Origin of the sequence: Bifidobacterium pullorum subsp. gallinarum (assembly GCF_000741215.1) — a bacterium.
GTDB lineage: Bacteria > Actinomycetota > Actinomycetes > Actinomycetales > Bifidobacteriaceae > Bifidobacterium > Bifidobacterium pullorum_B.
The window spans coordinates 401,641-516,983 of record NZ_JGYX01000001.1; the positions used below are offsets into that span (position 1 = coordinate 401,641).

The following is a 115,343-nucleotide window of genomic DNA, read 5'->3' on the forward strand; positions in this document are numbered from 1 at the left end:
CCATTTGCCGAAGGGGGCGATGCGTATCACCACGGTCATGCCGACGATCCATATGGTGGCCAGCATGACTTCCTGTAGATATGCCAACGCCGCGGGGGAGTCGGTGAACGGCCTGCCTATGAGCAGTGCCAATACTTGTGGCAGATAGGCGACCGGACTGGTGCCCTCGGTTTGATTCTCGTAGACAAAGGCCTCACCCGGGTGAGCGGCGTTTATGGCCAGAGGGGATGTAGCGTACTCTGCTCCCATGGCGTATGCGACGATGGATTGGGGAAGGTAGTAGCCATCCGAGGTCGGTTGGAATCCGACCTCGAGATTGAACGTGGACTCGTCGGCGAGTGAGTTGCCGAAGGTACCGGGCCCCTGTTCGGACGGGGCGATCTTGCCGACACTGATTGCGTAGGCGCGTGTGAAGTGTTGCGGCGCGTCAGGCGTGGTCATGGGAGGAATGGCCGTGATGAAGACACTGGTGAATATCACGGCCAGTATCAGATACACGACATGTGGCGAACGAACGATACCCAACCAGACGGCCCTCATAAAGACTTAGTCTAGCAGGAGCCTGAATGGCTTGGACATTTCGTATTGATGGTTACGATGACGCTGAGTACGTCGCACGAAACCGATATGTGGAGCCGATTCATGCTGTACGGAAACGTATTGACTCCCACAATGAATCGCGGGGACGCCGCCGCGCTGTCCAGCTCAGTGCTCGACCACGGTGTGCAGCTCAGTGCTCGATGACTTCGTGCATGCGGCGCAGGGCGCGCTGCACCAGATCATGGGTGGAACCCGCGCCGTTGCTCTTGACGCCGAAGAACACCATCAGCACCATGCCGAAGCAGATCACGGCGCTCACACGCAGCGCCCACTGCACGCCGAACACGCTGGCGGCGATCGCCACGTCGGCTCCGCCGCCCAGAGCGGCCTGGCGCATCGCGGCGAAGGTCTCCATCAGGATCACCAGCACAGGCGCGCCGATCGCACCGGCGATCTGGCGCACCGTGTTCGTCACGGCGGAGCCGGCGGACACCTCCTTCGGCTCCAAACAGTTCAGCGACCATGTGGTGATCGGCATCAGCACGAATCCCATGCCGATCTGCCGGACGAACTGCCAGATCGAGACCCACCAGATCCACGAATCCAGCGAGATCAGGCTCATCATCACCGTACCGAAGCACAGCGTGATCGTGCCGATCAGCGCCACCGGGCGCGCGCCGAACCGGTCGAGCGCCTTGCCGCCGAAGAACTGCGCAATCGCCTGGCCGAGCGCGCCCGGCAGCATGATCAGGCCGCTCATCGTGGCCGAATAGCCGCGGTCATCCTGGATGTACAGCGGCAGGATCACCGTGATCGAGCTGAACGCGAAGAAGCTCAGCGCGGCCGTGATCGTACCCACGGTGAAGCTGCGGTTCTTCAGCACCTCCAGGTCGAGCAGCGGTTCACGACCCGTGGTGCGGTGCCAACGGTGGAAACGGCCGTGTAACAGGCCTTCATACGTGTCCGCTGCGTCGGCGGTGGCGGCCGCGGTCTGGGACTGTGATGCATCGGACCGTGATGCATCGGCCCCGTTCCTGTTCTGCGCTTCCACCCACGCGCGCTTGTTGCCCAACTGGCGCAGGATGAACCACACAATGCCGACCATGCCGACCACCATCGGCAGCCAGACCAGCGGATGCGCGAACGGATAGCTCTCGATGTTCGTGAAGCCGAACATCAGCCCGCCGAAACCGAACACGGACAGGAACACGGAGAAGAAGTCGGCCTTCACGGTTTTGTCCGTGGCGCCGAAATTGTGCAGCCAGAACGTAGCCAGTACCAGCGCGAACGCGCCGATTGCCGTCAGCGTCAGGAAGATCGAGCGCCAGCCGTTCGCGTCGGTCTGCCATCCGCCGAAGGTCGGGCCGATGGCCGGGGCCACGCTCATGGCCATGCCCACCATGCCCATCGCCATGCCGCGGCGGGAGAGCGGGTAGATCGAGAACACGGTGATCTGCAGCACCGGCCACATCACACCGGTGCCGATGGCCTCCAGCATACGGCCGAGCAGCACGAGGATGAACGTGGGGGAGACCCATGCCATCAGCGAGCCGATCGTGAAGATCGACATGGAGGTGATCACGATTTGACGGGTGGAGAAACGCCGGGTCAGGTAGGCGGTCAGCGGCACCATCACGCCCATGACCAGCTGGAAGATGGAGGTCAGCCACTGGCCGGTGGTCACCGAAATGCCGAACTCGGCAACGATAGTCGGCAGCGCGGCGCTCAGCTGCAACTGCGTGAAGTTGCCGCAGAACGTGATGAACGTCAGGATGGCGATGGATACCATGGCCGCATGGGTCAGATGCCCGTTGGCGAACGATTCCTCCGGGGTCAGTGGCTTGCTCAGATCGCGCTTGATGATGCCGCTCATGCCGTAATGCTTCTCTCTGCTTGGTTCTTCGGGCGGAGGCGGGTGGGGGCTCCCATCCGTCGAAGTGACCCCAATAGCCTACGCCTATGTATGGGCATATATATGGATGACTGCGGCGGTTGTGTTGGGGTGGCAAAAAAGAAGCCCGGGGATTCCCCGGGCTTCTTCGTTCGTAACGATCAGTACCAGTGGTTGGCCACCCAGAAGTTGTAGGCGCCCTGCACCGAGCCGTAGCGGCTGTTGCAGTAGCCCCAGAACCACTTGAGCTGGGTCTGGTAGTTGGTGGCCCAGTCCGCGCCGGCGGAGGCCATCTTGCTGCCGGGCAGCGCCTGCGGCAGGCCGTATGCGCCGGAGCTGGCGTTGGTGGCGTTCACGCGCCATCCGGACTCGTGGTTGATGATGTACACGGTGGCGGAGAAATCGGCCTCGGTGTAGCCGTTGGCCAGCAGATAGTCATGCGCCCACTGCTGCATCTCGCCTGCCGGCACGGTGGTGCCGATGCTGGCGGAGGAGCCGGACGAGCTGCCGGAGGAGGCGGAGCCGGTGCCCACCAGGATCACCTTGTCCACCGGCGCCTTCTTGACGTAGGAGGCGAACACGTTGGAGGAGATCACCGTGTCCCCGGCGCGTGTGACCAGGCTCGTCGTCTCCATCACGCCTTCCTCGCCCTCGCTCTCCACCTGTTCCGTGCCTTCGGGCAGCGAGGAGGTCTCCTTGCGAACCGTGTTGAACGCGATCGGCTCCTCGGAGGTTTCCAGCACGGAATCGGCGGTTTCGATGGTGATCACTGTGGATTCGTCGACTTCGGCGTCCAGCGCGGGATCCACCGTGTCATTCGGGCCGAGCGTGATGTTGCCCGCCTCCAGCACCGATTTGACGGTGGTGAAGTCGGTGCCGAGCACGGTACGCGACTGGCCGTCCAGCTTGACGGTCACATAGGAGGTATCGCCATCCATGCCGCGCACGCCGTCACGGGCGGAACCACGGGAGACGGTCAGCGGGTCGGTGGCGGAGTACGCGGTGACCTGCTGCGCCACGGAACGTCCGTCTGACGCGTAGAAGCTGCGGGTTATGATACCGCCGGTGGCGACCAGCGCCAACGCTGCAGCCACGGCGCCGATGCGAATCCATTGACGCTTGTTCAACGAAGGAAGGCTGATGCTGGTCTTCTTGCGGTGATTGGCCATTGCACTCCTCAATACTCCGGCATACCACGGTGCCGATCGCACTCACAAACAGCCATTAGTTTACGCCGACTCGAGGATAAGCCTCAAGTCGGCGACTAGCCGGAAAGGGGAAGATCACTGCTGGGCGTCGGCCTCGGCCTGCGCGGCCTTGAGATCCAGCGCCTTGGCCTGGGCGATCAGGTCATCCAGATCGGAGGCGCGCAGTGCGCCGGCCTGCTGGAACACCACCGTGCCCTGCTTGACAATCATCAGCGTCGGCACCGCCTGCACGCCGGCCGCGGACGCCAGATCCTGGTTCTGGTCGATATCCACCTTGGCGAAGTAGACATCCGGGTGCTTCTCGCTGGCCTGCTCGTACACCGGGCCGAACGCGCGGCACGGGCCGCACCAGGTGGCCCAGAAGTCCACGAACACCAGCTCGTTGCCGGTGATTACCTGCTCGAATTCCGCCGAACCTACCGCATGGGTTGCCATGACTGCTCCTTACCTTGCAGAAACTACGTGTTCCCAGCTTCCCAGCAACACCCAACATTCCACAAGCCCTTGCGCCGTGGGATGAACGAGCATCCGACTCCGCTCTTCGGTGAATCGTCATCGAACGGTCATGTGCCGGTCATCATCCGGGCGGATAATGGGAATATGCCAGTGCTGAACGATGAGGTGCCCGACGAGGGCGATTTCGATGCGGGCCGCCGCCGCGGCGAATTCGACGACATCACGCCGGAGGATTTCATCCGGGGGTCGGCGGGTGGGAATCCGCCCGGATGGCTGGATGCCGCCCGCGTGGGCCAGGTGCGCCGGCAGGTGCCGATGGTGTATGTGGAGGTCGTGCCCGTGCACACCGACGAGTTCGGGCGCATCGCCGAAATCGGCACGCTGCTGCGCGTTTCGGACGACGGCTCCGTGGAACGCACGCTGGTGGCGGGGCGCGTGCTGTACCACGAGAGCCTGCGCGAGGCCATAGCCCGCAACGTGGCCAAGGATCTGGGACCTTTGGCGTTGCCGACCCTGCCGCCCAACTTGCAGCCGTTCACGGTGGCGGAGTTCTTCCCCACCCCCGGGCTGAGCGAGTTCTACGACGCCCGCCAGCATGCGGTGGCGCTGTGTTATGTGGTGCCGATCGCCGGCGACTGCCAGCCGCAGGATGAGGCGCTGGACGTGGAATGGGTGGATGTGAACGGCCCGAGGCTGGCCACCATGCTCGATCAGATGACGGGCGGCCACGGCCGCATCGTGCAACGAGCGTTGGCGTGGACCGAGTGAGAGACAAGTAAGAGAGGAATCCCATGGAACTGAACACTACGATCTACCGCGACGGCGAAGGCATCCCGGTTGTGCTCGTGCACGCCTTCCCGATCGACCACCACCTGTGGGACGATTGCGCGGCCGAGCTCATCGTCCGCGCGAACGCCGCCGGCCTGCCGCGATTTCCGATCTGGGCGCCGGATATGCCCGGCGCCGGCGAGGGGCCGATCCCCACGGCCGAACAGACCGGGGCCGTCTCGCAGGACGGCGCCTACACCGAGGCGCTCGACCGCATGGCCGTCGCCTATGTGGATCTCATCCGCAAGGCCGGCTTCACCAAGGCCATCTGGGTGGGTCTGTCGATGGGCGGCTATCTGGTGCTGGACATCCAGCGCCTGCACCCGGAGGCGGTGGCGGGGCTGGCCCTGTGCGACACGAAGGCCGACGCCGACTCCGCGGCCTCCCGCGCCAATCGCCTGCGCATCGCCGACATCTGCGAAACCGAACACACGGTCGACCCGGTGATGCACTTCGCCGAACCGCAGCCCGGCGACTCCACCATCAAGCGTGCGCCTCGCTTCATCCGCCAGTTCACCGGCTGGATTCAGGCCCAGCGCCCGGAAGGCGTGGCCTGGCGCGAGCGCATGGCCGCCGGCCGCCCCGATCTGAATGACCAGCTGCCGCTTATCACCGCGCCCGCCGCCGTGATCTGCGGTGAGAACGACCCCTCCAGCGCGCCGTCGGTTATGCGTCCGATCGCCGAGGCGATGACCGGCACCAGCGCCGTGTTCACCGAGATTCCCGACTGCGGCCACTTCAGCGCCTACGAACACCCCGACCAGGTGGCCGATGCGCTGCTGGACCTGGTCCGCCGCGTGCAGGCGGAGGCGTGATATGGCGTTGCTTTCGCCACTGGCCCTGACGCAGACCCTGCCGTTCCTGCCGCTCGCCCAGGGTGATATCGACTATCAGACCGAACGCCGCGATGAGCCGGGGCTTATCCCCGGCCTGCTCAACGACCCGTCCACCACGGTGATACTGGTGCGCGACGGGCTGGTGGCCGTGCCGCGCGGCCAAGGCGTGCTGGCAGCCCGTGAATCGGTGTCGATGCGCCTGGCCTCCCTGCCCGGTTCGTACGCTGCGGAGGCGCTGGCCGGCGCCCCGGAGGCCGTGGCCATGTTCCTGGGCGGCTATCCGGGCCGGCGCAACGCGCACGTCGTCGCCATCGACCTGACCCGCGTGCCGATGGGCGCACCGTCCGTCGTGCCGGACGCGCACGGCATCGGGGCCGATGACGCGTTCGGCAACGCCGCGCAACCGAATACCGCGAACGGGCGGGTCCCGCTGTTCGCCCGCACCGCCGAACGCTTCGACTGGGTGGATCTGCGTGGCTTCGTGCCCCACGCCTCGGCTAGGGAGGCGGGCCAGGCCACCACGGCCGTGGCGTTGAGTCTGTGGCACGCCACGCAACGGCACTGCCCGACCTGTGGCGCCCCCGTACAGACGGCCATGGCCGGCTGGGCGCAGCGGTGCACGAATCCTCAGGACAGGCAGCGCCTGCTGTTCCCCCGCGTGGAGCCTGCCGTCATCGTGGCGGTGGTGGATTCGCAGGACCGCCTGCTGCTGCAGCACAACCGGGCGTGGAACGACCCGACCCTGTATTCGGTGTCCGCCGGATTCGTGGAGGCGGGGGAGAACCTGGAGCACGCATGCCGGCGTGAAACCAAAGAGGAGGTCGGCATCGACCTTGGGGAGGTGCGGTACCTGGGGTCGCAGCCCTGGCCGTTCCCCGCGTCGCTGATGGTGGCGTTCAAGGCCTACGCGCTGAACACCGACATCCGCACGGACGGACAGGAAACCGTGGACGCGCGCTGGGTGAGCCGAGACGAATACACCGAGGCACTGGTGCGGGGGGTCATGAGCGCGCCAAACCGGGCCGCCATCGCACGGTACATGATCGAGGAATGGTATGGACGCGCGCTGTAGTCGGTTCCGCTGCGTATAGTGAGGCGTTGGAAAGAGTGGAATTCGTAAGGGAATGACAATGTCCGACGACTATCAGATGGATGGTTTCTCGCCGATGGACGACGACCGCACCGTGTCCATGCCGCCGGTGGACGGCGCAACCCCGATGCACGCCGGTGAGGACGCCATGCTGTTGCCCGGCGACGAGGAGAAGCAGCCGAACGCCAAACTGCCGTGGATCATCACCCTCAGCGTCATCGGCGCCCTGCTGGTGCTGGCCGTGGCCGGTCTGTTCGCCGCGCGCTGGTATTTCTCCGACAAGGCCGCGCCCGGCGTGACGCTCGGCCAGATCAGCGTGGTGGGGCAGGACCGCGATCGCCTGACCGATACGGTAACGCGCGCGATCGCCGATTCGACGCTGACCGTTGCCGACCCGGACGGGCAGGAGATCAAGGCCTCGTTGGAGGAACTCGGCGTGAGCGTGGACGTGGACGCGACCGTGGACGCGCTGCTCAACGCCAAAACCGACGGGGACGCGACTGGCGTGCGTGCGCTGCTGTCCGACTTCGCCCGGCTCAACCCGTTCTCCAAGGCCGATATCGGCCTGAGCGCCGAGTATGACGAATACACGGCGAACACGTTCCTGACCGACCGGTTCGTGGCCGACGACCAGCAGGCCGTGCCCTCCTCGATCGCCTACGATGCCGGATCACAGGCGTTCACGGTCACCGAAGGCAAGGTGGGGCGGGCGCCGCAGCTGGACGCCGTGAACAAGGCCGTCGCCAACGCCATCAAGACCCCGGGCACGGGCGCGGACGTGAGGATCGACTACTCGGACGTGGACATGCCCATCGGCGTGGACGCCGCCAACCAGGCCGCCGCGGACGCCAACCAGCGGCTCAACAACAAGATCGTGCTCACCAACGATCGCGACCGCAACTTCGAACTGTCGAACGACACGGTGGCGTCGTGGATCAAGCCGACCGGCGACGTGCAGAACGGCACCATCACCCTGTCCTATGACGAGCAGGCCATCAAGGACTACCTGGCCGCCGAACTGCCCAAACAGCTCAACCAGGAGAAGACCGACCAGACGGACATCATCGACGACAATGGCAACGTGCTGCTGACCCGCGTGGACGGCGTGGCCGTGAAGAACACCGACACGACGGCGGCGAAGGTGCTTGAGGCGCTCGAAGCGGGCAACGGCGGGCTGATCACCGCGGAATTCGATGTGACTCCGTTCGAGACCAAGCAGGAGAAGGCCACGATGCGTATCGTGGTGGACAAGTCCTCGCAGACGGCCACCGTGTACAACAACAACCAGCTGGTGCGCACGTTCCCGGTCTGCACCGGCACCCCGGGCGCGTTCGGCGAAACCGACAACGGCACGTTCTACATCTACCTGAAGTACGCGGTGCAGGACATGCGCGGCTACAACGAGGACGGCTCGAAGTACCTCTCTCCGGGCGTCAAGTGGGTCGGCTACTTCAACGGCGGTGAGGGCTTCCACACGGCGGACTGGAACTATTACGGCATCCAGGTCGGCGATCCGGCGCACTACGGCTCGCACGGCTGCGTGAACATGTACGAGGCCGACGCCAAGTGGATCTACGACAACTGCCCCGAAGGCACCATCGTGCAGGTCGTCGGCTCGACCCCCTCCGGTCCGGTCCGCTGACGCGATGGGGCCGCGGCGTGTGGCGGATGCCGGGGCGTTGTACGCTGGTGCCATGAGTGAAACGAACGAAACCCCGTTGAATCTTGATGTTCCCGAGCATCTGGAATACTCCGAAGAGCATGTCTGGGTGGATGCCTCGGTGGAGCCCGCCGTGGTGGGGTTGACCGAGTACGCGGTCAACCAGTTGGGCGAATTGGTGTTTGTCGATCTGCCCGAACCCGGCACCCGTGTGGAGGCCGGCGACGAGATCGTGGAACTCGAATCGCAGAAGGCCGTCCAACCGCTGGTGTGCCCGGTGGCCGGCACGGTGCGGTACGTGAACCGCGAGGCCTCGGACGATCCGGGGATCATCACCAACGACCCGTACGGCGAGGGCTGGATTCTGAAGATCGAACTCGACGACGACGAGCCCGCGCTGCTCACCGCCGAGGAGTACGCCAAACTCGTCAAGTGACCGTCCGCCGGCCCCTCCGCTGGGCGGATTTCCTCTCAACGGAGGGCGGCCGGGACGGAGTCCGCATGTGAGGGTGCCTGTCTTGTTCGTCTACGCCCGACACTCCTTACGGGAAAGGCGGGAACGGTGCTGTCGTGGCAGGGCATTGCCGTATCCGCACTGCGGCGGTGAGGTTGCATCGAAACATTGTGTGGGTATAGTGAATCTATGAGTGATTCACGTCGGACATCGCCGCAGGTCCATCAACCCACGGATGATATGCCCACCGTGCCGATTCCGGCGCGGCGCGTCGTCACGACGTTCGACTCCGCCTCCAAACATGAGCGCATCGAGGCCAAGCCGCCGCTGGTCCGCCTGTTCCGCCGTGCCGTGAGCACCGTCTTCAACCTGTGGATGAGGGTCTCCACACCGGTCGTCGAACAACTCGGCTGGTACGACCAGATCGAACCCTACGTCGGATACGGCACCGAAGCTTACTCCCGCCTGATCTGCCGGACCGTGTACGCCCCGGAGCACCACCGGCCCGGCGCCCGCATCCGCGGCATCTGGGGCATGCTGGCCATCCCCGCGCCCCACCGCCGCGTGCGCGTGGCCATCGACGGCACACCGCTGGAAACTGTGCAGGTCGGCACCTCCGAATCCTACGACAAACCGGACGCCAAGCGCCGGCAGACCGCCGAGTACGCGGTATCCGACTCCGCCGGTTACCTCGACCTCGTCGCCGAGCATCGCCTCACCCCGGGCATCCACCGCGTCTCCTACCGGGTCGACCGCCGCAAACCGGTCACCGCCAACCTGTTCACCATCCCCAGCGGCTCCAAGGTCGGCATCATCTCCGACGTGGACGACACCATCATGATCACGCAGGTGCCCACGTTGTGGAAGGCTGCCTACAACGTGCTGTTCGCCAATCCGAAGAAGCGCGCGTCGGTGCCCGGCATGAGCGTGCTGTTCACCAAGCTCGCCGCGCTGTTCCCGGAGGCGCCGTTCTTCTACCTGTCCACCTCGCCGTGGAACGTGGAAAGTTCGATCCGGCATTTCATCAACGACCACGGATTCCCCGCCGGACCATTGCTGCTGCGGGACCTGGACCCGCGCCCCAAGACCTTCATCCCAACCGGCGTGCAGCATAAACTCGAATTCGCGGAACAGCTCATGGGCGACTTCCCGGATATGAAATTCATCCTCATCGGCGACGACGGGCAGAAGGATCCGACCACCTACGCCACCATCGCCCGCCGGTATCCGGGCCGCGTCATCGCCATCGGCATCCGCCAGCTCTCCCCACGCGAGGCCTCGCCGCTCGGCTCGGTGGCCGGGGTCTCCGCCACCCAGCCGATGCCCGTCACCGATGTTCCCGTCTTCACCGGCACCACCGGCGCGAATCTGATGAAAACCATGCTCCCGTACCTCGAGCGGTTCGCATAACGGCCGCGGCATGGCACGGCTGCGCATATAATCGCCTGCATGATTCAAGAGCAGCAGGGTGCCGCCTCCGCGGCCGTGAACGAAACCGCGCAGACCATGCCATACCCGGACGGCCCCGCAGTGCATGCGACCATGGAACGCGGCGTATCGTCGGAGAACGTCGCCTCCATGCCGCCGATCGCCCGCCGCGAGCCCGTCGCACGCACGCACCACGGCGACACCTTCCTCGACCCGTATGCCTGGATGAAGAACAAGGACAGCGCCGAAGTCCGCGACTACGTGGCCGCCCAGAACGCGTACGGCGAACAGTGCACCGCCGCGCTCGGCCCCCTGCGTGACACGCTGTTCAACGAACTGACCTCCCGCATCCAACAGACCGACATGTCCGTGCCCACGCGCATGGACGGCTACTGGTATTTCACGCGTACGCGCGAAGGGTCGCAGTATGCGGTGCAGTGCCGCCTGCCGATCCGCGGTGAGGACGACTGGACCCCGCCCCGGATCGATCCGCTGAGCGAACCCGGCTCGATGCCCGGCGAACAGGTGGTGTTCGACACGAACCGGGAGGCCGAAGGGCACGACTTCTTCCAGGTCGGCGGTATGGACCTGAGCCGCGACGGCCGATGGATGCTCTACGGCGTCGACACCCGCGGCGATGAGCGCTATGACTTCCGCATCCGGGACCTGCAGAGCGGCACGGAGCTGCCCGAGGTGCTTGAAGGCATCGCCGGCGCGTGCATCACGCCGGACGCGCAGTGGGTGTTCTACACCGTGCTCGACGACGCATGGCGGCCCTGTGCGGTGCGCCGGCACAAGGTCGGCACGCTGGTATCCGACGACGTGGAGGTGTTCCGGGAACACGACGAACGGTTCTGGCTCGGCGTGGGACTGAGCTTCGACGAGCGCAACATCGTCATCGGCACCGGTTCCAAAACCACCACCGAGGTGCTCATGCTGCCAGCCGAAACCCCGGAGGGCGAATTCCGGGCGTTCATCCCGCGCGAACCGGATATCGAATACGACGTCAGCTTCGCCCGGTTTGAAGGCGCGGGGGAGGACGGCGCCGATATCCCGTTGGCGGTGGTGTACCACAACGCGTTCAATCCGAATTTCGAGATCGACGTGATCGATATGCGGTTGCATGAACCGCCGTACCGGCTCGGCGAGGGCGTATGCATCGCGCAGGGCTCGCCGTACGGGTGCGAGCAGGGGGACCGCGTCGAGCCCGGGGCTTCGGCCAAGCCGATCGGCACCGCCTACCGCAACCCCTCGAACCCGGCGATTCTGCAGGGGGCGCGCGGCCTGGGCATCGAGGGCATTGCCCTGCACCGGCACTATGTGGCGCTCAGCTACCGGGCGGACGGCATGACGCATCTGGGCGTCATGACCAAGCGGGACGCCGCCGAGGACTTCCTGGCCGGCCGCCCGTGGCGGTTCCGCGAGCTGCTGCCGCCCGCGCTCGAAGGCGATTGGGATGTCCCCGATTCCGGTGTTGCGGCCCCTGCGGGAAACTCCGATTCCTTGGACTCCGACACATGTTTCACGGGATGTTTCACGCAGCACAGTCCGTCCGATCCATCCGGGGCATCCAGTCCGTCCGATTCGGCCGACGCATCCGATTCGTCCGGTTCGTCCGAAGACGGGCTGCCCGATGTCACGCGACGCCTGTACACCATCGCCGCGGGCGGCAACCCGACATACGAGGCGCCGCGCATGCGCTACACGTTCTCCGGCTACACGCGCCCGGGCGAGCTGCACGAGTTCGACCCGGTCACCGGCGAGGACCTGCTGCTCAAACGGGCGCGCGTTCTCGGCGACTTCGACCCATGCAACTATATGGAACGCCGCATGTGGATCACGGCGCGGGACGGCGAACGCATCCCCGTCTCCCTGGTCTGGCGGCGTGGCGTGACGCTCGACCATCTGCCGATGTTCGTCACCGGCTACGGCGCGTATGAGATCAGCTCCGATCCCGGGTTCTCCGTGGCCCGGCTTAGCATGCTCGACCGCGGCGTGCTCTATGCGGTGCCGCATATCCGCGGCGGCGGCGAGATGGGGCGCGCCTGGTATGAGCAGGGGCGTCGACTGTCCAAACGCCACAGCTTCGAGGATTTCGTGGACGCGGTGGCCGCCCTGCAGGACGCGGGACTCGCCGACCCCGAGCGCACCGTGGCCGTCGGCGGGTCGGCGGGCGGCCTGCTGATGGGCGCCGTGGCGAATCTGGCCCCCGAGCGCTTCTCCGGCATCGAGGCGGATGTGCCGTTCGTGGATGCGCTGACCTCCATCCTGGACCCCTCGCTGCCGCTGACCGTCACCGAATGGGACGAATGGGGCGACCCGCTGCACGATCCAGAGGTCTACCGGTACATGAAGTCGTACACGCCGTATGAGAACGCGCCGGAATCGCCCGACGACCCGCGTGTGGCCCACTTCCCGAAGATCCTGATCACCACGTCGATGAACGATACGCGCGTGCTGGTCGTCGAGCCGCTCAAATGGATGGCGCGGCTGCAGGCGGCCGGCGTGGACGTCATCGCCAAGATCGAGGTCGAGGCGGGGCACGGCGGCACCACCGGACGGTACAAGCAGTGGAAGGAGGTCTCGTTCGAGAACGCCTGGTGCCTGCGGACCATGGGTGTGGCGTAAGGGCAGGGTGCCCTGTCCACTTGCTGAACCGTTCGGGACGGCCTGCCCGCAACCGGGGTAGTGTCGCTCACTATGAGCGAAACAACAACGAAGTATCGCATCGCCGTCATCCCCGGCGATGGCATCGGCAAGGAAGTCACCCCCTGGGCGCAGAAGGCGCTTGAACAGGCGGTGCAGGGCGCGGCGGATTTCGAATACGAGAACTTCGATCTGGGCGCCGAGCGTTACCTGCGTGACGGTGCGATCCTGCCGGACGAGGAACTCGAACGCATCAAGACCACCGACGCGATCCTGCTCGGCGCGGTCGGCGACCCGCGCATTAAGGCCGGCATCCTGGAGCGTGGCCTGCTGCTGCGCCTGCGCTTCGAACTCGACCAGTACGTGAACCTGCGCCCCTCCAAGCTGTATAAGGGCGTCACCTCGCCGCTCGCCACTCCGGGCGAGATCGACTTCGTGGTCGTGCGCGAGGGCACCGAAGGCCTGTACTGCGGCGCGGGCGGCGCGGTTCGCCGCGACACCCCGGCCGAAGTAGCCACCGAGGTCTCGATCAACACCGCCTACGGCGTGGAGCGCGTGGTGCGCTACGCCTTCGACCTGGCCATGAAGCGCCGCAAGCATGTGACCCTCGTGCACAAGAAGAACGTGCTCGTCAACGCGGGCGACATGTGGCAGCGCATCGTGGACCGCGTGGGCCGGGAGTACCCCGAGGTCTCGCACGACTACTGCCATATCGACGCGGCCACCATCTACATGGTCTCCGACCCCTCGCGCTTCGACGTGATCCTGACCGACAACCTTTTCGGCGACATCCTGACCGACGAGGCGGGCGCCGTGGTCGGCGGCGTCGGCTATTCGGCGTCCGGCTGCATCAACGCGTGCAACGAGTTCCCGTCCATGTTCGAGCCGATCCATGGCTCGGCCCCGGACATCGCCGGCAAGGGCATCGCCAACCCGACGGCCGCCATCCTCTCCGCCGCCATGCTGCTGCGCCATCTCGGATTCGACGAGGACGCGGCGCGCATCGACGCCGCGGTCGAGGCGGACATCGCCGAGCTCGGCTCCACGCCGCGCAGCACCGACGAGATCGGCCGCGACATCCTGGCGCGCCTGTAACGCCACGGGACCGCCATATAAGTTTGCAATCATGCGCCGCGTGCCAATATGGACGCGGCGCATTGTCGTATGGGTCGTATGGCTGGGCCGGTCTGACCCGTCGATGGTGCGGAACGCCGAATCGATGTTGCTTCGGGTCGCATACCCACCCCTATGGGGTACCCAATCTGGAGAAACGTTTTATACTGGCTCCGTACCGTACCACGCCCGTGTGGTACGGAACAGAACGTTGAAAACAAGCCATTTGCGGGCTGAGGGCCGCCACGTGGTACGGTACGGAGTCTTCGGAGAGACCTCCTGTCGATTCCGTACCACGCCGAGGCCACGGATTACTAGGGGGTGCCATGGGTATGCGGCGTGGAGCGGTCAAGACGCCCGGCGGGAAACTCGTTGCCGTGACCGTGCAGACCGACCAATCGGGGCTGCCGGTCGCATGCCGGCTGGACGGCGACTTCTTCATCGACGGCGATGGCGCCCCACTGCTGCTGGATGACCTTGAACGCACGCTGTTGGCATGCGCCCGGGAGGCGTCTGTCGGTAGGACAGGCGCACAGGATGGCGATGGGAGCGCGCTGCCGGCGCCCGCCGCGCGGGAACATGCGGATGCGCAGGAGCGGGCTGCGCGCCCCAAGGCACACGATGATGGAGTGCGCGCCGATGCCGTGGCGGATGCTATCGATATCGCCGACTGGTGTGATCGGCTGCTGCAGGCTTGTGCGCAGCATGACGGGGTGCGGATGGTCGGCACCGATGCTGAGGCGATGGCGCGGGCTTTGTCCCGGGCGATGGGCATCGGTGACGAATCGGCTGCCTTTGCGGTGGGATTGAACGGCACGGTGAACGATGCCGTCACCAAGACGGGGATGCTGGCGGGCTCTCAACTGGCGGACGTGCCGCCGAACGATATGGTGGCCGACGCCGTTGCCGAGACTGGTCCTCTGGCGGGTGCGGCGTCATACGGCTTGTGCGGTCATCGTCCCGCACCACATGCCGGCTGGTCATCGGACTGGCTTGACCGTTGGCGCAGGCTTGCGCCGGTTGTCATTCACGACGTGCCCCGCAGCCCCGTCGAGCAGATGGCGATTGACGAGCAATGGGCGCGCGAGGTGGCGGCGGGGGAACGGCCGGCCAGCCTGCGGTTCTGGGAATGGTCGTCGCCCGCGGTGGTGGTCGGACGGTTCCAGTCGATACCCGACGAGGTTCATGTGGACGAGGCGGAACGACTGGGGTTCACGGTGGTCCGCCGGTGCACGGGTGGCGGCACGATGGTGGTCCAGCCGGGAGGGGCGATCACCTATTCGCTGTACGCGCCGCAATGGTTCGTGGACGGCCTGGATGCGGCGGAGGCCTACCGGTTGTGCGACAGCTGGCTGATCGACGCCCTACGGGGGTTGGGGGTCGACGCCCGGTTCCAGGGGCTGAACGATATAGCGGTGGCCGATGACACCTGCCGCGACACGGTGGGTGGACAGGATCCCGCGCAGTGGGGGAAGGCGGGAGGGGCGGCGCAACGGCGGTTTCCCGCTCCACCGGACAGTGACGGTCCGGGTGCGGTGCTGCACCACACCACGCTGGCGTATGAACTGGACGGTGCGCTGATGGCCGGGCTGCTGAACACCTCCCCGGAGAAACTGTCCGACAAGGCCGTGCGTTCGGCGTCCAAGCGGGTGGCACCGCTGGGCATGCAGCCCCCACTGCAAGGCATGGGGCGGGACAGCCTGATCCGTGCCTTGTCCAGGTCCTTAGGACAGTTCCTTCCCGCTAACAGCTAACCCGTCCGTCAACTTCTCAACTGTTAACCTATACGCGCAGATTGGCCATTTTCCGCAGCTCTTTCAACAGTTGGGGATGGAGGTTGGGCATACTTTTGTCCGTCGTCTTTTCAACTGTTGACTTATGCGCGTAAACGGCCCTGCTTCCGCAGTGTTTTCCACAGTTGGGGATGGCGGTCGTGCACGTCCTTCTGTCCGCGGCTTTTTCAACTGTTGACCAATTTACGCGGGTGGGGTGGGCGGATGGGGCTACAATATTGGGCAAGGCGAATGAGGACAATCGTCGCCGGCATACCATTGGGCTGATCGTGAGCCGGCACAATAACGGGCAGGAGGAGCGACTGGCAATGGCGACACCGAACGCGATCCCCAATGACGAGAACACGTTGCTGCATACGGCGTTGTTCAAGCAGGTCTCTCCGGAACAGGCGGAGGAGCTGCTGCCCACGCTCCACGAATCGGTGTATGACAAGGGCGAGCACATCTTCACGCAGGGGGACACCGATCATCGCATGGGGTTGTTGGAGAAGGGGCGTGTGAAGCTGACGCGCGAGTCCAACGACGGTCGGGTGCAGCTGCTGAGCATCCACGCGCGCGGCGAGGTGCTGGGCGAGATCCCGGTGTTCGACCCGGCCGGCGGCCCTCGAACCGCCTCCGCGGTGGCGATGGTGAACGGCACCCGCGTGGTGTGGCTGGAACATGACGCGTTGTTCGCGTGGCTGGACAGGTACCCGCGTGTGGCCGTGGACATGCTGCAGGTATTGGCGAACCGGATGCGCAGCAACAACGAGCGCATCACCGACCTGGTGTTCATGGACGTACCCGCCCGTTTGGCCAAGACGTTGCTGGATCTGGCGTCGCGGTTCGGTGAGCCGGTGGAGGCCGGTCTGAAGGTGCCGCACGATCTGACGCAGGAGGAGCTGGCCCAGCTGGTCGGCTCGTCACGGGAGACCGTGAACAAGGCGTTGATGGATTTCTCGAACCGTGGGTGGATCGCGCGTGAGGGGCGGTCGATCGTCATCTATCAGCCGGGTATGCTGATTCGTCGTTCGCGCCGGTAACCGGTTCGGCTGGTGGTCGCCCTGTGGCGGACCCGGTCCGATGCCCGGCGCATCGGCGACGAGCCGACGGCCGGGGCGCCGGTATGGCGCGTTCGGGGCAGTGGGGGATCCGCCCCTGTCCGGATGCCGCCGCGCATGTCGGATTCGTTGGGCTGTTTTTCAGTCATTTTCCAGACATTTCGGCCAGTTGTGATGAAATGGCAACGGACGTGGACGGGGCGGGGCGAGGTAGAGGGACCTCTTTAGAATGGGCACCATGCCGAAGAAGAAATCAATGACCATCCGTCGTGCCCTCTCGCTGGTGCTCGCCTATATCGTGCTGTGCGTCACCGGCGGCGTTGTGGCGAGCCTGCTGTTCGTGCCGGCCGTGTTCGGCGCCAACACCGTGGCGAAGGCCGTGATTCCTTCCCTGCAGGTGGAGGGGATTGATTTCGATGTGACGAGCCTGCCGCAGCAGTCGCGCATGTATGCGTCGGACGGTTCGCTGATCGCCACGTTCTATTCGCAGAACCGTGTTGTGGTGCCGATCAAGGACGTGTCCGAATACATGCAGAAGGCGATTGTGGCCCGTGAGGACCGCCGCTTCTTCGAGCATTCCGGCGTTGACGTGCAGGGCGTCATGCGCGCGTTCATACAGACGTATGTGCTCAAGCGCGATATGCAGGGCGGTTCGTCGCTGACCCAGCAGTACGTCAAGAACGTGCTGATGGTGCAGGCGCGCGAGGACAACGATCCGATCGCGGAATACCATGCTCAGGAGAGCACGATCGCCCGTAAGCTACGCGAGATGCTGATCGCCGTGCAGATGGAGAAGATGTACTCCAAGCCGGAGATCCTGCAGGGGTATCTGAACATCGCCCAGTTCGGATCCAACAATCTGTATGGCGTGGAGACCGCGGCGCAGCGGTACTTCAACGTGCACGCCAAGGATCTGAACCTGGTGCAGTCGGCCACCATCGCCGCCATCACCAAGAACCCCGCGGGCCTGGACCCCTCGATCCCCGAGAACCAGGAGGATTCGGAGAATGAGCGCAACATCGTGCTCAAGCTCATGCTGGACCAGGGCCTGATCGAGCAGGCCGAGTATGACGAGGCGGTGAACATCCCGCTGGTGGATACGCTCAATATCCAATCGGTGAACCAGGGCTGCCAGTCGGCCGGCAACGCGGCGTTCTTCTGCTCGTACGTGACCACCAAGATCCTCAACTCCGAGGAGTTCGGCGAAACCGAGGCGGACCGTCAGAAGCTGCTGAACGAGGGTGGTCTGGACATCTACACCACCATGGACGTGAACGCCAACAACGCGGCCATGCAGGCGGCGAACGACACAATCCCGGCTTCCGACCCCTCCGGCATGGAGGTCATGATCGCGGCCATCAAGCCCGGCACCGGCGAGGTGCTCGGCTTCGGCATCAACCGCACGTATGACGCCACCGATGCGGCGGCCAGTGACCAGACCAAGACCTCGATGAACTACATGGTCGACCAGGTCGACGGCGGCGGCTGGGGCGTGCAGGTCGGCTCCACCTGGAAGCCGATCAACATGGTGGCCTGGATGCAGCAGGGCCGTTCGATCAACGAAAGCCTGCGCACGTCCACGTCGTACCCGCTGAGCAACTTCAACTGCGGCAACTACACGTTCGCCAACACCAACTGGAAGGTCGAGAACTCTGGCGGCGGCACCGTGAACCCGGAGACCCCGCTGCAAGGCCTGATCCGTTCGCACAACACCACGCAGGCGTCCATGGCCTCGCAGATCGGGTTGTGCGCGATCGCCGACGCGGCCACCGCCCTCGGATACCACAATGCACCGTCGTCCGCCATGGACGTGTATTCGAGCAACTCGTTTAACGCCCCGATGACCATTGGCGCCGTGCAGGCGTCCCCGCTGACCATGGCCAACGTCTACGCCACCCTGGGCGCGAACGGCGTGGCCTGCACGCCGATCGCCATGACCCGCGTGACCGACAAGAACGGTGACGAGATCGACGTCCCGCAGGCCGACTGCCATCAGGCCATCGATCCGGAGATCGCACAGACCACCGCGTACGCGCTCAACCAGGGCGTCGTGACCGCCGGAGGCGAGGCGGCGACGACCCAGCTGGACAACGGGCGCAAGACCTTCGCCAAAACCGGTACGAACGAGAACACGTACATGCTGACCGCCGGCTTCGTGCCGAACGTGGTGTCCGCGTTCGTGGCCGTCGGCGACGCCCAGGATCCGACCCACAATACGTTCGACAACAAGACCATCAACGGCGTGTACCGCTCCGAATGGTTCGGCATGTACATCGCCACCCCGGCGTGGAAGCAGTTCATGAACACGTATCTGAACGCCATCAACGCCCCGATCGACAACAACTATGGCAATCCGGCGCAAAAGTACCTGACCGCTTCGGGGGTGCGGGCCACCACGAACAACCAAAACAACCAGAGCAACCAGACCACGCAGAACGGACAACAGGCGCAGAACCAGAACCAGGAGGGCCAGTAGCCCCGCTCTGCGGCCGTGGTAGCGCACGGTTCGGGTTACGTAGTTTGGAACGCCCGCCGACATTCGGCGGGCGTTCCGCATATCCCCGCATACAATAGGTGACATCATCGCACAAGGGAGGCAGGATGATGCAGGACGATCTGACCCATGACAACTTCGACTTCCGTGGATTCTCCAAGGAGAACCGCCACGAGACCGAGCTGATTCGCGACGAGGAGGAACGCTCGTCGAAGAAGCCCGCCAAGGCGGGCAAAGCCGGCAAGAACAAGGCCGGCAAGAACGCCAAGGATGCCGGCCGGGAGCGCAAGGCCGAGAAGGCTGGGAAGGCGGAGAAGAAGGCCGCCGCGTCGGCCAAGCCGCGGGGCAAGCGCCCGCTGCTGTTCACACCGATGCAGCTGCGTGGCCTGACCGTGCGCAACCGCGTGTGGCTGCCCCCGATGGATATGTATTCGGCGTACGCCCGGGACGGCAAACCGACGCCGTTCCACTACCAGCATTACGTGTCCCGCGCCCTCGGCGGCTTCGGTCTGATCATTGCCGAGGCCACCGCCGTATGCCCCGAAGGACGCATCAGCCCCAAGGACGTGGGGCTATGGGAGGATTCGCAGATCGAGGCCTGGCGTTGGATCGTGCAGGGCGTCAAGGATGCGGGCGCGGCCATGGCCGTGCAGCTCAACCACGCCGGGCGCAAGGGATCTACGGGCTGCTTCGGCGTCGGCCATGACGGTGCGAGCGTGCCGGTTGAGGAGGGCGGGTGGCAGACCGTGGCGCCCAGCCCCAACGCCTATGGCTCCTATGCCGCGCCGCGCGAACTGAGCGTGGATGAGATCCATGCGATTGTGGGCCAGTTCGCCGCAGCCGCCGGGCGCGCGGTGGCCGCCGGGTTCCAGGCCGTCGAGATCCACGCCGCGCATGGGTATCTGATCTCGCAGTTCCTCGATCCGCTGGTCAACGAGCGTACCGATGAGTATGGCGGTGACCTGAACGGACGCATGCGGTTCCTGGTGGAGATCGTGGACGCGGTCCGTGCCACGATCCCGCAGGACATGCCGTTGCTGGTGCGCATCTCCGCCACGGACTGGGCGGCCGGAGGCTGGGATCTGGGTCAGACGGTTGCGGCGTCGCGCGTGCTGAAGGATCACGGTGTGGATCTGGTCGATGTCTCGACCGGCGGCATTGTGCCGGATGTCACGATTCCGGTCAAACCGAACTATCAGGTGCCGTTCGCGGCCCAGGTGCGTGCCCAGGCCGGTGTGCCGACCACGGCGGTGGGGTTGATCACCAAGCCGAAGCAGGCCGAGAAGATCCTGCGGGCGGAGCAGGCCGACGCCATTGAGATCGGGCGCGCCGCGCTGCGCGATCCCGCATGGCCGATGCGCGCCGCCCACAAGCTGGGGCTTGCCCCGGCCGATCTGCCGTATCCGGATCAGTACATCCGCGGCGCCTACTGACGTGCTGCGCCGCGCTCGTTGAAGCGCGTGTCGTCATCATCGCGTGACGACACGCACTCCTGGGAAGACGGTTGAGGGTGTGTCGTCAATGGTCTGTGACGACACACCCTCGCATGATGTGGTAAACGGGCGTGTTTGCCGCGTTTGTCGTGGTCCTCAGGCGTCGATGCCTACGGCCTCGGAGACGTGCGCGAAGCCGTCGCGCTTGAGCAGGCTGGCCAGACCGCGCTTGAGCACGGTGATCTGCTGCGGGCCGCGGTACATCAGCGAGCTGATGAACATGACCAGGCTGGCGCCGCTGCGAATCTTGGCGTAGGCCTGCTCCGGGGTGAACACGCCGCCGATGCCGGCGATGGCGAACCTGTCCCCGAACTCGCGGTAGGTGCGGCGGACCAGCTCGTTGCTGGCACGGTAGGTCGGCCCGCCGGACAGGCCGCCCTCCCAATCGCGGGGGATCTCCAGCCCGGTGCGGTCCTTCTGCAGGTTGGCGATGCTGACGCCCTGCACGTTGTGCTCGGCCAGCACGGCCAGCAGGTCGCGGAACTCCTCCCAGCTCTTGTTCAGAGGCATCTTGACCAGCGTGGGCTGCGGGCGGTCCACCGTGTCCAGCACGGAGAACAGGCGGTCGAGGTTCTCGGGGCTTTCGGTGAACGGCTCTCCGGCGCGGGTGTTGGGGCAGGAGACGTTGATCTCCACCATGGCGCTGCGTCCGGCCGCCCGTTCCAGCGAGATGCGGTAGTCCTCGATGCCTTCGTCGATGTCCCCGGCCAGGTCGTCATTGGTGCGGGCGATGGAGACGGAGACCTGCAGGGACCGGGCCTTGGTCCAGGCCTGCTCGGCGCGGGCGATCACCTTGTCGCTGCCGTCGTTGGCCAGACCCACGTGCACCATCATCGAATCGTATTCGGGCAGGCGGTGGAACCACGGCTTCGGGTTGCCGGCGCAGGGGCGGGAGGTGGTCGAGCCGACGGTTTCGAACCCGAAGCCGGCGTTGTCCATCAGCACCGGCATATCGCAGTTCTTGTCCAGGCCGGCGGACAGGCCGAACGGGTTGGCGAAGTCCACGCCCATCACCGAGGTTTCGAGCACCGGGTCGGTGTAGTTCAGCATCTCGCGCAGCAGCCACATCAGCGGCGGGATGTTGCCGGTGACGCGGCAGAACTCGATCATCTGGTCGTGCGCCACGTCCGGGGTGTGGTTGAACACGAAGTTCGGTTTGACGATGTGCTTGTATCCGAACGTGAACAGGTCGGTGGTGGCTTTGTTGACGGCGTCGTGCCAGAAGCTCTCGGAAACGTAGGTCATGCATCCATTGTGTCACTGGCGGTGGGCATGCGGCGCGGGGTGCCGGAATCGCGCGTCGGGCGGTGGTTCGTCCGACAGTCCGAGGAATGTTCGATTTTGGTTGATTTTTCGATATTTGTGATAATTTCGGCGTGTCGTGATGTGATTTTTGCGGTCAAAAGTTGTTGTTTTGGGTGAAGATGTGCGATAATGTTCACATGATTTCATCGCAACGACAGCATCTGATCCTGAGCCGGTTGCGCACCAGAGGCGCCGTGCGCATCACCGCGCTATCCAAGGAGCTGGGTGTCTCCGCGATGACCATTCGCCGTGATATCGCCGAACTCGCCGACAAGGGTCTGCTCAAGCGTGTGCATGGAGGCGCCGTGACGACCAGCACCCTGCTCAGCGAGCCGCTGTTCTCCGTCAAGTCGCAGATGGATGTCGGCCTCAAGGACGCCATCGCACGGGAGGCGGTCGCCTATGTGGCCCCGGGCGACGTCATCGCCATCGGCGGCGGCACCACGGCGTATGTCTTCGCGCAGCACCTGCTCGAATCGCAACAGGCCAGCGGCATCACCATCCTGACCAACTCCATCCCGGTCGCCGAGCTCGTGCAGGCGCTGGAGTCCAAGGACGTCGAGGTCATCGTCACTGGCGGCGTCATCACCCGCTCGAACTCGCTGGTCGGGCCCATCGCGGACAAGGTCATCGCCTCCCTGCGCGTGAACACCGTGTTCCTGGGCACCCATTCGGTATCCGTGCCGCGCGGCTTCCTGATGCCGAACTCGCTGGAGGCCGCCACCGACATGGCCATGATGGACATCGCCGACCGCACCATCATCCTGACCGACCACACCAAGTGGAGCAGCACCTCCCTGTCGCTGTTCGCGCGCTTCGACCAGGTGGACACGGTCATCACCGACGACGGGCTGGACCCCGACTCCGTCGCCAAAACCAGGGATTTGGTAAAAGAACTCGTTCTGGCCCACCAGAGCGAACCTACCGAGGAAAGTGAGTGATCACCATGAGTGAATACGCGAATTACACTCCCGGTCCCTACGCCGCGGAGAACATTCGCATCACGCCGACCACGCTGGCGGACGGTCGTGATTTCTTCTATCTGGATGATGATCCGGAATATGTGAGCAGTGCGAAGACGCGTGAGCTCAACGATCCGCGTCAGCTGGCGTACCGCTTCGCCAACCAGCTGAACGCGGCCGGCGAGGAGGTGCCGTACGCGGCCCCGGAGATGCGCCGCGACCCGCTGACCGGCGACTGGATCCCGATGGCCACTGCCCGCATGAACCGCCCGATCACCGCCGGCCCCGGCGCCACCGCCAAGGGCAACCCGCTCGCCGCGCGCAAGCCGGGCGATCCGTACCAGGACGGCGAGGTGCCGGACACCGACTACAACGTGGTGGTATTCGAGAACCGCTTCCCCTCGATGGTCCGTGTGCCCGGCCGTTCCGACGCCGTGGAATACGTGGACGGCAACCCGCTGTGGGAGAAGAAGATGGCAGCCGGCCGTTGCGAGGTCATCTGTTTTGACCCCGATGAGGACGGCCTGCCCGCCAACCTGCCGGTCAAGCGCCTGCGCACCGTGGTGGAGGCCTGGGCCTTCCGCACCGCCGAAATCTCCACGATGGAGGGCATCGAGCAGATCTTCCCGTTCGAGAACCACGGCCAGGAGATCGGCGTCTCGCTGGCCCACCCGCACGGCCAGGTGTACTGCTACCCGTTCATCGCCCCGAAGATGGAGGCCGAGCTGCAGCACACCGAAGCCTACTTCGAGAAGACGGGCGGCAACCTCCTGAAGGACATTATGAACGCCGAGATCGAGGCCGAGGAGCGCATCGTGCTGCGCAACCACAGCTGGGTGGCCTACGTGCCGGCCGCCGCCCGCTGGCCTCTGGAGGTGCATGTGGCCCCGGTGCGCGACGTGCTCACCCTGGATCAGCTGGACGACCAGGAGCGCTGGGATCTGGCCGAGATGTACTCCGCCCTCCTCAAGCGCGGCAATGCGTTCTTCGACAAGGGCGACGGCCTGGGCATGGATCTGCCGTACATCGCCGCCTGGCACCAGGCCCCGATCCACGACGCCCGCCGCGAGCACTACCGCCTGAACCTGCAGTTCTTCTCGTTCCGTCGCGCCGCCAACAAGATCAAGTACCTGGCCGGCTCCGAATCCGGCATGGCCGCCTGGATCTCCGACACCACCCCCGAACTCATCGCCCAGCGCTTCCATGAGCTCGGTCCGATCGACATCGCCGACTGATCCGCGAGTGAAAGGGAACAACCCACATGACTTCCGTTGAATTCATCGAACCGATCAGCCATGACGACGGCGTCGCCCGGGCCACCGAACTGTTCCGCGCCACCTTCGGCGAGGAACCGGCCGGTGTGTGGGCCGCGCCGGGCCGCGTGAACCTGATCGGCGAGCACACCGATTACAACGCGGGCCTGTGCCTGCCGATCGCGCTGCCGCACCGCACCTTCCTGGCCCTGAAGCCGCGCGAGGACACCGCGGTCCGCCTCGTCTCCGACGTGAACCCGACCGCTGTGGCCGAAGCCGAGCTCGACGGCCTTCAGGCCCGCGGCGTGGACGGCTGGGCCGCCTATCCGACCGGTGTGGCCTGGGCCATGCGCGAGGCCGGATTCGACCAGGTGCGCGGTTTCGACGCTGCGTTCGTCTCCTGCGTGCCGCTCGGCTCCGGCCTGAGCTCCTCCGCCGCCATGACCTGCTCCACCGCGCTCGCGCTGGACGACGTGTACGGCCTGGGCTACGGGGCCACCGACGAGGGGCGCGTCACGCTGATTAATATGGCCATCAAATCGGAGAACGATATGGCCGGCGCCTCCACCGGCGGCCTGGACCAGAACGCTTCGATGCGCTGCACCGCCGGCCACGCGATCCGCCTGGACTGCATGCCGGGCCTGAGCGCCGTGGACAGCGTCTCCCAGCAGGAGTTCGACCTGGACAAGTACGGCCTGGAGCTGCTGGTGGTCGACACCCAGGCGCACCACCAGCTCAATGACGGCCAGTACGAGCAGCGCCGCCGCACCTGCGAGCAGGCCGCGGAACTGCTCGGCTACGAGCATCTGCGCGCCGTGGCCGAGGCGGTCGCCTACTCCACGGATCCGGAGGGTTCGCTCGCCGCGGTGCTCAACTGCCTGAACGACGAGACGATGAAGAAGCGCGTGCGGCACGTCATCACCGAGATCGGCCGCGTCGACGAGTTCGTCAAGGCGTTCGCCGCCGGCGACATCGCCGAATCCGGCCGCCTGTTCAATGCCTCGCACGACTCGCTGCGCGACGACTATGAGGTCACCGTGCCCGAACTCGACGTGGCCGTGGACGTGGCCCGCGCCAACGGCGCGTATGGCGCCCGTATGACGGGCGGCGGCTTCGGCGGCTCGATCATCGCCCTGGTCGACAAGGGCCGCGGCCGCGAAGTGGCCCAGCTGATCGCCGACGAGTTCGAGGCCCGCGGCTTCCACGCGCCGCGCGCGCTCGCCGCCGTCGCCTCCGCATCCGCCAGCCGAGAGGACTGAGTTCCACCCGGTATCCCGAGGAGTCCACGGGATTCCACGGGGATCACGGGCCGCCGTCTCAAGGTTTGCGGATTGACGGAATCCCGTGATGTTCCTCGGGTTTCCGCGGCTTTTGCGCTGAAGTATGCGACTGGGGAAGGGTCTGATAAGGTCCTTCCCCAGTCGTTTTCGTATGTGTTGTGCCCTGGGCTCGTGGATGTGTGCCGTCTGAGTCCGCGCTTGCGTCCGAGTCTGCGGCTGCGGCGATGCGGCCTGTGCCGCCGACGCGTTGTGAATCGTCAGGTGATATTCTGGTGTATTACACGTATTACAATACTGTGTGGGGTGATTGCTGTGACGATGGCGATGGTGACGGCCCGCGTGGATGCGGAGCGCAAACGTGAAGCGGAGGCAGTGCTCAAGCGGCACGGTCTGACATATTCCGACGTGATTCGCGATCTGACGAATTACCTGGCGGATACCGGCGAGCTGCCGGAATTCGAACGGATTACGTTGGACCTGGTGCGTCGGCGGGAGATGGAGTGCAAATTGGCGATCATCGAAATGTTCGCCAACGCCGAGCTGCCCGCAGTGGAGGGTGGCCTGTCTGATGAGGAAATCGTCGAACAGGAACGTCTGCGCAAGGCGGGTGAACCATGGTGAAGCTGTTGTTCGATACCAATATCCTGTTGGACCTGTGTAATGCGAACAGGGCGCCGTTCCATCAGGATTCTTTGGATTTGCTGGGCCGTTGTGTGCGCAGAGGGGACGTGGAGATGATGGTGTGCGTCGCCTCGCTCAACGACGTGTATTACGTGCTGCGTCGCCATTATGGTAGTGAGAGGCAGGCTCGGCAGTATGTGGGCAAACTGATGGAGCTGTTCGACGTACGGCCGCTGTTGCCGCGTCATGCGCGTCGTTCGCTGGCATCGGACGAGCCGGATTTCGAGGACGGTCTGATTCGTGCCGTGGCCGAAGATGCCGGGGTTGATGTGATCGTCTCCCGTGACGGCGCGGCGTTTGCGGGTTCGTCCATTCCCCGCAAAACCGCGAGGGAGTGTCTGGAGGCGATGCTGTAGCGTTGCTGTTGACGTTCCCTGCGGATACACTGGCTGAAGGAAGTTCCGCCGGAAGCCGTATGTTGTTGGGGCGTTCGGCGCGATCTATGTGAGGGATTAATGGGCGGACAAACCGAAACACAGCCGCAGCGGCATATCGTTGAACGCATCATGCGCCCAGTGCACGCGAAGTCCGGGGGAGGGGCGATCCCGCTGGAGGTGTGCGCCGTCGTCTCCGGACTGCTGCCGCTGATTCCAGCGTTCAGTGACGCGCTGTGGTACGACGAGAGCTATTCGGTGGCGCTGGTCGGACACAATCCGCGCGATATCTGGACGCTTGGCGCGCAGGATGTGCATCCGATTGGCTACTACATGCTGTTGGCCGTGGTGCGGGCGGTGTTCGGCGGGAACTTCGTCGCATACCGCATACTGTCGGTGGTCGGCATCTGGTTGGCTGCGGCGGTCGGAGCTATGGCATTGCGACGGATGTTTGGGGCTCGTGCCGGATATGTGTTCGCGCTGCTGGTCTGTTGTTGTCCGTTTCTCGGACAGATGGCGGTGCAGATCCGCATGTACTCGTGGGCCGTGTTCGCAATGACCGCGTGTTTCATGGCGGCGATGTCGATCTGTCTGACCGCCAGACGCGGCCGCTCTCCGCAGCTGTTCAGCTGGGCGGCGTTCGCGCTTGCCGGCGTATGCGGCGCCTACCTGCATTACTACGCCGCAGTCACCGATTTCCTGATCAATGTCATCGTTCTGGTCGTCTGCTGCCGGAATCGGCGGCGTTCGCTGGTGATGGCATTCGTCGTGCAGGCTGTGGCACAGGTGGCGTTGTATGCGCCGTGGCTGATCGTGATGTTCAGCCAGGTGTCCCGTGTGTCGGGTGGGTACTGGATTACGTTCAGTTTTCCGCAGTCGTTGATTGAGGTGTGGGGGTACCCGATGGCGATCGCCGGAGCGCCGATGTGGTTGGGAGGCATGCTTTGCGCGGTGCTGACGGTCGGCGGTATTGCTGTGGCGGTGCTGTGGCGTAGGCAACGCGCGGATCAAGGCCAGTCGGAGCGCCGTCCTCTGCTGGGGGCGGATCGTCGTTTTGTCGTAATCTGCGGCGTGGCCGTGTATGTCGGATTGCTGGCGTTCGCCGGTGTGGCGTCCGTGGTTCTGCAGCAGGATGTGTTGTTGTACAGGTATCTCGTGGTCGCGTTGACCGCGCCGCTGGTCGCTCTGGCGATCGTTATCACAGCAGTGTGGGAAGGTTCCGTAGCGAGGTCCGCGGTGCGACGGCTGGTCGCGGCACTGGCGATTCTGTTGGCGGTGTGCGCCGTAGTGAACACCGGTGCGTTGGCGGGGCGGTCGTTGAGTCCACGGAATGCCGAGCCGATACATGATATCGAACGCACTGTGGCGGCGGTGCGGGGGCATGTTGCCGTACTGTCGGACACGCCTCGGGCGATGGGCGTGCTGTCCGTCACCCACCCGGAACTGGACAACGTGTACTGTTCATGGACCGAACGGGCGTGGTGGGACCAAGGCGCCCTGGCCGCGTTCGATACCAGTTTGCGTGTCGCCGATGACTGGAAGCGGGCCGTCGGCGATGCGGATGAGGTGATATTCGTGCGCACCGCAAAGCCCAATGATCATGCGCTTGCTGATATCGATGCCATGCCGGGGCTGCGCAAGATCGACGAACACACATATCTGCATCCGTGGGATTGGGAATATTGGGTGATTGGGTGGTACGAGGTGGACGGGCCGGTCGGATTCGGCACGGCAGCCGGTCACGGCGCGCCGGCAGCGCATGGGATGGGGGATTCCGATGAGTGAACCAGGATGCGAATCGCAGTTGTTGTCGGTGGTGGTGCCTTGCCATAACGAAGAGGAATGCCTGCCGTTGTTCTCCAAGGCGATTGTTGGCGTGGCGAGTGAGTTGTTCGAAACGTATGACGGCATGCGGGTGGAACTGGTGTTGGTCGATGACGGCTCATCCGACGGCACGCTTGCCGAGATGAAGCGGATCGGCGAGTCGATGGGCGGCGAATGTGGCGGCAAGCTGATTGTTCGGTGGGTGTCGTTTTCCCGTAATTTCGGTAAGGAAGCGGCGCTTCTGGCCGGTTTGCGCCGTTCGACCGGCGATCTGGTCGTGACGATGGATGCCGACATGCAGGACCCACCCGCGCTGATCCCCGACATGGTACGCACGCTGATGACGAATCGTGATGTGGATTGTGTGGCGGCCCGTCGTGTGTCTCGCCGGGGCGAACCGCCGATTCGCTCACTGTTCTCCCGACTGTTCTATCGGATGCTCAACGGTGTGTCCGCGGTTCCGGTACCGTCCGGTGCCCGTGATTTTCGGATGATGCGTCGTATCGTCGTCGACGCGATTCTGTCGATGCCGGAACGCAACCGTTTCACCAAGGGGTTGTATGGCTGGGTCGGATTCCGTACCGTCTGGATCGACTATCCCAATGTGTCCCGGGCGGCCGGACGGACGAACTGGAATTTCTGGCGGTTGGCCATGTACGCCGTGGAGGGGATCACCTCCTGTTCGACGGTGCCGCTATCGATCGCCTCGTGGGTCGGCTTGTTGTTGTGCGTCGTGGCGTTCGCGACGACCTGTTTCATTGCGGTGCGGGCGTTGGCGTATGGCGATCCGGTGGCCGGCTGGCCTTCGCTGGCGTGCATCGTGACGTTCATCGGCGGTTTGCAGCTGATGTGTCTGGGGATTATCGGCCAGTATCTGGCGAAGACCTACATTGAGACCAAGCATCGCCCGGAATATGTGGTGCGTGAGGAGGGCGGTTCATCCGCCGAGGCTTGACGCCGGCAGACCCTATACTGGGGGCATCCAATCAAACGGCATCTCGCAAGAACTAGGGAGACCATCGCATGAACAAGGCCATCATCACCGTCGTCGGCCAGGACACCGTCGGCATCATCGCCCGCGTCTGCACGTATCTGGCCGAGCACCATGTCAACGTGCTCGACATCTCGCAGACCATCATCGACGGCTTCTTCAACATGATGATGATCGTCGACTATGCGAACGTCGACACGGAGTTCGGCACGATGGTCACCGACCTGGACGCCCTCGGCGAGCAGATCGGCGTCAAGATCCGCTGCCAGCGCGAGGAGATCTTCACCAAGATGCACCGCGTCTGACGACTGTCCTGCCCAGCAGTTCGCCACGCACCCATCCAATCCGAAGATCGCACCGAAGGGAACATGCACATGCTGAACATCATGGAGGTCCACGAGACCAATCAGATGATCGAGCAGGAGAAGCTCGACGTCCGCACCATCACGATGGGCATCTCGCTGCTCGACTGCGCCGACGCCGACGTGGACGTGGTCGCCGATAACATCTATCGCAAGATCACCACCTACGCCAAGGATCTGGTCGCCACCGGCGAGGCCATCGAACGCGACTACGGCATCCCGATCGTCAACAAGCGCATCACCGTCACCCCGATCTCGCTCGTCGGCGCCAGCGCCTGCAAGTCCTCCGAGGACTTCGTCAAACTCGCGCACGCGCTCGACCGCGCGGCCAAGCAGGTCGGCGTGGACCTGATCGGCGGCTACTCGGCGCTCGTCTCCAAATCCATGACTCCGGCCGAGGAGATGCTCATCCGCTCGCTGCCGCAGGCGTTGAGCGAAACCGACATCGTCTGTTCGTCGGTCAACGTCGGTTCCACCAAAACCGGCATCGACATGAACGCCGTCGAACTGCTCGGCCACATCATCAAGGACATCGCCTACAACACGCGCGACAATGACAGCTACGGCTGCGTCAAGTTCGTGGCGTTCTGCAACGCCCCGGATGACAACCCGTTCATGGCCGGCGGCTTCCACGGCGTCACCGAGGGTGACGCGGTAATCAACGTCGGCGTCTCCGGCCCCGGCGTGGTCTCCCGCGCGCTCGATGAGACCAAGGGCCGCGACTTCGAATTCCTGTGCGAGACGATCAAGCGCACCGCGTTCAAGATCACGCGCGTCGGCCAGCTTGTGGCGCAGGAGGCGTCGCGCCGGCTCGGCATCCCGTTCGGCATCATCGACCTGTCGCTGGCACCCACCCCGGCCGTCGGCGATTCGGTCGGCGAGGTGCTGGAGAAGATCGGCCTGGAGCAGGTCGGCGCCCCCGGCACCACCGCGGCGCTCGCGATGCTCAACGACCAGGTCAAGAAGGGCGGCATCATGGCGTCCTCGTACGTGGGCGGCCTGTCGGGCGCGTTCATCCCGGTCTCCGAGGACAAGAACATGATCGATGCGGCCGGCGCCGGGTGCCTCACCATCGAGAAGCTTGAAGCCATGACCTGCGTGTGCTCGGTCGGCCTGGACATGATCGCCATCCCCGGCGACACCACCGCGGCCACGATCTCCGGCATCATCGCCGATGAGGCGGCCATCGGCATGGTCAACCAGAAGACCACGGCCGTGCGCATCATCCCGGTGTACGGCAAGGGCGTGGGCGATTCGGCGGAATTCGGCGGCCTGATGGGCTACGCGCCGATTATGCCGGTCAACCAGACCAGCTGCGAGGCCTTCGTGACCCGCGGCGGCCGCATCCCCGCGCCGATCCACAGCTTCAAGAACTAGTCGGCAGTGACGGCGGCTCCCTCCGATTCGGGTCGGCCGTTCACAATCGCTGTCCAGCCCCCTCCAATGAGGGGGCTGCGTTGTTATCGATGTCTTTCCCTCGCCGGACGGAGCGGCCGGCGATACGGCCTGCTTCTACTTACTTGCCGCCCTCGAAGTTCAGCTGACGCCAGGCCTCATAGATCGCAATCGAGGCGCAGTTCGTCAGGTTCAGGCTACGCAGGCTCGGGCGCATCGGCAGACGGACCTGCTCGGCCACATGCGGGCCGAACATGATGTCCACCGGATCCGGGATGTCGCCCGGCTCCGGGCCGAACAGCAGGATGTCGGTCGGCTTGTATTCGATCTCGGTATACAGCTTGGTGGCATGCGCCGTGAACGCGATGATGCGCGAGTTCGGCATCGACTCCACCAGATTCTCGAAGTTCGGGTGCATGACCACATGCGCCATGTCGTGATAATCCAACCCGGCGCGGCGCAGCTTCGTGTCATGCAGGTTGAAGCCCAACGGCTCCACCAGATGCAGGATCGTGCCGGTCACCGCGCACAGGCGGATCGCCGAACCGGTGTTGCCCGGGATGCGCGGTGAGTAGTAGCACAGGTGCGGGGTCACGGTCTCCGCCTGGGCGGCTGCCTCGGCCGAGAGCATGGCGTCCACCACGCTAATCGGATTGCCGTGCGCGTCGGTCACCAGCTCGTCCGGTCCGTAGTTCGATTTCCGGTAGCCGTACTCGTACATCTGCTCGACCTGCGCCTCCGGGGCCTGCGGGTTCGCTGCTTCGTTCGTCATGATTGCCAACATTAGGGACGCGAGCCGACAGGCCGTGGGCGGCTCTCATACAGTCGCATATAGTCATGCAGTTTCCTGCCAGGGAAGCGAACACATGGCGTGGTAGGCGGAGTGTCATGCACAATGGTGGAGTGCCTGAAGAAATCGAACGTGAAGAGCGGCTGCACGTCAGCGCCACGGCGGCATGCCGTCATCTGGCCGCGTGGTGGGAACTGAACGCGCGCGACTTGCCGTGGCGATTCGGCCGTACCACGCCATGGGGCGTGATGGTCTCCGAGGTGATGAGCCAGCAGACGCAGATGAGCCGTGTGGTGCCGTATTGGGAGTCCTGGATGGCCGTCTGGCCGGACGCGGCGACGCTCGCCGAGGCCTCCACCGCCGAAGTGATCACCGCCTGGGGACGGCTTGGCTATCCGCGGCGGGCGTTGCGGTTGCAGGAGTGCGCCCGTGTGGTGGCCGAGGAATACGCCAACGAGCTGCCCCATACATATGAGGAGTTGGTGGTGTTGCCCGGCGTGGGCGACTACACGGCCTCCGCCGTGCTGAGCTTCGCCTTCGGCGAGCGCGTTGCAGTTATCGATACGAATATCCGCCGCGTGCTGAGCAGGGTCTTCCTCGGTGTGGAGTCGCGCGGGGGCGCGGCCTCCCGGACCGAGCGCGAATTAGCCTGGTGCGTGCTGCCTGAGGAGATGCCGGAGCGGGATGCTTCGGGTTCGTCGGTGATATGGAACCAGGCGGTTATGGAGTTGGGGGCCACGGTCTGTACGGCCAAGGCGCCGCAGTGCGGCGACTGCCCGTTGCGGGGCGAGTGCGCGTTCCTGTCGGCGGGGCTTCCCGGGCTGGGGGAGCGGCGCACCCGGCCGCGCCAACGGTTCCAGGGCACGGACCGTCAGGTGCGGGGCATTATCCTGAACGCCTTGCGGCAGGCCGCCGCACAGGCGTCGCGTGGTGTGGCGGACGGCCGGCTCGAAACGGGCGCGCCGGGTGCCGTGCCGAGATCGCAAATCGAACAGTTGTGGCCGGATCATGTGCAGCTGGATGCCTGCATCGCCTCGTTGGACGAGGACGGTCTGCTGGACATGCTGCCCGACGGCTCGCTGCGCCTGCCGCAGTGAGGGAGGAAACGGCATCGGACGTATCAGTGACGTATCAGTATGGTGTGAAAATGGCGATGACGGGCGGGAACGTCGCTGTGGTGCGCATGCCCCCTTTAGACTAATGTGTTATGGCCACACGTACACCAGCGCGCACCGGTAAGCGGCGCAAACGCAAACTGAGCGAGAAGCAGCGCCGTATCTATCGGAGGCGTCGTATAGTAGTCGGCGTCGTGCTGGTGCTGGTACTGGCGTTGGCCGGGTTCTGCGTGTACAGCATCGGCCGCGGCGCGTTCGCTGTGGGGGCATTGGTGGCGGGCCATGACGTGGGCATCACGCGCAAGGCCGTGCCCGATCCCACGCCCAGCACCGGTGTGCGCGATTGCGTGGAGGACAGCATCTCCCTGGAGTTGTCCACCACGGCCCAGACCGTTCCCGTGGGCGGGTCGATCGATTTCGCCGCCGGCATCGTGTACAGCGGCACGGTCAGCTGTCTGATCGATGGGTCGGATGCGAATCGCGTGCTGACGATCACCTCCGGGGATGACCAGGTCTGGCGGTCCGATTCCTGCCCGGTCGAATCCCGCATGCTGATGATGGCGCAGGGGGATAAGGACATCCAGACCATGAGATGGAACACGAACCGTTCCGGGTCGGAGTGCGTGGACGACGCCGATCTGCCGAAGGTCGGGGCGGGCACGTATGTGGCGCAGTTGAGTCTGAAGGATCATCCGGAGGTCGTCAGCCAGCAGGTGCCGTTCGTCGTGCAGTAGGGGAGAAGCCGCGGGCGACGGGCCAGTGCGCCATGACGCCGTCGGGAAGGGTATGGCGGCGGATCGGTGCCGCGGTGCGTCGCGTCGGTGCGGCGGTGTAGCAGTGTGGGACCGCGCCCGCCTCAGACGGGACACGCCTGGATTGTCAGGCGTGTCGAGGTGTGGTAGCATAATGCATTTGCGTATATGCATGTCATATGGCGGGCATGCTGACAAGGAAGAAGCGCCCGCGAACAGGCATATGGCGGCCGTCCAAGCGCTTCTGGGGAATGATACCGAAGAACCAAGCGAGCGATAAGGAACGTCCATTGGCTGCCGAACAAGCTACGACGAGTACCACCACCATCATCGCACGCGCCGACCAGCATGACATCGATCTGCACAAGGCGTCGGACCGTGTGAACTTCGGCTCCATCCGCGAGCCCATCGATGTGCCCTACCTGCTGGGCGTGCAGACCGACAGCTTCGACTGGCTGATCGGCAACGAGCGCTGGAAGCAGCGCGTGCAGGAGGATCTGGAGAACGGCACGAACACCGTGCCGCATGTCTCGGGCCTGGATGAGGTCTTCCAGGAGATCTCCCCGATCGAGAACTTCGCCCAGACCATGTCCCTGACCTTCTCGGATCCGTACTTCGAGGAGCCGCGCCACACCGTGCAGGAGTGCAAGGAGAAGGACTACACCTACTCCGCGCCGCTGTACGTGAACGCCGAATTCGAGAACGGCGACACCGGTGAGATCAAGTCCCAGACCGTGTTCATGGGCGACTTCCCGCTGCAGACCCCGCATGGCACCTTCATCATCGGCGGCACCGAGCGCGTCATCGTCTCCCAGCTCGTGCGCTCCCCGGGCGTCTACTTCGACCGCACCCCGGACCGCACCTCGGACAAGGAGATCTTCGGCGCGAAGATCATCCCGAGCCGCGGCGCCTGGCTGGAGTTCGAGATTGACAAGCGTGACGTGCTCGGCGTGCGCGTGGACCGCAAGCGCAAGCAGTCCGCCATCGTGTTCCTGATGGCCATCGGCATGACCAAGCCGGAGATCCGCGAGGCGTTCAAGGGCTACCCGCTGGTGCTCGACGCGCTCGACAAGGAGACCATCGAGACCCAGGACGAGGCGCTGACCGATCTGTACCGCAAGATCCGCCCGGCCGACACCGCCACCCCGGAGGCCGGCAAGAACCTGCTGGAATCCTTCTACTTCAACACCAAGCGTTACGATCTGGCGCGCGTCGGCCGCTACAAGATCAACCGCAAGCTCGGCCTGGAGGCGGACTACAACGACCGCAGCCTGAGCCGTGAGGACATCATCGCCACCATCAAGTACCTGGTGACCCTGCACGCCGGCGACAAGACCTTCCCGGGCCGCCGTGACGGCGAGGACATCGAGCTACGCGTGGACGTGGACGACATCGACCACTTCGGCAACCGCCGCATCCGCCAGGTCGGCGAGTTGATCCAGAACCAGCTGCGCACCGGCCTGAGCCGTATGGAGCGCGTGGTGCGCGAGCGCATGACCACGCAGGACGCCGAGGCCATCACCCCGCAGTCGCTGATCAACATCCGTCCGGTGAACGCCACCATCAAGGAGTTCTTCGGCACCTCGCAGCTCAGCCAGTTCATGGACCAGAACAACCCGCTGGCCGGCGTGACCAACAAGCGCCGTCTGTCGGCCCTGGGCCCCGGCGGTCTGTCGCGCGACCGCGCCTCCATGGAGGTGCGAGACGTGCACCCGTCCCACTTCGGCCGTATGTGCCCGATCGAGTCCCCGGAAGGCCCGAACATCGGTCTGATCGGCTCGCTGGCCACCTTCGGCCGCATCAACCCGTTCGGCTTCATCGAGACCCCGTACCGCAAGGTCGAGCACGGCCATGTGACCGATGACGTGGTCTACATGACCGCCGACCGTGAGGTCGAGCACGTCATCGCCCAAGCCAACCAGGAGCTGGACGAGAACGGCAACTTCATCTCCAAGGACGCCCTGGTGCGAGACGCCGCCGGCGAGGCGGAGGACGTGCCGGTCGACATGGTCGACTACATGGACGTCTCCCCGCGTCAGATGGTGTCGGTCGGCGCCTCGCTGATCCCGTTCCTGGAGCACGACGAGGGCCACCGAGCGCTGATGGGTACCAACATGCAGCGTCAGGCCGTGCCGCTGATCGAATCGGAGCGTCCGCTGGTGGGCACCGGTTCCGAGTGGCGTTCCGCCATCGACTCCGGCGACGTGATCCTGGCCGAGAAGCCGGGCGTGGTGACCTACGTGTCCGCGGACATCATCCGCGTGATGAACGACGACGGCACCACCTCCAGCTACAAGCTGACCAAGTTCCAGCGTTCCAACCAGAGCACGTGCTACAACCAGGTGCCGCGCATCAAGAACGGCGAGCGCGTGGAGACCGGCACCGTGCTGGCCGACGGTCCGGCGACTGACAAGGGCGAGATGGCCCTGGGCAAGAACCTGCTGGTGGCGTTCATGCCGTGGAACGGTTACAACTACGAGGACGCGATCATCGTCTCCCAGCGCCTGGTGCAGGACGACACGCTCTCCTCGATCCACATCGAGGAGTATGAGATCGACGCCCGCGAGACCAAGCTGGGCGCCGAGGAGATCACCCGCGACCTGCCGAACGTCGGCGAGGACGCGGTGGCGAACCTGGACGAGCGCGGCATCATCCGCATCGGCGCCGAGGTCGAGGCCGGCGACATCCTCGTCGGCAAGGTCACCCCGAAGGGCGAGACCGAGCTGACCCCGGAGGAGCGCCTGCTGCGTGCGATCTTCGGTGAGAAGAGCCGCGAGGTCCGCGATACGTCGCTGCGCGTGCCGCACGGCGAGTCCGGCACCGTGATCGCCGTCAAGGAGATCACCCGCGCCGACGCCGAGGAGGACGGCGACGAGCTGCCCAACGGCGTGAACCAGACCGTGCGCGTGTACATCGCCCAGCACCGTAAGATCACCCAGGGCGACAAGCTCGCGGGTCGTCACGGCAACAAGGGCGTCATCTCCCGCATCCTGCCGGAGGAGGACATGCCGTTCCTGGCGGACGGCACCCCGGTCGACATCATGCTCAACCCGCTGGGCGTGCCGAGCCGAATGAACCTGGGCCAGGTGCTCGAGATGCATCTGGGCTGGGTGGCCCACGCCGGCTGGGACATCACGGTCGATCCGGAGCTTGAGGCCGAATGGAAGAAGTACGTGCCCAAGGGCGCCGAGAAGGGCGAGCCGGGCACCCCGGTGGCCACCCCGGTGTTCGACGGCGTCAAGCAGGAGGTCCTGCACGGCCTGCTCAAGAACACGCTGCCCGACCGCGACGGCAACAAGCTCGTCGGCGAGAACGGCAAGGCCACGCTGTTCGACGGCCGTACCGGCGAACCGTTCCCCAAGCCGATCTCGGTGGGCTACATGTACATGCTGAAGCTGCACCACCTGGTCGACGACAAGATTCACGCCCGTTCCACCGGTCCGTACTCGATGATCACCCAGCAGCCGCTGGGCGGCAAGGCCCAGTTCGGCGGCCAGCGCTTCGGCGAGATGGAGGTGTGGGCCCTTGAGGCCTACGGCGCCGCCTACACGCTGCACGAGATGATGACCACCAAGTCGGATGACGTGGACGGCCGCGTGCGTGCCTACGGTGCCATCGTCAAGGGCGAGAACCTGCCGCCGGCGGGCATCCCCGAGTCGTTCAAGGTGCTGTTGAAGGAGATGCAGTCCCTGTCGCTGAATGTCGAGGTGCTCAACGCCGAAGGCCAGGCCATCGACATGAAGGACGAGGACGACGATCCGATGTCTGCCTCCGACGATCTGGGCTTCAACATCGGCGCGCGCCCCGACGCCGCCGCCAAGGAGGACCAGGCCGTCGAGGAGCCCGAATACCAGTGATTCCCCGGGTCGCCGGCCACAAGCCGGCCGGCGACCCCATGAACGTCAAGAAACACAACTTCAATAGACAGGAATACAAGTGCTGGACGTCAACGCATTTGACAAACTGAGGATCGGCCTGGCCACCGCCGACGACATCCGCAGCTGGAGCTACGGCGAGGTCAAGAAGCCCGAAACCATCAACTACCGCACCCTGAAGCCGGAGAAGGACGGTCTGTTCGGCGAGCAGATCTTCGGTCCGACCCGCGACTGGGAGTGCGCCTGCGGCAAGTACAAGCGCGTGCGCTTCAAGGGCATCGTGTGCGAGCGATGCGGCGTGGAGGTCACCAAGTCCCGCGTCCGCCGCGAGCGCATGGGCCATATCGAGCTGGCCGCCCCGGTGACCCACATCTGGTTCTTCAAGGGCGTGCCGAGCCGTCTGGGCTACCTGCTGGACATCGCGCCGAAGGACCTGGAGAAGGTCATCTACTTCGCCGCGTACATGGTCACCAAGGTGGACGACGAGCAGCGTCACCAGGACCTGCCCGACCTGCAGGAGGAGCTCGATACCGAGATCGGCAACCTGGAGAAGCGCCGCAACAACGAGATCGAGGAGCGCGCCAAGAAGGTCGAGGCCGATCTGGCCGAGCTTGAGGCCGCCGGCGAGGCCAAGGGCGCCGCCAAGGCCAAGCTGCGCAACAGCGCCGAGCGCGAGATGGCGGCCATCCGCCAGCGCTACGACGATCAGATCCAGCGCATCTCCGCCGTGTTCGACCGCTTCAAGGGCTTGAAGCCCGGCGACATGGAGGGCGACGTGGACCTGTGGCGCGAGATGCAGGACCGCTACGGCGACTACTTCGAGGGCTGCATGGGCGCCGAGGCGATCAAGAAGCGCCTGCAGGACTTCGATCTGGAGGGCGCGGCCAAGCAGCTGCGCGAGGAGATCGACACGGGCACCGGCCAGCGCAAGGCCCGCGCCCTGAAGCGCCTGAAGGTCGTCAACGCCTTCCTGACCACCGGCAACAAGCCGGAGGCCATGGTGCTGGACGTGATCCCGGTCATCCCGCCGGATCTGCGCCCGATGGTGCAGCTGGACGGCGGCCGTTTCGCGACCTCCGACCTGAACGACCTGTACCGCCGCGTGATCAACCGCAACAACCGTCTGAAGCGACTGATCGAGCTGGGCGCCCCCGAGATCATGCTCAACAACGAGAAGCGCATGCTCCAGGAGGCCGTGGACTCGCTGTTCGACAACGGTCGCCGCGGCCGTCCGGTCACCGGCGCCTCGAACCGCCCGCTCAAGTCGCTTTCCGACATGCTCAAGGGCAAGCAGGGCCGTTTCCGTCAGAACCTGCTGGGTAAGCGCGTGGACTACTCCGGCCGTTCCGTGATCGTGGTCGGCCCGGAGCTGCGCATGCACCAGTGCGGTCTGCCCAAGCCGATGGCCCTGGAGCTGTTCAAGCCGTTCGTCATCAAGCGTCTGGTGGACCTGAACTACGCGCAGAACATGAAGAGCGCCAAGCGTCTGGTGGACCGCGGCGACTCCGAGGTGTGGGGCGTGCTCGAAGAGGTCATCGCCGAGCACCCGGTGCTGCTCAACCGTGCGCCTACGCTGCACCGTCTGGGCATCCAGGCCTTCGAGCCGATCCTGGTGGAGGGCAAGGCCATCCACCTGCCGCCGCTGGCCTGCGCCGCGTTCAACGCCGACTTCGACGGCGACCAGATGGCCGTGCATCTGCCGTTGAGCGCCGAGGCCCAGGCCGAGGCCCGCACGCTGATGCTCGCCTCCGACAACATCCTGAAGCCGGCCGACGGCCACACCGTCACCATGCCGTCCCAGGACATGATCCTCGGCCTGTACTACCTGTCGACCGTGGTCGAGGGTGCCAAGGGCCAGGGCCGCGTGTTCTCGTCGCTGGCCGAGGCCCAGATGGCGCTTGACCTGCACGAGATCGACATGCAGTCCATGGTGCTGATTCGCCTGCCCGAGGACTTCGTGCTGCCCAAGGATTGGGAGCCGCGCGAGCTCAAGGTGGTGGACGCCGAGCCGGGCAGCCCGGACACGGTCTGCGAGGAGCGCTTCAAGGACGGTTCCGTCCTGTTCGCCACCAGCTACGGCCGCATCCTGTTCAACGAGACGCTGCCGACCGACTACCCGTTCGTCAACGAGCAGGTGCCCAAGGGCAAGCTCTCCAAGATCGTCGACGACATCGCGACCCGCTACTCCACCGCCCAGGTGGCCGCCACGCTGGATGCCCTGAAGGATCTGGGCTTCACGCGCGCGCCGTGGTCCGGCGTCACGATGGCGTACTCCGACATCGTGGCCCCGCCGGAGCGCGAGGACATCGTCCACTCGTACGAGGAGGAGGCCTCCAAGGTCAACTCCCAGTACGACATGGGTCTGTTGACCGACGAGGAGCGCCGTCAGGAGCTCATCAACCTGTGGACCGAGTGCACCGACAAGGTGGCCGACGCCATGCGCGAGAACTTCCATGATGACAACAACGTGAACATCATGGTCCAGTCCGGCGCTCGAGGCAACTGGATGCAGATCCGCCAGATCGCGGGTATGCGAGGCCTGGTGGCCAACCCGAAGGGCGAGATCATCCCCCGTCCGGTCAAGTCGAACTACCGCGATGGCCTGTCCGTGCTGGAGTACTTCATCTCCCAGCACGGCGCGCGCAAGGGTCTGGCCGATACCGCACTGCGTACCGCCGAGTCGGGCTACCTGACCCGTCGACTCGTGGACGTCTCGCAGGAGGTCATCGTCCGTGAGGAGGACTGCGGCACCAAGCGCGGTCTGGCGATGAAGGTCGCCGAGCGTGACGACAACGGCAACCTGGTGCTCGTCAAGGCCGCCGACGGTGGCCCGTATTCGCGCCTGCTCGCCGCCGACGTCATCGACCCCGCCGACAACGAGACCGTGCTGTACCACGCCGGCGACGCGCTGTCGATGGATGCGCTCAACGACCTGGTGGCCCACGGCGTGGAGGAGGTCAAGGCCCGCTCCGTGCTGACCTGCGAATCCAAGCGCGGCGTGTGCGCCAAGTGCTACGGCTGGTCGCTGGCCACCAACAAGCTGGTGGACGTCGGCGAGGCCGTCGGCATCGTGGCCGCCCAGTCCATCGGCGAGCCTGGTACCCAGCTGACGCTGCGTTCGTTCCACTCCGGCGGCGTCGCCTCGGCATCCGATATCACCCAGGGTCTGCCCCGTGTCACCGAGTTGTTCGAGGCCCGTACCCCGAAGGGTGAGGCGCCGATCGCCGAGTTCGCCGGCATCGTGAAGGTGGAGGACACCGACCGCGGCCGTCAGGTCACGCTGACCCCGGACGATTCCACGGTCGAGCCGATCACCTACCCGGTGACCCGTCGCGCGCCGATGCTGGTCAAGGACGGCGACCACGTGGTGGCCGGCACTCAGCTGATCGAGGGTTCCGTGGATCCCAAGAAGATCCTGCGCATCCTCGGCCCGCGTGCCGCCCAGGTCAATATCGTGGAGGAGGTGCACAACGTGTACCGTTCGCAGGGCGTCGACATCCACGACAAGCACATCGAGGTCATCGTGCACCAGATGCTGCGCCGCATCACCGTGATCGACTCCGGCGACACCAAGCTGCTGCCGGGCGAACTGGTGGACCAGGCGAAGTTCCGCGAGGCGAACATGGAGGCCGTGAAGAACGGCGGCAAGCCCGCCGCCGGCCGTCCGGAGCTGATGGGCATCACCAAGGCGTCGCTGGCCACCGACTCGTGGCTGTCCGCGGCCTCCTTCCAGGAGACCACGCGCGTGCTCACCGAGGCGGCCCTGAGCCAGAAGGAAGACGACCTGAAGGGCCTCAAGGAGAACGTGATCATCGGTAAACTGATCCCGGCCGGCACCGGCCTGGCCCGTTACCGCAACGCGGTGGTGGAGCCGGACAAGGCGATCCGCGAGACGATCTACCCGAACTTCGGTCTGGGCGGCGACGAGGCGACCGACTTCTCCGACGCCGACCTGAGCGATGTGGACTTCTCCAGCATCGACTTCGGCGACCTGAAGCTCGGCGACGACTTCAACCCGGACGATTTCCTGAACGATCAGGGCGGCCAGGAGGACTTCGGCGGCGCCGACTTCTCCGACGCCGACCTGGGCGATCTGGGCGATCTGAGCCTGTGACCGCATACGGCCGGCTGACGGTCGTGCGGTGAACCGAGGGCGCATCCCGATGGGGTGCGCCCTCGTCGTATATGCGGCGTGTCGCTCCTGGAGCGTTGCGGGACGCGGGGTTTGCGGCCCAGGTGGCCGGTGTGTCCGCGGACTGGTTGACACGGCGGCGGCCATGCCCGTACATTGGCAGTGGGGGAAAGACATGGAGCCGGCTGCACCGTTCATCCGGCCACATGCGGAGCTACGGGGTACAGGCAACGCATGTGGAAAGGCAATCGTCATGGTAGCTGAGGGGACATTGGTCGGGGGACGGTACCGCATCCTGACACAGGTCGGCATCGGAGGCATGTCGACGGTGTATCTGGCTATGGACGCATCACTGAACCGGCGGTGGGCGGTCAAACAGATGCGCGACGCCGGCTCGGCGGAGCGGCGTGACGTGATGCTGCGCAGTCTGACGGTGGAATCGGAGATGATCGCGCGTCTGGACCATCCCGCGATCCCGCGCATCGTTGACCTGATCGACGACGATACGGGTGTGTTCGTGGTCATGGATTTCGTGGAGGGGCAGACGTTGCGCACCCTGCTGGAGCGCGAGGGGCCGCAGGACGAGGCGCTGGTGGTGGATTGGGGCATCCAGCTGTGCGATGTGCTGGATTACCTGCATCGCCGTACGCCGATGGTGGTGTTCCGCGACATGAAGCCGTCCAACGTCATGTTGACACCGGACGGCATGGTCAAACTCATCGACTTCGGCATCGCCATCGAACAGGGGGAGACCGGCGAGAACCGTGACGGCATCGGCGACGGCCGGCGATTGGGCACGCCGGGGTATGGTGCGCCGGAGCAGTTCGAACCCGGCGGTGTACTGGATGCCCGTGTCGACATCCATGCGCTGGGGGCCACGCTGTTCCAGCTGCTGACGGGCGTGCATCCGCGCGAGGGCATCGTGCCGGTCCGCCGGATTCGCCCAGAACTGTCCACGGGGCTGGAATATGTGATCGCCAAGGCAACCTCCCCGGATCCGCAGCAGCGGTACGCATCCTGCGCCGAATTCGCCTATGCGCTCGGGCACTGCCGGGACGGGGAGCGTTCCAGACGGCGGACGCTGCTGCGCCGGTGGCGTATCTTCGCTGGAACCGCCGCCGCTTCGGTCGCGTGCCTGGCGTTGTCCGCGGGCTCGCTGCTGGCAGCGGACCATGAACGAAACAGCGACTACACGCATTGGATGCGTCAGGCCGAGCAGGCCTCCGCTGATCCCGTCGCGGAACAGGCGTGCCGTCGCGCTGCCGAGATCCTGCCCGGAAGCATCGAACCGTATCGGCATCTGATTGACCGGTATACGGCGGATGGCGTGTTCTCCCAGTCCGAGGAGGCGACGTATACGGCATTGCTCAACCGTCACGCCGACGCACTGCGGTCGGACCGGACCGCATGGGCGCAGCTGTGCTTCGACACGGGGCGGCTGTACTGGTACTACTACGCCGTGGAACCGAACGACGCCGATGCTGAGGGATCACGCATGGCACGGATTCGCGCGGCCGCGCCATGGATGCGCGATGCCGCGGAGACCGAAACGTTCGAAGAGACGGCGCTCGCCGGCATCTATGCGGGCATCGCGGAATTCAACGTGCGTATCGTGCCGTTGATCAACGAAGGTCATGACGGCGGTCGGTACCAGCCGTATTTCGGGCTGCTGCAGCGGCTGGTGGAGTCGGCCTCGGCGCAGCGGAGCGAGGTGATCCGTCTGGAGGCGGCGAATCTGGCATTGGATGCCCTGCTCACCTATCCGCGGAAATTCCGGGCGGACGGTGTTCCCCGGAAGGATATGGAGCGGCTGTGCGCTCGGGCCGGCGACGTGGCCGAAACGACCGACACCACGGCTGATGCGCATGATGACGCCAGAGACCGGGCGTTGGGGAGCGTGCCTGTGGTGCTGCAGGCCATTGAGAACGCGTATATGGATCATAAGGCGGATCTGCAATGAGCGGTTATGAATGGTTGGGGATGGCTGCCGTGGTATGGCTGGTGATGGCCGTGGCGCTGGCGGTGGCAGCAGTGGTGATGCACCGCAGATTCGACGTGCCCGCCGTGCGGCGTGCGTTGAATGGTACGTCCGCACGTCAGGAGATCGCGTGGCTGCGCGGCATCAGACCGGGCGCCTGGCGGTACGCTGACATACTGGCCACGCGGGACGCAAGGCGTGCATCTGTCGAAACCTCACGTCCGGCCGGGTCCGCGCAGGCGTCGACATCGAAGTGTGGGGCGCATACGGTCGGTGCGGTGGCGAGCACGCCTGTCGTGGCGGCCGACCGTACCATGCTGACCGACGGTACGGTGGTGTCTGATGGCACGGTGCTGTCTGATGGCACGGTAGCTGCCGATGACACCGTAGTGGCTGACGGTACCGTGGTGTCCGACGGCTTGGTGGTGTCCAACGGCACTGTGATGGCTGGTGGCAGGGCGGTGTCCGATGATACGGTGTCCGCCGATAACACCGTGGTGGCTGGCGGCATCCGACGCAGGGCAATGGTGCTGGCATCCGCGGCGGTGGCCATGGCCGCCATGGGCGTCGCATCGTCCGCAGCTTCCGCGGCCGATTATCATACGTTGACGCCGCAGACCGTGACGGCCGTACGCACGTTCGCCGTCCCCGATGATCGGCGGACCATCCCGATCCGGGATGCGGCTTCGCTGGGCCAAGTCTCCTACCAGGGCGATGATTCTCACGATCTCCGAAACGGCAACGAGGTCATCGCATGGGGCGAGGACACGTCGCGTCGGGTGCGCATCATCATGGCCGACGGATACGGCCAGCCCCAAGCCATCAGTCTCACCGGCTCCTATCTCGATCTGGACGGCGAAGCGCAGCCGCTTCAATCGCAGGACTACCGTGTTACGACGGTGGATTCCGCGGAAGGCCGGGCCGGGTCCGCCGCCGTTGAAGTGACCCTGATCACTCCCGGAAGCTACGACTTCAGCGATATCGCCATCCATATGGGCAGCGATGCGACATCGTATACAATCGGCGATCTGGACGGCTCGGACTGTCTGCCCCAACCATTGACCATCGGGGAGCCCGCAGGTGGCGTTGCCGCTGCGCTGACGGCCGTCACGTCATCAGGCGACGCGAAAGGCCCATGGTATGTCGAGGCGCCGAAGGTCGGCTTCACCGTTACCGGCAATCGGCTGCTACCCAGAATCCTCGAAGTCCTTCAGCAACAGGACGCCACCAGCACGGCACCGGTGGTAACCGCCGTGCGGGGCAAGGATCCATATGGCAGCATCACAATCGGCGATCTGCGCATCGAGGACGACGGTCGCATCGGTTGGGCGGACACACAGCCGCACGCCGACGGCTGGTACCGCTATACGGTGCACGAGCGGGCGTCGGGAGGCATCATGGGGTATCTGCTCGGCACTGTGCGGGCAGCCGAACTCGATTTCGGCGTCGACACCATCGCCCCGACCATGCAGGGGGTGTCGGCGCTGCCGCCGAACACCACGTATGACGGCCAATCCATACACGCCGCAGTAGGTGAACGGACCATCGGCATCATCGTGGATGATGCCTCCCCGGCGGCCGATGCCGAATCCCCGGTATCCGGGGCGGACACGCTCCGAGCCGTCATCCCCGCACCCACCGATTTGTACGGGAATGTCATCGACGGCGGCACACCCGTGGAGCAGCATATTGCCGTCGATCCCGCCAGCGGTCAGGCCGTCATCACCTTCAGCCAGGAGGGATTGTACGAGTTGGACGCGGTGCGGGTCATAGGCATGGATCGGGCCGGCAACACCACCGAAACGACCTTGCGCGCGCTCCTGTCTGAAACGGATGCCTCGATATTGGTCGTCATCGCTCAGGGGGCGCCGCAGGTCGACGCCATGACGCTGATGGACCGTGCACCGGAACATCGCCGATCGACACGGCAAGGGTACTACCGGGGCGACGTGTCCGTCACCTGCACCGTACACGATCCATGGTTCCCGTTGGCCCGTAACGCCACCGACGCCACAACCGTCGACGTCGACCTGTTCGCCGAGAGCACGGTCGAACACAGCGGCCACGGCCGGACGTTGGAGGCGCTGACCATCCGGAACGAGGGATGGGACAGCCCGGACGGCACACAATGGTCCATCACCGTGCCTATACGGGTCGCGGGAGCCCGGAGCGTGTCGGAGGGCCGATACGCCATCGGATTGTCCTATCAGGGACTGCATGACGCCGTCGCCTCTGCCGCCATATCCGAGGACATGTTGATGGACGGTACTCATTTCATCATCGACTGGACCGCTCCGAGCATCGGAACACTGACGCTGGCGGGTACACCCACGTCATGGCACGGCATCATGTTCGCCGCCTCGCACACCGTTACGCTGGACGGCATATCCGACGCCCTTTCTGGCGTGGACGCCGACAGTCCGGCATTCGCGAAGGTGAACGAATACGGCGAACTGGCCGATGGGGATGGGCCGAACATCGATGCCCACACCACCGGGGCCACCCTCGGGAATGACGATCTGGACTATGACCCAATCCGTGGCACGCTCTCATTCCGCCTTGAAGCCGACGGATTCCGGCTCATCGCGGAGGGTACCGCGCTCGCCGTCGCCGATGCCGCAGGCAACTATGCCTCCACTGGTGATTTCTCCGACCAACCGGTGTTCGCGGAGCACGCCATCGACATGCTGGCGGTGGATGCCTCGCCGCCCGAGATCGCCGTGTCCTATGACAATAACGAGGTGCAGAACGAACGGTACTACCGGGCGTGGCGCAACGGCACCCTGACGTTATCCGACGCCAATCTCGATCTGGTCATCGACCGTGATCCGGATCGTGTGCTCGTCTCCCTGACCCGTGACGGCTCGGAACACCGCGCCATACCGCTATCCGCACTCACACCGGGCGATGATGGACGAACCTACGGCATGACATTCGCAGCGCAGGAGGACGGTGTCTGGTCCGTCGACGCCGAATTCCACGAACCGGCACCGGAGACGGAAACGGCGGCGCATCATGATCGGTTCATCATCGATACCACGCCGCCGCAGCTCGGCATCGCCTTCGACAATACCGATGTGGCCAATGGCATGTACTACGATGCCCCTCGCACCGCCACCATCACCCAGATCGAACGCAACCTGTCCGAATCCGAATCCGTGATCAGCATCTCCGCCACGGACGGCAACGGCAATGAACAACCGGTGCCGGCCGGCGGCGGATGGATGCGTGCCGACGGTGAACGTCACGACGCATCGTGGACCAACACCGTGACATTCTCCGGCGAGGGGCATTACACGATGGAGATCTCTGCCATCGACCTGGCCGGGAACAAAGCGCAGACGGTGACGGTGCCGGAATTCGTCATTGACCTGACGCCGCCGCATATCGCCATCGACCGTGTGTCCGATGGCACCGCCTATGCGGGAACCGTCGCGCCGAGCATCGAGTGCGCGGACGCGAACCTCGGCGAACAGGGGCTCGACTACACCATCGAAGGGGCGCACAGAGGACCGCTGACCGGCGCCGCCATGCCCGGGAGCCTCGTACGGGAATCCGAAGGCCGGCTCACCGTGACATTCCGGGATTTCGAATGGACCCCTGACGCCGACGACGTCTACACGCTCACGGCAACGGCCACCGACAAGGCGGGCAATGTGGCCGAAACCGCCATAACCTTCTCGGTGAACCGATTCGGATCCACCTACGTGTTCAACGTCGGTATGCGGCAGCTGCGCGGGGCCTACCTGCAGCAGGCCCAGGACGTGGAAATCCAGGAGATCAACGTCTCCGGTCTTGCACCCTCCGAGAGCCGGATCACGGTGGTGGCAAACGACAAGGCCGACACCCTCGCCCCGGGGGAGTTCGGCATGCGCACGGATGACGATGCCGGATGGTCCAGAACCGTATACACGATTCCGGCGCAACGGTTCGACGGCGACGGCTTCTACCGCATCCTTGTGCAATCCGTGGATCTGGCTGGCAACGTTTCGCAGAACACCATGGAAGGGGTCGGCGCGGACCATAGGGGAAGCGCTGAAGTGAACTTCGCCATCGACGCAACGGCGCCGACCGTATATGTTCCCGAACTGGAAGCCGAAGACGAGCACACCGGGCACCACCGCCGACGCATCACCATCGATGCCAAGGACAATCTGGCGGTGAATCGGACGGAACTGTACATCGACGGGCGCAAGATCCGCGAATGGAACACGGACACGTCGCTCGACGACATCCCGCAATACACGTTGCAGGCCGACGGCCGACCCCATGCCGTGATGGTGCGGGTCACCGACAGGGCCGGCAATCAGACGACGGCCGTCTATGACGCAGACAATGGGGAACCGGTGCATCCATGGTTGCTGCTCGTGCTCCCGGCCATCGCGGGGATCGCGGTGGCCGGATGGGGGATTCGGGCATGGGGCTCTGAGACGGAGGCGGACATGAGGCAACGATAGGATGAGACGCATGATCGAACGCAATCCGGAAACAGTAACGGACCAACGGCGGTGGCGGAGCCTGCCCGAACGGATCAAGCGGGTATGGCTGCTGCGGTCGGTATTCACCGATACGGCGGTGATCCTGATCTGCGCGGTGCTGGCGATCATCTTCATCGCCGCCGATTGGTGGGGCTTCTGGCAGGCGCTCGTCCTGGGGCTGATTGCGGCATGGGCCGTGGTCGAGCTGGCCACGCAGCCGTTGCAGACCCGGTACTCCTATGAGTTCACCCGGTTCTCCATCGGGCAGCGGGATCTGAAACTGCACACGGGCTGGCTGTTCCGCAAATCGGTCACGGTGCCGTTCAACCGCGTCCAACATGTCGACACCAAGCAGGGGCCGCTGTTGCGCGCGTTCGGTATGACATCGATCAGCGTGCACACCGCCGTGGGAGCGCATGAGATCGAAGCCATCGAGGACGCCGAGGCCGCACAGCTGGTGGACCTGATCACCGCACGTGTGCTCGCTGTGAAGGAAGACCTGTGAACATGGCTTGGCGCCGGCTGCATCCGATTGCCGTGGTCACGGCGTTGATCGAGTCGGTGAGGTCCGCCATCGCCCTGATTCTTCCCGTGCTGGCCATTGCCGTACCGAACCGTGATTCGGCGGTCGTCATGGCGGTCATCGTGGCGGTGATCGGGCTGATTGCGGCATGGATGCTCGTCTCCCCGGTCGTGCGATGGCTGACGACGGGCTATCGGATGGACGACCATGGCATCACCCAACGCTCCGGGGTATTCAACCGCACGCGTACAACGATCGCCTACGACCACATCCACACGCTGTCCAGCAGCGCCCCGATTTACATGCGGCCGTTCCATGTGGTGATCCTGGACATCACCGCCGCGGGTGGGGAATCGGGCATGACGCTCAGGGGCGTTCCTGCCGGCGTGCAGCTGGAGCTGGAAGCCGCCAGACAGTTGGATAGCGGGGACACCGTATCCGCGGCCGCGGCATCGGTGGGTATCCATGGCGCAGTCGCCGATACCGCTGTCGCCGACTCGGATGCGGCCGAGGAGTGCCGGCAGCCGGAAGAGGCTCCGGCCGCCGGCGCGCGCACGGGCGTCAACCAGTCGGCGACCGGCCGTCCGGCGATTGACGGCGAGCTGGTGTTCCGTGCCTCCGTTGCGGATATCGTGCTGTTCGCCGTCACCGACCTGGGATTGTTCGCCGCGCTGATCGTTGTCTACGGATTCCTCGACCAATTGCGCGATCTGGTTCCCGAGGACGTGTTCGACACCGCGCAGGATTCGGTGATCCGATTCGCCACCAGCAGTGCGGCCATGATCGCCGGCGCGGTGGTCGTGGTTTTCGCGGTGCTTGTGGGCGCCAGCATCATCGGATCGCTGTTGCGGTTCTACGGATTCGAGGTGTGGCGCCGCGGCGGCGACCTGGTGGTGGTGCGCGGCGCGCTCACGCGGCGGATCACCACCATCGCCATCGACCGCATCCAGACCGTCGCCATCCGGCGCTCGCTGCTCCGCCGGGCCCTGCACCTGTGCTCGGTCCGACTGGGATTGGGCGCTATGGCCGCCGCGGAAGGGGAGGACGGCGATGCCACCGGCGCCGATGTGCTGCCGGTGATCGGCGACGACCGCGTCTATGCCGTGCTGCAACGCATGCTCCCCGAATGGGGGCTGGAACCTCCGGAGATCCATCGGACGGGCCGCGGACTGGTCCGCTACTATCTGGTGATGCCGCTGGCGGTGTCCGCGGCGGGCATGGCGGTTGCGGTGATCTGGGCGCTGGTGTCCCGCGATGCCGTGAACTGGCTGTGGACGTTGGCCCCTGCGGCGCTGGCGGTCTGGTGGGGGTTGTGCCGTTGGCTGAAGGCGGCGTCGGAGGGATATGCGGTATTGGACGACAAGCGAATCGCCGCCACGGGGGCGTCCGTACTCACCTTGTTCACGGTGTTCACGCGCCGCTCCCGCATCCAATCGGTCGAGCGGTCCAGCACGCCATGGCGCCTGAATCGTGGCGTGGAATGCCTGAGACTGCCGTTGTTCGTCTCCAATGGCATCAGTGCGCTGCAGTTCACCGCGTTGCGCTCCGCCGATGCGGCAACGGTATCGGCCTGGGCGGAGGACGGGTCGATCCGCCCATCCGGGACATCCGACCGGTCGGCGGATTCCGATCCGCGGAACATGACCGATAATGGACATAGAGACGACGACGGATGGAGGGCACGATGATTTGCGGACGGTGCGGCAACGGTAACGACGAAGGCTCGCGATTCTGCACGGTATGCGGCAGTCCGCTGACCGCACCGCCGGCAGCGGATCCCCTCGCCGACGCGCCGACGATATCCATGCAGCCGGTGCAGCCGGCGTATCCGGCGCAATCGGTGCCGTCGCAATCGTCTCCCGTTCAGCCGGCGACGCGCAGGCGCACCGGAACCATCGTGGCCATCGTTATCGCAGCCATCGCCGCCGTGGCATTGATCATCACCGGCGTGACGCTGGTGGTGTGGCATGTCTCGGCGGACGATCCGGGCACCTCGCAGACGCCGGCGCCGACCGGCGGCGAGGCGTCGTCCCCGGGCGATGCGTCGGACGAGAACGACCCCGCGTCATCCGAGCAATCGGAAGAGGACGGGGACGGGGCCGAGATGCCGGCGCGCACGTTGGATCAGGAATCCACCGATCGCATCGTCGACGCCTACTCGTCCACCGACGTGGCCGTATCGGTGATGACCGAGGACGGACTGCGCAGCTATTCGTCGCGGAACGCTTCGAAACGCATGGTATCCGCCGGATTGTATCTGCCGGTGTACTTGGCGTACTACGGCACCCATGAGGATCAGCCGAGCGATTCCGCGGGCGAGATGATGCGTTCGATGAGCAACGATGCGGCCAATCTGCTGATCGACGCGGTCGGCGGTGTGGACGCAATCGATTCATGGCTGTCGGCGAACCGCTTCTCCGGATCGTCGTTCGAACGCCGATTCGGGGATGTGGCCGCCTCCGAGGACGGGTACGAGAACTATGCGTCATCCGACGACGCCGCGCGCATGCTGTCCATGGTGGCCGCCGACGGAGCGGATGAGCTGATGTCGTATGACATTGCCTCCGAAGGCGTGAGGATTCCGGAGGGGGCCACCATCCATGCGCATCGCGGTATGGGCATTCAGGATGCATACAACTATTTCGTCGTCATATCGGATGGCCGCACCAAGGTCGCTCTGGCGGTGATGACCGAGAACCTGGGGCAGGAACGTGCCGCCGACCTCACTTCGCAGATGCTGGCGACGGTCTGGGACACGATGTTCGCAGGTGCGGCGCGTTGACGGGGGATGTTCGGCCGACGGGTGGTCGGCGCCCCCGCCCGTCGCGGTCCCATCGTGGCGCGGCGCATCGGGTACCGGGGCGCGGGCGCGGCTGGACGGCCGTCATCGCGGCGGGTGTGGCGGTTGCATTCGCGGCGGTGGCGGTCGGTATCGGCGTCACGATGTCGATGCCGCATCGAAGCAATCCGGAGGGAGCGGCGGCATCCGCACGGGTCGGCATTGCCGACGGCGCAGGTGAGGACGGCATCGCCGTGCCGGACCATGATGCCATGCGGCGCACGGCGGTTCCGGAGCCGGACGCCAGCCAGCCGGTACGGCGTGCGATGAGTGCGCTGCAGGACGAACTGGAGACGCTGATCGCCGGATACCAGGGCGGCTGGCAGGTGTATTGCGAAGACCTTGCCACCGGAGCCTCGTTGAGCATCAACAACCACCAGGGGTATTCGGCGTCGCTGATCAAGCTGTACGTCATGCTGGCCGTCTATCAGCGGATCGATGATGGGGCGCTCGCCGAGGACGCCCGCATCGACGAGCTGTTGCGGGAGATGATCACGGTGAGCTCCAACGAGGCCACGAACGCGTTGGTGGACATCCTCGGTTCGGGCAGCGGCGAAGCCGGATTCGAGGTCGTCAACGCCATCGCGCAGGAGTATGGGTTCAAGGATTCGTCCATCAACCAGTACCTTGGCGACGTCACCGGGGACCCCTCGCTGAAACGGACCACAGCGGAGGATTGCGGGCGGTTCATGGCTGCCGTGTACCGCGGGGCACTGGTGTCCGCGCAGGCCAGCCGGAGTATGCTCGACCTGCTGATGGCACAGACCAGGACCTCCAAGATTCCTAGTGGTCTGCCGGCGGGTACGGTGACCGCCAACAAAACCGGGGAGATCGACGGCGTGGAGAATGACGTGGCGATTGTGTTCGCCTCATCCGATACATCCGCCGCGATTGACGGTACGGCGGCAACAGGCGATTACGTGCTGGCGGTGATGAGCGAGGACGTGCCCGACAGTGCGGCCGCGCAGGCCGAGATCCGCGAGCTGTCCGGCACGGTGTGGGACGCGATGGCACGGTAATCCGGCGGCATGCCGTGGCGCCGGAGACTTGCGGCAACACGCTGAGGGCGGATGCGAACGGTAGATATCTACCGTTCCGTGACGGCCATGGTTAGGCTTGAGCCATGACTGGTATGCAGGAACTTTGGCAGGCGTTCGACGCGGTGCTCGGGGGCGGCGAGACTTCCGCGCTGCTGGTGGTTGGCCCCCCGCGGTGCGGCAAGACGGAGTTCGCGTTCGAGGCGCTGATGCGTGCGTTGGAACGCAACCATGGTGGGGGAGCCATGATGACGGTATCCGGGCGCGTGACGGCGGACAGGTTGGGCAATCGCGCAATCCGCCGTATGGGGGCGTCGATGAAGGCGCGTCCGGTCACCACGTTGTCGGCGTTGGCGTTCGCCGTGATCGCCGACGCCCGACGGTATGAGGACCTGCCTGCGCCGCGTCTGCTGAACGGCGCCGAACAGGATGCCCTGCTACGCAGGGTGGTGGCGGCGCATCTGGGCCATGCCGAAACCGGCGACCTGTGCGATACGTGCGTGCTGTTGCGGGAATACTTCGCCGACGACCGCTGGACGGATACGGTGGCACCCGCCCGGGAGCAGTCGGGCGGCGCGACGACGATGGCGATGTTCGAGCGCGGCGTCTCCTCGTCGTTCGTGGATCAGCTGAGGGATATGCTGGCCCGTATCAACGAGCTGGGGGCATCGTTCGCGCATGAGCGTGAGTACGTGGGGGAGGCGGCCGGCACCGGGCGTAACGCCGACCGCACCGCGGTGCAGTGGCGCTTGGCGTTCGCGCTGCGGCGGGAATACGTGCGGGCCATCGAACATACGTATCCGGGCGAATACCGTCTGGACGCATCGCGGCTGCTGGTCGAGGCGGCTGCGGTGCTGCGTCGCGTACAGGTGGAGGAGGTGCGGCTGCAGCCGGAGACGGTTCCTTCGGTGTTGGTGGTGGATGATTTCCATGACGCCACATTGGCCGGGCTGCGCTTCCTTGAGGCGTTGTCCGCCGCAGGGGTGCGGCTGGTGCTGGTAGGGAATCCCGACGAGGCCGTGCAGACGTTCCGTGGCTCCTATCCGGAATACCTGATGGGCTGCGCGGTAAGAGGGCCGCTGCATGCCGCCCTACATCGCATCCCGGTATCCGATACCCCGGCGGATGCCGTCGCACCGACCTATCGCGACCTCCTGGCCTCGCGCATCTCACTGTCGATTCCCTCGCCGGAGCCGGATGACACGCCGATGCCGCAGCGCCCCGGCAAGCTCCCCCGATACGCGGGCAGTCTGCCGATCCGGCGATTGGATGAACCGGGGGCGAACGCGGATGCCGGTCTCGGCACCTCCCGGTTGGAGGATGGCACGGTGGCCACGGCGTTGTACAAGTCGCCTCGCGAGGAGATGGACGATGTCGTCTGGCGTATGAAGCGTCTGCATATGGACCGGGGGATTGCATGGAACGACATGGCGATCATCGCCCATGACAACGCCACCGTGCGGTCGTTCGGCGAGCGTCTGCGCCGCGATGGCGTGCCGGTGCGCTACTCGTCGGTCACGCGTCCGCTGAAGGACGAGCCGTTCGTGCAGGGGCTGTTCGCCCTGATCGAGCTGGCGCTGCTCCGCAGGCGCGGCATCGACGCCGTGGATCTGCCGTTGGCGGCGCTGTCGTCCTACGTACGGGCACGGGTGGCCACGCTGATGGCCTGCCCGCTGGTCACCGCCGGCACGCAGTCCGCCGAGGGTGCCCCGGCGCGGTTGGCGCCGGTGGAATCCGCGATGGCCGCACTGGAGTCATTGGCCGGAGTCGTCCAGGAAAGCGCAGAGACCGCCGGTGCGGAAGGGCAACGGCATCTCGCGGCGCTGATCGAATCATGGGAACGATATCGCGATGCCGTGAACGAACATCGGCAGGCGGCGCGGCGTGCGGCGGCGGTCAACGTGGACGACGGCGTGCTGACGGGCGAAACCGCCGATGACGAGCTGCCGTTCGGCCAGCATGCGATGTACCTGATGCTGGCGTTCGACGATCCCAAGGCGCCCGCCACGCCCGTACTGGATTCCCTCGGCGCGATCCTGGGCCGTGACCCCCAAGCCGTCGCGTTCCGCAGGATGTGGGATATGGTCGGCCGCGTTGCGGATGGCATGGGCCGGCTGTCCAACCGGGAGGCACAGTACACGTTGGCGCTGGCTTGGAATGCGACCGGCGTGGCCGGCGTCTGGCAGCGCGCCGCCCTGCGCAACGACGTGGCTGGCCGTGCCGCCAACGACCGGCTTGACGTGGCGATGCGGTTGTTCCAGTTCGCCGCCGACGGCTCCGCCGGGGAGGATATCGTCGCCTTCATGGACCAGGTCAGGTCGATGCAGATCGAAGCGGATTCGCTGGCGCATGTCGGGCCGGTCGAACAGGCCGTGACACTGACCACCCCCGCTGGCGCCGCCGGGAACCATTGGCGGCATGTGTGGCTGCCCGCGGTCCAACAGGATGTATGGCCGAACCTTGCGGAACGCGCCACGCTGTTCGGCGGCGAGGATCTGGCCGATCTCATGCTGCATGGGCGAATCGGGGGCGCCGACCCGGCCGGATGCGACCCACGTCTGGCTGCAGTGCTGTCCAGCGAGAAGAAGAACCTGCTCGTGGCGGTGACCCGTGCCGACGAGACGCTGACGATCAGTGCGACGTGGAACGAGGATTGCACGCCGTCGGACTTCTTGTACGGGTATCTGCCCGAGCGGTTCATCCGCCAACGTGACGAAGCGGTGTTCACGCGCCCCGGCGGTCAGTCGGCGGATGATGACGCGGAATCCCATGCCGGTCTCGATGCCGATCCCAGGGGATTGGTGACCGCCGCTCGTATCACGCTGGCATGCCACGGCGCTGACTCGCCGGAAGGACGGGATGCGGCATCCGCGCTCGCGTTGCTGGCGGAGCACGGCGTGCGCGCCGCCGATCCGCGGCAGTGGTATTTCGTCGACCTACCACATGACGGTGCCACGGGTGGAGAAGCGGAAGCCCGAGCCGAGGCTCGCGACGGACGGCATATCGTGACCTTGTCGCCATCCTCCGTCGACGGCATCTGGTCCTGTCCGGTCTGCTGGCTATTGGAACGCCGCTGCTCCGGCCCCCAATCCGGCGGCGTGCACGCCGGTTTCGGCACCATCGTGCACGAGGTGGCGCAACGCGGCAGCGAGGAACGTCTCGATATGCCGGGGACCGTGGCCGCAGAAGGTACCGAGAGCCGTATCGCGGCGGTGACGGAACGGCTGATGGCGATCTACCGTTCGTTGCGTCGAGACCCGCAGGGCATCGATTCCCCCACCGACCGGTACGATGCGATGAAACTCGACCGTTCGGCGGAAACCATGCTGACGAATATCGCCAGCTATTTCGTCAACGGATGCGATGCGGCATACCCGTTCCGCAACGCCCAATACATGTCGGTCGGAGCCTTGGAACGGGCGGAGTGCGAAGTGGAATTCACCGCCCGGTTCGATATCGACGACATGCTCGCCGCCTATAACGCCATACCCGGCATCGAACCGATGACAAGCGGCGAACTCCTGGCGGTTATGGGAACGCTGGTCGGAGGCTGGCCCGAGGGCATGTGCGACGATCTGACGATTCGTCTGTCCGGCAGGATCGACCGGCTTGAACATCGTCGATACGGGGACGGTCGCGAGGCAGTGCGACTGATCGACTACAAGACCGGGAGGAAATACGGTACCGCGCAGATCTTCAACGATCTGCAGCTGGTCTGCTATCAGCTCGGCTTGGCGTTCCCCGAGGATCGGGGCTGTGTCGGGCCATCCCCGCGAATGCCGTACATCGCGCAAAGCGGGTTGTTCTTCGTCCGCGAGGATGATGGCCCGAGCCGCAGCTTTGAGGTGGAAAGCCTTCACCAGCCTGCACTGTTGCGCAACGGGGCTTGGAACACGGAACCGTTTGCCGGGCGCTACCACTATAAGGATCCCAAGTATCTGGAGATTCCGGAGCTGCCCGAGACGCCGCCCGCAGGGGTGCGCGCCGCGGCGTGGAACCAGATCATACGGTTGCGGGGCAGCCAGACGCTGTGGGCGCTGACCATGGTCGCGCGTGTGTTCTATGCGGCCGCGGCCAGCCGGTCCTCCCTGCTGATCGCACACCCCACGCCCGATCATGTGAAACACTGCCGCATGACGACATCCTGTCCGGCCTGCGCCGGCGAGCTCAACACCGTCTATGAAACGAGGCAAGCATGATGCACGCATTCACCGACAGCCCGGAACAGGCACGGGTCATCAATGCCCCGAACGATGACGACATCCTGGTGGTGGCGGGTGCCGGATCAGGCAAGACCTATACCATGACCAGGCGCATCGTCACCCTGATCGGCAACGGCGTGGCTCCCGAGCGCATTCTGGGCCTGACCTTCACACGCAAGGCCGCGGGCGAGCTGTTGGACCGCGTCTCGTCGGCGGTCGCCGAACAGTCGAGCGCGGATGAGGACCCTGACCGGATGTTCCTGAAGCCGACCATCGCCACCTACGATGCGTTCTTCCAGACCATCGTCCGCCAGTACGGACTCCTGGTCGGCTTCGACCGGAACACGCAGCCGCTGAGTGACGCCGGCGCATTGCAGTTGGCGGCCGATGTGGTGGAGCGGCATCTGGATGAACTTTCGGTGCGGCAGGACCCGCCGTCGATCCCCCAACTGGCCGGGGACGTGAGAAGTCTGTCCAACGCCATAGCCAGCGCGATGATCGGCCCTGACTGCCCAGGGTACGCCGAAGCCGTCGCCGCGATACGCCGTTGGGACAACGCTTTCATCAGTCGGGTGCGCGCCGCGCTGGGCGATGAGCCGATACCCGAGAAGCTGTTCGCCGGCGCGCTGCCGAAACGCGCCAAGAAAGACAGCGATGAACAATGGCAGGTCAAGTTGGAGCAGTACCAGGCCAAACTGTATGCCAACTGCGTCTATCAGTGCGACCGCATCGCCAGAACCGCAGAACAGCGTGAACTGCTGCTGGATCTGGTCGAGGAATACAACGAGGAGAAACGTCGCCGCACCATGGCCGAATTCGGGGATTTCACGATCGCGGCGTATCAACTGGTCAGCCGGTTCCCGTCCATCGGCCGCCGGTATCGCGAACGGTTCAGCCATGTGCTGCTGGACGAGTACCAGGACACCTCCACCACGCAGGCCATGCTGTTGGCCGCGCTGTTCCATCCCGACGATGGCGGGCCGTGCAGCGCCGTCAGCGCCGTGGGCGACCCGTTCCAGTCGATCTACGCCTGGCGTGGCGCCAGTCCCGGCGCCTTCCGCATGTTCGAACGGGACTTCCACATGCCGCCCGGCACCAAGCCGTATGCGTTGAGCACCACACGCCGCAACTCCCGGATCGTGCTGGAAGCCGCGAACAATCTGACATTGCCGCTGCGCACGCCCCCGCGCCGCCCGGGCAGCGCAGCGCTGCATGAGGTCGATGTGCCCTCGCTGGCGAATGTCCCCGAAGCCGATCGGGGCGCCATCGGACTGATCGGCTATGAGACGCTCGGGCAGCAGATCGATGGCGTCGTGCGGTTCTGCCGCGAGGCGCTGCGGCACCACACCCGCGTGAAGGACGGCATGGTGGAGCACCGTGGTACCGTGGCCGTGCTGTTCCGGTCCAAAGGCACCATGGACGAATACCGGCAAGCCTTGGAACAGGCGGGTATGACCACGTTCGTCGTCGGCTACTCCGCAGTGCTGGAACGCCCGGAGATCTGCGACGTGCTGGCGTTGCTGCATGTTGTGGTGCAGCATGATGACGCCGAGCATCTGATGCGGTTGCTGGCCACCCCCAGGTTCCAGCTGTCATCGAGCGACCTGACCCGTCTGGCCGCGCTTGCCGACAGGGAGAATACGCGGGTGAGATTCCGGGCGTTGGCGGAGGCCGGCGTGGCGGATGCCGACTGCCCGCCGGAGCAATGGGAATCGGTGGTGCGGGAGCACCGCGACCAGGTGGGCAATGCCGTGTTCCTCGGCGATCTGCTGCAACGGGGCGATCTGAGGCAGTTGCTTGATCGTGACGGCACACTCGGCGACAGCGCCAAGGCCGGGGTGCTGCGTGCCGGCGCCATGCTGCGCGACGTGCAGGCGATGCTGGGGCATCCGCTGGCCGAGGTGATTCGCGCCGCGGTCCGTGCGCTGGATCTCGACATCGATACGGTGGTTGCCCAAGCCATACGAGACGGCGAACAGGCCGCGAACCCCACCGTGGCCCGGATGCCGTTGAACACGCTGGTCGACCTGACCGACACCTATATCCAGGAACTGGGGGATGGTCGGACGCCGACGCTGCGCGGTTTCCTCTCCTGGGTGGACGTGCTGGGCAATATCGAGGATGAGGCGGCCTCCATGCATGACGACCAGGCCGACGTAGAACTGATGACCATCCACCAATCCAAGGGCCTGGAATGGGACGCCGTGGCCATCGTCGACTGCGCATCGGGCATCATGCCGAACAACAGCAAGAACGGATTGACGATTACCTTGGACGAATCCCATGCCGGAGGGTTGGTCGACGGCGTGTGGACGGCTCCCGAATACCGGGAGCAGAACAGTCGGACCTGGCTGACCGACGCCACCAGCGTGCCTGCCCCGATACGGGTCGACGCGGACATCCTTCCCCGCTTCCCTCACGACGGCGCGCCGGGGGAGGACCCGGTGGACGCGCTGACGCGATTGGACGACGTGATGCAGATCGATGACGAGGTATTCGGTTCGCTGCGCGACTGCGGCGACGGCGTGGAGGACTCGGATCCGGATTCCTGGTATCTGACCCAGAGCAACGAATACGGCCGTCGGCTGCACGCCGACGAGCGACGGCTGGCCTATGTGGCGTTGACCCGCGCCAGGCATGACGTCATGCTGTCATATTGCGCGTACCGCGAGCGCAGCCGCGACCCGCGCCGCAGGGCCGCAGCAAGCAGGGCGCAGAGCGCCTCGGTCTTCTGGCAGGAGCTGTTCGACGCCCTGCACACGCGTGCGGATGCCGTGCGCCGGCCGACAACGTTGCCGGATGATGATACGCTGCCGCCGTTGCCTGAAGGGTTCTTTGCCGGCGACCATGCCCGCGAGTATGAGGACGCCGTCATCGGCCAGGCTTGGGCCACGCCGATCGAGCAGCCCGACGACGACATCGCGCTGCCATGGCCGGGCACGCTAAGCGCCGATATCGCCGAGCGATTGCGTGCCGGGGCGCTTGCGGTGCGGGACGCCATGGATGCCATGGGCGCCGTGCGCCATGACGGCGGACCATCGGATGGGCAGACCCGTGACGGCGGACCGTTGCTCGGCCGGGCGCGTCTGCTTGTTGCGGACCATGATCTGATGGGTGCGCAGCTGACCGGCGAGGACCTGGACCGGAACGTGCGTGAGCGTGGCCGGCGCATCCTGGCGGCGGGTCGGCAAAGCGTCACCGCGTTGCAGGCGGCTGCGGGAGGCATGACCGAGCGCGAGGAGAACGCCTATTGGCGGGGCATCGTGCGGCCGATTCCCAGCGTGGCGTCACCGGTGGCCGAAGCCGGTACGCAGTTCCATGCATGGGCGGAGCGGTTCATCAACGCCGTGGCGGACGGCAGGCTGCCGGATGCGGATTCACCGGCCTCGCGGCGTGCCTTGCTCGAGGAACTTGATTCGGCCGAGCAGCGCAGCGGCGGACACCCGGACGCATTGCTGACGTGGAAACGCCGTCTGGCCGAATCGCGGTGGGCCCGGCGCCATCCTGCATGGGCCGAACGGCAGATCGTCATCGCCATCCCCCAGCTGGGCGGCACCATCGTCAACGGCAAGCTCGACGCAGTGTTCGCCGGAGGTCTCGACCCCGAAGACACGGGCAAACAGTACACCATCATCGATTGGAAAACCGGGCGGCGTCCGCGTGAGCCACGGGACGTGGCACAGAAGTTGGTGCAGCTGGACTGCTACCGACTGCTCCTATCGGTGGTCGAGGGTATCCCGCTGGATGCCATCGATGCGGCGCTGTATTACGTGAGTGAACCGGACGAACGGCAACGCGAGATTCAGGCGGAAGGGAAAACCGAATCCCAGATCATCGACGCATTGCGTCTCGGCGTGCCCGACCAGTCGGACAATGACTAGCCGGTGCGTGGCCGCGAAGGCGTGTGACCGGGGCTTCGGTATCCCCGGCTGCGCCCCACTGTTCGCGGCGCGCGATAGGCTCGGGACGGATAGGGAACAACGCTGGCACTCAATCATCAAGGAGGCAACAATGATCAAGGTTTCCGTCGTCGGCGCCAAAGGGCGCATGGGATCCCACGTGGTGGACGCGGTCAACGGTGCACAGGACATGGAGCTGGCGCTCACGCTGGACGCGGGCGATGACCTGCACGCCATCACGCCGGAGAACACTGATGTGGTCGTGGAATTCACCGTGCCGTCCGTCACACTGGACAATGTGCTGACGCTGATCGGTCAGGGCGTGGACGTGGTGGTCGGTACCACCGGCTGGACCGAGGACCGTCTAGAGCAGGTGCGTCAGGCGTTGGCCGCGGCGCCGCGCGCCGATCAGGCCGTGTTCATCGCGCCGAACTTCGCGATCTCCGCGGTGCTGGCCGATTATTTCGCCAAGCTCGCCGCCCCGTACTTCGAGTCGGCCGAAGTGGTGGAGCTGCACCATCCGAACAAGGTCGACGCCCCGTCCGGCACCGCCATCCACACGGCGCAAGGCATCGCCGCCGCACGTCAGGCCGCCGGCCTGGCCCCCGTGCCGGACAATACCGAAACCGACGGCGGCTCCCGCGGCCAGGTGGTCGACGGCATCCATGTGCATGCGGTGCGTCTGCGCGGCCTGAACGCGCACGAGGAGGTGCTGATGGGCAACGCCGGCGAACAGCTGACGATCCGCGCCGACAGCTTCGACCGCATCTCCTTCATGCCCGGCGTGCTGCTGGCCGTACGCAAGCTGGCCGAAGGGTCGCATGCGGGCTTGACCGTGGGGCTTGACCGCTTCCTGGACCTGTGATCGACTCCGCCGTGGACGCCGGACGGGCGGGGCTTCGCGTCCCGCCCGCGAAGTACCGTGGATACCATGAGTGACGGTACCATGCATCTTCTTGATCCTGCCCCGTTCGGGCGCATCATCCCGGCCATGATCACGCCGATGAAAGCCGATGGATCCATCGATTACAGCGCCGCCCAGCGCATCGCCAAGCAGCTGGTCGCGGATGGCGCCGACGGCATCCTGGTCAACGGCACCACCGGCGAATCCCCGGTCACTCACATGGACGAGAAGGTCGATCTGGTCCGGGCCGTCAAAGAGGTCGTCGACGTGCCGGTCATCTCCGGTGCCGGCTCGAACGACACCGCCCATTCCGTGCGCATGGCCGAACAGACCCAGGAGGCCGGCGTCGACGCGGTGCTCGTCGTGGCCCCGTACTACTCGCGTCCCTCGCAGGAAGGCATCTTCCAACACTATCGGGCGGTCAACGCCTCGGCGGACAAGCCCATCATCGTCTATGACGTCCCCGGTCGCACCGGCGTGCGCATCCAGCTGGACACCTACCGCCGGCTGGCGGAACTCGACCATGTCACCGCCGTCAAGGACGCCACCGGGGATATCGCCGGAGCCGTCCGCAAGCGCATGGAAACCGGACTCGACTGGTACTCGGGAGACGACGGCCTGTTCCTGCCGTTCCTGTCCGTCGGCGCCGTCGGCATCATCTCGGTGATCGCCCACGCCGCCTCCGGGCCGATGCGTGACCTGGCCACCGCCTTCGACCATGGCGACATCCATCAGGCCCAGCGTCTGGCCGTGCGGCTGGCCCCGCTGGTCGAGGCGTTGAACGGCAACGGATTCCAGGCGGTGATGGCCAAGGCCTCGCTCCATGTGCGCGGCTTGCTCGACGACACCTCCATGCGACTGCCGAACGTCGGCCCGGGACCGGACGAGATCGCCCGGGCCGAGGCCGGCATGCGCGCCTCCGGATTGCTCTGACGAGCTCCGGATTCCCGGCGTCCTGCCGCAGCCGGCGCGTGTGCGCCCTGGAGCGCAGTGAGCCGGCACGGCGGCGACATCCTGCCGGTCGGCGCATAAGACCTCGTTCCCGCATAGGCGGGAACACCAAGATAGAAACAGAACCAATGGCATTAGAAGAAGAACTCGCGGCGCTTGACGCCGCACACACCGGTGACGGCAAGACCGGTCGCGTCCGCACCAACGGCGCGGACCCGCAGGTCGAGGCCATCATGGATGAAATCATCGCCGAGGCCACGGGCAACCAGCCCGCCGCCAAAGGCGCCAAACGAGCGACAGCCAAGAAGTCCGCGACCTCACGTCGCGGCGGTGACCAGACCACTGCCCCGGCGCAGTCCGGCGGCCAGGGCGCGAAGTCGGCATCCGGCCGCGCCGGACGCCGCAACGCACGCGGCAAGCGTTCCGATGAACACGCCGAGGGCCTGATCCCGCCGCCCAAGTACCGCAGGGGCACGATGCGCATCGTGCCGCTCGGCGGTCTGGGTGAGATCGGCCGCAACATGAACGTGGTCGAATACAACGGCCACATCCTGCTCATCGACTGTGGCGTGCTCTTCCCCGAGGAGGAGCAGCCGGGCGTGGATCTGATCCTGCCGGACTTCCACTACATCAAGGACCGTCTGGACAAGGTCGAGGCGCTGGTGCTCACGCACGGCCACGAGGACCACATCGGCGGCGTGCCGTATCTGCTCAAGCTGCGTCCGGACATCCCGCTGATCGGCTCCAAGCTCACGCTGGCCTTCGTGGAGGCCAAGTGCAAGGAGCACCGCATCAACCCGGTGATGACCGTGGTCCAGGGGCGCGACAAGCTCAAGGTCGGTCCGTTCAACCTGGAATTCGTAACCGTGACCCATTCGATCCCGGACGCGTTGGCCGTATTCGTCAAGACCCCGGCCGGCAGCCTCATCGATACCGGCGACATCAAGCTCGATCAGCTGCCGCTCGACCACAAGATCACCGACCTGGTGGAGTTCGGCAAGCTTGGCGAACAGGGCGTGGACCTGCTGATGGCCGATTCCACGAACGCGGAGGTGCCCGGCTTCGTCAAGCCCGAGACCTCCATCGGCCCCGCGCTCGACCGCGCCTTCGCCGAGGCAAGCCGCAAGATCATCGTGGCCAGCTTCTCCAGCCATGTGCACCGCGTGCAGCAGGTGGTGGATGCGGCGCACAAGTACGGACGCAAGGTCGTGTTCGTAGGCCGTTCGATGGTGCGCAACATGTCCATCGCCGCCGAACTCGGCTACCTGCACATCCCCGAAGGCACCGTCATCGACCTGAAGCAGGCCTCCGACGTGGACGATCGCCACCTGGTGTACATGTGCACCGGCTCCCAGGGCGAGCCGATGGCCGCGCTCGGCCGCATCGCCGACGGCAACCACCGCGACATCACCATCCACGAGTTCGACACGGTGATCCTGGCCAGCTCCTTGATCCCGGGCAACGAGCACGAGGTCTACAAGGTCATCAACAAGCTCGTGCAGATGGGCGCCCGCGTGATCAACAAGGAGAACGCCGCGGTCCACGTCTCCGGCCACTGCAACGAAGGCGAGCTGCTGTACCTGTACAACATCGTCAAGCCCAAGTGCGCGATGCCGATCCACGGCGAGAACCGCCACCTGATCGCCAACGGCCTGATCGCCGTCAAGACCGGCGTGGACCCGAACGGCGTGGTGCTCGCGCAGGACGGCGACGTGGTGGACCTCTACCACGGCAAGGCCGCCATCGTCGGCTCGGTGCCGTGCGGCTACGTGTACGTGGACGGCGACTCGGTCGGCGAACTGACCGACGACGTGCTGGAGAAGCGCCGCATCCTCGGCACCGAGGGCTTCGTCTCCAGCTTCGTGGTGGTCGACACCGAAGCCTGTGAAGTCGTGACCGGTCCGAAGATCTTCCTGAACGCCGTGGCTGAGGACGAGAGCGAATTCGACAAGGTGCGCCACCAGATCGTGGACCAGCTTGAGGACGCGATGATCCACGGCACGCGCGACACCTACAAGCTGCAGCAGATCATGCGCCGCACGCTCGGCGGATGGGTCGCCCGCCAGCTGCACCGCAAGCCGATGATCGTGCCCGTGGTGGCCGACATCGCCGCCACAGAGGATTCCAACGAATAGCCAAACCATCGCCCGCGACGGTTCACAAGACCGCCGCGGGCTTCCATGTCAGGCGTCCGCCGCACGGCGAACGCCACCACCCCAGCAAGCCAGAAAGGTACACAATGCCAGGAGCAAATCTCACCCGGATCGAAGCCGGGGAGCGCAAGGCCGTCGTCTCGGCGCCCATCCACTACTGGGTTTCGCTTGATCTGACCGTCGGTGCCGAGGATTTCGCATCCACCACCAAGGTCACGTTCGACGCCCAGGCCGGCGCCTCCACCTTCCTTGATCTGATTGCCGACCAGGTGACCGAGGTCGTGCTGAACGGCGAGGCGCTCGACCCCGCCGCCGCGTTCACGGACAGCCGCATCGAGCTGAACAACCTCAAGGATCACAACGAGGTCGTCGTCAAGGCCATGTGCCAGTACTCCAACACCGGCGAGGGCCTGCACCGCAGCGTGGACCCCGCCGACGGCAACGTGTACCTGTACTCCCAGTTCGAGGTGCCGGACGCCCGCCGCGTCTACGCCGTGTTCGACCAGCCCGACCTGAAGGCCGTGTTCGACTTCGACGTGACCGCTCCGGAAAGCTGGATCGTGCTGTCGAACCAGCCGGCGCACACCGTGGAATCCGTGGACGGCATGACTCTGGACGACACGCTGGGCGACCATCCGGCCGAGTGCATCAAGCGCTGGGTGTTCGAGCCGACCGTGACGATGAGCTCCTACCTGACCGCCATCTGCGCCGGCCCGTACGCGCAGTGGCACACCGAGTACGAGAACGAGGACGGCCGCGTCGTGCCGATGGGCCAGTACTGCCGCCAGTCGCTGGCCGAGGCCTTCGCCAAGGACGTCGACTACCTGTTCGACATCACCAAGAAGGGCTTCGCGTTCTACGCCAAGACCTGGGGCATCCCGTACCCGTACGCCAAGTACGACCAGATCTACGTGCCGGAGTACAACGCGGGCGCGATGGAGAACATCGGCCTGGTCACGATCCGCGACCAGTACGTGTTCGACTCCAAGGTGACCGACGCGCTCTCCGAACGCCGCGTGGTGACCGTGCTGCACGAGCTGGCCCACATGTGGTTCGGCGACTATGTGACGATGAAGTGGTGGAACGACCTGTGGCTGAACGAATCCTTCGCCGAGTTCACCTCCACGCTCGCCACCGCCGAGGCCACCGATTGGCCCGACGCCTGGGCCACGTTCTGCTCCGGCGAGAAGAGCTGGGCGCTCAACCAGGACCAGCTGCCGACCACGCACCCGATCGTTGCCCCGATCAACGACCTGAACGACACGTACGTGAACTTCGACGGCATCACCTACGCCAAGGGCGCCTCCGTGCTGAAGCAGCTCGTCGCGTACGTGGGCCGTGAACGCTTCTTCGACGGCATCCACCGCTACCTGACCCGCCATGCGTTCGCCAACGCCACGCTCGACGACCTGCTCAACGAGCTGGAGGCCACCTCCGGCCGCGACATGAAGGCGTGGAGCGCCCTGTGGCTCGAACAGGCCGGCATCAACACCATCGCCGCGGACGTCGAGGAGAACGCGGACGGCACCATCGCCTCCCTGACCCTGACCCAGAGCGCGCCGGCCGAGCATCCGGTGCTGCGCCCGCACCGCCTGGCCGTCGGCTTCTACAACGAGGACCCGGCCACCGGCCGCATCGTGCGCACCGACCGCATCGAACTCGACGTGGACGGCGAGACCACCGTGGTAACCGAGGCCGCCGGCAAGCCGCGCCCGGCGTTCATCCTGGTCAACGACGACGACCTGACCTACACCAAGCTGCGCTTCGACGCCGCCTCGTTGGAGTTCGCGGTCGAGAACCTGTACCGTTTCGACAACGCGCTCGCCCGTGCCGTGATCTGGCTGGCGCTGTGGGATATGACCCGCGACGCCGAACTGCCGGCCGAGCGGTTCATCGAGACCACGCTCAAGCTGCTTGCGCACGAGGCCGAGTCCACCACGTTCCGCTACGCGCTGAGCTGCATGGGCACCACCGCGCACCACTACGTGGCGCCGGCCCGCCGCGAGGACGTGCTGCGCCACGTGGCCGCCGAACTGTGGACGCTGGCGAACGCCGCCGAAGCCGGTTCCGACAACCAGTTCCAGCTCGTCAACGCCTACCTGGGCTACGGCGAAGAGGGCGACGCCGAATTCGCCGCGAACGTGCGCGGCCTGCTCGACGGCACCGTGACGCTGGATGGACTGGACATCGACAACGACATGCGCTGGGCGCTCGTCAAGGCGCTCGCCTCCGTCAACCAGATCGACGAGGCCGGCATCGACACGGAGCTCGCCAAGCGCGACACCACTGCCAACCGTGAGTTCGCGATGGGCGCCCGCGCCAGCCGTTCCACGGCCGAGGCCAAGGAATGGGCATGGAACGAGGCCATCCGCAACCAGGAGCTGACCAACATGCAGCTTGAGGCCGTGGCCCGCGGTTTCGCCGGCGCCACGCCCGAGCTGGCCGACCCGTATGTGGAGCGCTACTTCGCCGAGGCCGATTGGATCTGGACGAACCGCACGTTCCACATGGCCGAGGCGCTGCTCGAAGGCCTGTGGCCGGTGTACGCCGACCCGGCCAAGCTGGTCGAGCAGGGCGACGCCTGGCTGGCCTCCCACGCCGAGGCGGACAACGCGTTCCGCCGCATCGTGATCGGCAACCTGGAAAGCGCCCGCCGCTCGCTCAAGGTGCGCGACTGGAACGCCGCGCTGTGATCTAAGCGCAGCCGCTCCGATCCTGGGGCATCCGTTCCATGGCCCATTTGCCGCACGGGGTCCGTCCTCGTGCGGCAAATGGGCTTTTTCATGCCGGTCTAGTGGCCCATCTGGTGCATATGGTCCGTTCTCATGCGTCAGAAGGAGCCTTCGGCCGCCCCAACGGTAAGCTGGAGATACCCGCGAATTCAAGGAGGAGCCGGCCATGTGGGAGGATGTCAGGTTCGACGGCACATTCCGTGACTATCAGCAGCGCATTCTGGACGAATCCGACCGGTATCTGCGGCAGGGCCGTCTTCACATCGTCGCCCCTCCGGGCAGCGGAAAAACCATCCTGGGATTGGAACTGATCCGTCGCGCCGGGGCCGCGGCCTTGGTGTTTTCGCCGACCGTCGCCATCGCCGGACAGTGGATCGACCGATTCACCACGCATTTCACCGGCGGCGCGCATACCACATCGCAGCAATTGCGGCAGCCCGCCGACCTGACCTCCGTGACCTATCAGGCCCTGTTCGCCGCGATCGATGAACGGGAACCCGAGGAACAGAGTCCACAGGGCGAGGAATCCGACGGCGATGCCGATGCTGCGAACACTGGGGCCGACCGTAGCTCCATGCCCGACTCGGAACAGTCCGCCCGCGATGGCGTTTTCCCTGCCGATGCCCCGGACGCCGATGCCTCGAGCTCTGCCGAAGATGCCGTCTCCCGCCGCGCCCAGGCGCTCGCCGAACTGGTCGACATGGTGGTGGACGCCGGCATCCGCACGATCTGCCTGGACGAGGCGCACCATCTGCGCCGGGAATGGCAACGCGCCATCGAGGACTTCACCGACGCCTTGCGCTCCGACGACCGTGTATCCGGCCGCATCGTGACCATCGCATTGACCGCCACGCCGCCATACGATGCGAATCCGGCCGAATGGGAGCGCTACGAACGGCTGTGCGGACCGATCGATGAGGAGATCTTCACCCCGGAGCTGGTGGCGCAACGCAACCTGTGCCCGCATCAGGATTATGTGATGTTCAATTACCCGACCGCGCAGGAAACCGCTGCGATCATGCAGCGCCGTGTCAAGGCCGCGGATGCGTTGGAGCAGATCGTGGCCGATCCGCTGTTCGATGAGGCGATCGCGGCCGCGGGTGTTGCGCTTGAAGGCGAGTCCTGTACGGTTTCGGAGGCGATATACGACCATCCGGACGGGTATCTGGCGCTGATGGCGCTGATGAACGCCACAGGGCGGCACCCCGCACGCCGTCTGATTCGTCTGGTCAGTGCGAACGGCCGTCTGCCCGCCTGCCGCGCGCCGCAGGCCGAGGCCGCGTTGCAGTTCGTGATCGCCACGCCAGACGTGTTCGGCAAGCAGCTGTCCGCGCGGATGAAGACGCGGCTGAGCCGACTGGGCGTGGTGGAACACGGCAAGGTGGTGTTCGACAATGATGACGAGGCCGCGCGCCGACTCATGTCATCGGTGGGCAAGCTGGATTCGATCACGCGCATCGTGCGCCACGAGTCGGCGGCGATAGGCGAACGTCTGCGCCTGTTGGTACTCACCGACTACATTCGCAAGGAACTGAAGCCGGACATCGGCGGCGAACGTCCGATGACCACGATGGGAGTGATTCCGATCTTCGAGACACTGCGACGGGCGTTCGCGGCCGACCACGCCGCCGTGGACGGCTCATCCGCACCCAACGGCGCGCCCGTCGCCCGCATGGGCGCAATCTCCGGCGGCCTGGTCGTCATCCCCGCCGATCTGCGCGACGAGACGGCCGCCATAGCCTCACGCCGCGGCGTGACCGCCAGATTCAAACCGTTGCCGGTATCCGAGTACCTTGAAGCCGATCTCGGTCCGGCGAACGATGTGAAAACCGCCGTGGTCACCGAACTGTTCGAATCGGGACGCCTGCACGTGCTGATCGGCACCAAGTCACTGCTGGGGGAGGGGTGGGATTCTCCCAGCATCAACACGCTGGTGCTGGCCAGTGTGGTCGGTTCGTTCATGCTGACCAACCAGATGCGTGGCCGTGCGATCCGCACCGTGGCCGCCGATCCGGACAAGGTGGCGAACATCTGGCATCTGGTGGCCGTCGAACCCCCGCCCCAACCCGGGAACGCGGCGATGCGCATGGCCGACGCCATCCTGGATCCGCCCGACTACTCCACCATCCGCGGTGAGGATTACGCACGCCTATGCCGCCGGTTCGACTGTTTCATGGGCCCCTCATACGCCGGCAACGCCATCGAAAGCGGCATCCGGCGCATCGGCATCATCCAACCGCCGTTCGACCGGGAGGGCATCGAGCGGATCAACGGGCAGATGCTGGAACGCAGCGCCCGGCGCGCCGAAGTCGCCGCCCAATGGTTCGAGGCGGGTGACCGTACCGGCGGCCGCACCGTACGCACGGTACGTGTCGGTTCCGAGGTCCAGCCGCGCGGTGTGCTGTTCGTCAACATCCTCGAAACGCTGATATACGTCATCGCCTCCGGCGTGATCGGCACGGTGGCGCGGATGCTGGTCCTATCGGGCGATGTGGTGCCGGGCGCTATCGTGGGCGCGTTGTTGATCGCCGTCATACCGTTGGCTGTCCGGGCCATCATGCGTGCGGTTTCGGTATCCACGCCGACCAGTACCGTCACGGCGCTCGCCGACGCGTTGCTGCGCACGATGCGTGAACTGCGTCTCATCGATAGTCCTCGCGCGGCCGTGATTGTGGAGGAGTGCGGCGATGGCGGCGGCGCGCTGCAATGCATGCTGGCGGACGCCACGCAACGCGATCAGGCGTTGTTCTCGCGCATGATGCAGGAGTTGCTTGCTCCGATTGACAATCCTCGCTACGTGCTGATCGGCAAACGCTGGGGTCGGCCGGCATACGGCGCGAGCTTCCCCTGCCCGGCCTCGCTGGCCCGCCGCAAAAGCGATGTGGAATGCCTGACACGCCATCTGCGCGCGGGATTGAGCCGATACGAGCCTGTGTACACCCGTAGCGAACAGGGGAGGCGGGTGCTGCTGATGTGCCGGAGGCGTTCGTTCCTCAATCGGGCGACGGTGTGCATGGGCGTGACCGATGCGGTGGTCGGTGCCTGACTCACCAAATGCGGTGAAACGGGGCAATCTGTGGGATTGTGCCCGCGCATCGTGCCGCGTGGTGAGTACGATGGTGCACGGTAATCGTGAGGAGTGCGGCGTGATGCCGCCATGGCTGAGGAGAGGCGTAGCTCATGCCCAAGATGTTTGGAACCGATGGTGTACGTGGATTGGCGAACCGCGACCTGACCGCGCAGCTGGCGCTCGATCTGGGCGACGCCGCGGTGCGCGTGCTGGGGGATTCCGGTACGAAGGATGATCGTCCGGAGGGTCGGCGGCGTGCGCTGATCGGCCGCGACACCCGCGTGTCCGGCGACTTCCTGGCCGCCGCGCTGTCGGCCGGCATGAGCGCCGGAGGGTTCGACGTGATCGACGCGGGCATCATCCCGACCCCGGGCGTGGCCTACCTGACCAGCGTGCTCAACGTGGAGATGGGCGCGGTGATCTCCGCCTCCCACAATCCGATGCCGGATAACGGCATCAAGTTCTTCGCACGCGGCGGATTCAAGCTGCCCGACGCCAAGGAAGACCAGATCGAGGCGGTGCTCGGCCAGGACTGGGAACGTCCGACCGGCGCCGGCGTGGGACGCATCAGCCATGACACGGTGACCGCCACCAACCTGTATATCGACCACCTGGTCTCCACCATCGCCCCGATCGGCCCGGACAAGACCCAGCCCAAGCCGCTCAAGGGGTTGAAGATCGTGGCCGACTGCGCGAACGGCGCCACCTCGGTGGTGGCCCCGGAGGCCCTGCGTCGCGCCGGCGCCGAGGTGGTGGTGATCAATGCCTCCCCCGATGGCTACAACATCAACAAGAACGCCGGTTCCACCCACCCCGAGCAGCTGCAGGCCATGGTCAAGGCCTCCGACGCCATGATGGGCGTGGCCTTCGACGGCGACGCCGACCGCTGCCTGGCCGTGGACGAGGACGGCAACATGGTCAACGGCGACCAGATCATGGGCATCCTGGCCCGAGCCAAGAAGGCCGAGGGCAAGCTGGCCCACGATACGCTGGTGGTGACCGTCATGAGCAACCTGGGCCTGAAGCTGGCCCTGAAGGACATGGGCATCGCCACCGTGCAGACCGCGGTGGGCGACCGCTACGTGCTGGAGGAGATGCTGCGCGGCGGCTACACGCTGGGCGGCGAACAGTCCGGTCACGTGATCAACCGCGAGTTTGCCACCACCGGCGACGGCACCCTGACCGCGCTGACCCTGTGCAACGAGGTCATGAAGTCCGGCAAGAGCCTGAAGCAGCTGGCCGCCGACTTCCCGCAGCTGCCGCAGCAGCTGGTCAACGTGCCGAACGTCGACAAGAACGCCGCATCCACCAACGCCGTGGTGCAGGCCGCCGTGGAACGCGAGGAGGCGCTGCTCGGCGATACCGGCCGCGTGCTGCTGCGTCCCTCCGGCACCGAGCCGCTGGTGCGCGTGATGGCCGAAGCCGCCACCCAGCAGCAGGCCGACGAGGTCTGCGCCCGCCTGGCGCAGGTCGTGGCCGACGAGCTGGCCCTGTGACCGCCGCCGAGGCAGACAACGGCAGACAACGGGAACAACGAAAGGAACCGCCACCATGTTCAAAGCCAACGCGAAGGTCGACGTGGCCCTCAACCGTGACGTCGAGCACCTGATCAAAACCGGCGGCAAGGAAGGCATCCTGCCGATCGTGCAGATGGGCGAGCCGGTGCTGCGCCAGCGGACCGTGCCGTACGAGGGGCAGCTGTCCCGCCGCACGCTGACCAAACTCATCGAAACCATGCGCACCACCATGCTTGAGGCGCCGGGCGTGGGCCTGGCCGGCCCGCAGATCGGACTGGGCATGGCCATCGCCGTGCTGGAGGACCACGTGCGCGAGGGGGACGAGGACGATCCGCGCGAGATCGGCGAGCTGCCGTTCCACGTCATCATCAACCCCAGCTACGAACCGGTCGGCGACCAGACCCGCAGCTTCTACGAGGGGTGCCTGAGCTTCGCCGGCTATCAGGCGGTGCGCCGCCGATGGCTGGACATCATCGCCCGCTGGCAGGACGAGGACGGCAACCGCCATGAGGAGCGCCTGCACGGCTGGCCCGCCCGCATCTTCCAGCATGAGACCGATCACCTGTCCGGCGAGGTGTACATCGACCGCGCCGAGATCCGCTCGCTGAGCTCGGACGAGAACCTGGCCGACCTGTGGTGCGAGGACCCGGTGCCGACCGAGGCGGCCGAGGAACTGGGCTTCGACCTGTAGCCGACAGGGTGTGCGGCCGCGCCCCGGTACGTGCATGGCGACGTGCCGACGGTGCGGCCGCGCCCGTTCTCCGGCTACGATAGGCGGTACGGCAGCGGCGAAGGAGGTTTCGATGAGTGCGATGTACGGACATGCTGACGACGACTGGCTGGTGCGCGCGCACGGCGATATCGACCAGTGGGCCGCGGTGATGGACGTCGACGCGGACGATCGTCCGATCGACTGGAACTGGGTGCGCACGCTCGACCTGGTCCACGGCGTGGGCGTGGCCACCGTACACGACTGCGACGCCGGCGCATCCTCCGACGTACACGACCTGCTGCGTCGCGACCTGATGATCCGCGACCGGCTGGAGGCCATCCTGACCTGTTGCGATCGCGTGTTCATGACCGACTACGACCGGCTCATCCCCTCATACCGGCTGCCGAGGGCGCTCGCCCATGCGAACCGTCGACTGAACGACGAGATCAATCTGCTGCGTGACCGCGGCGTGGCCGAGGGGCTGTGGACGGTTGCCTACGAGCATCGCGAACGTGTCACCGTGCCGGTGCTGCACGCCGCCGAGGGTGCCCCCGCGGTCGACGACATTCAGGACCGGACGGCCGAACTGGTCAACGGCCGCGCCGAACGCCGCAAGCGCGCCCGCGAGCAGCGCGAGGCCGGCGATCGGCTGATAGTCGCCGCTAACCTGGAGGGTGCCATCGCCGCGGGCGGTGCCGCCGGCGACGCACCCGATGCCGAGGGGGCCGCGGTCGCATCCCCGATCGGATCGGACTGGCGCGACGTCTACCTGCCGGGTCGCGGTCTGGATACCGTCATGGGCGTCGACATCGAAACCACCGGCACCGATCCGCTGCGCGATTACATCATCGACGTCGGCTTCGAATACATGAACATGGTCACGCCCCGTCCGCAGGACGCCCCGGCGGGCATGCCCTACGTGGACTCCTCGTATCAGGCGGGCGACGCGTACGGCCAGGCGCGTCTGGGGTTCGGCGTCACCCGGGCCAACGCGTGGCACGGCAACGAGGCCATCCGCAACCTGACCGGCATCGACGTGAAGATGCGCTCCAGCAGCCAGTGGCGCCTGTTCGACGAATGGCCGCAGGCGCAGCAGGGGCTGCTGATGCGCCTTGAACAGCAGCCGTTCGTGGCGCATAACGCGAACTTCGAACACCGCTTCTTCCTGCACAACGTGGCCGGGTACGCGGAAAGCTACCGCGCCGGGCATATCGTGATCATCGACACGATGCCGATGAGCCGCCGGTGGGACGAGGGGTCCGCCCCCAGCGAAGCCCATCCGTACGGCGACAACTCGCTGGAATCCTACGCCAAGCGCCAGGGCGCGCTGCCCGGGGATTCCTCCGAGCGGCATCTGGGACTGGAGGACGCGCATATCATGCTGGTGGCCATGAAGCGCCACCTGACGGCCCTGCGCGAGGCGCATCGCGGACCATGGGGCCCCGACGGCGTGTCCGGCACCGGCGGCAAACGCGCCAAGGGTCGCCGCTGGTAGGGCCGCCGCTGCGCTAGAGTGGTGGCATGACCCAAGCCGCACATGATGGATACCAGTTGCCGGATGGATTCGAGCATTGCTCGAAGCTGCGCCCCGTGGTGGAGGCTACGAGCGCATTGGACCGCGTGCGTGCCGTGGTCACCGTCCTCGCCGCGCCGGGCGGTTGCCCGTGGGATGGCAAGCAGACGAACCGCACGCTGCTGAGGAATCTCATCGAAGAGACCTACGAGTACGTGGATACCGTTGAGGCCGATGACCGCGAGGGCATGCGCGAGGAACTCGGCGATCTGCTGCTGCAATCGGTGTTTCAGGGGGTGGTGTGCCAGAAGGATTCCGTGGATCCGTTCACGCTGGACGAGGTATGCGACCGTCTGGTGAACAAGCTCATCACCCGTCATCCTGCGGTATTCGCGCCGGATAGCGCGCAGGATGCGGACGATGGCTCCGGACAATCGCCCGAGGACGTGCTCAAGCTGTGGAACGAGATGAAACGCAGGGAGAAGCACCGCACCTCCGTGCTCGAAGGCATCTCCCACTCGCAGGGCGCATTCCTGCGCGCTGCCAAGGTCGTCCACCGTGTCGCCGGATCCGACCATGCGGACCGTCTGTCCGCCGCGTTCGCTGCCGAGACCTCGCAGGCCGCGACCGGTGACACTCCCGAATCGCCGACCGCCGCAGGGCTCGCTGATGATATCCTGACCGCCATTCGACGTGCCGACGCGGCCGGCATCGACATCGACGCCGCCCTGCGCAGTCGTCTGCGCGCCGTCGAGGACGAGATTGTGCGGCTGGAACATGACCTGGCATAACGCGGTCTACGGGTCGCGCAACGGCTCGGATGCCCTGGGCCGGCCGTTCGACGACGGGCCGGTCTACGGCCGTGTCCCCGACGAGCTCATACCCGAGGAACGGCTGCGCAGACTCGGCGGCAAATCCTTCTACCGCGCGCACGAGGTCATCGACTCCGCGCGAATCCACGACTTCGGCTACACGTACACCGATGACGGCATCACGCTGACCGCCCTGGTAGACAGCGCCGACGGTTACGCCGACGATTACAGCGTCACCGCGCACGTCGACCAGAGCATCGGCGACCTGACCGCATCGCATTGCACCTGCCCCGCCTACGGCCGGTTCGGCGCCATCTGCAAGCATGTCATCGCGCTGATCATGGCGTATGACGAGGACCCCGACGCCTTCGAGGCGTTGGATGAGGACGGCGGCGACCCGTCGCCTGCCGCGCGTCCCCGTCCGCGCCGCAGTCCCCGGACCTCCCGCCGCCTGCAGGCGTTCATGCGCGAGCGTGAGCAGAGCCGTCAGTCGGACGTGCAGTCGCGCCAGCTCACGCTGCTCAAGGAGATCGACGCGATGTCCTCCTCCGGCGGTTCGACCGGTGCGCAGCAGGGCGGCGCCGTATCCCGGCACCTGCCGATCGGCAGTGTGGTCCTGCGTCCGGAACTGCGCCGGTTCGGCACGTCATGGGCGGTGCGGCTCCGTCTGACGGTCCCCAGCAGGTCGGTGGCCTATGTGGTCAAGGATGTGGCCGCGTTCATCGACACGGTGCGGCACCAGGAGTTCCACTCCTACGGCCGCAAGCTCGCGTTCGTACACACCCGCGACACCCTGAGCGAGCGCTCGCGCACCATCCTCGACGTGCTGGAGCGGGCCGTGCGCATCCGCGAATCGGTGACCGGCGGCGCGCCGTTCTACCGCCGCGGTGCCGAGGCGGATACCGTGCTGCTGACCGGTGACGAGATCGGCGAGCTGCTGGCTGCGTTCGTGGACGCCGACGCCTTCCTGGATTACGAGCGCCCCTACCGGATGCGGACCGAGCCGGTCCGCGTGGTGGACGGCGACCCTGACCTGGGGCTGGCGCTGGTCTGGAGCGACGACGCCGAGGGGTATGTGGTGCGGCATCGATTGGATGTGTTGGACATCGTGGAGGGGTCATCCGCGTCGTTCGTGGCCGTCGCGCCGTCGCTGTCCGAGAGTCTGTCACGCCGCGCGGAGGCTTCGGGCGCGGCCTCCGGTGGCGACGAGGTGCGGATCCACCGCTGCTCGCAGGCGTTCATGCGGGCCAGGCAGGCCATCGATGTGCTGTGCGGCACCGCGCGCGGCGAGGATATGGTGGTCGCCCCGGGCGATACCGACCTGTTCATGCGCACGGTGGCACCGTTGTTCACGGCGGTGACGACGGACGACGCGACCGACGGCCGGCCGGAGTCGGGGGCAGAGTCGGAGACGGGGGAGTCGGGCGCCGGCGTCCGCGGCATCCCGATTCGGCTGCCGGAGGAGATGCTGCGATTGCGGCGCGAGCCCTGCGTAATCGAGATCTATCTGGATCGCGAGCCGATGGGCGTGACCTGCGACGTGCAGGCGCGGTACGGCGACCGCCGGTACCATGCCTTCGAGGGCACCGCCGAGGACGCCCCGCGCCGCGACCGAGACGCCGAACGCCTGGCCGTGGAGGCGGTGCTGCATTATTTCCCGCGTCCGGACGGGCCGCTGGCGTTCCTGGAGGAGTCGGACGACGACGCGATCTGGCGACTGATCACCGAGGGGCTGCCGGTGATGCGCGGTCTGGGGGAGGTGTTCACCACACCCGCCTTCGACGGGCTGCTCGACGCGCCGCGGCCGACGATCCGGCTGGGGCTGTCGGTCAGGTCGGGACTGGTGGAGATCTCGCCGATCGCCGACGAGATCGATCCGGAGGACGTGCCGGGGCTGCTGGCCAGCTATCGGCGGCGTAGGCGGTTCCATCGGCTGCGCAACGGTGCGTTCCTGGATATGTCCGTCGTGGATGCCGGACAGGCGGAGGAGACGCTGAGTGACCTGGACCTGACATTGCATGATCTGGAACTCGGGCCGGTCCAGGTGCCGGCGACCAGCGCCTACTATCTGGACGCCCAGGTGGACGACGAGGCGAAGGACGAGGGCTTCCGCGCCTATGTGGACGGCCTGCGCGTCGTCGATCCGCAGTCCTATGCGGTGCCGGCGTCATTGGCGGAGGTGCTGCGACCGTACCAAGTCGAGGGCTTCCGCTGGCTGAACGCGGTGTGCGACAAGGGATTCGGCGGCATTCTGGCCGACGAGATGGGATTGGGCAAAACCGTGCAGCTGCTGTCGCTGCTGGTGGCGCGGCGCGACGAGGCGCGCGCGGTGGGACCGAACCTGATCGTGTGCCCCGCGTCGTTGGTGTACAACTGGGAGGCCGAATGCCGGCGGTTCGCGCCGGGACTGCGCGTGGCCGTGGTGGCCGGGAGCAAGGCGAGACGGCGTGCGCTGCTCGATCGGATCTGCCGGGCGCAGGTGACGCGCGGCGCTGCGGAACGGGACAACGTGGACGACGACGTCACGCTCGTCTCACAAACCACGACCGCGGCGCTCGCCGATGCGTCGGACGACGGCTGGCAGGGTGCGGCCACCCCGCTGCCGGAGGATGACGGGACTGCGACGGACGGCGGGCCCCTGCCGGACCTGCTGATCACCTCCTATGATCTGCTGCGCCGCGATGTGGAGGACTACCAGGGGATTGAATTCTTCGGCATGACCCTGGACGAGGCGCAGTATGTGAAGAACCATGCGACCAAGGCATCCAAGGCGGTGCGGTCGGTGCTGGCGCGGCACCGCTTCGCGCTGACCGGCACGCCGATCGAGAACCGGCTGGCGGAGCTGTGGAGCATCTTCGACTTCCTGATGCCCGGCATGCTGGGGTCATACCGGCATTTCCGTGAGCGGTTTGAGCAGCCGGTGCTGAGCGGCGACGAGCATGCGCAGGCCAAGCTGCAGGCGTTCGTGGGGCCGTTCATCCTGCGGCGTCTGAAATCCGACGTGCTCAAGGATCTGCCCGACAAGATCGAGAACGTCATCACCGTGCAGCTGGAAGGGGAGCAGCGCCGGCTGTATGCGGCGTTGGAGCAGCGGCTGCGCGCCTCGATCAACAAGACCCGCGATGTGGACTTTCGCAACGACAGGATCCAGGTGCTCGCCCAGCTGACCCGGCTGCGGCAGGTATGCTGCGATCCGCGACTGGTCTACGAGAACGCGGGACAGCTTGACGCGCCGTCCGACGGCAGGCGCCGTACGGCGTCGCCCTCGGCCAAGCTGGATGCGATCCAGGAGCTGGTGGAGAGCTGTCGCGATGCGGGGCGCAAGGTGCTGATCTTCTCCCAGTTCACCAGCTATCTGGACCTGATCGCCGAACGGCTGCGGTCGGTCGGCATGACCTATGACACGATCACCGGCGCCACGCCGAAGAAACGCCGGCTGGAACTCGTCGACTCGTTCAACGCCGACGACACCCCGGTGTTCCTGATCTCCCTGAAGGCCGGGAACACGGGGCTGAACCTGACCGGCGCCTGCGTGGTCATCCACGCCGACCCGTGGTGGAACGCGGCCGCGCAGAACCAGGCCACCGACCGCGCCCACCGCATCGGACAGACGCAGGATGTGAACGTGTACCAGATCGTGGCCAAGGACACGATTGAGGAGCGCATCCTGAACCTGCAGCAGTCCAAAACCGATCTGGCCAACCGGTTCGTGGACGAGGCCTCAAGCTCCGCCGGCGGTTCCGTGGCCGCGTTGACCCGCGAGGACCTGCTCGCGCTGCTGGGTGGCTAGCGGCGACGGCGGAGCATAGGGCGCTGGCCGGAATCCGGGAGCGGTGCCGTTGTCTGGGGATGCCGCTTCGCTTGGAAATCGAATGGTCGGGTGGGACTACGCGTCAGTTCCTGCGCCTGGCGATTCATGCTGGTCGCCCCGCCTGTGGAATCGAATGGGCGGGTGAGGCGGGACGGACGTGGCGTCGGACACATGCCTGTATGATGGTGTCAAACCGGTTCGATGCGAGTGTCGGAACGTTTGGGCAGGGTACAAGGAGGTCTTTGCGCCATGGATACGCCAATGGGAATGCCGCCGTTTGCTATGGGCATACCGTCGGGAGCGTTGGATATGTTGACGATGCCTTCAAGCGGGCGGAGTCGTTGCATCAACGCGGAGAACCCCACCGGGGGAAAGGGTCGTGCCGCCATGGCCGCCAGCGCGTTGGGGCCCTCGCGCAAGGGCAGCCCGTGCATCCAGACCATCGCCGCCGGGCAATCCGTAACCCTGATGGATGTGGAGGGTCCGGGCGTGATCCGGCATATCTGGATGACCGTGACCGACCGCACCAGCCCCACCGGCCCGGATGTGCTGCGCAATCTGATTCTGGAGTGCTATTGGGATGGCGAGGATACCCCGTCGGTGGCCTGTCCGATCGGCGACTTCTTCTGCTGCGGGCATGCACAGGCCTGCCGGGTCAATTCGATTCCGGTGATGGTCAATCCCAACCGGGGGTTCAACTGCTACTGGGCCATGCCGTTCCGTCATGCGCGCATCGTGCTGCGCAACGACCATAACGAGGACGTGCCGGCGTTCTTCTACCAGATCGACTACACGGCGTATGACGAGCTGCCGCAGGATATGATGCGCTTCCACGCGCAGTGGCGGCGCGAACGGCTCACTGAGCCCGGACGTGATTATGTGGTACTCGATGGTGTGCGTGGGCGTGGCGCGTACGTGGGTACGTATCTGGCGCTGACCGCGCTGGAGAGCCGCTGGTGGGGCGAAGGCGAGATCAAGATGTATATCGATGGTGACGACGAATACCCCACTTGGTGCAGCACCGGCACCGAGGACTACTTCGGTGGGGCGTGGAGTTTCGCCGCGTTCGATGAGGCGGGGCATATGCGCGAGCAGACGTACACCGGGCCGTATATGGGGTTCCCGTTCTATTCGCAGCGTCTGGTGGGGCGAGAAAGCGACTATTGGGATGTGGCGACGCCGGTGATGCGCGGCCTGTACCGCTGGCATATCCCCGACCCGATCTATTTCGAGCATGACCTGAGGGTCGAGCTCCAGCAGATCGGCGTCGACGAGTCCGGGCTGTTCGAACGCAGCGACGACGTGGCGAGCGTGGCCTACTGGTATCAGGGCGAGCCGCACGTGCCGTTCCCGGACACCATCCGCGACCGGGCTTGGCGTCGCCCGCGGTAAGCGGCGGCCGCGGTTCCTTATTTGCAGGAGCGGATGACCATGGCTGCTCTGGTATGGTACGGAACCTTTTTGGTGGGGTTTTTGATGTTCCGTACCACAAAAGTGTGGTACGGAATCTGATAAAGCATTTTGCAATGGTTTCGTACCGTACCTCCGTACCCGTGGCCACGGCGGCGTATGCTTCGTGGAACACGGTAGGCGATTCCTGTCCTGTGTCTTGCGCCAGTGGCTGATTGAGGGCGCCAATTCCGCTTTGAGCCGGGTGATTCTTTTTATGTCGGCGCTCAATCTCAGGTCCGTGGAATGCGGTAATCCGGCACCGTCCGGGTGGGGCATCGCCCGTTCGGTAGCGTTCTAAGAAGCTTGGAAACAATCGTTTGCCGTGAGTTCGACACGCCAAAGGCAAACGTTTGACGGCAAACGATTGCCGTTCTATACTCGCAATCAGCCGGCAGGCAATGGAGCTCTGAGCCACCTAAGGCACAACCTGCAGTGGGGGCTTCTTCGTCGGCAAGAAACAGACAACAGTCGCATGTTGTAAGGAGAGAATTATGAGACACAGCAGTCTTCGTGGAGTAAAGCTTGCCGTGGCCGCGGTCGCAGCGGCGGCCATGATGATGCCTCTGGCAGCGTGTGGGGGAGATGATCATCCGGCCACTGCCGACGATGGCAAGCCGATCGTGTACATCACCGTCCGCCGTAACGTGACCGATGTCCACGTCAAGGACATGCCGTTCACCCAGGAGCTTGAAGCGGCCTGCGATTGCCATATCGAGTGGGAGGAGATCACCGACAACGCCTGGGGTCAGCAGAAGTCCGCCAAGATGGTGGCCGGCGACTTCCCGGATGTCGGCCTGTCGCTGTTCGATCTGAACGACGTTTCCCAGTACCCGGACAGCTTCTTGGATTTCTCCGAGTACATGGACCAGCTGCCGAACGTCAAGAAGTTCTTTGAGGATCGTCCGACCGCCGAGAAGATGGTCAATGACGACGGCCACTACTACTTGCTGCCGTCCGACCGCGGCAAGGGCTACCGCGTTTCCGCCACGCATATGTTCATCAACCAGACTTGGCTGGATAATTTGGGCCTTGAGATGCCGACCACGTGGGACGAGCTTGAGCAGGTGCTCATCGCGTTCAAGAACGAGGATCCGAACGGCAACGGTGAAGCGGACGAGATCCCGATGAATATCCGTGATCTGGGCTTCGGCCTGTGGAGCCCGCTCGTGCTATTGAACTCCACCGGCATCGTCACCAACTTCATGGGCAACTCCGCCTCCACTCAGGGCTATTACGTCGAAGATGGCGAGGTCAAGAGCTACTACGCGGCCGATGAGATGAAGGATGTCATTGCGTTCTACAGCAAGCTGATGAGCGAAGGGCTGATCCCGAAGGACACCTTCACCCGTGACGATTCGCAGTACGCCTCGCAGACCCAGAACGACGGCAAGACCGCACTGACCGGCGTCTCCATCGGCTGGTCGAGCGCCAACGAATACGGTGATCTGGTTGACCAGTACGTCACGCTGCCGCCGCTCAAGCAGAGCGCCGACATGCCCGACGAGGACGTCAAGTGGGACTACTCGATGGACGCCACCGAGTTCGCCTACGTGCTCAGCGTCAATCCGGACGCGGTCAACATGGACGCGGTGATGAAGGTCATCAATGCGATGTACGGCGAAAAGCTGTCCGTCGAAGGGTACTTCGGCTCCATCCCGGACTACGTCTCCGACGACGGCAACGGCCAGTACACCATCGACACGGAGAAGGCGTACGTCAACGGCCGTAAGGACACCGCCGTCATCGCCCTGCAGGACCGCTTCGCCGGTTACATCCCGGACAGCGTGACGATGATCAACGACACGAACGCCGATGAGGTCACCGCCAGCGACGAGGCCTGCCGCGACGCCTTGGCCAACGTGGACGCCGAGAAGGAAGTCATCCCGATCTGGATTCACCCGACCCAGGAGGACAACGAGACGTTGGCCAATAATCGTACCGCTATCGATAACTTCGCGATGAACCAGCTGTCCACGTTCGTCCAGAACGGCGGCGTTGAGGAAGGCTGGGACAACTACCTCCAGCAGCTCACCGCTGAGAGCCTTGGTCTGCAGGAGAACATCGACATCTGGCAGAAGTACTACGACGAAGCCGTAGGACAGTAAATCGACCTTATGATCCGCCGGGCGCCGGCGCGCGGCGGATCCCCTCGTCGGGCGGTCACTCGCCTGCAGGCAGCCGCCCGACGTTTCACACATACGTCATAGAGAAACAAGGTACGTTATGGCTACGCATATGCAATCGGCCTCGGTCGCGGTTCCGGGCGGGTCGGTATCGTCGAACCGTCCCAAGCCGGGGTTCATGTCGCGGCTCGCCTACCACCTTCAGCGCTACTGGCAGCTGTGGATTCTGGTGGCCCCCGGCCTGATTTTCATGTTCCTGTTCGCCTATGTCCCGATGTGGGGCATCCAGCTCGCTTTCCGCGAGTTCGAGCCGTCCAAGGGGCTGACCGGCGGCGATTGGGTGGGGTTCAAGTACTTCATCCAGTTCTTCCAGTCACCGCTGTTCGGTCAGATCATGTGGAACACGGTTCGCATCAGTCTGTGGACGCTGGTGATGGGCTTCATCTTCCCGATCATCCTGGCCTTGCTGATCAACCAGATCGGCTCCAAGAAGGTCAAGGGTTTCGTGCAGACGGTTACCTACATGCCGCACTTCATCTCGGTGGTGGTCATCGTCTCGATGCTGAACATCTTCCTGTCCCCGGGGTCGGGCATCATCGGCCGATTCTTCGGCGACACAAGCCTGATGGGCAACTCGGGCGCCATTACCGCCGTCTACTGGATCTCCGAGGTCTGGCAGCACTGCGGCTGGAACTGCATCATCTACCTGGCCGCCCTGTCCGGCGTGGACACCTCGCTGTATGAGGCCGCCAAGATGGACGGCGCCAGCCGACTGCAACTCATCCGATACGTGGATCTGCCGGCCATCATGCCGACCTGCACGATCCTGCTGATCATGCAGATGGGTTCGGTCCTGAACGTCGGATTCGACAAGATCTACCTGATGCAGAACACGCTGAACCAGACCGCCACCGAGGTCATCTCGACCTACACCTACAAGATCGGTATTCTGGGCGGCCAGTTCGAATACTCCACGGCCATCGGCCTGTTCAACACCGTGATCAACTTCCTCTTCCTGATGATCGCCAACGGCATCTCGAAGAAGGTCAACGACGCGAGCATCTTCTAAGGGGTGACCATCATGAGTAACGCAACCGTCGCCGTCGCCGCCAAGGTGAATAAGGACGACATTCCGTTCAATCCGAAGGTGCATTACAAGAAGAAGCCCAGCGACTGGGTGATCGACATCATCATCTGGCTGTTGCTCGCCTTCGTGGTGATCGCCGTGCTGTACCCGCTGTGGTTCGTGATCATCTCCTCGTTCTCGAGTCCGAATGCCGTGGCCTCGGGCGATGTGACGTTCCTGCCCAAGGACATCACGCTTGCCGGCTACGAGGCGGTGTTCAAGAACGACCAGATCTGGAACGGCTATCTGAACACGATCATCTACACCGTGCTGGGCACGATCGTGAACCTGGTGGTCACGATCCCCTGTGCGTTCGCGCTGTCCCGCGCCGAGTTCAAGGCGCGTCGCGTGATCATGTTCCTGTTCACGGTCACGATGTTCTTCTCCGGCGGCCTGGTCCCGACCTACCTGCTCTACCAGCAGTTGGACATCCTGAACACCCCGCTTGTGTTCATCCTGCCCGGTGCGATCAGCGCCTACAACGTGATCGTGGCCCGCACGTTCTTCGAGACCTCGATTCCTGAGGAACTGCACGACGCCGCGCAGATCGATGGCATGAGCTACTTCGGATACTTCTTCCGCATCGTGATCCCGCTATCGAGCGCCATTATCGCCGTAATCGGCCTGTACTGCTTCGTCGCTCATTGGAACGACTACATGACGGGCCTTATCTACGTCACCGATACCAACAAGTGGCCTTTGCAGAACGTGCTTCAGCAGATCCTGATCGTCAACGCGAGCAGCTCGCAGTCGGCCGCCTCCGCGTCCGATCAGCAGCAGATCGCCGATCAGCTCAAGTTCGCGATTATCATCATCTCGACTCTGCCTCTGCTGGTGCTCTACCCGTTCCTGCAGAAGTACTTCAACAAGGGCGTCATGCTCGGCGCCGTCAAGGGCTGAGCACGACGCGGCCCGGCGGGAGTGCCGTATTCCGCTGGACCGTGCGAAACCCCGCGCCGCACGTCGTTCGTTGCCATGTGTCGACGCCGTGGCACGGGGTTTCGCTTCATTCCTCATCATAGGCATTTCGTCATCGTTGACGTTGCATTGCTGAAAGGTACACCAATGTTGGCTCGATTCGCTGTAGGTTACGAACAGGTCTGTCGCGCGATTCTCACGGCTTTCGTCATCAACGTGGCCTTCATCGTCCATACGGTGATGGGCCTGGTGGTGGCGGGACTGTTCCCTTCCATAGCCGCCGCATACGCCACGTGGCGTACCTGGATCATCGGCGAGGACCATTGGTGGACCTGCAAGGAGACCTGGACGGTGTTCCACCGCGCGTGGAAGGCAGAGTTCCGGCAGTCCAACCTGGCGGGCTGGCCCCAGCTGCTGTTGTGGCTGCTGTTGATCTACGACTATTCGGTGGTCAACTGGCATGACGCCGGCGTTATGGGATATCTGAGTTCCGGTGTGCTGCTGGTGGTGCTGGTGGTGTACGGCGCGTTCTCGATGCTGTTCTGGGCGATCCGCGCGAACTTCGACGAGAATATCCGCTGGTGCGTCAAGATGACCCTGCAGATGTTGCTGTGCCGTCCGCTGTGCACGCTGTGCCTGCTGGTCGGGTTCCTGATGACCGTGATGGTCTGGCTGACCTGGCCGGGTGTGCTGCTGGCGTTCGGCCTGTCGTTGCCGGTGCTGGTGGCCGTCGGCTGCGTGTACTTCTTCGGCCGCATCCCCGGGCTGAATGTGCGTGACACCGAGGCATGGAAGGCCCGCCATCCGGCCTGAACCATGCCCTAATCGGAGGAGAGTCCAACGATGTGCCTGTATTACACCCCGGAACATGCCAAGGTGGGCGATGTCATTCCGTTCTTCGACCGGCGCTCGGGCCGGTTCGAGAATTTCTATCTGAAGAACTGGAACCCGGACGCACCCCGGGAGCAGGTGGTCCACGGCTGGCATCGGATGTCCGGTGCATGGCCGGACCAGATTGAGGAGACGCCGGTGCACATCCTCGGCGGCACGGGTTCCGTGGTCGAGATGGATGGCACGTATCACCTGTTCTACTGCACCTTCGATGATAATCCGCAGCGTCAGTGGGTACGCCACGCAATCAGCGAGGATCTGACCCACTGGCATGAGGTCGGTGAGGCGTTCGGCCCCGATTCGTCGATCTATGAACCGACCGATTGGCGTGATCCGTTCGTGTTCTGGAACGAGGACGAGCGCTGCTGGTGGATGCTGGTCGCCGCCCGTCGGCGTGCGTGCAGCGGGCGCAACGGTTGCGTGGGGCTGTGCGTGTCCGACGATCTGCTGCATTGGCGCGCCGAAGGGCCGTTGTACGCCCCGGATATCCATCCGGCCGCCTATGAGTGCCCCGATATGTTCCGCATGGGGGACTGGTGGTATCTGGTGTTCTCGAATTATACGGACGGGTTCGCCACGTACTATCGAATGGCGCGATCACCGCTGGGACCATGGGTGCGTCCCGCAATCGATACCTTCGACTCCCGTGCGTTCTACGCGGCGAAGACCGGGAGCGATGGGCATGACCGCTACCTGTTCGGCTGGATCCCTACCCGTGGCGAAAACACTTGGGGGTTCGACCCCGCGCCGGAATATGGCGCGGACTACCGCACGTGGAACTGGGGCGGGTCGATGGTGGTCCATCGGTTGGTGCAACACGCCGATGGCACGTTGGGCACCGCACCTTGTGCGGATTTGGCGGCGCGAATGGACGCCGCGCCGTCTCGGCCCGTCCGGCTCACTCCGGTGCAGGGAACCTGGCGGACCGAGGGCGATGGGATTACCGGTCATGCGGAAGGATTCGCCGCGGTTGCAGGCTGTCCGATGCCGGGGCAGGGTGTTCTTTCGACCACCATCCGTTTCACCGGGGATCCGGTGCGGTTCGGGCTGATGATGCACATCGATGCATCGTTGACGGACGGCTACTACCTGCAATTCGATCCCCGCCATCAGCGTCTTGAATGGCGTTCCGGACTGCGCATGCACGAACGGGGCGGTCAGCTCTTCCCGTATGCGGTGGAGATGGAACGACCGTGCGTGCTGGAAGGCGGTCGTGACTACCTGGTTGAGGTGGTCGTGGACGGCGATCAGGCGCACCTGTACCTGGATCGTGATTACGCCTTCGGCATGAGGCTGTACGATCGTCGCCCCGGCATGGCGGGGTGGTACGTCGAGGGCGGAACGCTCGACGTGCTACGAATGGGCGTCACCGCGTTCGGGATTGATGCATGAGCGGGCATTCCGAGTCATAATACAAGGAGGTGAACTGATATGACCGGCACTCTGTCGGTGCCGCAGATACGGGAGCAGCGAGGAATCCGTATGGTGACGATGAAGGAAGTGGCCGAGGCCGCAGGCGTGTCCATCGCCACGGTCTCCCGAGTGCTCAACGGCAAGGACCGTGGACGCATCAAACCGGAAATCGCCCGGGAGATCAAGCGAATCGCCAAGGACCTCGGCTACAGGCCCAATCTGGTGGCCCGCAACCTGAAGACCCGCAGCAGCCGCATCCTCGGGTTCATCAGCGACGAGATCGCCACCACGCCGTTCGCCGGGCGCATCATGCTTGGCGCGCAGGATGCGGCGCGGGAATTGGGGTATATCCTGCTGACCGTCAACACCGGCAACGATCCGGACCTGGAACGCCGACAGATCGGCATCGTGCGGCAGTACGGCGCCGACGGCTTCCTCTACGCGATGATGTACCACCGCAAGGTGGACATCCCCGAGCAACTCGACGACCTGCCCGTGGTATTGGTGGACGCCGAGGACAGGGCGGGGGCGCGGCCTTCGATCTGCCCGGACGAGTACGGCATCGGCTATACGGCCACCCGTCGTCTGTTGGATGCCGGGTGCCGGCGCATCGCCTACTTCGGTGCGGATGTGCCGATCGTCGCGCAGAGCGAACGACTGGCCGGATACCGGGCCGCATTGGATGAATCGCCGATCGGCTATGACGATCGCCTGGTGCTGGCCATCGATGAACACGACGTGTACGGTGACGTTCCCCGTCTGTTCGACGAGTGCCGTCCGGATGGCGTGTTCTGCTTCAACGATGTGCGCGCCCATCTGGCCTACCGTGAGGCCGATCGGCTCGGGCTGACGGTGGGGCGGGACCTGTCGGTGGTCGGCGTGGACAACCAGCCGTTCATCGCGGGCATCCTGAGCCCGGCGCTGACCTCGGTGGAACTGCCGCACTACGAGATGGGATACTGGAGCGTGCGCAAGCTGATCTCGCTGATCGAGCGTACCGGGGACAGCGCCCTGCCGGAACCATCCATTGCGGAGGGCGGCCCCTCGCTGCTTGCCGATCTGAACCTCATGTTGCCCGCGGGCATCCATGCGCCGCTGCCGTCATTGACGCAGGACCGGGCGCAGGTCTCGTGCGTGCTGGTGGAGAAGGACTCCGTGGCCCCTGCGTCGCAGGGCTGATTCCGAGTCCGTCCGGATGTCATTCCGGATGCGATCATCCGAATAACACGGACGTATTTCCTCGTGTCGCCTTGTTACGGGGATATACTGGTATCAACAAGGCAAACGATTGCCACCAGACGGGGCATGGCAGACCCGACGGCCGACGCCGTCGCCGACCAATGAAAGGACCCAATCATGAACGCAACGTTGCAGTCGGCCGATTCCTGCGCTTTCGCGGCCGACGGCTACACCCAACTCGACGTCTTCGTCCAGCGCGCTGAACAGGACCACGCCCCCACCATCCGACTGCATGCGGATGGCGCATGCGTCGCCGAACGCGTCATGGACGCCGACCTGTACCGACAGCGCTTCCAGATCGACCTCGACCCGCAGGAACGGTACACGCTGGAGGTCGTCGACGCCACCGTACCCTACCTCTACCTGACCGGGGGAGAGAACCTGCTCGACCGCGGCATCCGCGTGCTCGACGCCGCCACCGGCGACCCCATGGCGGGCGACGGCGCCCCGGACTTCACCGATCCGACCCGCGCCGCCGTGCACTTCGAGCCGCCGGAGCACTGGATGAACGACCCGAACGGCCTGTGCCGCTTCCAGGGCCGGTACCACCTGTACTACCAGTTCAACCCCTACGGCTGGGGCTGGGACAACATGCACTGGGGCCATGCCGCCAGCCGCGACCTCGTGCACTGGACCTATCTGCCGATCATCCTGGAACCGCAGCGGGAACTGCATACCCGTCGGGGCATCTCCGGCGGCGCGTTCTCCGGCTCCGCCATCACCATCGACGCCGAAGGCCGCCCCTGCCCGGGCGATGACGCGGCCGCGATCCGCTTCTACCTGACCCGGCATTTCGAAGTGCCGGGCCAGCCGGACACGGTCGAGGAATGCCAGACCACCTGCGTCAGCACCGACAGCCTGACCGCGGGACCCGAAACCGTCGTCGTGCGGCGCGAGGGCGCGGACTTCGGCCGTGACTTCCGCGACTCCAAGATCGAGACCGGTTTCGGCGGCGCGCTGATGATCCTGGCCACCAACCTGCCCTCCGACCAGGTGCCGGCATCGGGCGAGACCGGCGTCAGCGATGCCAACGAAGGCGGATGGTTCACGCTCTCCCCGCATGGCGAGCCCGATGTCGACCAACCCGATCCGAACCGGATCCCGGCGATCGTGACCTTCCGCAACGACACCCCCGACCTGGCCGACGACGCCTGGACCTATGTCGGCCCGATGGTGGCCGATCGCGGCTATGCCGAAGGCCGCACCTACGAGTGTCCGGACGCGTTCCCTCTGGACGGCGCGGACGTGGCCATCGGCGCGATCATGCACATCCGCACCAAGGACGGCTGCTTCCAGCCGATCCGCTGGTACACGGGGCGGCTGGACGAGCAGGGGCGGCTGGACGTCGGCCATTCCGGTTGGTGCGACTTCGGCGACTGCTTCTACGCGGTGCAGTCCTTCCGCGACGACGACGGCCGCCGCATCGCCATCGGATGGCTCGCCGACCACAGCGGGGTGCGTCGCGAGGCCCCCGGCCGGGCCAACGGCGCGATGTCGCTGCCGCGCGAGCTGCATGTGCGTGACGGCCGACTGTTCAGCCGACCGGTCGATGAGGTCTACGACCTGCTGATCGGCGGCGAACTGCCGATGAGCGGTGAGGACGGCGACTGGCAGGTGCCGGGCAACGCCTATTACGCGGATCTCCGTCCGACCGGCGACTGCACGGCGGTGCTCGCCGATACCGGCGAGGTGCGGTGGACCCTGGAATGCCATGATGGCGAGGTCAGGTGCTTCAGCCAAGGCGCAGCCAGCGACGATCTGGCCTGCGTGACGCATGTGGATGAGGTCAAGCGCATCGAGGTGTTCTACGACCACGGCATCATCGAGGTGTTCGTGAACGACGGCGAGGCCGCCGGTGCGATGCTGGCCTATGACGAGCGCAAGAACGGCGGCTTCTCAGTGTCCGGGGACACCTCCTGCGAGGTGTGCTCGCTGCGCCGCTGACCGAGCGGTCACGGCCGGCGCATCCGGCTGATCCCTCTGACCCTTCTGCGGCGGATTCACGGTGGCACTGCATCATATGGTCCGGTTGGGCTGTTCCGACCGATCCCTTTGATGCAGTGCCTTCGTGTTGCTGCGTCATTTGTGCGACGACCGCAACCTGTGTGTGCTGTAATGGTGGTATCGGATCTCAGCGGAGAGATGGAGTGCATATGAGATACTGCATGTATTGTGGAGCGCAAGTGACCGAAGGCGCGAAGTTCTGCATGTCCTGCGGCAAGTCGGTGCAGGACACGTCCCCTGCGGTCGCTGAGCCACCCGTGGAGGCTACGGCGCCGATCCCGGCAACGCCCATGCCGGCAGCCTCGACTCCGGCAACGCCCATGCCGGCGGCGTCTGCCCCGGCGGAACCTGCGCCGCCGGCGGCTGCCCCGACGATCCCTGCGCCGGTGGCGCCAGCCCCGGCGGACCCTGCCCCCGCCGCAACACCGTCGTGGCAGCAGCAGCCTGCGTCATGGCAGCAATCACCGACATGGCAGACGCAGCGGATCCCCCAAGCCGAACAGTACAACGGCCAGTCATACCAGTATGCGCCGGCGGACGGTGCCTACGCTCCCGCCGGTACGATGGCCGCGCCGCCGAAGAAGCGGTCCAAGGGTGTTGTGGTAGGCATTGTCATCGCCATCATTGCCGTGATTGCCGCCGTGGTGTTCGGGCTCTGGTGGTTCCTGTGGCGCGGTGACGACCTGAATCCGGCCGGACGGTACGCGCTGTCGAACGGCAGCGAGACCTACGAACTGGTCATCGACGACGACGGCGCGTTCAAGGTCTCCGATGTCCTCGGCAGCGGCAGCTATCTGACGGGTACCATCGGGGAAGGCACCGCTGACGGCGACAACGTGAGATATCCGCTGCGTGACATCAGCGCCTCGACCGTTAACGGCGAGATGACACTGTCCGAGCTGATCGGGCAGGCCGATCCCAGCGGTGTCGGCTCGGCCATGGTCGATGCCATCGAGGTGGAGGTCACCGCTCCGAAGAACGCGGCGCACGGCAACATCGTCGGCACCTGGGGACTGTCTGGATCGCTGCTGACGTTCTCGGCGGAGATCCACATCACCGCGAACGCCGACGGCACGGTAGAGGCCGGTATGACGGCATTCGGCGAGGATCCGTCCAATGCCACGGGCACCTGGACCGACAACGGCAACGGCCAGTACACCGTGACCTTCGACGACGGTTCGCCGTTGACCGTCACGTTGCCGCAGTGAGTGGCTGACTGCGATACCGGTCGCGGCGGTCTGGCTAAAGACATGGTCGCCGTAGCACGCGAATGGACCGTGACACATCATACGGGGCGGTCGGGAATCACCAAGGTTCCCGACCGCCCCGCGTTTACGTCGTGGTCCGTGTGATCGATCACTCGAACGGATAAGTCAGACCCCACTGGTTGCGGACCTGATCCATCAGCTCCATGATGCGCACCGTGTCGGCATGCGGCATGGCCGCGCACTCGGTCAGGCCGTCCAGGATGGCGTTCGCCGCGTCGGCCACCTGATACTCGTAGCCGGTCAGTTGCGCCGGCACGTCATGATGCGCCACCAGGGCGTGATCGTTGTTATAGACGTCGATGCCCTCCACGTTGTTGATGTTCTGGCAGACGATATAGCCGTCCGTGCCCCAGATGTAGCCGCCGCGGTCCGAGGAGACGAGCATCGAGGCCTGCGCGGTGGCCATCGTGCCGTCCGCATAGTGCAGGGTGATGGCGTCGTGCGCGTCCACGCCGGTCTCGTACGGGGTCATCGAGGTCACGATGCGATCGATCGGACGCGGGCCCAGCACCATATCGATGAAGTTCAGCGGGTATACGCCGACGTCGAGCAGCGCGCCGCCGGCCAGCATCGGATCGGTCATACGCGCCTTGCCGGACACCGGGTAGCACAGGTTCGCGTCCACCATCTTCACCTCGCCGATCACGCCCGAGGCCACGATGTCGTCGATCATGCGGCGCGACGGCATGTAGCGCGTCCAGATGGCCTCGGTGCACAGCAGCCCCGACGCCTCGGCCACGGCCAGCAGTTCGCGCGCCTGCGCCGCGTTGGCGGTGAACGACTTCTCCACCAGGATGTTCTTGCCGGCCTGCAGACACATGATGCCCTGCTCGGCATGCAGGCTGTGCGGGGTGGCGATGTACACCAGATCCACCTGCGGGTCGGCCAGCAGCTCCTCATACGAACCGTAGGAGACCGGGAAGCCGTATTGTGCGGCGAAGGCGGCGGCGCGCTCGCCGTCGCGTGCGGCCACCGCGTACGGGGCCACCAGGTCGGCGTAGTGCGGGTCGGCCGCCATCTTGACCAGCGTGGTCGCCATCGCATGGGCGATGCGTCCTGCACCGAGGATCGCCACGTTCACCTTGAGATGTTCGGCCTGCGCCTGCGCACGGTTGCCGTTGAGTCTGCTCATCGTTCCTCCTTGAAGTCCGATGGGGTTGGTTATGCCGTCATATTGATGCAACGCTACCCATTGTAGGCGGAGCGGCGGTATGACGGGGGTCCCGATGGGCTCGGGTCGGATGCGATAATGGGGAATCGTGAAGGCGAAACCGGAGAAATACGAGCGCGGCACCCGCAGCTACACCATGTCGCATATCCGCGGCAAGGACACCTCGATCGAGGTGATGGTGCGCCGGTACCTGTTCTCTCGCGGGCTGCGGTTCCGCAAGAACGACAAGCGCTATCCGGGCCATCCGGACATCGTGCTACCGAAGTGGCATACCGTGGTGTTCGTCAACGGCTGCTTCTGGCATATGCACGAAGGCTGCACCAAGCATTCGATGCCGAAAAGCAATGTGGAATTCTGGTCGGCCAAGCTGCTGCGTAACCGCGAACGCGACCGTGCGCAGCATGCCGCATTGGAGGCGATGGGTTGGCGCGTCATCGTGGTCTGGGAGTGCGAGCTGGCCAAGCCGGTGCGGCAGGAACGGCTTGAACGGCTCTACACCCAGATCGTCGGCGGGGACGCGGCACCGGCGGTGCCGTCGGATACAGCGAGTTGATGCAGTGCGCCGTGCCCCGGTTTCGCGGCATAACGGTTCCGGAATGTGATTCCCTTCCTACGCTGACAACGTTTGCAACGTGTAACGTCATGTCCCATGGTCAATCCTGAATTTCCCGCCACGCGCCTGGGCGTGTTGGACATCGGCTCGAACACCGTTCATATGATCATCGTCGACGCGGCGCCGGGCGCCCGACCCGATCCCGAAGCCAGCGTCAAAACCACCGTGCGCCTGATGCAGTATCTCGAAGAGGACGGCTCCATCAGCAAGGATGGCGTGCAGGCCCTGCTCGCGGCGGTGGACGCCGGCATGAAACTCGCCGAGGAGAGCAAGGTCAGCCAGATCCTGGCCATGGCCACATCCGCCCTGCGCGAGGCGCCGAACGGCACCCGTATCCTGGGACAGATCGAGGATCGCATCGGTCAGGGCGTGACCGTGCTGTCCGGCGTCGACGAGGCGCGTCTGACATTCCTGGCCGCACGCCGCTGGTACGGTTGGGATTCCGGTCGACTGCTGCTGATGGACATCGGCGGCGGCTCGCTGGAGGTGGCGATGGGCTCCGACGAGGACCCGAACGTGGCGATCAGCGTGCCCGCCGGCGCGGGTCGCGTGACCAAAGAGTTCCTGCCGGCGGACGGCACCGCCACCCCCGAACAGCTGGAGGCCGCGCATAAGGGCGTGCGCAGGATCATCCAGCCGATTGTGGACGAATTCCCCAAGTCCAAGGTGCCCAACCATGCGGTCGGCACCTCGAAGACCTTCCGCTCGTTGGCGCGTCTGGCGGGCGTCATGCTGCGCCAGTCCGGCCGCGTGGACAGCTGGATCATGACCCGCGACCAGTTGGAGGATTGGCTGCCGCGTCTGGCCGCCATCAGCCCCGACCAGCGTGTGGCGCTGCCCGGCATCACGCCCGAGCGCACGTTGCAGATCGTCGGTGGCGGCGTTGTGGCCGACGAGATCATGAAGGCGCTGGACGTGGACGAGATCGAGATCTGCCCGTGGGCGCTGCGTGAGGGTGCGATCCTGCGCTGGATGGACCAGTTCGGCCGCACCCGCCGCGGTTTCTGATTCCTTGATGCCTTCCCGATGCATCTCGGACGGCGAAAGTGCCGTTAATGTTCGCCTGGTGAATTGTCGTCCGGGGTATGTTGTCTCGCCCGCGGTTGTTTATTGATACACTTTTGCCGTTCTTGTCAAAAGTGTATCAATAAACAACTTTTATGGATACACTTTTGGTGTTTCGGGCAATTGTGTATCAATACATGATGTCGAAAGGGTACGTGCGGCAGTATTAATGTGCGATTGGCCGTGGCCGGTTGCTTTGATTGCACGACTACGCGGTCTGCGGCCTATTCTGAGGTCATTTGTGCCCGAGACGCGATTCGAACGCGCGACACCCGCTTTAGGAGAGCGGTGCTCTATCCACTGAGCTACCCGGGCAGCACCAACCCAGTATACAAGCATCCCGGTATTCCGCGTGCCGATTTGTGGTGTTGCGGCGATAGCGGAGCCGGGATACCGTACTGGATCGGGTGATGTACAGGCTTATGCGTTGCGGTTGCGGCGGCATCCAGCTGCTTCTCGGGCGCGGCCGCTGTAGGTGTTGCGCTAGACGATTCAGGCCGATATGACGGGAATACGCACGTCGTATGCCGACGTGGGTACCGACGTCACGCGTTGTTCGGCAAAGGCGACGCCGACAACCGTCGCATCCGGCGAGGCGAGCGGCAGTGCGCGGTCGTAGTTGCCGCCGCCGTAGCCCAGTCGATTGCCGTCGTCGTCGAAGGCCACCAGCGGGACCACGAACGCGTCGATGTCGGGGATCGGCGCGGCGGGGAACGTCGCCATCCACGGTTCATCCGCGCTGTGCGAACGGATGGGTTTCGCGGCGAATAGGGAAGCTGCCTCGTCGAGCCGGTGGGCGGGAACCTCTAGGAACCGCATCGTGGCGACCGGGCGCTGCGACGGGTGCGTTTGCGACGTGCGTACCATGCAGGGCAACGCCAGCCGCCATCCGCGCACGACTATCCCTGCGATGATCGGCCGCGTATCGACCTCGCTGCCGAACGACCAGAATGCGGCGACGATGGGTGTCTTGGATGGGGGCGTCGGGCATGGTGCCGCGGCCGGCGTGTCCTGTTCGCCGTCTCCGTCGGGGTGGGCGAGTCGTTCATCGAGATAATCCAACGCCACCGTGGCGATACGGTCGCTTTTCGCGGCACGCAATTCCTGGGGCATCGCATCCCTGCAGGCTAGTGTTATCTGTCTGATTGCGGTCTTCTGCGTCTGTATGGCGTCGTGTGCGGCATCGACCATGGCGCTCACCCGGTGACGAGTGTGTAGATGGCGTATCCGAGGAATCCGACGGAGAAAATCAGCAGAAACGTACCCATAACGCGCATCACGGCCAGATAGAGGTCGGTCGGCTCCCCGCCTTTGACTTCAAGGAAATGCTCGATCTTCCACAACCATTCGGGTTTGCCAATCATGAGCAGGGAGAGTGCGATCAAGAACACCAATAGGAGTAGCGTCTTAATCCATTCGGATCCGGTCATATTCCCTCCTCTTCCCTCTTCGCTGAGCGTACGACCTCAGTATATATATACGCTGAATTCGTGGCGTTGGCGCGATGTTTTCCGTAATGGTTGAGCGCGGAGCCGTGCCGGTCGGCGTTCGTACGAAGCCGGGCCGGCACGGCACATGTCGGGCGGATGGAGCGCCGCGCTTAGCGGCGGCCCGACAGCCCGATGCCGCACATCTCGTCGTCCTGCTCGACGGCTCGGGCCAGGTGCAGCTGCGGCACGCCCGATGCAACCGGTATCGGCGCGACGGGCGCCGCATCGCCTTCGGCGGAGGGTTCGGCGGTGTCCACGTCGTCCCGGTCGGGGTCTGCGGGGGAGCGGCCATCGGCGTTCCCGCCGGTCGCCCCGGCGAGCCCGCGGTAGGCGTCGAGGTCGAGCTGACGTTCGCTCGCCGCGACGATTACCGCGGTGTTGGCGGCACCGGCCACGTTCAGCGCGGTACGGCCCATGTCGACAATCTGCGAGATCGGCTGGGCGATGGCGATGAAGGGGATCGGCAGCCCGGCGGCCGCGAACAGCGAGGTGGCGGTGATGGTCGCCGTGCCCGGCACGCCGACGGTGCCGATCGACACCAGCAGCGTCAGGACGACGATCATGAGGTACTGCCACGGCGTGTAGTCGAGCCCCTGCGCGTTGATGGCGAATACCGCAAGCAGCGTCGGCCACATGCCCGCGCAACCCGGCATTCCCAGGTTGGCGCCGAGTCCGGCCACGAACGCGGCTGTATCCTCGGGCACGCCGGCCGAGCGCAGCTGGCGCACCGTGACCGGGATCGTGCCGATGCTGCTCTCCGAGGTGAAGGCCACCATGCCGGCCGGCCAGAACATCCGGAAGAAGCGCAGCGGGTTGAGGCGGGTTGCGGCGGTCAGGATCAGCGGCTGGACGACGAACATCTGGATCGCCATGGACAGGTAGGCCACACCGAGCACGGCGAGCAGCGGCAGCAACGTCAGGATGTCGTTATCGCCGACCGCGGAGGCGATCAGGGAGAGCACGGCGTACGGGGTGAAACCGACGATGATCTGCGTGGCCTTGGAGAGTACGGCGTCACCGGCGTCGATGACGGCCTTGAACGGTTTGACTGTCTCGCGTCCGGAGTCGGTGGAGGCCACAGCCGTGTAGGCGACGGCGGCGAGCAGCGAGAACAGCACCACCGGCACGACCTGGTTGGCCGACCAGTTCGCCATCAGGTTCGACGGGAACAGGTTGATGATCGTGTCGATGACCCCGGGCACCTCGCGTTGCTGGTAGTCGGTGGGCATCGCGAACTGGAAGCCCACGCCGATGCGGAAGGCGCTGGCCAGGCCAAGGGTGAGCAGCGATGCGGTGAGCGTGTTGAGCAGCAGGAACACGACGGTCTTGACCGCCATGCCGCGCAGCCGCAGCGAGTCGCCGAGGTTGGTGACGCTGGAGAACACGCTGAACAGCAGCAGCGGAACGACGAGCGCGGCGATGACCTGCGACCAGATCGCGCCGAAGACCCCGACGTACTGCGTGTGGCCCTGGGCGATCAGCCCGAGCGCGATGCCGAGCACGGTGGCGATGATGACGCGCAGACCGAATCCGGCCGTACGGGTGCGTTTGAGGTGCCACAGCGCGGCGAAGGCGATGACGGCGGCCGCGAGGGCGGCCCAGTCGATGAATTGCGATGGCATGAATCTTCCTTATACGAGGTCGATGGACGGATTGGGACGATGAATCGATGACATTGATTGTGCGCGGGAACGAATCCACGCCGGGCAGCCGGTGCGTTCGGTGGGGCGCATCATGCGCCTTCTGGCACAACGGGCGGGGAAGATTCATATCGGCGATTCGCCGTGACGGCACCGCGGATGACGCGGCGGTCTGAAAGCTCTGCATGGTATGAATCGACTGAACGCGGGCCGTGCACGTCCGTGACACACCACGGTCGGGCACCCGGCGCGGGTGCGGCGTTCAGCGACAACAACAGAGCATGAAATTCATGGGTGCCACGGTAGCACATGGTCCGGCATCCGGGCATTTCTCTCACGGAGGAATTATCGGGACGCGCGGCGGAACGGTGATGCAGCTCACAGTATTCCTGCGGTGAACATCAGAGCGGTGTCGGGCCGCATGACGGTAACGTGGTCCGCAAGACGGCGGGCGACCCGGGGTCGTATGGCGGCCCAAGACGGGGCGCCGCCATTGATTGCCGTCACAGCCATGGCTAGGAGGCCAACATGTCCAATTTCGTCAACGCGCTGGAATCCCGGTGCGTCCCAGGACGGTAGCGGGCCGCCTTGCGTCCGTGCCGGGAACGTCGTGGCCGGATGCCGTCGCCACGGTGCCCTCGGGCACGTGAGGGAACCGGAATGATTCGCGGGGATGATGGTGTTGGGGGAGCGGCGCCGGTTAGAGTCGGTGGTCGATACCGTTCACGGGGAGGAATTATGCCCAATACCGCATCCGCACGTCGCCCGAAGCCGAAGCGCCGCAGCCGCCATACCGTGCTGCGCATCCTGTCGGGATTGTGCGCGCTGGTTGCGGTGGTCGGCGTGGTGGCGCGGGCGCTGCCCGAACAGTTGCAGGCGTTGCCGTATGTGCCGGTGATTGTGTCGGCGACGCCGTGGTTCGTCGTCGCGGCGGTGCTGGCGCTGCTGTTCGCGCTGATTTCGCGCCGTTGGATTGTGGCGTTGGTGGCTGTGGCCTGCATCGGTCTGGAGGTCTGGTGGCAGTATCCGTTTTTTGTGCCGCAGGTCCAATTGCCGGCGGAGGCTACCGCCGCGGTGGCCGCCGGACAGGCGAATACGGCCGACCGGTATGCCCGTGTGATGACGGTGAATGTGTACAAGGGGCAGGCCGATCCGCAGGCGATTGTGGATGCGGTACGCGACCAACGCGTTGAGGTGCTGGCGTTGCAGGAGACGACCGACGAGTTCGTGGCCGCGCTGAATGACGCCGGCATCGGCACATACCTGCCGTATGCGCAGGTCTCCTCGTCTGATGGGGTGTATGGCAACGGCCTGTGGTCGGTGACTGCGCTTGCCGACCCCGCCGATGACGACGTGCATTCGAGTGCCTCGTTCATGCCCGGCGGCACCGTGACCTTGGGGGATGTGCCCGTCCGCTTCGTATCCGTGCATACGACGGCGCCGGTGCCCGGGTATTGGGAGCAGTGGAGGCGGTCGCTCGACGAGTTGGCGATGCTGCGCGCCGACGCCGGCACCCGGTACATCTTCATGGGCGATTTCAACGCGACGACCGACCACACCCCGTTCCACAACTTCCTGGGTGATCGATTCCGGGACGCGGTCCAGCAGTCCGGCCACGGGTTCGCGTTCACCTGGCCGACCGACCGCGCATGGCTGCCGCGCTTCGCGGGCATCGACCATATTGTGGTCGATCAGGGCATGACCACCGGCCAATGCGAGGTGGTGGAGATTCCCGGCTCCGACCACGCCGCCCTGCTGGCCACCGTGGCCGTCTCCTGATTGACGCCGTTGGTTTGCGTCGGCGCATGTCATCGGCGCGGCGATGAAAGTTGTGGCCCGTTTCCGGCGATGGAAACGGGCCACAACGGTGACGGACGGGCGATAAGGCCACGAGGGGACTCAGTCGAGATTCGACTGGGCTGAGCCGTGTGGCGGGCAGTCCGGTGGACTGCCCGTAGGCGAAGTGAGTGGCCGTTAAGGCCACGAGGGGACTCAGTCGAGATTCGACTGAGTCCCGGCCGTCTGCGCCGAGGCGGCCTGCTCGGCCTGGGCGGCGTCGAGCTTGGCGCGCACCTCGCCCAGGAGCGTCTGCGCGCGGCGGGCGAGCGCCTCGCCGATCTCCCACTGGCGCATCGACTGGTCCAGGTTCAGTCCGCCGGCCTCCAGCGCCTGCACGGCCTGGATGAGCTTGTCGCGCGCCTCCTCATACGGCATCTGCGCGATGGCCTCGCGTTCGGCGTCGGTCAGCGAGGATGCGACGGCCGGTGCGGCGGTGGTCTCGGTGTCGGTTGCGTCGGTGGTGGTCTTGTCGGTCATCGGTGGGTTCCTTTCCTGTGCGAATGATGCGGGGTGTATGAACGGATCGGTTCGGTCGGGGTCACAACTGCGTGCCTGTGGCTTCGGCCGTGACGGTGCCGCGCTTCAGCGTGATGGTCAGTGCGTCGCCGGGGGCGGCATGCGCGGCGTCGTCCAGTACGTGCCCGTCGGCGGTCTGGACGACCGCGTAGCCGCGGTTCAGCGTGGATTGCGGGCTCAATGCCGTCAGGGAGGCGTGCAGTTTCTCGACGGTCATCGTGGCGTCGTCCACGATGCGTGTCAGGCCGTGCCGCATCCGCACCACGGCGTCGTCGACGAATCGCTGGTGCGGTTCCAGCATGGTCTGCGGTTGGGTCAGGCTCGGCCGGGTGGCGTACCCCTCGATCAGGCGGGTTTCGTTGTCCACGCGGGCGCTGATTCGCATGCGCATCTGGCCGATCGCGCCGGCGATCAGCTGCCACTGCTCATGCACGTCCGGCACGACGCGTTTGGCCGCGTCGGTGGGGGTGGATGCGCGCAGGTCGGCGGCCAGGTCGATCAGTGTCCAATCGTCCTCGTGTCCCACGGCGGAGACGATCGGCGTGACGCAGGCGGCCGTCGCGCGGACCACGCCCTCGTCGGAGAAGCCGATGAGGTCCTCGAAGCTGCCGCCGCCGCGGGCCACGATGATCACGTCGACCTCCGGATCGGCGTCGAGCCGCTGGATCGCGGCGATGACGTCCGCCGGGCATTGCACTCCCTGCACATGCGCGTGGACCACCTTGAACCGCACCGCTGGCCAGCGCAGGTTGACGTTCGTGATCACATCGCCCTCGGCACGCGCCTGCGGGGCGCATACCAGCCCGATGCATGCGGGGAATTCCGGCAGCGGCACCTTGTTCTCCGCGTCGAACAGCCCTTCGCCCTTGAGTCGTTTGCGCAGCTCGTCGATCTGGGCCTTGAGGTCGCCGGCGCCGATGCGGCGGATGTCGTCGGCCACAAAGCTCAGGCGCGTGGCCTTGACCCACACGTCGGCCTTGCCGTGCACCACCACGCGGTCGCCCTGACGGAAGTCGCGGGCCTTGGCCACGAAGCGGCTGAAGCCCATCACCGACAGCGAGACCTCCTCGAAATTGTCTCGCAGCGTGATGTACCCGGAGGTGGAGCGGCGCATGTTGATCTCCACGATCTGCCCCTCCACCCAGGCCTCGGGCCATTTGGCGACGGCGTTGTGGTACTTCTGGCTCAGCACGCTGACCGGCCAGGGGTTCTCCGCGGTGGTGTCCCGCGCCAGGCGGGGCAGCTGATCCAGCGGCCGTGGGCCGGCGGATGTCCCCGTATCCGCAGGCTGCGATGCCGCAGAACCGTATCCATAGTCAACAGTCATGCACACAAGGTTCCTCCGGTGAACGGACAAGATGACGTGTGCGGGTCGGTGAATCGGCGGCGCGCGGAGCCCGTACGGCGAGTCTCCAATGATGGTGCGGGCTGAGCCTTGTTCGGCGCAAACTGTTACCCAAATCACACAATTGTCGTTTTGGTGGAATGACGCCGAAAATCACTACATCTAGTGTTGAGGCGGCGTGCCGCTACTAGATATCGGGGTGGGGTTGTCGTAGAGTCATGTAAGTTGAAAAAACTTCATACGTGTAATTTGCCTGCGGCGCAGGCCATAAAGGAGTGAGCGACCATGGAGACCCGGATGATGGAAGCAACGCGCACCGCCACCTCCACCGTGTTGGTGGAGAAGCGTGACGGTCGTATCGTGGATTTCGACGCGGCCAACATCATCAACGCCATCAAGGCCGCGTTCACCGATCTGAACAAGCAGGTGGGCCCGCAGCAGGAGGATCTGATCCGCGGCATCGCCGATCAGATCGAGGGTGAGATCAAGCAGCGCTATGCCGGTCCTGCCAAGATCGAGGACATTCAGAACCTCGTCGAGCACGGGCTGATCGAGAACCACCTGTATGACGTGGCCCGCGCCTACACCAGCTACCGTCTGGACCGCGACATCGAGCGCGCCAAGGCCACCGATGTCAACGAAGCCGTGTCCCGCTTCATCAATCAGGATCCGACCCTGATTCACGAGAACGCGAACAAGGACTCCAACGTCTACGCCACCCAGCGCGATCTGCTGGCCGGCGCCGTGTCCAAGGCCGCCGCGTTCACCATGCTGCCGCCGGCGGTATCGAACGCGCATATGAAGGGCGACATCCACTTCCACGACGCCGATTACTCGCCGTTCACCGCGCAGTCCAACTGCTCGCTGCCGAACTTCTGGGACATGCTGGCCAACGGCTTCACGCTGGGCAACGCCCCGATGGCCAGCCCGAAGTCCATCGCCATCGCCGCCACCCAGATCACCCAGATCATGAAGGACGTGGCTTCCAGCCAGTACGGCGGCCAGACCGCCAACCGCGCCGACGAGCATCTGGCCGCCTACGCCAAGAAGGATTACGAGAAGTTCCTGGAGGAGGCCCGCGAGACCATCCCCGACGGCATGCCGGTGGAGTTCGCCCGCGAGCAGGTCGAGCGTGCCAAGGCCAACGAGCCCAAGAAGCTGCACTTCGGCAACCGCGAACCGCTGCCGATGGACACCCCGTTCCACACCGACGTCGACGAGCTGGAGCAGGAGCGCGAGATCCTGGCCAAGATCCGCACCCGCAAGGCCATCTACGACGCCATGCAGACCATGGAGTACCAGATTAACTCCAACCGCGTCTCCAACGGCCAGACCCCGTTCGTGACCATCGGCTTCGGTCTGGGCACCGACTGGTTCTCCCGCGAAATCCAGCGTGCCATCCTGCTCAACCGTATCCGCGGCCTGGGCAAGGAACACCACACCGCCATCTTCCCGAAGCTGGTGTTCACGATCAAGCACGGCGTGAACGCCGACCCGGGTGACCCGAACTACGACCTGAAGCAGCTGGCGCTGGAATCCGCCACCAAGCGCATGTATCCGGATGTGGTGTTCTATGAGAACATCGTCAAGATCACCGGCAGCTTCAAGGCCCCGATGGGCTGCCGTTCCTTCCTGCAGGCCTGGACCGATCCCGAAACCGGCGAGGACGTGGAGGACGGCCGCATGAACCTGGGCGTGGTCACGGTCAATGTGCCGCGCATCGCCATCGAGTCCCACGGTGACAAGGACCGCTTCTGGAAGCTGTTCAACGAGCGCATGGAGATCGCGCACCAGGCCCTGCAGTTCCGCATCATGCGCTGCAAGCAGGCCACACCGGTCAACGCGCCCACCCTGTTCCGCTTCGGCGCCTTCGGGCGTCTGGGCGCGAACGACAACGTGGACCAGCTGTTCAAGAACGAACGCGCCACCGTGTCGCTGGGCTACATCGGCCTGTATGAGGCGACCGCCGTGTTCTACGGCAAGAACTGGATGCGCGACCACGGCTGGGATCCGGAAGGCAAGGACTTCGCCCTGTCCATCGTCAAGCGCATGAACGAACTGTGCAAGCAGTGGAGCACCGCGGAGGGGTACCACTATTCGGTGTATTCCACGCCGGCCGAATCGCTGACCGACCGCTTCAACCGCATGGATAGGGAGAAGTACGGCGAGATCGAGGGCGTGACCGACCACGACTTCTACACCAACTCCTTCCACTACCCGGTGTGGCTGCAGCCCACCCCGATGGAGAAGCTCACCTTCGAGAAGGACTTCCCGTACTACGCCTCCGGCGGCTTCATCAACTACTGCGAGTACCCGTGCCTGCAGGACAACCCGAAGGCGCTCGAAGCCGTGTGGGATTACGCCTATAACATCGGCATCGGCTACCTGGGCACCAACACCCCGATCGACCACTGCTTCGTCTGCGGGTTCCAGGGCGACTTCGAACCCACCGACGAGGGCTTCAAGTGCCCCGAGTGCGGCAACTCCGACCCGGACAAGTGCAACGTGACCAAGCGCACCTGCGGCTACCTGGGCAACCCGGTGCAGCGTCCGATGGTGCACGGCCGTCACGAGGAGATCTCGCACCGCGTCAAGCACATGAGCGGCGAAACCGGTCGCGTCACGCTCGCCGACGGCGAGACCCGCGAGTGGTTCGAGGAGACCAAGTAAGCATCCGGCATTCCCGATCATTCCCGATGACGGAACGGCCGTGGTGACGTACGCGGCAGGAGGGTGGTTCGTGGCGGCAGACCGTCGCGAACCACCCTCAGCCTTACCCGCGAATCGTCATCCAAACCACGGATGCAGCATTACGGATGCATACGGATGCACCGAGGCGGCAGGCAATCAACGATGAAGGAGACGGCATGACGGACTTGCGCAGGACCACCGAAACCACCCGCCACGACTTCGCCGCGGGGGAGACAGGCCGCGGCCCCTCCGTGCCCTCCGGTGGGCTGGCCAACGACCCGAAGGCGGGCCAGTGGGACGGCCGGCGCATGTCCAAGCGCATGATCGCCGACTACAAGACCTTCATCGTCACCGACGGCGAAGGTGTGCGCAACTCGCTGTACGTCTCCGGCTGCCCGTTCCACTGCGTGGACTGCTTCAACGCCTCGATCTGGGACTTCCAGGCCGGCCACGAGTACACGCAGGCGCTGGAGGACAGGATCATCGAGGACCTCAAGCCCGACTATGTGCAGGGCATCACCTTCCTCGGCGGCGAACCGTTGCTGGCCACGCCGGTGCTCATCCCGCTGTCACGCCGCATCCGCAGGGAGTTCGGCCACACCAAGGACATCTGGTCCTGGACCGGGTACACCTGGGAGGAGCTCATGCGCCCCGGCGAGACGCCGGATAAGCGCGAACTGCTGGAACTCATCGATGTGCTGGTCGATGGCCGGTTCATCAGGACGCTCAAGGACTCCCTGCTGCAGTTCCGAGGCAGCTCCAACCAGCGCATCCTGGACGTCCCCAAGTCGCTGGCCGCCGGGGCGCCGGTGATCTGGGCCAAGCTGCACGATCAAGAGCGCGACATCCCCGAGATCTACCTGAAGGACCGCGAGGCAGGGGAGGGCCAGCAGGCCTCCTGACTTGCTGAGCCATCGGGGCGCCGGATGACTCAGCAAGTGAAGACGGTGGAGGGTGTCGATCAGCGCACCGACAGCGTCTGTGAGAGCGTATTCGTCTGCCCCGGCGCGAGCGTCACGCTCCGGTCGAGACGGGCCACCGCCTCCACGCAAACGAAGCCGCGCCATTCGCCGACGGCCAGATCGCCCATCGCGTCGCCGGCGGCCTGGCCCGGATTCCAGACCACCGCCTGCGGCGCGCCGGCATTGATGATCTCGATCGTGCGTCCCAGCACCGGGTCTTCGATGGTGATGGGAGTGTCGGCTTCATCCCCGCGCAGATACGTCCGGTCGACCATGCCGTCGAACGTGATCGGCTCGCCGGTCGCGGAACAGTGGGGGACACCAGGCTGCGTGTTGTCCAGATAATCGCAGGATTCCAGACCGTGCACCGCGATCCGCTCCACATCGCCCACATGCAGGTAGGTGTGCAGCGCCGCCTCGTAGGTGAGCGGTTCGTCGCCGTCGTTGGTCACGGTCAGGGTCATGGCGATCCGCTCGCCGATCTCGACGTCATAGGTCGCGTGGAAACGGGGATGGTCGCCTGAATTGAGCTGTGCCAGCAGATCATCGCCGAAATCGGTGGAATCCAGCGTATACCGGACATGTCTGTCGGTTACGGCGGTCTCGTCGAACGCCCAGAACGAGACGCGGCCGAACCCGTGCTTCGGCTGTTTGGATACGGGGCGTCCGCCATCCCAGCCGGTGTTGAACCAGGGGAAGATGATCGGCACGCCGCCGCGGATGGCGGTGCCCTCGCGCAGCTGGACGGCGGCGGGGCGCCAGATTACCGGGGGCTGTCCGGCGGGGGTCCATGTCAGCACATGGGCGCCATAGTCGCTGATGGAGGCGGAGGAGTCGGCATTGACCACGTCACGAAGCAGAAAAGTGTTCATGGCACCAGTATATGGTGGCGCGCGGCCGACGGGACGGATGGGATGCCGGGACAACACCGAATGCGTTCGCCAAACGACAATATGGGCGTTCGGGGCGTGGTTTGGGCCGGTCCCCGACTATATTACATATGGGTAACCGGGCGTATGCGGTGTTCCTGGAGACACCGTCCCGGCGCTGAATCGAACGAGGTGTACATGGTGGATACCGCGAATACCGCGGCCGAGAGGAGCGATATGAAGCCGCTGCGCGTAGGACTCGACATCGGCTCGACCACGGTGAAGGCCGTGGTGCTCGATCAGGAGGATTCGCTCGAACGCGTGCTGTTCTCCGACTATCGCCGTCATCACGCCAATGTGCGCGCCACCGTGGCCGGACTGTTGGAGGACATCCACACCACACTGGTGGGGCAGGGTCGCGGTGACGAGCCGGTTCGGCTGGCCATCACCGGTTCCGGCGGTCTGGCGCTCGCCGACAGCCTGCACGTACCGTTCATCCAGGAGGTCATCGCCGAGACCGAGGCGATCGACGCCGAATACCCGCAGGCCGACGTCATCATCGAGCTCGGCGGCGAGGACGCCAAGATTACTTATCTCAAGCCGACGCCGGAGCAGCGTATGAACGGCTCCTGCGCGGGCGGCACCGGCGCGTTCATCGACCAGATGTCCACGTTGCTGGACACCGACGCCGAAGGCCTCAACGAGATGGCCAAGCACTACACCACGCTGTATCCGATCGCATCCCGCTGCGGCGTGTTCGCCAAAACCGACCTGCAGCCGCTGATCAACGACGGCGCCGCCAAGCCGGATCTGGCGGCCTCCATCTTCACCGCCGTCGCCACCCAGACCATCGCCGGTCTGGCGTCCGGCCGTCCAATCCACGGCACCGTCATCTTCCTGGGCGGCCCGCTGTTCTTCATGTCCGAGCTGCGCGAGGCGTTCCATCGGGCGCTCGAAGGCAAGGTCGACGAATTCATCGTGCCGACCGACGCCCATCTGTACGTGGCGTTCGGCGCGGCTCTGCTGGCCGGGCAGCCGGAGAAGCTCGACTCCGTCGAACACTTCGAGGCCCGCCCCTGCGCCGACATCCTGGCGCGTCTGGACGAGCTCGAACACCTGCCGGTCAACACCCCGACGATGCCCCCGCTGTTCCCGACCGAAGCGGACCGCGAGTCCTTCAACGCCCGGCACCACCGTGAGCACGTGCACATCGGCACGTTGGAGGACGCGTCCGGCCCGCATTTCCTGGGCATCGATGCCGGATCGACCACCATCAAGGCCACGCTGGTCAACGACGACCGTGAGATTGTCTGGTCCAGCTACGCCACGAACGACGGCAGCCCGTTGACCGCGGCCATCGACATCGTCAAGCGCATCCAGTCCGAACTGCCCGAGGGTGCGTGGATCGCACGCTCCTGCGCCACCGGCTACGGCGAGGGCCTAATCACCACCGGCCTGCACCTGGACGAGGGCGTGGTCGAGACGATGGCACACTACCGCGGCGCCGAAATGGTCAGCCCCGGCGTCACCGCCGTCATCGACATCGGCGGCCAGGACATGAAGTACCTGGCCATCACCGACGGCGTCATCGACTCGATCGCCGTCAACGAGGCCTGCTCCTCCGGCTGCGGCTCGTTCCTGCAGACCTTCGCGCAGTCGATGGGCCTGACCATCGAGCAGTTCACGCAGGCCGCGCTGAACTCCACGCATCCGGTGGACCTGGGCTCGCGCTGCACCGTGTTCATGAACTCCTCGGTCAAGCAGGCGCAGAAGGAAGGTGCCTCGATCGAGGACATCGCCGCGGGCCTGTGCTATTCGGTGGTGCGCAACGCGCTGTACAAGGTCATCAAGCTGCGCGACTCGGGCGAACTGGGCGATACGGTGGTCGTGCAGGGCGGCACGTTCCTCAACGACGCCGTGCTGCGCGCATTCGAGCTGCTCACCGAGCGCGAGGTCACCCGCCCGAACATTGCCGGGCTTATGGGCGCGTACGGCGCCGCGCTCACCGCCCGCATGCACTATGAGGACGGCACCGAGTCCACGATCCTCAAGGGCGAGGAACTCGACAACCTGACGATGACCAGCACGCGCGACGTGTGCAAGCTGTGCCAGAACCACTGCAAGCTGACGATCACCACATTCGCCGACGGCTCGCGCTACGTGACCGGCAACCGCTGCGAACGCGGCGGTGACGCCAAGAAGCAGCGTTCCGACCGGCCGAACCTGTACGACTACAAGTACAAGCGGTGCTTCGCCTACCGCAGGCTCACCGACAAGAAGGCCACCCGCGGCGAGATCGGCATCCCGCGTGTGCTCAACATGTATGAGAACTATCCGTTCTGGTTCACGCTGCTCACCTCGCTGGGCTTCAAGGTCGTGATCTCCGGGCGTTCCAGCCATGAACTGTTCGAGACGGGCATCGAGTCGATCGCCTCCGAGAACATCTGCTACCCGGCCAAGCTGGTGCACGGCCACATCAAGTGGCTGCTCGGCAAGGGCGTGAAGACGATTTTCTACCCGTGCGTGAGCTACGAGGAGAACCTGGTCGACAACACCGACAACCACTACAACTGCCCGGTGGTGGCCAACTATCCGGTGGTCATCGGCGCCAATATGCCCGAACTGCGCGAAGAGGGCATCCGCTACATGCGGCCGTACTTCAACCTGGCCAACCACGAGCTGATGGTCGAGCGCATCGTGGAGGAGTTCGCGTGGGCGAACGTGACCCGCGAGGAGGCGCAGGAGGCCGTCAAGGCCGCCTACGCCGAGGACAAGGTCTTCAAGTACGACGTGCAGCAGGAGGGCCTGCGCGCCCTGGCGTACATGAAGGAACACGACTGCCGCGGCATCGTGCTGGCTGGCCGTCCGTACCACATCGACCCCGAGATCAACCACGGCATTCCCGAGACGATCTGCTCGCTGGGCATGGTGGTGCTCTCCGAGGATTCGATCTGCGAGCTGCAGCCGGGCGAGAAGCTGCACCTGAGTGACTACCTGTCCGAAGGCGAGGAGGACCCGCGCAAGCGCAACGCCAACGGCTTCCGCCACGTGGACGACCGCAAGGTCACCACCCGCATGCCGCTGCGCGTGACCAACCAGTGGGCCTACCATTCCCGCCTGTACGCGGCGGCGAACTTCGTGGCCTCCTATCCGGGGCTCGAACTCGTGCAGCTCAACTCCTTCGGCTGCGGCCTGGACGCCATCACCACCGACCAGGTGGCGGAGATCCTGGCCGACAAGGCCGACGTGTACACCATGCTCAAGATCGACGAGGTCTCGAACCTGGGCGCCGCCAAGATCCGTCTGCGCTCCCTCAAGGCCGCGGTCGAGGAGCGCGAATCCAACGCCGCGCGCGCCGCAGCCGCCGGGTCGGCCGAATCCGCCACGGATGAGACCCCGAAGGCCGGACGGTCCGCGGCATCCGACGCCGAGCTGAAGGCCGCGCAGGATGCGGTCGAATCCGCCAAAGCGCAGCTGGCCGCCGCCGAAGCGGCGCTGGCCGCGGCGCAGCGGCCGAAGACCGGCGAATTCCGCAAGACCGGATCCGAGGCGCCGACCCCGGGCCGGCAGGTCATGCTCGACACCGTCATGCGCGGCAACCCCAAGCTCACCCAGGCGGTCAGGGACGCCTCGCGGAACGCCGCAGCGGGGCAGGACAAGAAGGGGGCGCACAACTCGGCCACGCTGACCAAGTACGCCAACAAGATCCCGTTCGGCAAGTCCATGAAGAAGGACTACACGATCGTGGCCCCGCAGATGAGCCCGATCCACTTCTCGCTCGTCGAATCGGTGATCCGTTCGGCCGGCTACAAGTTCGATGTGCTCGAACATGCCAGCCATGAGGACGTCGAGGTCGGCCTCAAGTACGTGAACAACGACGCCTGCTATCCGGCCATCATGGTCATCGGCCAGCTCATCGACGCGATCCTTGAAGGTAAGTACGATCCGGACAAGGTGGCGCTGGCCATCACCCAGACCGGCGGCATGTGCCGTGCGACCAACTACTTCGGCCTGATCCGCAAGGCGCTGGTGGACGCCGGCTATCCGCAGATCCCGGTCATCGCGATCTCGACGCAGGGCCTGGAGGACAACCCCGGCTTCCAGCCGACCCCGCAGCTGCTGCACCGCGCCATCAAGGCGCTGGTCATCGGCGACCTGCTGATGAAGTGCCTGTACCGTGTGCGCCCGTATGAGGCCACACCCGGCAGCGCGGATGCACTGTATCGGCAGTGGGACACGATCGTGCGCGAGACGATCGAGCATCACGGCCGATCCGCCACCGCGGCGAAGACGATCGGCAAGGGCTTCCTGCCGTATCCGACGCTGGTCAAGGAGATCGTGAAATCCTTCGACGCGCTGCCGTTGCAGGACATCCCGCGCAAGGTGCGCGTCGGCGTGGTCGGCGAGATCCTGGTCAAGTACCATCCGGATGCGAACAACCATGTGGTCGACGTCATCGAGTCGCAGGACTGCGAGGCCGTGGTGCCGGGTATCATGGAGTTCATGACCACCCGCCCGTACATCTCGGACTGGAACGAGCACTATCTGGGCAAGGGCGGCAACAAGTTCGCCTACGCGGCGATGCGCTGGGGACTGGACCGATACCTCAACCCGGTGCGTGCGGCGATCGATCTGGCCGGCGGCAAGTTCCAGCAGGATGAGCCGATGCCCGAACTGGTCAAGAAGGCCGCCGAGGTCACCTCGGTGGGCGTGCAGGCCGGTGAGGGATGGCTGCTGACCGCCGAGATCCTCGAACTGATCGAGCAGGGCTGCCCGAACGTGATCTGCGCGCAGCCGTTCGCCTGCCTGCCCAACCACGTGACCGGCCGTGGCATGTTCGGCAAGATTCGCCGCCTGTACCCGCAAGCCAACATCGTGTCGATCGACTACGACCCGGGTGCCAGCGAGGCGAACCAGCTCAACCGCATCAAGCTGATGATCTCAGCCGCCAAGAAGGCGCATGCGGCCGGTCTGGACGCCCCGGTCAAGGGCGGCCGGACCGACGGCATGGAGACCGCCGACTGAGCCCTCTGATGGAGAGCTCTCCCTGTGGAGGGCTCTCCCTACGGAATCCCTCCCACGGGGTCTTTTCCTATGGACTCTGATACATCGTGACCGTGAACCATTTCGGTAAATCCGCGGAATTCCGCGGATACGCAAGAAGCTTGTGACAGTCGAGATGTGTCAGGGTCCGCAAAGAGGTGCTTCCGGGGCTTATTGACCCGGTGCGCTAGACTGGGCGGCATGGTGAAGCAGAAGAGGATACGCAAGACGCCTGAGGAACGGATGGGGGAGATCACCCAAGCGGCGGCGAAACTGATCAGCGAACGGGGTTTCAACGGCATCTCGTTGAAGGACGTGGCCGACGAGGTCGGCATGAGTCAGCCTGGTCTGCTGCACTATATCGGCAACAAGGACGGGTTGCTGCAGCTGCTGATCACCGATGTGTATGACGCCTCCGGCACGCCGGACGACTTCCTGGCTTCGGGGTTGCCGGGCAGCGATCCCGAAGCCCCGCTGTTCCCCGCGTATCTGCGGTTTCTGGTGCGCCACAACGCCGCCCGTCGCATGATGGTGCAGCTGTATATGGTGCTGGAGTCCGAGGCGTTCAACCCCGAGCATCCGCTCTATGACTATTTCCGCAACCGCCCGCTGTCGGTCTGGGACTACTACAGCCGGTTCCCGTGGAGCCTGCCGCCCGAGGTCGGCGCCTGGGACGAGACCATGATGCCGGTGGTGCGTCAGTGCATCGAGGCGATGGACGGCATCCAGCTGCGGTGGTTGCGCGAACCGCCGATCGACATGTATGACGAGTGGCTGGTGTTCGAGCGGATGATCTTCCCCTCGCCGGTCTGGGACCGGTACCGCTGAGTGGGGTTCGCACTACTTCGGGGTTCGGGATTCGCAATGGCGGAATTCCGCCCCTGTCGTTTTGAAAAGCGAGGTAGTGCGAAGACCCTTTCTTATCTAACTTTATCTAACACATCTAAACATTTTAACTAAAAACATGGCTTCAATGGTTATAAACCATTGAAATATCAACATTTAACGCCGTCTAACACATATTCGATAGTCGCTTGACAACCCTTGTGTCATGCGCATATACTCGTATCTACCGAATGGTTGGTAGATATGTTCGATGAGGCTATCCGCCGACCGGAAGGTGCAACAAGTCAATGTAGACAGAGGAAGGTCAATGATGAGTGAGGCTGTTGCTATGAGCAAGGAGGAGCGGCTGGCGGCGCATGAGGCCGCGGTCGATGCCGCCTCGAAGGATCCGTCGCTTTCCCCGGAGACGGGTCGTCCGGTGCCGAAGTCGATCCTGACGCGGTTCGGTGTTGGCTTTTTTATATTCGGTTTCCTGTGGTGCATCGGATTGCAGATCGTCAATGCGGTGCTGCTGCCGGAACACTACAAGTCGATCGAGGGGATCGAGCCCGAAGCGCTGCTGGGCATCGTGAACGCGTGGACCGCGGTCGCCTCCTTGGTGTCGAATCTGATGTTCGGCAACTTCTCGGACCGTTCGCGCTCCCGGTTCGGCCGGCGCACCCCGTGGATCGTGTTCGGCGCGGTGCTGGGCGGCGTCACGCTGTTCCTGACCGGCATGACGACGAATCCGATCCTGCTGACGGTGCTGTACTGCCTGTGCATGTTCGGTCTGAACGCGATGATCGCCCCGTGCGTGGCGATCCTGTCCGACCGCGTGCCTTCGGGCATCCGCGGCACGATGTCGGCGTTCTACGGCGCCGGCTCGACGGTCGGCGCGCCGATCGGCGTGATGCTGGGTGCGGTGTTCATCACGAATATGGTGCCGGGCTTCGCTGTGGCCGGCGTGTTCATGTTCCTGGGTGGTTTCGTGGCTGTGCTGATCTTCCCGAAGGAGGAGGCCGCCGACTACCTGCCCAAGGCCGACAGCGGCGTCAAGGACATCGTCATGAGCTTCCGCCCGCCGCGCTTCTCGACCGCGCACGACTTCTACAAGGCGTTCGCGGGTCGTGTGTGCATGCTGCTGAGCTATCAGATGATCACCGCCTACCAGCTGTACATCGTGCAGAACTATGTGGGCCAGTCCACCGAGGACTCCGCGGTCACGATCTCGGTGATGTCCACGATCACGATGGTGGTGGGCCTGGTCGGCTCCGTGGCCGCCGGTCCGTTCTCCGATTTCATCGGTCGGCGTAAGGTGCCGGTTGTGGTGGCGTCGGTGTGCTTCGCGATCGGCATTGCGATGCCGTGGATCATGCCCACGAGCATGGGCATGTATCTGTACGCGGCGATCGCCGGCTTGGGCTACGGCGTGTACACGTCCGTGGACCAGGCGCTGCTGGTGGATGTGCTGCCGAACAAGGAGGAGGCCGGCAAGGACCTGGGCATCCTGAACCTGGCCACCACGCTGGGTCAGATGCTCGGCCCGGTGATCATGAGCTCGGTGGTGCTCGCCCTGGGCTATGTGTTCGCGTTCCCGATCGCGATCTGCTTCGCTCTGGTCGGCTGCGTGTCCATCATGCTCATCAAGAACGTCAAGTGATCCCAAGCCTCCCCTGTCGGGGAGGCTTCCGACGTCCGCGGCCCCCGTGCATGGCGGGCCGCGGCGGGATCGGATATTTCGGATACTATCGTCAACGGATACGGCATCATATTTCAAAGGAGAACATCATGGCGCGAACCCATACCGACCGCATCCTGTTCGGAGCGGCGTACTACGACGAATACATGCCCAAGAACCTCGACCGCGTGGATGAGGACATGCGGATGATGAAGGAGGCCGGCATCAACCTGATCCGCATTGCGGAATCCACCTGGAGCACCGAGGAACCCCAGCCGGGCGTCTTCGACTTCACGCATATCGACCGCGCCCTCGACGCGGCCCAACGCGCCGGCATCGACGTGATCGTCGGCACGCCGACCTACGCGGTGCCCACCTGGATGGTGAGGATGCATCCCGAGGTGCTGGCCGTCACCCCGGCCGGCCCGGGCAAGTACGGCGCCCGCCAGATCATGGACATCGTCAACCCGACGTACCGATTCTACGCGGAGCGCATCATCCGCAGACTCATCGCGCACGTGGCCGACCATCCGGCCGTCATCGGCTATCAGGTCGACAACGAGACCAAGTACTACGACTCGGTCTCCCCGGACATGCAGGCCCTGTTCGTCAAGTACCTGCGCGAGAAATTCAACGACGACCTGGACGAGCTCAACGCCCGCTTCGGCCTGGACTACTGGTCCAACCGCATCAACGCCTGGGAGGACTTCCCGGATGTGACCGGTTCGATCAACCAGTCGCTGCGCGGCGAGTTCGACCGCTTCCGTCGTGCGCAGGTGGCCGAATTCCTCAAGTGGCAGGCCGACATCGTGCGCGAGTACGCCAAGCCCGACCAGTTCATCACCCACAACTTCGACTTCGAGTGGCGCGGCTACTCCTTCGGCGTGCAGCCGGCCGTCGACCATTTCAAGGCGGCGCAGGGCGTGGACATCACCGGTGTGGACATCTACCACCCGACCGAGGACGACCTGACCGGCAAGGAGATCGCCTTCGGCGGCGACATGACCCGCTCCACCAAGGACGGCGCGAACTACCTGGTGCTTGAGACCGAGGCCCAGGGCCAGCACGGCTGGCTGCCGTTCCCCGGCCAGCTGCGACTGCAGGCCTACTCGCATCTCGCCTCCGGCGCCGACTGCGTGGAATACTGGCACTGGCACTCGATCCACAACTCCTTCGAAACCTACTGGAAGGGGCTGTTGAGCCACGACCTGGAGCCGAACCCGACCTACCGCGAGGCCGGCGTGTTCGGCCACGAGATCGCCGACCCGAAGGTGGGGGAGCGTCTGGTCCACCTGAAGAAGCGCAACAAGGTGGCCATCATGGTCTCCAACGAGTCGCTGTCGGCGCTCGACTGGTTCCTCATCGAGGCGGGCTTCCCGTTCGGCGGGAGCCTGAAGTACAACGACGTGGTCCGCAACGTGTACGACGCGCTGTTCGAGCTCAACGTCGAATGCGATTTCGTGCCGGTCGACGCCCCCGCCGAGCGCCTGGCCAAGTACGAGATGATCGTGGCCCCGGCGCTGTATGCCACCCCGCAGGAGACCACCGACAACCTGCGCGAGTTCGTCGCCAACGGCGGCCATCTGGTGGCCACGATGCGCTCGTTCGTCACCGACGACGAGGTGACCGTCTGGCACGACCGTGCCCCGCACAACCTGACCGACGTGTTCGGCATGAGCTACAACCAGTTCACCCGTCCGAAGAACGTGCCGGTCGTCTTCTCCGGCGCGCTTGAGGGCACGCCCGACACCGAGGCGCTCTCGCTGATCGAGCTGCTCAAGGCCGACGAGGGCACCGAGGTGCTCGCCTCCTACGGCCACTACGCGTGGAAGGACTACGCGGCCATCACCCGTCACGCCTTCGGCAAGGGCACTGCGGAATGGATCGGCACGCTGCTGGCCCCCGACGCGATCCGCGCCGTCATGCGCGAGGCCGTCGGCAACGCCGGCATCGAGTACGCGGGCTTGCCG

Annotated in this window: 74 protein-coding genes, 1 tRNA gene and 1 pseudogene (2 of these 76 only partly in view); 62 read left to right on the top strand and 14 right to left on the bottom strand. The window is 65.0% G+C overall.

Features of this window, described 5'->3' with window-relative positions; genetic code table 11:
- The 4 genes from BIGA_RS01800 to trxA form a co-directional block, all read right to left on the bottom strand.
- Positions 1-540, bottom strand: the start of a protein-coding gene (locus tag BIGA_RS01800) for a DUF2142 domain-containing protein (RefSeq protein ID WP_033506651.1). It extends 945 nt beyond the left edge of the window; the window shows 540 of its 1,485 coding nt (coding positions 1-540); it begins with the start codon at positions 538-540; its stop codon lies beyond the left edge, outside the window.
- A 190-nt stretch (positions 541-730) separates the two neighbouring features.
- On the bottom strand, positions 731-2,413 hold the full coding sequence (locus tag BIGA_RS01805) for an MDR family MFS transporter (RefSeq protein WP_033506653.1): 1,683 nt from the start codon (positions 2,411-2,413) through the stop codon (positions 731-733).
- Between the two features lie 179 nt (positions 2,414-2,592).
- Entirely contained in the window at positions 2,593-3,600 is a 1,008-nt protein-coding gene (locus BIGA_RS01810) for an aggregation-promoting factor C-terminal-like domain-containing protein (protein ID WP_033506654.1), read from the bottom strand.
- 114 nt (positions 3,601-3,714) lie between these two features.
- Positions 3,715-4,074, bottom strand: coding sequence for a thioredoxin (trxA, locus tag BIGA_RS01815; RefSeq protein ID WP_033506655.1), 360 nt, complete (start codon positions 4,072-4,074; stop codon positions 3,715-3,717).
- A gap of 165 nt (positions 4,075-4,239) precedes the next feature.
- Between trxA and BIGA_RS01820 the strand changes: the two genes are divergently transcribed.
- The 12 genes from BIGA_RS01820 to BIGA_RS01875 all read left to right on the top strand — a co-directional run bounded on the left by BIGA_RS01820 (position 4,240) and on the right by BIGA_RS01875 (position 20,910).
- Positions 4,240-4,863 (top strand): DUF4916 domain-containing protein, encoded by a 624-nt coding sequence (locus tag BIGA_RS01820; RefSeq protein WP_033506779.1) that lies wholly within the window; start codon positions 4,240-4,242, stop codon positions 4,861-4,863.
- 23 nt (positions 4,864-4,886) lie between these two features.
- On the top strand, positions 4,887-5,738 hold the full coding sequence (locus tag BIGA_RS01825; protein ID WP_033506656.1) for an alpha/beta fold hydrolase: 852 nt from the start codon (positions 4,887-4,889) through the stop codon (positions 5,736-5,738).
- A 1-nt stretch (position 5,739) separates the two neighbouring features.
- Positions 5,740-6,831: an NAD(+) diphosphatase gene (nudC, locus tag BIGA_RS01830; RefSeq protein ID WP_033506658.1), complete on the top strand. Its 1,092-nt coding sequence runs from the start codon at positions 5,740-5,742 to the stop codon at positions 6,829-6,831.
- A 58-nt stretch (positions 6,832-6,889) separates the two neighbouring features.
- Positions 6,890-8,491 carry a L,D-transpeptidase family protein gene (locus BIGA_RS01835; protein ID WP_033506660.1) on the top strand — a complete coding sequence of 534 codons (1,602 nt, stop codon included), beginning with the start codon at positions 6,890-6,892 and terminating at the stop codon, positions 8,489-8,491.
- Positions 8,492-8,543: 52 nt separating this feature from the next.
- On the top strand, positions 8,544-8,945 hold the full coding sequence (gcvH, locus tag BIGA_RS01840) for a glycine cleavage system protein GcvH (RefSeq protein WP_033506781.1): 402 nt from the start codon (positions 8,544-8,546) through the stop codon (positions 8,943-8,945).
- Positions 8,946-9,152: 207 nt separating this feature from the next.
- Positions 9,153-10,373 (top strand): App1 family protein, encoded by a 1,221-nt coding sequence (locus BIGA_RS01845; RefSeq protein ID WP_152595984.1) that lies wholly within the window; start codon positions 9,153-9,155, stop codon positions 10,371-10,373.
- A gap of 132 nt (positions 10,374-10,505) precedes the next feature.
- Positions 10,506-13,019, top strand: coding sequence for a S9 family peptidase (locus tag BIGA_RS01850; RefSeq protein ID WP_033506783.1), 2,514 nt, complete (start codon positions 10,506-10,508; stop codon positions 13,017-13,019).
- Positions 13,020-13,091: 72 nt separating this feature from the next.
- A complete protein-coding gene (locus BIGA_RS01855) occupies positions 13,092-14,132 on the top strand; it encodes a 3-isopropylmalate dehydrogenase (protein WP_033506664.1) in 1,041 nt (346 codons plus the stop codon).
- 344 nt (positions 14,133-14,476) lie between these two features.
- On the top strand, positions 14,477-15,904 hold the full coding sequence (locus BIGA_RS01860; RefSeq protein ID WP_034259570.1) for a lipoate--protein ligase family protein: 1,428 nt from the start codon (positions 14,477-14,479) through the stop codon (positions 15,902-15,904).
- A 341-nt stretch (positions 15,905-16,245) separates the two neighbouring features.
- Positions 16,246-16,965 carry a Crp/Fnr family transcriptional regulator gene (locus tag BIGA_RS01865; RefSeq protein ID WP_193345848.1) on the top strand — a complete coding sequence of 240 codons (720 nt, stop codon included), beginning with the start codon at positions 16,246-16,248 and terminating at the stop codon, positions 16,963-16,965.
- 256 nt (positions 16,966-17,221) lie between these two features.
- Positions 17,222-19,459, top strand: coding sequence for a transglycosylase domain-containing protein (locus tag BIGA_RS01870; protein WP_152595985.1), 2,238 nt, complete (start codon positions 17,222-17,224; stop codon positions 19,457-19,459).
- Positions 19,460-19,584: 125 nt separating this feature from the next.
- The gene (locus tag BIGA_RS01875; protein WP_033506668.1) at positions 19,585-20,910 is read left to right on the top strand and encodes an NADH:flavin oxidoreductase/NADH oxidase; all 1,326 of its coding nucleotides are present in this window, start codon (positions 19,585-19,587) and stop codon (positions 20,908-20,910) included.
- Between the two features lie 156 nt (positions 20,911-21,066).
- Here BIGA_RS01875 and BIGA_RS01880 read toward each other — a convergent pair whose 3' ends face one another.
- Entirely contained in the window at positions 21,067-22,215 is a 1,149-nt protein-coding gene (locus BIGA_RS01880; RefSeq protein ID WP_033506670.1) for a quinone-dependent dihydroorotate dehydrogenase, read from the bottom strand.
- Positions 22,216-22,412: 197 nt separating this feature from the next.
- On the opposite strand from BIGA_RS01880, the gene BIGA_RS01885 reads away from it, so the two are divergent.
- The 9 genes from BIGA_RS01885 (at position 22,413) to BIGA_RS01925 (ending at position 31,379) form a co-directional block, all read left to right on the top strand.
- On the top strand, positions 22,413-23,216 hold the full coding sequence (locus BIGA_RS01885; protein ID WP_033506672.1) for a DeoR/GlpR family DNA-binding transcription regulator: 804 nt from the start codon (positions 22,413-22,415) through the stop codon (positions 23,214-23,216).
- A 5-nt stretch (positions 23,217-23,221) separates the two neighbouring features.
- Positions 23,222-24,472 carry a galactose-1-phosphate uridylyltransferase gene (gene galT / locus BIGA_RS01890; protein ID WP_033506789.1) on the top strand — a complete coding sequence of 417 codons (1,251 nt, stop codon included), beginning with the start codon at positions 23,222-23,224 and terminating at the stop codon, positions 24,470-24,472.
- Positions 24,473-24,498: 26 nt separating this feature from the next.
- The gene (galK, locus tag BIGA_RS01895) at positions 24,499-25,749 is read left to right on the top strand and encodes a galactokinase (RefSeq protein ID WP_033506674.1); all 1,251 of its coding nucleotides are present in this window, start codon (positions 24,499-24,501) and stop codon (positions 25,747-25,749) included.
- A 324-nt stretch (positions 25,750-26,073) separates the two neighbouring features.
- The gene (locus BIGA_RS01900) at positions 26,074-26,391 is read left to right on the top strand and encodes a type II toxin-antitoxin system RelB/DinJ family antitoxin (RefSeq protein WP_202805495.1); all 318 of its coding nucleotides are present in this window, start codon (positions 26,074-26,076) and stop codon (positions 26,389-26,391) included.
- On the top strand, positions 26,385-26,807 hold the full coding sequence (locus tag BIGA_RS01905) for a PIN domain-containing protein (RefSeq protein ID WP_033506678.1): 423 nt from the start codon (positions 26,385-26,387) through the stop codon (positions 26,805-26,807). The genes BIGA_RS01900 and BIGA_RS01905 overlap by 7 nt, the downstream gene beginning before the upstream one ends.
- Before the next feature lie 99 nt (positions 26,808-26,906).
- A complete protein-coding gene (locus BIGA_RS08900; RefSeq protein WP_051917002.1) occupies positions 26,907-28,610 on the top strand; it encodes a glycosyltransferase family 39 protein in 1,704 nt (567 codons plus the stop codon).
- The gene (locus tag BIGA_RS01915; protein WP_033506680.1) at positions 28,603-29,604 is read left to right on the top strand and encodes a glycosyltransferase family 2 protein; all 1,002 of its coding nucleotides are present in this window, start codon (positions 28,603-28,605) and stop codon (positions 29,602-29,604) included. The genes BIGA_RS08900 and BIGA_RS01915 overlap by 8 nt, the downstream gene beginning before the upstream one ends.
- 68 nt (positions 29,605-29,672) lie before the next feature.
- Entirely contained in the window at positions 29,673-29,945 is a 273-nt protein-coding gene (locus BIGA_RS01920) for an ACT domain-containing protein (RefSeq protein ID WP_033506682.1), read from the top strand.
- 69 nt (positions 29,946-30,014) lie between these two features.
- On the top strand, positions 30,015-31,379 hold the full coding sequence (locus BIGA_RS01925; protein ID WP_033506684.1) for a PFL family protein: 1,365 nt from the start codon (positions 30,015-30,017) through the stop codon (positions 31,377-31,379).
- A 139-nt stretch (positions 31,380-31,518) separates the two neighbouring features.
- Here the strand turns inward: BIGA_RS01925 and BIGA_RS01930 are convergent, their stop codons facing one another.
- Complete coding sequence (locus BIGA_RS01930) at positions 31,519-32,169, bottom strand: tRNA (cytidine(34)-2'-O)-methyltransferase (protein WP_081883116.1); 651 nt, start codon at positions 32,167-32,169, stop codon at positions 31,519-31,521.
- Positions 32,170-32,285: 116 nt separating this feature from the next.
- Here BIGA_RS01930 and BIGA_RS01935 point away from each other — a divergent pair, with 116 nt between their 5' ends.
- The 32 genes and pseudogenes from BIGA_RS01935 to BIGA_RS09445 all read left to right on the top strand — a co-directional run bounded on the left by BIGA_RS01935 (position 32,286) and on the right by BIGA_RS09445 (position 91,566).
- Entirely contained in the window at positions 32,286-33,284 is a 999-nt protein-coding gene (locus tag BIGA_RS01935; protein ID WP_033506686.1) for an HhH-GPD family protein, read from the top strand.
- Between the two features lie 110 nt (positions 33,285-33,394).
- Positions 33,395-34,036 (top strand): hypothetical protein, encoded by a 642-nt coding sequence (locus BIGA_RS01940; protein ID WP_237744018.1) that lies wholly within the window; start codon positions 33,395-33,397, stop codon positions 34,034-34,036.
- Between the two features lie 269 nt (positions 34,037-34,305).
- Entirely contained in the window at positions 34,306-37,911 is a 3,606-nt protein-coding gene (rpoB, locus tag BIGA_RS01945; RefSeq protein WP_051912151.1) for a DNA-directed RNA polymerase subunit beta, read from the top strand.
- Positions 37,912-37,990: 79 nt separating this feature from the next.
- A complete protein-coding gene (locus BIGA_RS01950) occupies positions 37,991-42,043 on the top strand; it encodes a DNA-directed RNA polymerase subunit beta' (protein ID WP_051917003.1) in 4,053 nt (1,350 codons plus the stop codon).
- A gap of 271 nt (positions 42,044-42,314) precedes the next feature.
- Complete coding sequence (locus BIGA_RS01955) at positions 42,315-44,021, top strand: serine/threonine-protein kinase (RefSeq protein WP_033506690.1); 1,707 nt, start codon at positions 42,315-42,317, stop codon at positions 44,019-44,021.
- On the top strand, positions 44,018-48,496 hold the full coding sequence (locus BIGA_RS01960) for an Ig-like domain-containing protein (protein ID WP_034259574.1): 4,479 nt from the start codon (positions 44,018-44,020) through the stop codon (positions 48,494-48,496). The genes BIGA_RS01955 and BIGA_RS01960 overlap by 4 nt, the downstream gene beginning before the upstream one ends.
- Positions 48,497-48,506: 10 nt before the next feature.
- Positions 48,507-49,022, top strand: a complete 516-nt coding sequence (locus BIGA_RS01965; protein ID WP_033506694.1) for a PH domain-containing protein — start codon at positions 48,507-48,509, stop codon at positions 49,020-49,022.
- Between the two features lie 2 nt (positions 49,023-49,024).
- Positions 49,025-50,728, top strand: coding sequence for a PH domain-containing protein (locus tag BIGA_RS01970; protein ID WP_152595987.1), 1,704 nt, complete (start codon positions 49,025-49,027; stop codon positions 50,726-50,728).
- Positions 50,725-51,822 (top strand): serine hydrolase, encoded by a 1,098-nt coding sequence (locus tag BIGA_RS01975; protein ID WP_033506699.1) that lies wholly within the window; start codon positions 50,725-50,727, stop codon positions 51,820-51,822. Before BIGA_RS01970 ends, BIGA_RS01975 begins: the two co-directional genes overlap by 4 nt.
- A 116-nt stretch (positions 51,823-51,938) precedes the next feature.
- Positions 51,939-52,898, top strand: a complete 960-nt coding sequence (locus BIGA_RS01980) for a serine hydrolase (protein WP_051917005.1) — start codon at positions 51,939-51,941, stop codon at positions 52,896-52,898.
- Positions 52,899-53,011: 113 nt separating this feature from the next.
- Positions 53,012-57,115 (top strand): PD-(D/E)XK nuclease family protein, encoded by a 4,104-nt coding sequence (locus tag BIGA_RS01985; protein WP_152595993.1) that lies wholly within the window; start codon positions 53,012-53,014, stop codon positions 57,113-57,115.
- Complete coding sequence (locus BIGA_RS01990) at positions 57,115-60,999, top strand: ATP-dependent DNA helicase (RefSeq protein ID WP_033506802.1); 3,885 nt, start codon at positions 57,115-57,117, stop codon at positions 60,997-60,999. Before BIGA_RS01985 ends, BIGA_RS01990 begins: the two co-directional genes overlap by 1 nt.
- Before the next feature lie 130 nt (positions 61,000-61,129).
- Positions 61,130-61,882 carry a 4-hydroxy-tetrahydrodipicolinate reductase gene (gene dapB / locus BIGA_RS01995; RefSeq protein ID WP_033506702.1) on the top strand — a complete coding sequence of 251 codons (753 nt, stop codon included), beginning with the start codon at positions 61,130-61,132 and terminating at the stop codon, positions 61,880-61,882.
- Between the two features lie 66 nt (positions 61,883-61,948).
- On the top strand, positions 61,949-62,854 hold the full coding sequence (gene dapA, locus BIGA_RS02000) for a 4-hydroxy-tetrahydrodipicolinate synthase (RefSeq protein ID WP_033506704.1): 906 nt from the start codon (positions 61,949-61,951) through the stop codon (positions 62,852-62,854).
- Positions 62,855-63,000: 146 nt separating this feature from the next.
- Positions 63,001-65,007, top strand: a complete 2,007-nt coding sequence (locus BIGA_RS02005) for a ribonuclease J (protein WP_394295734.1) — start codon at positions 63,001-63,003, stop codon at positions 65,005-65,007.
- A 104-nt stretch (positions 65,008-65,111) separates the two neighbouring features.
- Positions 65,112-67,718: an aminopeptidase N gene (gene pepN / locus BIGA_RS02010; RefSeq protein WP_033506706.1), complete on the top strand. Its 2,607-nt coding sequence runs from the start codon at positions 65,112-65,114 to the stop codon at positions 67,716-67,718.
- 205 nt (positions 67,719-67,923) lie between these two features.
- Positions 67,924-70,803, top strand: coding sequence for a DEAD/DEAH box helicase family protein (locus tag BIGA_RS02015; protein ID WP_033506708.1), 2,880 nt, complete (start codon positions 67,924-67,926; stop codon positions 70,801-70,803).
- A gap of 134 nt (positions 70,804-70,937) precedes the next feature.
- Positions 70,938-72,323 (top strand): phosphoglucosamine mutase, encoded by a 1,386-nt coding sequence (gene glmM / locus BIGA_RS02020; protein WP_033506709.1) that lies wholly within the window; start codon positions 70,938-70,940, stop codon positions 72,321-72,323.
- Between the two features lie 55 nt (positions 72,324-72,378).
- On the top strand, positions 72,379-73,035 hold the full coding sequence (locus BIGA_RS02025; RefSeq protein ID WP_033506711.1) for a peptide deformylase: 657 nt from the start codon (positions 72,379-72,381) through the stop codon (positions 73,033-73,035).
- 112 nt (positions 73,036-73,147) lie between these two features.
- A complete protein-coding gene (locus tag BIGA_RS02030; RefSeq protein ID WP_237744019.1) occupies positions 73,148-74,551 on the top strand; it encodes a PolC-type DNA polymerase III domain-containing protein in 1,404 nt (467 codons plus the stop codon).
- Positions 74,552-74,577: 26 nt separating this feature from the next.
- Positions 74,578-75,360, top strand: coding sequence for a MazG nucleotide pyrophosphohydrolase domain-containing protein (locus BIGA_RS02035; RefSeq protein ID WP_033506713.1), 783 nt, complete (start codon positions 74,578-74,580; stop codon positions 75,358-75,360).
- Positions 75,347-79,171 (top strand): SNF2-related protein, encoded by a 3,825-nt coding sequence (locus tag BIGA_RS02040; protein ID WP_033506715.1) that lies wholly within the window; start codon positions 75,347-75,349, stop codon positions 79,169-79,171. The genes BIGA_RS02035 and BIGA_RS02040 overlap by 14 nt, the downstream gene beginning before the upstream one ends.
- Positions 79,172-79,441: 270 nt before the next feature.
- Positions 79,442-80,584, top strand: coding sequence for a glycoside hydrolase family 172 protein (locus tag BIGA_RS02045; RefSeq protein ID WP_152595988.1), 1,143 nt, complete (start codon positions 79,442-79,444; stop codon positions 80,582-80,584).
- 551 nt (positions 80,585-81,135) lie between these two features.
- On the top strand, positions 81,136-82,749 hold the full coding sequence (locus tag BIGA_RS02050; RefSeq protein ID WP_033506719.1) for a type 2 periplasmic-binding domain-containing protein: 1,614 nt from the start codon (positions 81,136-81,138) through the stop codon (positions 82,747-82,749).
- A 196-nt stretch (positions 82,750-82,945) separates the two neighbouring features.
- Positions 82,946-83,836, top strand: a complete 891-nt coding sequence (locus BIGA_RS02055) for an ABC transporter permease (protein ID WP_237744029.1) — start codon at positions 82,946-82,948, stop codon at positions 83,834-83,836.
- A 12-nt stretch (positions 83,837-83,848) separates the two neighbouring features.
- Complete coding sequence (locus BIGA_RS02060; RefSeq protein WP_033506721.1) at positions 83,849-84,793, top strand: carbohydrate ABC transporter permease; 945 nt, start codon at positions 83,849-83,851, stop codon at positions 84,791-84,793.
- Between the two features lie 165 nt (positions 84,794-84,958).
- On the top strand, positions 84,959-85,624 hold the full coding sequence (locus tag BIGA_RS02065) for a YesL family protein (RefSeq protein ID WP_033506722.1): 666 nt from the start codon (positions 84,959-84,961) through the stop codon (positions 85,622-85,624).
- A 30-nt stretch (positions 85,625-85,654) separates the two neighbouring features.
- Positions 85,655-87,094, top strand: a complete 1,440-nt coding sequence (locus BIGA_RS02070; RefSeq protein ID WP_051917007.1) for a family 43 glycosylhydrolase — start codon at positions 85,655-85,657, stop codon at positions 87,092-87,094.
- 39 nt (positions 87,095-87,133) lie between these two features.
- Complete coding sequence (locus BIGA_RS02075; protein ID WP_152595989.1) at positions 87,134-88,294, top strand: LacI family DNA-binding transcriptional regulator; 1,161 nt, start codon at positions 87,134-87,136, stop codon at positions 88,292-88,294.
- Positions 88,295-88,471: 177 nt separating this feature from the next.
- The gene (locus BIGA_RS02080; RefSeq protein ID WP_051917008.1) at positions 88,472-90,298 is read left to right on the top strand and encodes a GH32 C-terminal domain-containing protein; all 1,827 of its coding nucleotides are present in this window, start codon (positions 88,472-88,474) and stop codon (positions 90,296-90,298) included.
- 221 nt (positions 90,299-90,519) lie between these two features.
- A pseudogene (locus BIGA_RS10090) lies at positions 90,520-90,573 on the top strand (zinc-ribbon domain-containing protein); the annotation flags it as partial.
- Between the two features lie 171 nt (positions 90,574-90,744).
- Positions 90,745-91,566, top strand: coding sequence for a hypothetical protein (locus tag BIGA_RS09445; protein WP_237744020.1), 822 nt, complete (start codon positions 90,745-90,747; stop codon positions 91,564-91,566).
- A 148-nt stretch (positions 91,567-91,714) separates the two neighbouring features.
- On the opposite strand, the gene BIGA_RS02090 is transcribed toward BIGA_RS09445, so the two are convergent.
- Positions 91,715-92,758: a Gfo/Idh/MocA family protein gene (locus BIGA_RS02090; RefSeq protein WP_033506728.1), complete on the bottom strand. Its 1,044-nt coding sequence runs from the start codon at positions 92,756-92,758 to the stop codon at positions 91,715-91,717.
- 127 nt (positions 92,759-92,885) lie between these two features.
- On the opposite strand from BIGA_RS02090, the gene BIGA_RS02095 reads away from it, so the two are divergent.
- Positions 92,886-93,350, top strand: a complete 465-nt coding sequence (locus BIGA_RS02095) for a very short patch repair endonuclease (RefSeq protein ID WP_272944565.1) — start codon at positions 92,886-92,888, stop codon at positions 93,348-93,350.
- A 96-nt stretch (positions 93,351-93,446) separates the two neighbouring features.
- A complete protein-coding gene (locus BIGA_RS02100) occupies positions 93,447-94,418 on the top strand; it encodes a Ppx/GppA phosphatase family protein (protein WP_033506731.1) in 972 nt (323 codons plus the stop codon).
- Positions 94,419-94,717: 299 nt separating this feature from the next.
- Here the strand turns inward: BIGA_RS02100 and BIGA_RS02105 are convergent.
- From BIGA_RS02105 to BIGA_RS02120, 4 genes are all read right to left on the bottom strand, one after another.
- Positions 94,718-94,790, bottom strand: a tRNA-Arg gene (locus BIGA_RS02105).
- Between the two features lie 177 nt (positions 94,791-94,967).
- Complete coding sequence (locus tag BIGA_RS08910; RefSeq protein WP_081929333.1) at positions 94,968-95,666, bottom strand: 5-formyltetrahydrofolate cyclo-ligase; 699 nt, start codon at positions 95,664-95,666, stop codon at positions 94,968-94,970.
- A gap of 5 nt (positions 95,667-95,671) precedes the next feature.
- A complete protein-coding gene (locus BIGA_RS02115; protein ID WP_051917011.1) occupies positions 95,672-95,905 on the bottom strand; it encodes a DUF6199 family natural product biosynthesis protein in 234 nt (77 codons plus the stop codon).
- A 170-nt stretch (positions 95,906-96,075) separates the two neighbouring features.
- On the bottom strand, positions 96,076-97,587 hold the full coding sequence (locus BIGA_RS02120; protein ID WP_033506733.1) for a dicarboxylate/amino acid:cation symporter: 1,512 nt from the start codon (positions 97,585-97,587) through the stop codon (positions 96,076-96,078).
- Between the two features lie 756 nt (positions 97,588-98,343).
- On the opposite strand from BIGA_RS02120, the gene BIGA_RS02125 reads away from it, so the two are divergent.
- Positions 98,344-99,384: an endonuclease/exonuclease/phosphatase family protein gene (locus BIGA_RS02125; RefSeq protein ID WP_081929335.1), complete on the top strand. Its 1,041-nt coding sequence runs from the start codon at positions 98,344-98,346 to the stop codon at positions 99,382-99,384.
- Between the two features lie 213 nt (positions 99,385-99,597).
- Here BIGA_RS02125 and BIGA_RS02130 read toward each other — a convergent pair whose 3' ends face one another.
- Positions 99,598-99,921: an exodeoxyribonuclease VII small subunit gene (locus tag BIGA_RS02130; RefSeq protein ID WP_033506735.1), complete on the bottom strand. Its 324-nt coding sequence runs from the start codon at positions 99,919-99,921 to the stop codon at positions 99,598-99,600.
- A 61-nt stretch (positions 99,922-99,982) separates the two neighbouring features.
- Positions 99,983-101,287 (bottom strand): exodeoxyribonuclease VII large subunit, encoded by a 1,305-nt coding sequence (gene xseA / locus BIGA_RS02135; RefSeq protein ID WP_033506737.1) that lies wholly within the window; start codon positions 101,285-101,287, stop codon positions 99,983-99,985.
- Positions 101,288-101,590: 303 nt separating this feature from the next.
- Between xseA and nrdD the strand changes: the two genes are divergently transcribed.
- Positions 101,591-103,975: an anaerobic ribonucleoside-triphosphate reductase gene (gene nrdD, locus BIGA_RS02140; protein ID WP_033506739.1), complete on the top strand. Its 2,385-nt coding sequence runs from the start codon at positions 101,591-101,593 to the stop codon at positions 103,973-103,975.
- A gap of 197 nt (positions 103,976-104,172) precedes the next feature.
- Positions 104,173-104,898 (top strand): anaerobic ribonucleoside-triphosphate reductase activating protein, encoded by a 726-nt coding sequence (gene nrdG, locus BIGA_RS02145; protein ID WP_081883110.1) that lies wholly within the window; start codon positions 104,173-104,175, stop codon positions 104,896-104,898.
- 59 nt (positions 104,899-104,957) lie between these two features.
- On the opposite strand, the gene BIGA_RS02150 is transcribed toward nrdG, so the two are convergent.
- On the bottom strand, positions 104,958-105,830 hold the full coding sequence (locus tag BIGA_RS02150; RefSeq protein ID WP_033506741.1) for a D-hexose-6-phosphate mutarotase: 873 nt from the start codon (positions 105,828-105,830) through the stop codon (positions 104,958-104,960).
- A gap of 195 nt (positions 105,831-106,025) precedes the next feature.
- Between BIGA_RS02150 and BIGA_RS02155 the strand changes: the two genes are divergently transcribed.
- From BIGA_RS02155 to BIGA_RS02170, 4 genes are all read left to right on the top strand, one after another.
- Complete coding sequence (locus BIGA_RS02155; protein WP_051917012.1) at positions 106,026-110,852, top strand: acyl-CoA dehydratase activase-related protein; 4,827 nt, start codon at positions 106,026-106,028, stop codon at positions 110,850-110,852.
- A gap of 219 nt (positions 110,853-111,071) precedes the next feature.
- Positions 111,072-111,698 (top strand): TetR/AcrR family transcriptional regulator, encoded by a 627-nt coding sequence (locus tag BIGA_RS02160; RefSeq protein WP_033506743.1) that lies wholly within the window; start codon positions 111,072-111,074, stop codon positions 111,696-111,698.
- A 328-nt stretch (positions 111,699-112,026) separates the two neighbouring features.
- Entirely contained in the window at positions 112,027-113,355 is a 1,329-nt protein-coding gene (locus tag BIGA_RS02165; protein WP_033506823.1) for an MFS transporter, read from the top strand.
- A 128-nt stretch (positions 113,356-113,483) separates the two neighbouring features.
- On the top strand, positions 113,484-115,343 hold the 5' portion of the coding sequence (locus BIGA_RS02170) for a beta-galactosidase (RefSeq protein WP_033506745.1). The gene runs 261 nt beyond the window's last position; the window shows 1,860 of its 2,121 coding nt (coding positions 1-1,860); its start codon is at positions 113,484-113,486; its stop codon lies beyond the right edge, outside the window.

Coding starts and splice junctions, on each gene's coding strand:
- BIGA_RS01805 (WP_033506653.1), bottom strand. CDS start 2,413: ATGAGCGGCATCATCAAGCGCGATCTGAGCAAGCCACTGACCCCGGAG.
- BIGA_RS01810 (WP_033506654.1), bottom strand. CDS start 3,600: ATGGCCAATCACCGCAAGAAGACCAGCATCAGCCTTCCTTCGTTGAAC.
- trxA (WP_033506655.1), bottom strand. CDS start 4,074: ATGGCAACCCATGCGGTAGGTTCGGCGGAATTCGAGCAGGTAATCACC.
- BIGA_RS01820 (WP_033506779.1), top strand. CDS start 4,240: ATGCCAGTGCTGAACGATGAGGTGCCCGACGAGGGCGATTTCGATGCG.
- BIGA_RS01825 (WP_033506656.1), top strand. CDS start 4,887: ATGGAACTGAACACTACGATCTACCGCGACGGCGAAGGCATCCCGGTT.
- nudC (WP_033506658.1), top strand. CDS start 5,740: ATGGCGTTGCTTTCGCCACTGGCCCTGACGCAGACCCTGCCGTTCCTG.
- BIGA_RS01835 (WP_033506660.1), top strand. CDS start 6,890: ATGTCCGACGACTATCAGATGGATGGTTTCTCGCCGATGGACGACGAC.
- gcvH (WP_033506781.1), top strand. CDS start 8,544: ATGAGTGAAACGAACGAAACCCCGTTGAATCTTGATGTTCCCGAGCAT.
- BIGA_RS01845 (WP_152595984.1), top strand. CDS start 9,153: ATGAGTGATTCACGTCGGACATCGCCGCAGGTCCATCAACCCACGGAT.
- BIGA_RS01850 (WP_033506783.1), top strand. CDS start 10,506: ATGGAACGCGGCGTATCGTCGGAGAACGTCGCCTCCATGCCGCCGATC.
- BIGA_RS01855 (WP_033506664.1), top strand. CDS start 13,092: ATGAGCGAAACAACAACGAAGTATCGCATCGCCGTCATCCCCGGCGAT.
- BIGA_RS01860 (WP_034259570.1), top strand. CDS start 14,477: ATGGGTATGCGGCGTGGAGCGGTCAAGACGCCCGGCGGGAAACTCGTT.
- BIGA_RS01870 (WP_152595985.1), top strand. CDS start 17,222: ATGCCGAAGAAGAAATCAATGACCATCCGTCGTGCCCTCTCGCTGGTG.
- BIGA_RS01875 (WP_033506668.1), top strand. CDS start 19,585: ATGATGCAGGACGATCTGACCCATGACAACTTCGACTTCCGTGGATTC.
- BIGA_RS01880 (WP_033506670.1), bottom strand. CDS start 22,215: ATGACCTACGTTTCCGAGAGCTTCTGGCACGACGCCGTCAACAAAGCC.
- BIGA_RS01885 (WP_033506672.1), top strand. CDS start 22,413: ATGATTTCATCGCAACGACAGCATCTGATCCTGAGCCGGTTGCGCACC.
- galT (WP_033506789.1), top strand. CDS start 23,222: ATGAGTGAATACGCGAATTACACTCCCGGTCCCTACGCCGCGGAGAAC.
- galK (WP_033506674.1), top strand. CDS start 24,499: ATGACTTCCGTTGAATTCATCGAACCGATCAGCCATGACGACGGCGTC.
- BIGA_RS01905 (WP_033506678.1), top strand. CDS start 26,385: ATGGTGAAGCTGTTGTTCGATACCAATATCCTGTTGGACCTGTGTAAT.
- BIGA_RS08900 (WP_051917002.1), top strand. CDS start 26,907: ATGGGCGGACAAACCGAAACACAGCCGCAGCGGCATATCGTTGAACGC.
- BIGA_RS01915 (WP_033506680.1), top strand. CDS start 28,603: ATGAGTGAACCAGGATGCGAATCGCAGTTGTTGTCGGTGGTGGTGCCT.
- BIGA_RS01920 (WP_033506682.1), top strand. CDS start 29,673: ATGAACAAGGCCATCATCACCGTCGTCGGCCAGGACACCGTCGGCATC.
- BIGA_RS01925 (WP_033506684.1), top strand. CDS start 30,015: ATGCTGAACATCATGGAGGTCCACGAGACCAATCAGATGATCGAGCAG.
- BIGA_RS01930 (WP_081883116.1), bottom strand. CDS start 32,169: ATGACGAACGAAGCAGCGAACCCGCAGGCCCCGGAGGCGCAGGTCGAG.
- BIGA_RS01935 (WP_033506686.1), top strand. CDS start 32,286: ATGCACAATGGTGGAGTGCCTGAAGAAATCGAACGTGAAGAGCGGCTG.
- BIGA_RS01940 (WP_237744018.1), top strand. CDS start 33,395: ATGGCCACACGTACACCAGCGCGCACCGGTAAGCGGCGCAAACGCAAA.
- rpoB (WP_051912151.1), top strand. CDS start 34,306: ATGATACCGAAGAACCAAGCGAGCGATAAGGAACGTCCATTGGCTGCC.
- BIGA_RS01955 (WP_033506690.1), top strand. CDS start 42,315: ATGGTAGCTGAGGGGACATTGGTCGGGGGACGGTACCGCATCCTGACA.
- BIGA_RS01960 (WP_034259574.1), top strand. CDS start 44,018: ATGAGCGGTTATGAATGGTTGGGGATGGCTGCCGTGGTATGGCTGGTG.
- BIGA_RS01965 (WP_033506694.1), top strand. CDS start 48,507: ATGATCGAACGCAATCCGGAAACAGTAACGGACCAACGGCGGTGGCGG.
- BIGA_RS01970 (WP_152595987.1), top strand. CDS start 49,025: ATGGCTTGGCGCCGGCTGCATCCGATTGCCGTGGTCACGGCGTTGATC.
- BIGA_RS01975 (WP_033506699.1), top strand. CDS start 50,725: ATGATTTGCGGACGGTGCGGCAACGGTAACGACGAAGGCTCGCGATTC.
- BIGA_RS01985 (WP_152595993.1), top strand. CDS start 53,012: ATGCAGGAACTTTGGCAGGCGTTCGACGCGGTGCTCGGGGGCGGCGAG.
- BIGA_RS01990 (WP_033506802.1), top strand. CDS start 57,115: ATGCACGCATTCACCGACAGCCCGGAACAGGCACGGGTCATCAATGCC.
- dapB (WP_033506702.1), top strand. CDS start 61,130: ATGATCAAGGTTTCCGTCGTCGGCGCCAAAGGGCGCATGGGATCCCAC.
- dapA (WP_033506704.1), top strand. CDS start 61,949: ATGAGTGACGGTACCATGCATCTTCTTGATCCTGCCCCGTTCGGGCGC.
- BIGA_RS02005 (WP_394295734.1), top strand. CDS start 63,001: ATGGCATTAGAAGAAGAACTCGCGGCGCTTGACGCCGCACACACCGGT.
- pepN (WP_033506706.1), top strand. CDS start 65,112: ATGCCAGGAGCAAATCTCACCCGGATCGAAGCCGGGGAGCGCAAGGCC.
- BIGA_RS02015 (WP_033506708.1), top strand. CDS start 67,924: ATGTGGGAGGATGTCAGGTTCGACGGCACATTCCGTGACTATCAGCAG.
- glmM (WP_033506709.1), top strand. CDS start 70,938: ATGCCCAAGATGTTTGGAACCGATGGTGTACGTGGATTGGCGAACCGC.
- BIGA_RS02025 (WP_033506711.1), top strand. CDS start 72,379: ATGTTCAAAGCCAACGCGAAGGTCGACGTGGCCCTCAACCGTGACGTC.
- BIGA_RS02030 (WP_237744019.1), top strand. CDS start 73,148: ATGAGTGCGATGTACGGACATGCTGACGACGACTGGCTGGTGCGCGCG.
- BIGA_RS02035 (WP_033506713.1), top strand. CDS start 74,578: ATGACCCAAGCCGCACATGATGGATACCAGTTGCCGGATGGATTCGAG.
- BIGA_RS02040 (WP_033506715.1), top strand. CDS start 75,347: ATGACCTGGCATAACGCGGTCTACGGGTCGCGCAACGGCTCGGATGCC.
- BIGA_RS02045 (WP_152595988.1), top strand. CDS start 79,442: ATGGATACGCCAATGGGAATGCCGCCGTTTGCTATGGGCATACCGTCG.
- BIGA_RS02050 (WP_033506719.1), top strand. CDS start 81,136: ATGAGACACAGCAGTCTTCGTGGAGTAAAGCTTGCCGTGGCCGCGGTC.
- BIGA_RS02055 (WP_237744029.1), top strand. CDS start 82,946: ATGTCGCGGCTCGCCTACCACCTTCAGCGCTACTGGCAGCTGTGGATT.
- BIGA_RS02060 (WP_033506721.1), top strand. CDS start 83,849: ATGAGTAACGCAACCGTCGCCGTCGCCGCCAAGGTGAATAAGGACGAC.
- BIGA_RS02065 (WP_033506722.1), top strand. CDS start 84,959: ATGTTGGCTCGATTCGCTGTAGGTTACGAACAGGTCTGTCGCGCGATT.
- BIGA_RS02070 (WP_051917007.1), top strand. CDS start 85,655: ATGTGCCTGTATTACACCCCGGAACATGCCAAGGTGGGCGATGTCATT.
- BIGA_RS02075 (WP_152595989.1), top strand. CDS start 87,134: ATGACCGGCACTCTGTCGGTGCCGCAGATACGGGAGCAGCGAGGAATC.
- BIGA_RS02080 (WP_051917008.1), top strand. CDS start 88,472: ATGAACGCAACGTTGCAGTCGGCCGATTCCTGCGCTTTCGCGGCCGAC.
- BIGA_RS02090 (WP_033506728.1), bottom strand. CDS start 92,758: ATGAGCAGACTCAACGGCAACCGTGCGCAGGCGCAGGCCGAACATCTC.
- BIGA_RS02100 (WP_033506731.1), top strand. CDS start 93,447: ATGGTCAATCCTGAATTTCCCGCCACGCGCCTGGGCGTGTTGGACATC.
- BIGA_RS08910 (WP_081929333.1), bottom strand. CDS start 95,666: ATGGTCGATGCCGCACACGACGCCATACAGACGCAGAAGACCGCAATC.
- BIGA_RS02115 (WP_051917011.1), bottom strand. CDS start 95,905: ATGACCGGATCCGAATGGATTAAGACGCTACTCCTATTGGTGTTCTTG.
- BIGA_RS02120 (WP_033506733.1), bottom strand. CDS start 97,587: ATGCCATCGCAATTCATCGACTGGGCCGCCCTCGCGGCCGCCGTCATC.
- BIGA_RS02125 (WP_081929335.1), top strand. CDS start 98,344: ATGCCCAATACCGCATCCGCACGTCGCCCGAAGCCGAAGCGCCGCAGC.
- BIGA_RS02130 (WP_033506735.1), bottom strand. CDS start 99,921: ATGACCGACAAGACCACCACCGACGCAACCGACACCGAGACCACCGCC.
- xseA (WP_033506737.1), bottom strand. CDS start 101,287: ATGACTGTTGACTATGGATACGGTTCTGCGGCATCGCAGCCTGCGGAT.
- nrdD (WP_033506739.1), top strand. CDS start 101,591: ATGGAGACCCGGATGATGGAAGCAACGCGCACCGCCACCTCCACCGTG.
- nrdG (WP_081883110.1), top strand. CDS start 104,173: ATGACGGACTTGCGCAGGACCACCGAAACCACCCGCCACGACTTCGCC.
- BIGA_RS02150 (WP_033506741.1), bottom strand. CDS start 105,830: ATGAACACTTTTCTGCTTCGTGACGTGGTCAATGCCGACTCCTCCGCC.
- BIGA_RS02155 (WP_051917012.1), top strand. CDS start 106,026: ATGGTGGATACCGCGAATACCGCGGCCGAGAGGAGCGATATGAAGCCG.
- BIGA_RS02160 (WP_033506743.1), top strand. CDS start 111,072: ATGGTGAAGCAGAAGAGGATACGCAAGACGCCTGAGGAACGGATGGGG.
- BIGA_RS02165 (WP_033506823.1), top strand. CDS start 112,027: ATGAGTGAGGCTGTTGCTATGAGCAAGGAGGAGCGGCTGGCGGCGCAT.